Source organism: Alteromonas sp. DYW1 (assembly GCF_059752595.1).
Genome location: NZ_CM186038.1, coordinates 1701544 through 1816886, shown reverse-complemented (window position 1 = coordinate 1816886; position 115343 = coordinate 1701544). Strand labels below are relative to the sequence as shown.

Genomic DNA, 115343 nt, shown 5'->3' with positions numbered 1-115343 from the left:
GACCGGCCGGATTTCCGCAGTGACTTTGGGCAAGATTTAGCCTTTGTTATACCTTGGCGCTATGTGAAAAACCAGGACTACTATCCAGCGGGACGCTACCCTCAAGCACAACGGGCTAACCGCACATTCAGTGACTTGGAGGCATCAATTTCATGGCTTATGTACCATGAGTTAGGTCATGCCAACGATTTTTTCCCGCCTGCACGTTGGGCTAATCTTAGTATGAATGATAATCCGTTAGCGCACTTCAGAAATAATGGCGCTACTTCAGATAACATTCCGGTGTCTTACCCCTTAGGTTCCGCTGAAATGAAATCGCTGGCGCAAGTTCGATTTGCGGGAGACACTGCCACCAACACACAACGCAATTATAACGGCGCTGACATCGAGCAATTTTTTGCCCCCGATGTATCGCCGAGTTTTTATTCCTATTTGAACGAGCGTGAGGACTTTGCCACCTTGTTTGAGCGTTTTATGATGCTGTATCGATTAGGTGCCAGTAATGACGTAGGCATAATCAACACGGTGGATAATGATGATCTGATCGTCTCTTGGGGACAACGTGATCGTATCAGCGATGCCAGTTTGCAATTACGGGTTCGTTTCGCGGTAGAAAATGTTTTACCCGATCTTGACGTTGCCGCAATTCAAGCCCAATTGCCGGCGCCTCAATTGCTCGATCCGGCGAAGAGCTGGTTCGATAACGTTATTTTAGGAGAAGGTCTGCAGTCACTCAGCGAGGCTTCAAGGGTTCGCCTTTATGACCCAAGGATGCACATACGGGAACACGTACACGCCCCTCATCACGGGTTAATTATTCCGGAGAATTAAAGACCCAACTCCCGTTTGATGAGATCGACCGTTAATGCTCGTTGTTCACGCAACGAGCGTTGGTCTAGCCGTTCTATGGTATCCACTAAAATTTGGGTGCTGCGCTCACAATGATTCAATAAGTAAGAGATGGCCTTATCCGAAAACTTCATTCCTTTCAGCGCCGCACGGCGGATCAAGAGCTCGCGTTTGTCCTCATCTGATAAAGCGTGCAGTTGATATACCAGCCCCCATTGTAAGCGTGATACTAAATCGGGCAACAGTTCGCGGTTTTCGTTGCTGTGGAATTGTTGCGGTATATTCGTATTGCTCGCAAATATGAGCAGGCCTTTGTTTATCTCGCGCCGTTGATTAATTAAGTCGAAAATAGCGATTTGCCATTCCGGTACTGAATTAATCCCATCAAGATCATCGATACACAGCAGTGGTATATCCCTAAACCCCTGTAACAACGAAGGCGGATACAGCGTACAATCGCGCAGGGTTAAATAGTAATGATCAATGCCCTGTTCGTTGGCATAGTGACAAAGTGCGTACAATAAGTGACTCTTACCACTCGCCTGGCCGCCGTGCAAAAATAGCTGCTGAAAACCTTCTACATGCTGTGTTAGACCATCAACACATGTACTCGCTTGTTCAATCAATGCACTATTGGGCCCCGCAATAAAATTGCTGAGCTGCTTTTCAACGGGGAGCTGTACCGGTAACGTTAATTGCATGGTTACTTAGGCGCCCATACCAATTCATCGGTATTAATCACATTACCAAACGCATCTAATTGCGGCAGTAAACGACCATCCAATACCAACGCGTCGATCAGTTGTTCGAACTCAGCAAACAGGCGAACATTAAAGTAGGCTTGACTACCTTGTAAACGCTCCAGCTGCACAGACTCAACGACGCTTAATGAACTGAGTAAGCTATAAACCTGTTGATAGTCAGTCAAACGCTGAATATTGTTCACAGCTAAAGAGGCAGAAACCAACTCAGTATCGTCAACGATAGACTCGATGGCATAGCGCTCGGACAGATGATCCACGTATCGCTGGATCAATTCCTCGACCAGCTGTTCAGGGGTCTCCCCCCCCAATGTATTGCTGACCACGCTGTTATCAAACAAAAAGGTGTAATCCAATTGGTATTGTTGGTAATCGGCCAACAGTGCTTCGAACTCGTCAAAACTGAATAAACTCGCTGGCTCAACGGGCGCGTCTGCGGCTAAATCCAGTGGTTCATCGCTAGTTTCAATTGTGCCCTGCACCTCTGAACGATTACCTTGAGCTATTAGGTCTACATCTGAATCCACAGTGACGGTTACTTCATCTGCTGCAGAATCCTCTGCTAACATGGCATCTTCTGCCGTTTGTTCGCGCAGACGATTTAATTCTTCAATGCGCAACTTTAATGCTTCGGGATCGTAATCAGGTGAACGGCGAATCCGGGCCACAATAGAATGCGTTAATCCATAACGGATGTTCGCCTGCTGAATAGGCCCCGTAAACCGCCCCCAAATATCGTACAACGATACTTGCTGCGCATCTTCCAAATCATACAGTGGCAGGACAATATTGACCCCGCGCTGTTGCGCGACAGTCTTAATGATTTGCCCTAGCTCAGTTGGCTGACTTTCAGATAACAACAAACTATTGCGCGCACTTGGTTCGTTCACCGTTAACCAAATTATGCTATCCGGGCGCCGAGACTCCCATAACTTTAGTTGGTTATCGCGCAATAACGCCTGCATTTTCAACTTATCAAACGTGGCGATTAAAGACAGCATACCGTCCTCTATTTCATACTGGTATGCTTTCAACAGTGCACTGGCTTGCTTGTCCAACGCGCGCCAAAGTGTCTGATCAAATTGGGAGCGACTACCTGACATTTTTATTAATGCCCGCCGGAATGCATTGGTTATTGCACGCTGTCGCTCTTGCTGTGATTGATCAGCTACACTTATTTTAACTACGTGTGTCGCAATAACTGTAGACTCACCACCTTGCTGAACCTGGCCCAGCACAGGCAGTGATAATAAACCCAACGCGACGATTATAAGTCGAACCGTTCGATGCATGGCTACTATTAACTGAATATACATGGCTGTATTGTTAACGATTTGTCACTATTTTGCATCCGATAATAATTTTAATTTGCCGCATTGGTAAACCTGGCGGTAGCTGGTAGAATTCGCACAATTTTTGATTCTTGTTTAAAGGAAACGCCGTGAGTAACGATAAACCCACGCTCAGCTATAAAGATGCGGGTGTCGATATAGATGCTGGGAACCAATTAGTTGAACGCATCAAATCTGTCACCAAAAAAACGACTCGGCCTGAAGTGAAAGGCGGCTTAGGTGGCTTTGGTGCGTTGTGCTCACTCCCACAGAAATACAAGAATCCTCTTTTAGTCTCAGGTACCGATGGCGTTGGCACTAAGCTTCGTTTGGCGATGGACCTGGGTAAACATGACAGTATTGGTATTGATTTAGTCGCAATGTGCGTGAATGACCTCATCGTGCAAGGCGCTGAGCCCTTATTTTTTCTTGACTACTATGCCACAGGAAAATTAAACGTAGACACTGCAGCGGATGTCGTAAGTGGTATTGGCGAGGGCTGCGTCCAAGCTGGGTGTGCACTAATAGGTGGTGAAACAGCTGAAATGCCGGGTATGTATCACGGTGATGATTATGATGTCGCGGGCTTTTGTGTGGGTGTAGTTGAAGCCGATGAGGTCATTGATGGTAGCAAGGTTGGTGCAGGCGACGCCCTTATCGCACTAGGCTCAAGTGGCCCTCATTCGAATGGTTATTCATTGATCCGCAAAATAATCGAAGTTGATGGCAGTGACTTGGCTCAATCACTGGAAGGAAAACCCTTATCGGAACATTTATTGGCACCGACGAAAATCTATGTCAAATCAGTATTGAAACTACTCGAAAGTGTTGAAGTCCATGCCATCTCGCATATAACCGGCGGCGGCTTTTGGGAAAATATCCCGCGCGTATTACCGGTTGATTATTGCGCGAAAATTAACGGTAGTAGTTGGCAGTGGCCCCCTATTTTTGCTTGGTTACAAGAAACTGGCAACGTAACGACTAAAGAGATGTATCGTACATTTAACTGTGGCGTTGGTTTAATTATCGCGTTGCCTCAGGCCTCAGCAGAAGAAGCAATTGAAATCTTGCGTGCACAGGGTGAAGACGCCTGGCTCATTGGTGAAGTCGTGACTAAAACAGACGAACAAAGCGTTGTAATTGACTAATGTCTGAGCCGAAAACAGCCCGTATAGTCGTTGTCATTTCCGGCAACGGCTCAAATCTACAAGCGATTATTGACGCTGTTGCGAAGCAGCAGATCAATGCGGTCATTGCTGGGGTCGTGTCGAATAAATCTGACGCATACGGGATAGAACGTGCTAAGCAAGCAGATATCCCGGTTGCAATTGTCACCGCCGTTCCGGAAGAGTCGCGTGATTCCTATGACCATCGACTCGCTGAGGCAATTGCTAATTTTAACCCGACGTGTATTGCCCTCGCCGGCTTTATGCGGATCTTAAGTGAAACATTCATTACTCGCTTTGGTGATATTTTATTGAACGTTCATCCGTCACTATTGCCGAAGTATCGAGGTTTGCACACTCATCAACGCGCGATTGACGCGAATGACGACGAACATGGTTGCAGTATTCACTTTGTTACTGCCGAACTTGACGGTGGTCCGGTAATACTGCAGGCAAAGGTTCCGGTATTCGCAGATGACGATGCTGACTCTTTGGCAGAGCGTGTGCAAACACAAGAACGCCAAATATACCCACTGGTTATCAAGTGGTTTTGTGATGGGCGGCTAAGAAAAATAAATGATAAGGCTGTTTTAGATGAGCAAATTTTACCCGCCAGTGGCTTCGCTGCTGATTAGTTTTTTCGTCGGCATCCTGACCAGCACGAGTCTGTATGCTAATGGAAGCGATCACACCCAGCAACTTGTGCCATTCAAAGCCGATTATGTTGCTTTTCGTTACGGTGATGATGTGGGGAATGCGACGTTAGCACTCGAACATCTTGGCTACGATCAGTATTCGTTAACCTACAGTTCAAAGGTCTCTAAGTTTTTTCTCTCTGACAAGCGTTATGAGCATTCAATTTTCACCTTTAACGACGGTGAAATAACCCCGCAAAGCTATAATTATACACGCACCGGTACTGGCCCAGACAAAGCCTTGTCAGCGAACTTCGACGCAGCATCCAATAGCATCTTAGTAGACGGCAAAAAACTCAAGGACTGGCAAGGTGAGTTTGATAATCAGCTGTTTCGTATCGATATCCCACGCCAGTTGGCTTTGGAAAAAAAAGAAATGCACTATGCGTTTGTCAACTATCGTGGCCAGCCTCGAGAGTACCTCATTAAAGTTGTTGGTAAAGAACAGTTAGATCTGCCTTACGGTATGGTGGACAGTGTTAAACTAAAAATCGACAGAGGCTCAAGTTCGCGCGAAACGTTTGCGTGGTTCTCACCCGCATTAGATTACACATTAGTCCGCTTACAACAGTTTAAAGATGGTGAAGAGCAAGGTGATATTCAGCTAAAAACGCTCACTCAAACACCACAATAAACTCACGTTCAGGGTTTTTCCACTATACTTATAGTCAGCTATCAGTGGAAAAAATACCTGAACAAATCCAATCGGCTTGATCTTTCGTTTAGGTAATTATAGGTTACCGTACTTTCTGGTCTGACCTATGACCACTTTTCGGTGAATGTTCACCCGTTTTCAGGAGGCAACATGTCTGATTTAGTTTGGTTCTTATTGTGCGTGGCGGTAATTGCTGTCGCTGCCTATAAGCAAACTTCGTTACTTAACTGTGTCATCGGCTTAGGTGTTGTGATGATTGTTGGCACACTAAGCGGTGATATCGGCCTATTGGGCTGGATTGTGTTCGCTGCACTTACTATTCCCTTAATTAACCGCGACATTCGGAAACAGCATATCAGCAAGAAGCTACTCGCATTCTATAAAAAAGTAATGCCTGAAATGTCCGATACCGAACAGGAAGCCATCGATGCGGGAACTGTATGGTGGGACGGCGATATTTTCACCGGGAAGCCGGATTGGAATAAACTCCATTCCTATGCACAGCCACGCTTAACACCAGAGGAACAAGCATTCCTGGATGGTCCGTGTGAGGTCGTGTGCAACATGGTCGATGAGTGGCAGATCAACCATAAAGACGCCGATTTATCGCCTGAAATATGGCAGTACCTAAAAGACAATAAATTTTTCGCCATGATCATTAAAAAAGAGTATGGCGGATTAGACTTCTCTGCTTATGCACAATCCCGTGTATTACAAAAACTCGCGGGCGTCAGTGCTGTTTTGTCCAGTACGGTTGGTGTACCCAATTCGTTAGGCCCTGGTGAACTGCTGCAACATTACGGCACCAAAGAACAGCAAGACCATTATTTACCTCGATTAGCTGTGGGTGATGAAATCCCCTGTTTTGCATTAACCAGTCCAGAAGCAGGCTCAGATGCTGGTGCTATTCCTGACTTTGGTGTGGTGTGTAAAGGAGAATGGGAAGGTAAAGAAATTCTCGGCATGCGTTTGAACTTTAATAAGCGTTACATCACTCTAGCGCCAGTCGCGACTGTTATTGGTTTAGCGTTTAAATTAAAAGATCCCGAGGGGCTCTTAGGTGACAAGGAAGATATGGGCATTACTTGTGCTCTCATCCCGCGCGACACGAAAGGGCTCGACGTTGGTCGTCGCCACTTCCCACTTAACGTCCCGTTCCAGAATGGGCCAGTGCGTGGAGAAAACATATTCGTACCATTAGACTACATTATCGGCGGTGAAAAAATGGCCGGTAAAGGCTGGCGCATGTTGATGGAGTGTTTGTCTGTTGGGCGCTGTATCACTCTACCTTCTTCTGCCGCGGGTGGCGCTAAATCAATTGCCGCGTCAACCGGAGCGTACGCGCGTATCCGTCGCCAATTTAGGCTACCTATTGGTCACATGGAAGGCATTGAAGAGATGCTTGGCCGGATCGGTGGTAATGCTTACATGATGGATGCGGTTACCAGCATGACAACGGCAGCTCTAGATATGGGCGAAAAACCGTCGGTCATTTCTGCAATATGTAAATATCACTTAACCGAGCGTATGCGCACGGTTATCAACGATTCAATGGATATTCATGGCGGTAAGGGTATCTGTTTAGGTCCGAACAATTATATTGGTCGAGGATATCAAGGAGCGCCGATTTCAATTACCGTTGAAGGTGCCAATATTCTCACCCGTAATATGATGATCTTTGGTCAAGGTGCGATGCGCTGTCATCCTTATGTGCTCGAAGAAATTAGAGCCTCTCAAGTGGCTGATAAAAAGCAAAGTCTCGACCAATTCGATAAGGCAGTTTTTGGCCATATTGGTTTTGCCATCGGTAATACATTCAGAAGTCTATGGTTTACGTTGACTGGTGGACGCTTAAGCCGCACGCCGTTTAAAGACGATACTGGTCGTTACTACCAGTTGCTGCAGGGATATGCAGCAAACCTAGCCTTATTGACCGATATTTCCATGGGCGTATTGGGTGGCGATCTGAAACGTCGAGAACGATTATCAGCACGTCTAGGTGATATTCTCAGTAATATCTATTTAGGCAGCGCAGTGCTTAAGCGCTTTGATGAGCAAGGCCGCAATCAAGAGGATTTGCCGTTTGTTCATTGGGCGTTGCAAGATCTTGCATACAATACAGAAACAGCGATTGACGAGTTTATTAAGAACTTCCCGGTAGCAGCTGTCGGTGCATTTATGCGCGTATTGGTTATGCCACTAGGTCGCCGCGTCAAACGCCCATCTGATGTGTTGGAGCATAAGATTGCACAAATTCTACAAACCCCCTGCCCAGCGCGTGATCGCATCGCATATGGTCAATATGTTACGCGTGAGGAAGGCAATCTGTTAGGTGATTTAGAGCAAACCCTGGACGATATTCTAGCCACAGAGCCAGTATTTGAGCGTATTTGTAAAGCAATGAAACAGAAATTGCCTATGACAGGGCTCGACACGCTTGCGGATAAAGCGCTAGCAGACGGCATTATTTCGCAAGAAGAAGCGGAGCTAATGAAACGTACCGAGGCCGGTCGATTGCGCACAATCAATGTCGACGACTTTGATCCTGCGGAATTAATTGCCGCAACAAGTGCTAAAAAGCCAGCGCGTAAAACCAGCACGAAAGCTAAATCGGCTAAAGCCGCATAGGTAACTGCGTTTTATGAAGTCACAAGCCGGCGTTTTTCGTCGGCTTTTTTTATCTTATTTTGTATCCTTATTGGTTAATGTTGTTTGCCTCATGCGATAACCAAACTCGGTATTCTTTTTATTATTTTATCGCGTGCGGTTGTGCGCTTATCAATGCATTCTTTAATTCACGTCCTTTTTTTCTAATCACTCGTATCGTACTCAGTTGCAATATGAACCCTAACGTTGGTATTTTTGTATCAAGCAGTGCAATTTATTAAAAATTAAACACTTATGAGAACAATACCGATGCGACTAACAACTCTACTTATGACCTGTACCTTGGCGATAAATGCTTATGCAGATAATCAATTTGCGCAAGGCCGCAAGATCCAAGCATTACCCGATGTACTTTCCTTTGAACAACGTACTCACCCTATAAATGATATTTTAATCGATAGACTGGATAATTTATTACCTGAGTTGATGCAGGCCTCTGGGTTGGATATGTGGTTAGTGATCAATCGTGAATATGGCGAAGACCGTCTCTTTACAACACTTGTGCCCCAACCCACCTTCGCCGCGCGGAGAACCACGTTGCTCGTATTTGCCAAACGAGACGATGGTAGCATTGAGCGCTTCAGTGTTAGTCGGTATCCCATTGGAGAAATCTATCCAACCGTGTGGGAAGGCGGTACGGTTGATGAACAATGGCAAAAATTAGCGAGCATTATTGCCGAACGCGATCCTAAACGCATTGGTATTAATAAGAGCCGTGATTGGGCAGTTGCCGATGGCTTATCATCTGGCCTTTATCATCGTTTGCAATCCGTTCTCGAAGAAAAGTATCTTGCACGGTTAGTGAGTGCTGAAGAATTAGTTGTGCGTTGGTTTGAAACACGTACCACTAAGGAATTAGCGATTTATCCACAGATTGTAACTCTGGCGCGGGGGGTAATCGCCGAAGCATTTTCAAATCATGTGATCACACCAGGCGTGACTACTACCGATGATGTCGCTTGGTACATTCGTCAGCGTTTTGAAGATTTACAATTACGTCCATGGTTCCAACCTTATGTAAATATTCAGCGCCGTGGCGATGAAACCAGCAGAGACGATGTCTTTATGGGTAAAGACAAACGTTTGATTTTACCCGGTGACGTCCTACATACAGATGTAGGTATCTGCTATATCAATCTTTGTACTGATACGCAGGAAATGGGTTACGTTTTACGCTTGGGTGAGGCCGATGTACCTAAAGGTTTAAAAAGTGCATTAGCCAAAGGTAACCAATGGCAAGATATACTCACCGCTGAATTTAAGGTCGGACTATCTGGTAATCAAATTTTAGCTAACACCATAAATAAAAGCGCTGCTGTAGGTCTGATAAGCAGTACCTATACACATCCTATTGGTTTCGTTGGTCACGCACCAGGTCCTACTATCGGTATGTGGGATAATCAAGGACCCACGCCGATCCAAGGCGATTGGCCACTGTACGCGAACACGGCTTATGCGATCGAAGGAAATATTAAAGCTCAAATCCCTGAATGGGATAATCAATGGGTACAAATTAAATTGGAACAAAGTGCAGTATTTGACGGCGAGCAAGTATTTTACTTAGCTGGCCGTCAAACATTGTGGCACGTCATTAACTAGTCAACTAGCGCCCAACAGCAACACCTTCTCTGCGGGGATCTGCACCACCAATTAAGGTCCCCTTTTCCATTTGAATGCCGTGTAAACCGCTATTTAAATCTATTATTTTTACTGAGTGTCCTAGCGCTTCAAGTTTGTCCTGTAAGACTACAATGGGTGTGCCTTTTTCCAGCGCAGTGTAATCATTGCGATTGGTGATTTTAGGTAAATTAATCGCTTCCTGAACATTAAGCCCCCAATCCAACACACCAATAATGGTTTGCGCAACATAGCTAATGATGCGTGAACCGCCAGGTGAACCGATAATTAACTTAATCTCACCGTTTGCGTCAAAAATGATCGTTGGTGACATCGCGCTACGCGGACGCTTATTGGGTTCTACCCGATTCAACACTGGAAACCGATTACGCGTTGGAGTCAGTGAAAAATCGGTTAATTGATTATTCAGCAAAAAACCCTCAACCATTAAACCTGAACCAAACATAAACTCAATACTCGAGGTCATGGAAACCGCATTACCCTGCTTATCGACAATCGCGATATGGCTGGTATTGGGTAGTTCCAGTGAATAATCAGCACTTAACTGTGCTTCTGAATAAGGCTTACCAGCTCTAAAACGTCGCATTTTTTCGTTGGGCTTTATCCCCTCGGCGCGTCGACTTAAGTAAGTGTCGTTGATCAAGGCAGCATATGGCAGATTGGTAAAGTCTGAATCCGCCACATACATGTCTCTATCCGCGTATGCCATAGCTGTTGCCTGAGTAAACACATGCGCAAACTCTAAGGAGTTAGGTGTCATTTTGTTAAGCTCAAAGCCCTCAAGCATCTTTAGAATCTGCACCACATTTATACCGCCTGAACTGGGGGGAGCCATACCACAAACTTGGTTATTGCGATAATTACCACAAACGGGCGCTCGCTTAATGGCTTGATACCCCTCAAAATCACTCACTTCGAGGACGCCCGGATTAATACTGCTATTTTGCACCGCATCAACTATCCGCGCGGGTATATCTCCTTGGTAAAACGCGTCAGCCCCATTTGCAGCAATTTTACGCAGCGTATTTGCCAGTTTTATATTTTTTCGTTTACTCCCTACGGCCAAAGGTTTTCCTGCTGGATAAAAATAACTGTTCGTCGCAGGGAACTGTTTAAGTCCCGGATGGATATCCAGCGTCAATAAACGATGTAAGCGTTCAGATACAGTGAATCCCTGTTGCGCGGTAATAATCGTATCATCAAACAATACTGACCAATCCAATTGACCAAACTCGGCATGCGCAAGTTCCAACGCTCGCAATGCCCCCGGGACGCCAACCGACCGTCCACCAACGACAGCATCACGCCATTTCATCGGCTTCCCTTTCTCGGTAAACAAATAGGCATTGGCCTCTGCCGGGGCGGTCTCGCGCCCATCAAAGGTGTGTAATCGTTTGTTTTGATTATCCCAATAGAGGATAAATGTACCACCACCGATACCAGAAGATTGGGGCTCAACCAAGGTGAGCATGGCCTGAATAGCGACAGCAGCATCAATCGCGCTACCACCACGTTCTAGGACATTACGCCCCGTCCAGCTGGCATAAGGATTAGCAGCCACAACCATGTATTGATTGGCAGTGAAGGCCTTTTTGTCGGCATAACCTGTAGCGGCCTCGGGCTCGCGATCTTCGCGACCTTGAATAGTCGACGATTGCGCAACCGCAGCGCTACTTGAAAACCAAAGTGCGCTAAGCCAACAAATCAGGTGTACTCTTTTTATCATTTACTTAAACTTTTCCGGGTTAATAGGCCTTTTATGCAAAAATGCAGCAAAAGCTTCCTGCGCTGGTTCAGAACGCATAGCTTCAATAAAAAAATCCAGCTCTTCGTTCATATGTTCTTCGACCGCTTTGTGGTCAGTTTTCATCAACCGTTTGGTGGTTGCTAACGCCAGTTTTGGCTTTGCCATTAATGCAGTAATTACATTGTTAACCATTTCATCGAGCGCAGAGGCAGCGAATTGCGCAGTAACAATACCAAATTTTTCAGCCTCTTCGCCATTAAAAGGTTTACCTAACATTAACCATTCGGCAGCCTTACGATGACCGGCTAGACGTGGCAATAAATAACTGGATGCATACTCTGGAACCAAGCCCAGATCAATAAACGGCATGATAAAACGCGCACTGTCATCACAATAAACAAAATCACAATGCAATAGCATGGTCGTGCCGATACCGACAGCAAGCCCCTTTACTTTAGCCACTACTGGCAGTTCACAACGCATTAAGGCATTCATAAAATGTGCGGTTTCATTGACGTGTTCGGCGTCATCGACAGAGGCAAAATCGGCAATATTATTGCCCGCAGTAAAACATTCACCTTCCCCCTGCAGTAAGACCACCTTACAATCCGACTCTGCGGCACTTTCAATCGCATCTCCCATAGCCTGATACATTTCACGGGTCAGTGAGTTCTTTTTGGCAGGACGATTTATAGTGATAGTAAGCAACTGATTTTGCAGTGCCACCTGTATATCTGACATAGTTACGACCTCTTGAGGCTTGTTATTATAAGTCTTTGCTGACTGGGCCCAAGCAAATGACTTTCTTAAATAAAGCGGTATGATACCCAACGATGTTAAATGATCGACTCACGTTTATGAATAGGTTTGTATTTGCTACTGCCCCGCGTTTTTGGATTGTACCGGCTTTTCTCGCCTGCGTGGCAATCTTTGGCTGGTTTTTTGATCCTGCAGCCTCACGCGCGCTGGCACTATCGGCAGAACACGTGAATATTGGAGAATACTACCGTCTGATAACCGCTCACCTGATGCACACCAATGTTTGGCACCTCGTGTTAAATCTTGCCGGTTTGCTACTGTTATGGGCTCTACACGGTGATTATTACACGCCCTTCCGATTCACACTGGCCTGGTTAATGATCTCAATTTGCACGGGTTTAGGCTTGTATTTGATTGAACCTACGTTGATTTATGTGGGTATGTCCGGGGTTCTCCACGGTATATTTGCCTGGGGCGCTTGTACTGACATTCAACGCGGCGACAAAACCGGTTGGCTCCTGTTGTTAGGATTAGCGCTCAAGGTTGGCTTTGAACAATGGGGGGGCGATACTAGTGATATTGCTGCTCTAATTGAAGCCTCAGTTGCAATCAATGCACATGCATTGGGCGCAATTGCCGGTTTATGTTGGGGTGCGTTAAGCGCATTAAAAAAGCCCTCCGAAGAGGGCTGATGCAATTATAGATTTTCTTCAAAGAGCTTAAATATTCGGCGATATTCATCCAGCCATGAACTAGGCTGAACAAAACCGTGCGGTTCGACCGGGTAAATTGCCGTTTCAAAATCTTCTTTTTCCAACTCAATCAAGCGTTGTACCAAGCGCACAACATCAACAAAAAACACATTATCATCAACCATAGGCGCATTGATCAACAATGGCTTCTGTAAACCCTCAGCATAGTAAATCGGTGAGCTGCGACGATACGCTATCGGGTCTACATCCGGTGTATTCAAAATATTCGCTGTATAAGGATGGTTATAATGAGCCCAGTCGCTGACTGGACGCAGTGCAGCTCCGGCTTGAAACAATTCTGGTCGGGTAAATAACGCCATAAACGTCATAAAACCGCCATATGAGCCCCCGTATGTGCCGATCCGCTCACGATCAACATTCGCATTCGCCACTAACCATTCAACACCATCGGCGAGGTCTTCAATCTCTGGGGTACCCATTTGACGGTAAATTGCAGTACGCCAGTCACGTCCATAGCCCTTTGATGCTCGATAGTCCATGTCCATTACTACGTAACCTTGTTGAGCTAGCATGCTATGAAACATGAACTCGCGAAAATAGCCTGACCACCCCATATGCGAATTCTGCAAATAACCAGCCCCGTGATTAAAAATAACCGCTCGGCGTTTTTCAGTAGAATCATCCGTAGGTAAATAAACCCGCGAATAAATGGGATCAGTGGCATGACTTGAATCAACCGGTACAATACTGGGTGCAACCCATGGCAGTGCTAAAAATTCTGCACTTACAGTATTAGTAATGCGTTGCACCACAGGTTCTTCAACATTTACGGTATACAGTTCCGGTGGTAAAGTCAGTTTGCTGTGGGTTAATAGCAATGTGCTTTCATCAGGACTTAACACATAGTCGGTCATACCATTTAAGTCAGTCAGCGCACTTATTTGCGCGGAATTTACCGCGACACGATAAACCTCATAAATGCCTGGATGTTTAATATTGGCCGTAAAGTAAGCATATTGGTCATCACGAGTAAACGCTACATTATCTACCACATACCGCCCTTGAGTAAGCGCTTTAGCTGTTCCCTCTACAGGCTTGATATACAGCTGAGAATAACCACTTTCTTCAGACAAATAATACAGGGTTTCACTTTGATTTAACCAGCCAAATTGGTTAAATGCATAATTAATCCATGCGTCGTCTGAGAGCCTATGTTGAGTGACTAGCTGTTGTTTCTCAAAATCAACCGAAACAATCCAGCGGTCCTTATTGTCCCAGGCCTCCAACATCATCGCGACGTGCTTCCCATTAGCCTGCCATACAATCGCAGGGTGCCCATACCAGCTTTGTAATAAACCGATATCACGCGGTAAACGGTTGACTTGGTAATCCTCTCCCCGTGCCTTGGCATTCTCTCGTTTTACCTCTGCCAAGACGTCATCGTTATAACCAGGTAGCACATGTTTTTCTAACTCAGACACTTGTTGCGTTGCCACATTTACCAGCCATAGGGAATGGCTTTCGGGTGATGCATCAGCGACACGACGTCGTACTCGTTCAGCGGCAATGCGACCATCTTCCTGGATATAATGCGGCATAATATCGGTATCTTGTCGCGAGGGTTTATTTTCCCGACTAGCAATGATGATATGCTGCGCGTCTGGTGATAACGCCACCTGAACGTTGGTATGCCCCTTGGGGAGATAGACGGTAGGTGTCGTTGTCGTTTTATTTTGCTGCAACACCTGTTCAGAATACTCAGCACTGGCTTGACGGTCAGCGCGTTTATTGGCGATGTAATCAATCAATGTAATTTGTTCGCGCGCTATGAAGTCTTCTGCTTCCTGGACCGCTTTAGGTTTATCTGCGTACTGCCAACTAATAATTTCATCACGCATGCCCGTCGTTAGGTCAATGGCAATGTAGCGATTGTCAATGCGAAACGCCAGGCGCCCATCGGTCAAAAACAGTAAGTCACGTGGCGAATCGCTATCGCGGGTTAATTGTATTACTTGGCCAGTATCGTGTTGATAAAGGTAAATATTACTCTCAAAAATCCAGGCTGATTGTTTACCATTCTGAGAATCAACTTGCATCTCACGATCAATAACGTGTAAGTCTTGTAATGCTGCTTTTTCACCGTTGTTTTGTGCGCTTGTGGTCGTAATGAAAAAGTCTTCTAACTTTGACCCTTGGCGTTTGCGTTTATAGGTGATCTGAGTTCCATCAAGACTCCAACCGGGTGATGAGGGTTGGCGGCCCAACCAATCGGGATCTGCCATGATGCGCTCCAGCGTAATAGCGTCAGCAATACCCGTTGCTGAGAAATCAGTAGCAGGCGGCGTGATTATTTGCGTGGCACTGGGGTTGGCATCAGCCAATGTGCGGCTAGTAGTGTCAGGCTGGGTAGCGACACAAGCACTTAAACTAGCGCAAAAAAGTGCGACCACGATCGGTTTTGGTGTTATTAACATAGTCATTGCCCTTATTTTTATCGCTGCAAACTATAGCATCAAAAATGGCTCAGCAGTCAAACACGCTAAACGCGAAATCAGCAGTCACTCGTCGCATATTAGATTTGCAAAAATATACTGAGAATTAACCAGTATTTGCCGATAATTGGAGATTGATGTGATCCAATTTACCCGTTGCGCGTTTTATCTTCATATGCCAATGAATAAGGAAACATAATGAAAAAATGGCTATTGTTAACTTTAATTGTTTTATGCTCAGTTGCATTGCCGAGCCACGCGGTTGATGAATGTCCCGATGTACTTAAGTTCGTCAAACGCAAATTAAACTCACAAGAAACGGTTAACCTATGCAGTGAATACCAAGGGCAGACCTTGTTAATCGTTAACACTGCCAGCTATTGTGGTTTCACGCCACAGTTTGAGGGCCTTGAAAAATTGTACGACACATACAAAGACAAAGGCTTTACTGTACTCGGATTTCCGTCGCACGATTTCAATCAAGAAGACGAAGATGAAGGGAAAACCGCGGAACTGTGTGAGCTAACCTATGGGGTCGAATTTCCAATGTTTGAAGCGGTATCTGTGCGTGGCGACGAAGCAGATCCAATCTATCGGATGCTGACTGAAAAATCAGGCACGGCACCAAAGTGGAACTTTTATAAATATCTGGTTAACAAAAATGGCGATGTGGTAGAGAGCTACTCTTCATTCACTAAACCGGATGATGAAGACCTTATCGCGGCTATTGAATCTGCATTAACCCTCTAATACACAAAAAAAACCCCGCGACTTCGCGGGGTAAACAAGCACACTCAACTTGGAACACACAGTAGGAAATTTAAATCAAATTTGCGCTACATATTGATAGACCGGTGCAAAGCTAAATAAGTTCCAAAATATTTTTTTGTGCGGCTGAAAAACTTTGTGAAGCGACCTCTTCGCCCATCGCTAATCCTTCTGCAAAGACGAAACGAATATCCGTTACGCCAACAAACTGCCAAAAATGTTTTAAATACTCGGTTTGAGTGTCCAATGCGGTGCCTTGGTATTTTCCGCCACGCGCAGCTAAAACTGTTACCTGCTTATTCTCAAGTAGACCGACAGGACCGTTTTCAGTGTACTTAAAGGTAACACCTGCACGGGCCAGCCGATCAATCCACGCTTTTAAACTACTCGGAATGCCAAAGTTATACATCGGTACGGCTAAAACGATTTCATCAGCGTTAGTTACGTCACTCACAATGTCATCGGATAACTGCGCCAATTGCTGTTGCTCAGCCGTGCGCTCAGTTTCTGGTGTCATCCACGCTTGCATTTCCACTTCACTCAAGTGCGGCAGATTTAACTGTGATAAATCACGCACAGTTATCACGGTTTTTGGGTCATTACTTGCTGCTTGGATATACACCTGCGCTAGTTTAGATGAATTGCCTTTTTCAGCATTCAAACTGGACTGGATCACTAAAATTCTTTGCATAACTATTTCTCGTTTAAAAATTAAGTTCACACAATCTTAGAACCAGAAAAGTAGAAAATAAAACGCATTATTTAGTCGTTTATATTCGAATAAATAGAATTTAAAGTGCGATTACAGGTTAAACATTAAACTTTTGTCATCTTTGTGATTGTCATGATCTTACTTCTCCTGCACTAGCGTAAGTAACTCGACATTGAAAACGAAGAGGAAACATTATGCGAAGCTTAGCCAAGATGTTGAGCGCGTTCGCGCTTGTAGGACTAATAGGATGTGGGTCAGACTCTGATGATCTTCCCCCACCCCCAGCACCACCACAACCTGAACCGGCCCCAACCACAATCGTTGACGTGGCTGTTGCCGACGGCAGTTTTACTACCTTAGTAGCAGCATTGGAAGCAACGGGTTTAGACGTAACTTTGTCCGATCCGAGTGCAAGCTTTACTGTTTTTGCACCCACAGATGATGCGTTTGCACTCCTCGGCGAGGATACAATAAACGCTTTGTTAACAGATACCGAGCAACTCACCGATATCTTGACCTATCATGTTCTAAGCGGTGAAATTGATGCTTCAGCAGCAATAAATGCTGTAGGTACCACTGTAGAAACGGTCAATGGTGCGAGTGTTGGGTTGTCCAACCCAACGGGCAACCTTTTCGTTAACCAAGCACAAGTGATTGCCACCGATATCGCCACTGACAATGGCATCATTCACGTTATCGATGCTGTACTATTGCCACCGGTACCGCGCGGCGAACCCACTGCAAATATAGTCGAAACTGCAGTCGCTGCCGGTAGCTTTACCACGTTGGTAGCAGCATTACAGGCCGCTGAGCTAGATGCAGTTCTCGCTGACGAGAGCCAGCAGTTTACTGTTTTCGCTCCCACTGATGAAGCCTTTGCGATGCTAGGCGAAGAGACCATAGCGACGCTCTTAGCTAACCCTGATGTTCTCACTGAAATACTACTGCAGCATGTGGTTGGGGGCGAAGTTAACTCCACCACGGCATACAGCTTAGCTGGCGGCGCGGCTGAGACGTTATCTGGCACAAGTATTGATATCGGCTTAAATCTAGACACGCGAAACCTGACCTTTGGTGGTGCATCAGTTTCTACAACAGATATATACACAACCAACGGTATCATTCACATTATCGATACAGTGGTCGTGGGTGACGTTGAAGTACCAGCGCCGTCACAAAACATCGTGGATATTGCTTCAACTTCCGATAATTTTAGTATTTTAGTTGCTGCGTTACAGGCGACCGGCCTTGACGCTGTGCTGAGTAGTGAAGACTCGGAGTTTACTGTATTTGCACCCACTGATGCAGCATTTGCGCTATTGGGTGAAGACACGATCACAGCGTTGCTGAACGACACTGATGCGCTTAGTAACATCTTGCTCTATCACGTAATTACAGATGCAGCTGTACTAGCGGATGCCGCTGTAGGTATTGCTCAATCAAGCGATAACCTCGTTACCATGGCAAATACGAAGCAAGCCGCTTTATCGTTGTCGGGTTCGACTTTGTACGTTAACCAATCAGCGGTCTCAAGCACCGACATAATGGCCTCTAATGGTGTCATTCATGTCATGGATCAAGTCATCGTTCCACCCAGTGATAAAGACAATCCAACCCAAACAATTGCTGAAGTTGTTGCGGGCAGCCCCGATTTTTCAACCCTGCTGGCTGCCGTACAAGCGGCAGATCTCGCTGATACGTTAAATGATAGTAATGCGACCTTCACCGTTTTCGCCCCAACGGATGCGGCGTTTGACAAACTAGATGACGATACTCTATCGGCACTACTGGCGGATACTAGTGCTTTAACCACAGTGCTACTTCAGCACGTGGTTGGAGGAGCTGAGATCAGTGCAGTACAGGCGTATGCCGCTAACGGTGGCAGTGTTGATACACTCGCTAATGATGATGTAAGTGTAAATATTGTGAACTTTACGCAAGGCGTAAACGACTCTACGACCGAAGTTGCATATGATGCCATTAATCAAAGACTTATCGGCGGCACAGGAAGCGCAGCGCCTGACTTTACAGTATATGTTTTTGACAACGACTTAGGTACCAGTGGCAGCACCTGTAATGACGCCTGTGCTGATAACTGGCCGCCGGTACTTGTCACCGACGACAGTGTCTCTGATTTGCCTGGCTTGAGCGTGATTGAGCGTGGCAATGGTGACTTACAAGCCACCTATCAGGGACGCCCGCTGTATTTCTTTGCCGGTGATGAAGCCGCAGGAGATACCAACGGTAATGGTGTAAATGATGTTTGGTGGGCAGTGTCCCAAGCACCAGTCGCTTTGCAAGTTCAGGGTGCTAATGTAACAACGACCAATGTTTACACGACCAACGGTGTGATCCATGTTATCGATAGCGTTATCACGGAAACGTTGCAGTAACTTTTTTAAGCGTTAGTTAAACGTAAAAGCCCTTCTGATACAGAAGGGCTTTTTTAATTTAATACTGACTGCCGCAGCCTAAAACTGCGCAAATGCCTGTTTGAAATCAATGATAAGGTCGTGAATATCTTCGATGCCAATTGAAAAGCGGATCAAGTTATCACTGATCCCCATTTCCTGTCTTGCGTCCGCCCCGTTTTCAAAGAAAATCGTAGAAGCAACTGGCAGCGCGAGTGTTCGTGTATCGCCTAAATGCGTGGCAGAAAGTACAAGTTTAAGTGCATTGAGAAACTGGACTGGGTCAATATGGGACTGGAGCTCAATACTTAGGATGGCGCCAAAGGTCGTAAAAAGTTCACGCGCCATTCCGTGTTGTGGGTGCTCAGCTAAACCTGGATAATACACTTGCGCAACGGCAGAATGCGAATTCAGCCAAGTCGCAAGTTGCAGCGCATTGTCACACGCTTTATCCATGCGCAGCGCTAAAGTCTCAAGACCAAGCGCTAGACGGCTGGCAGATTCTGGCGCTAAGGTAGCGCCGATATCGCGCAATCCTCGCTTCTTAATCTGTGTCAGACCCCACTGAGTTACATCCGCCCCTCGATAGTTAGGATGAATATTGGCGTAGTTCTGCCAATCGAATTGCCCCATATCAACTACTACACCGCCTAGCACGTTACCATGCCCACCGATATATTTAGTTAAAGAACTGACGACTAAACTCGCTTTAACTGCCTTAGCATCAAATAAATACGCGGGGGTCATGGTATTATCGACCATAAAGATCAGCTGATTTTCACTACAAAACTGACCGATCGCGACACAATCACTGACCTGTGTGACCGGATTCGCGATTGTTTCACAAAATACCATGCGGGTATTGGGTTGATAGGCATCGATCACGTTACGAATGTCAGTCACGTCCACATAGCTGACCGTTACATTGAACGCCTCAAGGGTTTGCATAAAACTGCGCGTATTACCAAATAGGTAGCGACTCACAATAATATGATCACCCGCACGTAACAGAGCCATTAGCGTACTTGCAATTGCAGCCATACCTGTAGCGAAACAAAGTGCCCCCACTCCACCTTCAATATCGTTCAAAATCGCCTGTAAAGCATTGACTGAACCGGATGACGAGCGCGAATAAACATGTCCGGCTTTCTTACCCTGAAACACATCCACAAGCTCTTGCGCATCCGCATATTCAAACAACACTGATTGTGACGTTGAACTATGCACACCACCTGATTCAGGGGCATTTAAAGACCGGTCGGCATGGACTAAGCGAGTGGTAAAACCTGTATTTAACAAAACTTACTGCTCCGGAAATTTAACATTGTGTGGGTATTTAGCGTGCACTGTAGCAAAAAATTCGTAGACCATGTGCATTTTATCCGCAATCACTAGCTCTGGCGACAAGACGGGGCCAAATATGATTTTCTTTAACTTAAAGTCAAAGCCAATCAATACCACAGGTACCTTGGCAGATGCCGCAATTGCTAAAAATCCCGTCTTCCACGGATATATTGGTGAGCGCGTACCCTCGGGCGCGATGGCTAAGATCATTTCATCTTTGCGCGCGAACTCATCAACCACTTGACCAACGACGCCGTGAGGTGAGCGGCGGTCAACAGGGATCCCTCCAATTGATTGCAAAAGTTGTTTAACGACGGGAACAAAAATCGTATGTTTGCCTAAAAACCGGATCCGAATGCGCAACGCGAATAAAACAGCCACGCCTAAAAAAAAATCCCAATTTGACGTATGTGGCGCTACCCCGATGACCATTTTCCGATAGCGTGGAAGTTCGCCCTGGAACGACCAACCGGCTAGCCTCATCAAGAATTGTCCGAGCCAACCAGTAAATCGATTACCACCGCGCGGTGGATCGCCCATCAACTCAGGACAAATACTTGACGTTTGTTTATCTGACATCGCGATTACTGCAGAAAAATGCGTAAAAATATAATAGCATCATCTATTTAAAGGATCAGCTTTCTATTGGTCGCGGAGCTATGTGCATTTTATTCATTGCGGTTAAACAGCATGCTAAATACCCTCTGATCGTTGCAGCGAATCGTGACGAGTTTCACCAGCGCCCGACGCAACAGAGTCAATTTTGGCCTGCTCACCCATATCTCATTGCTGGCATTGATTTACAAGCCGGCGGCACCTGGATGGGGGTTACGCGGCACGGTAAATTTGCCGCATTAACCAATATTCGTGACCCGCAAAGAAACAATCCTGAGGCGCGAACGCGCGGCGAGTTAGTCGCAAATTTTCTGACCCAAGACAGCAGTATTGAGCAGTACATACGTGACTTAAGAAGCACAAATCACGTCTATAATGGTTATAATCTGCTACTTGCTGATTTACCTTCGCTCGACTTGCGCACGTACAACAATTACTTGAGTGAAGAGCATCGACTGGTGACCGGTTATTATGGACTTTCAAACGCCAGTTTGGATGTTCCCTGGCCTAAGATCCAACGCGGTAAACAAGCACTCCAAAACTATTGCGAAACGCACCCTGATATTAATACTGATGCGCTCTTTACCATTCTTGCCGATACTACCCTCGCCGAAGATGCACACTTGCCAAGCACCGGCGTTCCGCACGTTTGGGAAAAACGTTTGTCATCGATATTTATCACTGGCGAGGATTACGGAACGCGTGCTAGTACGTTGCTACTCGTTAGCCATTCTGGCGAAGTGCATTGGTTAGAGCGAAGCTTTTCATCCACAGGCGTGGTTGAAGACCAGCAACGTTTTACGTTTAGTTTAAAGAATTAAGTCCAGTAAATTATTATTGCGCATTACAACTGCTCTGCTCACTAAGAATAATAACAACGCACACTGGTCAGAAGTATAAACACAATGGCATAATGCGCCGGTCGCCAACCTAACCTAATGAGGACTTTCCGTGTTTGAAGTATTACCCCAGTTAGCCGCAGATCCAATTTTGGGATTATCCGCCGCTTATAAACAAGATCCTAACCCGAATAAAATCGATTTGGGCGTTGGTGTGTATAAAGATGAACAAGGGAATACTCCAATCGTCAAAGCGGTGGCCGCCGCTGCTAAACAATTGATTGCATCGGAAACCACTAAAACCTATATCACACCACAAGGCGTGCAAGGGTTTATTGATGGCATGTTAAAACTTATCCTCGCTGATAGTAGCCCTGTATTATTAGCGGATCGTGTCGCTGCTGTACAAGCTCCAGGTGGGTGTGGGGCATTGCGCATTTTAGCGGAGCTGTTAACCCGGGTGAATAAAGATCTAACGGTTTGGGTTAGTGATCCGACCTGGGCCAACCATATTCCATTGATCGGTAATGCCGGTCTCGCAATTAAAACCTATCCCTACTTTGACAAAGCCAATGCTGCGGTCAAGTTTGAGCAAATGCTAGATGCGCTAAAACAAGTTCCCAAAGGTGATGTGGTGCTATTCCACGGTTGCTGCCATAACCCAACCGGCGGTGATTTAACTCCTGCACAATGGCGTGAAGTATTAGCCGTGACCGAGCAACAAGGATTTTTACCCTTCTTTGACATTGCCTACCAAGGTTTCGGTGATGGATTAGAAGAAGATGCTTATGCAATCCGCTTGTTTGCCGAGCGCCTACCGGAAGTGATCATTGCTGCTTCCTGTAGCAAAAACTTTGGCTTATATCGTGAACGTGTCGGCCTTGCGGCGATCATCACGGCAGATAGCAAAACTAAAGCGATCGCACAAAGTCAGATCCAAAGCGTAGCGCGTGGTATTTACTCAATGCCACCCAGTTATGGTGGCGCATTAGTCGATATTATTCTCAGTGATGCCCAACTTAAGCAAAACTGGATAGACGAAGTCAATGCAATGCGCGAACGCATGCAGCAGCTGCGTGCATTGTTAGTTAATGCGTTGACTGATAAGGGCGCTAAGCGAGATTTCTCGTTCATTAACCAGCAAAAAGGTATGTTCTCATACCTGTGCATCTCACCGGAGCAAGTGCAACAGATGCGGGAACAAAATAGCGTATACTTTGTCGATTCTAGTCGCGTTAATATTGCCGGTATCAACCAAAGTAACGTTGAGCGTTTGGCTGATAGCATTATTGCGGTTTTATAACACCAAGTTTCAGGTGGCTTTAGTAAGCCACCTGTCTAACGCATTGGCAAACGCCTGTTTTTCCCGCTGACCGTAGGCTTTTTGCCCGCCGGTTCGTTCGCCACTGGCGCGCATAGTATCCATAAAATCTCGCATCGTTAATTGCGCTCGAATACTACTTCGATCATAACTATCACCACGAGGATTTAACGCGTCCGCACCTTTGGCCAACACTTCAGCGGCGAGAGGAATGTCAGAGGTGATCACCAAATCCCCTGCCACACAATTTGCAGCGATATAATCGTCTGCAATATCAAAGCCCTTCTCTACCACTATACTACTGATGTGTGGTGCTGGCGGTGTTTTGATAAATTGGTTAGCAACTAAGCGCAATGGCATAGGCTTCCGTTGACAGGCTTTAAACAGAATGTCCCGCGCAATTACGGGACATGCATCGGCATCAACCCAAATGGTCATTAAACTAAGTATCCGCCATCAACGACTACTGTAGCGCCCGTTGTATAGCTAGACGCATCAGACACTAAGTAAAGCACTGTTCCTGCCATTTCATCAGGTTGCGCGGTACGACCTAATGGAATTTGCATTAACGCCGTTTTCAGTATCTTTTCATTGGTCGTTAGTGCAGAGGCAAACTTGGTTTCAGTCAAACCCGGTAGCAATGCATTGACACGAATATTAAAACGACCACATTCTTTGGCGAAAGATTTAGTCATGCTGATCACGGCAGCCTTGGTTATTGAGTAGATCCCCTGCATATCTCCTGGGCGGATCCCATTGACAGATGCGGTGTTGAGGATCACACCGCCCCCTTGTTCTCGCATCATCTTGCCAGCCTCTATCGACATAAAGAAGTAGCCACGAATATTAACATCAACCGTCTTATTATAGGCCCCAAGATCGGTATCCAGTATATGTCCAAAATAAGGGTTCGCAGCTGCGTTATTAACTAAAATATCGAGTTTCCCAAAGTCTCGCTTGAGAGTATCGAACAGCTGTTCAATTTGATCCATTTCACCGACATGGCAACCCAATGCTGTCGCTTTCCCTCCATTGGTGACAATACTATCTGCGACTTTTTGGCAGTCCTCTATTTTACGACTAGATACGATCACATGTGCACCATAGTGTGCTAGTAGGCGCGCAATTGATTCACCAATACCTCGACTCGCACCTGTTACAAGCGCGGTTTTACCGCTTAAATCAAACAAATTCTGCATTATTAAATCTCTCTGTTACGCGAGCATTCCACCGTCTAAAACGACATTTTGCCCCGTCATAAAACTGGATTCGTCACTCGCTAGCCATGCTATTGCACTGGCGATTTCCTCGACTTTACCCAGACGTTTCATAGGATTCGCGCCAACAATGGCGCGCTGTGCCCGCTCATCCACTTTCTGCAGTGTATTTTGCACCATCGGTGTATCAATAAAGCTTGGACAAATAGCGTTACAGCGGATGTTCGCGCGCGCGTACTCTACTGCAGCAGCTTTAGTTAACCCTATAACCCCATGCTTAGCCGCACTGTAAGCAGCCAGCATCGGAGAAGAACGTAATCCAGCAACAGAGGCTACATTGATTATTTGGCCGTTGCCCTGCTTTAACATTATCGGCAACGCCGCTCGCATGCAATGCCAAACGCCAGTCAAGTTAACCGCAATATTGCGATCAAACGCCGTTTGGGGGATATCTAAAAAGGGTGCCGGGTCATGATCAATACCAGCATTATTCAATAGTACGTCGATCCCGCCCAGCGTTTCATTTGCGAACGCCATCAAACGCTGGATGGCATCTGGATCGGCCACATCAGTTTGCCAGAAATATGCGACCTTTCCTTGCCCAGACAAAGCGTGCACCAAAGATTCTCCGGCTTTAACGTTAACATCACTGACTACCACACTCGCACCACGCTCAGCTAACAATTGTGCTGCGCCCGCGCCAATCCCCGATGCTCCACCAGTGATGACGACTCTTTTACCGCTTAAGCTTGTCATGCCTAGTCCTCATGGTCGACTTTAAGTACTAATTTACCGAAGTTTTCACCTTTGAATAGCATCATCAATGTCTCCGGGAATTTTTCAAAACCTTCTACCACATGCTCTTTAGCTTTGAGTTTACCTTGCGCAATCCAGCCAGCCATTTCCGCTGCGGCTTTACCGTAGTTTTTCGCATTATCAAAGACTACGATACCTTCCATACGCGCACGATTAACGAGCAAAGATAAGTAGTTAGACGGCCCTTTAACTGGCGTCGTATTATTGTATTGACTGATTGCTCCGCAGATAACGATACGTGCTTTAAAGTTAATGCGAGTTAACACATCATCTAAAATATCACCACCAACATTATCGAAGTAAACATCAACGCCTTTCGGGCATTCACGCTTCAAGCCTTGCTTTACATCTTCGTTTTTATAATCGATTGCGCCATCGAAGCCGAGCTCATTAATTAGGTAATCACACTTATCTTGACCGCCCGCGATACCAATAACACGACAACCCTTGATTTTTGCAATCTGTCCGACAACCGTACCAACAGCTCCAGCAGCTCCTGATACTACTACGGTCTCACCCGCTTGCGGATTACCGGTATCTAAAATACCAAAGTAAGCCGTCATTCCAGGCATGCCTAGAACGCCTAAGTAACGTTCCAGTGGAGCTAAGCTCGGATCGACTTTATGTACGCCTTGAGTATCAACAACAGCGTATTCCTGAACGCCGAAGTGACCATAGACAAAATCACCCACGGCAAAATTTGGATCGGTTGACTCCAAGACTTCGCCCACGGTGCCTGCCCGCATCACCGCGCCAATTTGAACCGGTTCAATATAGCTTTTACCCTCATTCATCCAACCACGCATCGCAGGATCAAGAGAGATAAAATCAATCCGAACCAAAATTTGATTGTCACCCAGTTCCGGAGTCTCTGCGGTAACTAACTTCCAATTATCTTTGGTTGGCTCACCTACAGGGCGAGAAGCGAGTAAAAATTGTCTGTTTTCCATCGTTTTATTCCTATTTAATTCATTGTGTTATTTGAGGTAATTAAAACCAGTCGGCTTGCGTGGTTTCACACAGGTCATCAACGGCCATTAAAAGGCCAAAATCCCGTTCTATCAGTGGTAGCTCCCAACGGAAATAATATTCCGCTGCCCGCAATTTACCCTCCAGGAATTGCTTGCGATGGTTGTTACCCGCTGTATCGTCAGCTAATAGTCGGTCGGCGGTATTGGCCTGTCGCAACCACATCCAACTGACGACCACCGAAGAAAATATATTCATGAAGCATTGCGCGTTCGCTAATAATGCGGCTTGTTTATCACTATGCAGTGTTTCGCCTATATGTTGTATTAAACTGGGTAAGCGCGCCAAATACGGTTGCAACACACTGACCAACGCCGCAGTGCGCGGTGCTTGAGCAGCGGCAATATCAAGGGCTAGACGTTGTTGCAAGGTCCTTAAGCCCAATTGTTGATTTTGCCAAAGTTTGCGGGTCATCAAATCAAGTGCTTGGATCCCATTGGTACCTTCGTGAATCGGATTCAAACGATTATCTCGCCAGCATTGCTCAACGGGATACTCACGGGTATAGCCGGCTCCACCCAAAATCTGGATTGCCAAATCATTTGCTTTTGGACCAAATTCCGATGGCCAAGCTTTACACACCGGGGTTAACAAATCGAGCAGTTCAGCGGTGGCGGTTTTTTCTTCGCCAGCAGGTAAACTAGTCAAATCATCGACTAGCATTGCGCCATAAAAACAAAGTGCCATACCACCTTCTGTGTACGCTTTCTGAGCAAGCAACATACGCTTAACGTCACCGTGTTCAATAATCGCCACAGCGGGATCGTCAGGCTTGGTTCGAGGTGGTTTGCGCCCCTGTACGCGATCTTTGGCATATTCCAATGAATAGCGATAGCCCCGATAACCGATCATTGCTGCACCAAAGCCCACACCGATTCGCGCTTCATTCATCATCATAAACATATAGCGCAGCCCTTGATGCGGCTCTCCAACCAGATAACCGTGGCAATCATCATTTTCACCAAATGTTAAGGCAGTGGACGTGGTACCACGATAACCCATCTTGTGTATCAGCCCCGCGAGAGTCACGTCATTACGTTGCCCTACATGACCGTTTTCATCTAAACGGTATTTCGGCACGACGAATAAAGATATTCCTTTCACACCAGCAGGCCCGCCAGGGATCTTGGCTAATACTAAATGGACAATATTTTGCGCCAGCTCGTGCTCTCCACCGCTGATATAAATTTTGCTACCTTTAAGGCGATACGTGCCATCTTCAGCTGGGGTTGCTGACGTCCGAATGTCAGCCAAAGAGGAACCCGCATGCGGCTCAGTTAATGCCATAGTTCCAGTGAATTCTCCGGTGAGCATACGCGGCATAAATTGCTGTTTTATATTTTCCGCCGCAAAATGACTGATCACATTGGCCGCTGCGGCAGTTAAAAATGGATACGCGGTAGAGGATGGGTTGGCGGCCATAAAATAGCTGGCGCACGCAGTCATAACCGTTTCGGGCAATTGTAAACCACCGTCATCAAAACTATACCGACCAGCAATAAAGCCCGCCTCACGATAGGCATCAAATGCGTCTTTCACAGCATCAAGCATTGCTACTTTTTGCCCATCGAAAGTGGGTTCGTCTTTGTCTGCAATTGTGTTGTGAGGCAAAAATTTTTCTTCGGCAATTTGCTCTGCGGTGTCTAAAATCGCTGCAATTGAAGCCACATCATGATCAGCGAAAACCTCACGTTCAAGTAGCTTATGGACGGCTAGGTTTTCAAATAATTGAAATTGTAATTCCTGACGCGGAACAAGTTGCTCTGCCATGGCTGAACCTCATAGATAAATGATGTATCAGTTTTGCATGAAAACATCTTGATTATAATTGTCTCTAATGACATATTTTTGGTCTATTCAGCCATTCATTCATTGAACTAATAGCATAGGCTCAATTACCATTATGGAACATCACAACCGACCATTAGCAACCCCCTACTCGGTCGTTATCATCGGTTTTGATCAAGCGTTAGCGTCATCGATCAGCGGTGCGATTGATATGTTCTCCTTAGCTGGCGTGGCAATGCAACGCATCAATCAACAACCGGTTAAGAAACTATTTAACGTTAAAATTGCCAGTCTAGATGGCGGTATGGTGCGCTGCATTAACAACAACATACTGATGGCACATGCTGCATTAGAAGATATTGACCGGGCCGATATCGTTATGATCCCAACCATTGGCGGTAATATTGCTCAGGTGCTTGAACAGACAAGAGGGATTCTACCTCATCTTATTCGTCTATATCGTGCAGGGTGTGATATCGCAAGTAACTGTACGGGTGCATTTCTATTAGCCAATAGCGGTCTATTGAATGGCCGTTTGGCGACAACCCATTGGGGGTACTCGGCGCAATTCCAACAGCTTTTTCCCAAAGTCGAATTACGTGAAGAGCTGCTGATCACTGAAGATCCACCCTTTTTCTGCGCTGGCGGCGGCATGGCTTGGTTCGATTTAGTCTTACGCATCATTGAACGCTATACCGATCACGCTACAGCAGCTGACACGGCTAGAGCCCATGTCATCGACTTTGCGCGTGGCCAGCAAGCGGCCTATGCGCCATTGCAACGGAAAAAATTCCATCATGATAATGAGATACTGCGGCTGCAGGATTGGTTAGATGTCCATTATGCGAACAAGCTTGATATTGATGCGATGGCTGCACAGGTATCGCTTTCACCACGTACACTTAATCGTCGATTCAAACGCGCAACCCAACAAACACCGCAACAGTATTTACAAAGTATCCGACTAGAAAACGCCAAGCGACTGCTAGTCAGCACACCAACACCAATTAGCCAAATCGTGCAACAAGTCGGGTATGATGATGTCAGTTCATTTACCCGCCTGTTTAAACGGATCACAGGTTTCTCTCCGGGTTATTATAGGGCCAGCTTTCGGCGCTGATTTACACTGGTCAGAGTTGCTGTCTTCCTGTTAAAATTATGCTGCTGATTGGTCAGTACACTCAAACCTAAAACTCCCATTTTGGTATACACAATGAAACAAATAAACAAAGCTCGACTAACGCTTGCTATATGCTGTGCGCTGGGTACGTCTGCTGTTGTGGCTCAGACTGCTGAAGAAAAAGAGAATGCGGTACTCGAAAAAATCACCGTAACAGCACAAAAGCGTACACAATCAATCCAAGAAGTCCCTATTTCTATTGCAACCCTTAACGGTGAGCGCTTCGAATCTTTGTTTTCTGGCGGTGAAGATATTCTCGCACTGGCAGTAAGAGTCCCAGGCCTATACGCAGAATCGTCAAATGGCCGAGTAGCACCGCGTTTTTATATGCGTGGCCTCGGTAATACAGATTTTGATCTGGCTGCATCGCAACCGGTATCGATCGTAATGGACGACGTGGTTATGGAAAACGTTGTACTAAAAAGTTTTCCATTATTCGATATGCAACAAGTAGAAGTCATTCGTGGTCCACAAGGTACTTTATTTGGGCGCAACACGACGGCCGGTATCGTAAAATTCGATACCGTAAAACCAACCCAAGATTTTGACGGCTATACTAAACTCGGCTTTGGCTCTTACGGCACAATTAATTTTGAAGCGGCTGCTGGTGGTGGATTAACAGACGATCTATCAGGGCGTATTTCTGTGCTTTCACAAGATCGCGATGATTATATCGATAACGCTTACACTAACCAGCAAGATGCATTGGGTGGCTACGATGAGAAAGCCTATCGCGCACAGTTGTTGTATTCTCCAAGCGATGACTTCTCTGCGCTACTGAATGTGCATGGCCGCAACCTTGAAGGTACAGCCTCTATTTTCAGAGCTAACATTTTTACCAAAGGCTCAAATGATCTTAACCAAAATTATGATCGTGATGTGGTTTGGTACAACGGCGATTTGACCGGTGATGGCACGGATAATAATCCACAAGAATACCGTAACTTTAGTACATCACTCAAACTGGATTACGACTTTGGTGATTACACAGTAACTTCAATTACCGCCTTGGAGACTGCTGAGGGCTATAGTTTGGGTGATATCGATGGTGGCGTCGCATTGTTTGCACCTGCTGATATCAATGGCGATGGTAGCGAAGAGTTAAGCTACCCGGGCTTTATCCCATTTGATGCCGTTACACAGGATGACTTAAATGATCTTGAGCAATTCACGCAGGAAATCCGCTTTGCTAGCGATACGTCTGATGCATTGAGTTGGCAAGCGGGTTTATTCTTGTTTGATTCATCATTTAGCGTTACCAGCACTGATGGCTATTTTGGCGCCACAACTGTCACGCATGAAAACACCACTTGGGCGCTATTTGCACAAACGTCTTACCAGGTTAATGAAAAGCTAAACATCACCGGTGGTGTGCGTTACACCCATGACGAGAAGTCACTATTTGTTGGTGCACAAAACGTAAATGGCTTTGCCTTAGTCACTGGCGATGCCACGATTCAAGACTATGAAGATATTAATGTTGACGATGGTCAGGTTAGTTTCGAACTCAGTGCAAACTATAACCTGACTGAGAATACGTCAGTGTTTGCGCGCCTAGCCAATGGTTTCCGAGCGCAGACGATCCAAGGCCGAGACGTTGCTTTTGAGGGTTCACCGAGTGTGGCAGATGCAGAGACCATCAACTCAATTGAGGCAGGCTTTAAATCAGATTTATTGGATAACTCGCTACGCTTAAACGTTGCAACTTTCTATTATGTCATTGATGACATGCAGCTTTCAGCGATTGGGGGTGGTAGTAACTTTACTGCATTGGTCAATGCTGACAAAGGCGTTGGTTATGGTTTTGAAATCGATGCCCAGTGGTTAGCAACTGAAGCGTTAACGCTAACCGCAGGTTACAGTTATAACCACACTGAAATTCAAGATGACACTCTTACAGTAATGCCATGCGGCGCTAACCCAGCGTTTGGCGCTACAGGTAACTGTACGGTATTTGATCCGCGTCCTGACGGTTTCACAGCGTCGATTGATGGTAACCCATTCCCACAAGCGCCAGAAACCATCTTTAACTTCACGGCGCGGTATGCGATCCCATTTGGTGACGACGGCGAATTCTTTGCGTATACCGATTGGGCGTTCCAAGGCGAAACAAGCCTATTCTTGTATGATTCTGTTGAATTTACAACGGATGATAATTTCGAAGGTGGTTTGCGTATTGGTTACGAAAATTATGCTGAAGGTTACCAGGTAGCATTATTTGGTCGCAATATTACTGATGAAGACAATGTTAAAGCTGCGGTAGATTTCAATAACTTGACAGGTATCGTAAACGAACCTCGCGTATGGGGTGTTGAAGTCAAATTTAGTTTTTACTAAACCCTAGATGCACATGCTCAGGGAACTCTTGAGCAATGTTCGTTTTACATGAAGCCCCAGTTAATTATCTGGGGCTTTTTTTTGCAATGTTCCGCACGTAACCTCGACACTCTACTTATTTACGCCAAAGCAAGCCATAATTGTTGCACGCGGTATGTAATGCGTTTACTTGGCGATAGCAGCTGTTGGGTCATCACCTGGCGGCAATGGTTTTTTACGCTTAAGGATACGTTTTAAATCATCCAAGATAAGGTAAAGCGCTGGCACTAACAATAACGTAATGACCGTGGCGAACAAAATACCAAATGCCAATGAGATTGCCATCGGAATAACCACTTGGGCTTGTAAACTGCGCTCAAAGATAATCGGCAATAGCCCCATAAATGTCGTCAATGAAGTTAAGATTATTGCTCTGAAGCGCTGTGCTCCGGCTTCTATCGCGGCATTCACCAAAGAGTGCCCTTCTTTACGTGCGCGATTGACAAAGTCCACCATAATCAAACTATCGTTAACCACCACACCAGATAACGCAATAATCCCGCAAATTGACAATACGCTCACCGCTTGTCCAAGCATTAAATGGCCAACAATCGCACCAACAATCCCAAATGGAATGACCGACATAATAATCAGTGGTTGTGAATAACTGCGCAATGGAATAGCCAGTAACGCATAGATCGCGAACATGGCAAATAACATGCCCTTCAATAATGAAACCGTTGCTTCTTGTTGTTCACGCGAATTACCTTGTAATTTAAAGTCTACGTGCGGATAACGTTGCAATAGATCGGGGATTACGTCACTGGTGATCTCATTCACAACTTCTCCCGGCTCTAATATCGCTTTGTCGACTTTGGCACTGACTGTCACTGAACGGTAGCCATCAACGCGAATAATCGAATCAAAGCCCTGCCCCAACTCGATGTCTGCAACCTGCCGGAAAGGCACTTCTTCACCGGTTGGGGTGCGCACGCGCATATTCTCTAAGTGCCCAACCGAGGTGCGTTCTTCCTTGGGATAACGCACCATCACTCTGACTTCTTCATCATCGCGCTGCACACGTTGTGCTTCAGCGCCATAAAAGCCAAAACGCACCTGTTGTGCCAGTTGTTGCAAGGTGATACCAAGGGCTTGCGCTTCAGAGCGAATATCTAACTTGATTTCATCGGCGCCGCCACTGAACGTATCATTGATATCGGTAACGCCGTTGTAACCTTCTAAATAGGTTTTCAAATCCTGACTGATCGCGCGCAGCTCATCGATATTGGATGAATTAAACTCAAAACTGAGATCAGAGCCACCACCTGGACCTCCCGGAGAACCGACACTAAACGTTTTAACCCCGGCAATTTCTGGGATGTATTTACGCCATAATTCATGGATCTCAAAATCGGTTAGGTCGCGCGTTTCACCTTTAGTCAACTCAACGAAAATCTGTCCCGCAAGAGGTCCGTTATCAAACGCAATCGAGTGCTTGACTACACCCTCACCGTATTCATCCTCTACTTCAGCATCCATCTTGTGCATAGCAACCAGCATCTCGTCTATTGCTGCATCGCGTGAAGCTAGAGAGGAACCAGGCTGAAGCTCAATTGATGCCATCATGAAATCACTGGGAATATTGGGGAAGAATACAAACCTTACGAAACCACCACCAAATAAACCAATGGTTAAAATGAGCATGGCAAAAAAAGTTGCTAAGGTGGTATACCTATTCTTTACGGCTTTTTGTAAAAACGGGGTGTAGGTATTTTTAACAAAATCTTTGATCCCTTCACTAAAGAAATCGCGGAACCGTTGGAAACGATTAGCCTTTCTCGGATCGTAGGGTTTCAACTTCATATGCACCAAATGCGCGGGCAATATCAGCTTTGATTCAATCAATGAAAAAGCCAAACAAATGATTACGACCAAACCTATGGTCTTCCAGATAATCCCAAAGACACCTGTGACCATTAACATTGGAGTAAATGCCGCGATGGTAGTTAACACCCCAAACGTTGCCGGCATGGCTACCTTCTTGACCCCTGCAATCACATTTTCAGCACTGTGGCCTTTCTTGTCTATTTCGCTGTACGCCGATTCCCCCATAATAATGGCATCATCAACCACAATCCCTAACACTAAGATAAACGCGAACAAACTCAACATATTGATGGATACATTAACGGCATCCAACGACATCACTAGTAGCGTACCCAAGAAACAAACCGGTAAACCAACAATAACCCAGAACGCAAGCTTAATTTTCAAAAACAATGACAATACGATAAAGACTAAAATAGCCCCCATGAGCATGTTTTCTAACATCATATTCAAGCGATCAGCGAGGTAAAACGAACTATCGCCCCAAGAATCTGCTTGAATATTCGCCGGAAAACTCGCGCGGTTTTTATCTAAAAAGCGATTTACCTCTTCAGAGATTTGTAATGCATTTTGCTCACCTACAGCGCGCACTCGAATACTAACCGCAGGCTTACCATCAAATAACGCGTACTGGTTATTCTCCACAAAACCATCATCGATAGTCGCAATATCACCGAGTAACAAGCGTGTACCATCGGCCCGCGTGGATAAAACGATTTGGGCAAAATCCCAACCATTGTAGGCTTGGCCGTTCGTCCGTAACAGAATGTCTCCATTCTCTGACTTAATCGCGCCGCCGGGTAAATCAATCGACGATTGGCGTACTGCACTGACAACGTCGCTGAAGGTCAATTGGTATTCTTGTAAGCGTTGCTCTGATAACTCAATCGAGATTTCATAGTCGCGGTCACCCACAACTTGCACATTGGAAATTCCCGGTAGATTCGCAATCTGGTCGCGTAAATCCTTGGCAAATTCCTTCAACTCTCGCTCGTTGGCATCACCATAAACAGATACCCATATAACGTCCTGCTGAGCTTTCAGCCGATAGACAACGGGCTTTTCGGTGTTAGCTGGAAAGCTTGGGATCGCATCAACTTGGGCTTTTACTTCGTCAAGTAGGATTTGGGTGTCGTACTCATCCTCGACTTCGATATTGACGTTAGCCATTCCTTCTGTGGCGGTAGAAGTGATTTTTTTGATGCCATCCAGGTCCTTGATTGCTTCCTCAATTTTGAGGATCACGCCCTCCTCCACTTCTTGCGGTGCGGCCCCGAGATAAGGGACTCGGACTTGTACTATATTGAGCTCAAAATTTGGAAAAACTTGCTTTTGTATAGAATAGGCACCAAAAAAGCCGCCAACAATTAAAATAAACATGAGTAAGTTTGCCGCAACACTATTGCGTGCAAACCAAGCGATAATTCCAGAATGCGTATCTATGCGTGACATTATTCATCACCCCGTTGCGCTATCGCGTCGCTGTCTTCGCTGACATCTTGGTCGGACTTTGACGGTGTTTCTTCATCCCCTGCAAGTCTTACTGGCATGCCATTGTATGGATTAGGGATCGCACTGTATGCAACTCGGTCTGTTGCCAGCAGTCCGCTATTGATGTACACATGATCCTCGTCAGCACGCATAACTTCAACATCACGGATTGCGAGTTCCTTTTCTGGTGTTACCACCACAACCGTTCCATCAAGGCGCAGCGTATGACGCGGCAATACCACAAGATTTTCAGCTGAGTTGCCATAAATAGATGCGTTTACAAACTGCCCAAAGCGAATAGGCAAACCATTGCGTTCACCTTTAACCAAGTATGGGTCATTAATCTCAACGACGGCATAAACGACGCGTGAACGTTGGTCTAAAACGCCTTCACTGCGTACCACTTTACCTTGCCAAGTAGCCATTTTCCCGGCCACAATCGCCGACAGATTTGCTGGTGTCTCAGCTTCACTCAAATCAATGAACGCTAAATCGCTATCGGTTAATGGTAAACGTACTTCAGCTGTATCAGTTGAATAAATCTCGCCTAAATTAGCAGCGGTTGTAATAAATTGACCAAGGTCAACATTGCGCGAGACCACCATCCCCGCATAAGGTGCACGCACCTTAGTTCTAGCAAGATTGCGCTTGGCTCTCTCTAATTGTGCCTCAGCAGCCTTTACGTTTGCCTGTTCACGGGCTAACTGTGGTTTTCTCAAACCCAATTCCGGTGGTGTTGTTTTATTCACAGAACGCCACTCTTGTTCGGCTACACGGCCACGCGCGATTTCCTCTTGCAACGCCGCCTGGCTGCGTGCCAACTCGGCTTCAGCCAACTTAACTTCAGTAATAAAGTCATCAGACTCTAACTCAACTAACACATCCCCTTGCTTGAAGAATCCACCTTCTACAAAATTATCAGCGACCTTTACCACCTTCCCTGAGACCTGTGCAGTTAGCGCGGTTTGATTTTTAGGCACCACATTACCTTGTGTGAGTACTTCAAAAGTCACGTTCTCAAATTGAATGGGTTTAGCATCAACCAGTAATGGCTGCACCTCAACGGGCTTTTTTTCTGGCGGCTTGCGCGACATCACCATACCGCCAGCAATAACAACCGCGATAACAAGAATGATAATCGGGATCCCAGTTTTACGAAGTGAATTGCTCATTTTTGTCCTTATAGGTAGTCACGTATGTAGTTTACCGCAGTTCGCTGTCCTTGGTTCACTTAAGTTTGTTAATAATTATTTCAAATTATTGCAAGCATAATCCTGCGCGAGCTTTGCGAATACACAGCCGCTCAAGCCCTTAGACCTTGTGCATAGTCTCCGGTAGCAGACTTTTATTACAAAAAAGTTAATAACAAAATGCTCTCTCGCACTTTGTGAAATTTTACAACACGCAATTCACAAAGATTTAACTAAAAAAACCTTGTGCTGGTTATTTTTTGCACTTATTTTGTAATTAAATTACATCTTAACCGCTAAGGAATTTACCATGAGTCTTAAGAAGCAATATCTTAAATCCAAACCTGTATGCAAAGTTACGTTCAAAATTGCCAAGGATGAAGCAAAAGCGGCCAACAGTGTTCGCTTAGTTGGCGAGTTTAACGATTGGGATACCACTGTACCCCCAATGAAAAAGCTCAAAGATGGAAGCTTTACACAAACGCTTAATTTAGCAGCTAATAAAGCCCATCAATTTCGCTATCTTTTAGACGATGCGGAATGGGAAAATGATTGGCAAGCTGATGCCTATGTTCCAACCCAGTTCGGATACGATGAAAATTCTGTGGTGGAATTATAAGCCAAAAAAAAGGCGGCCCTTGCGCGCCGCCTTTACTATTAAGTCACGAATAAGCCTTACAGCGCTTGCTCAAGCTCTGGGAGCACTTCAAATAGGTCACCAACCAAACCGTAATCAGCAACTTGGAAAATCGGTGCTTCTTCATCTTTATTGATTGCGACGATGACTTTTGAGTCCTTCATACCGGCAAGATGCTGAATGGCACCAGAAATACCTACAGCAATATACAATTGTGGCGCTACTATTTTACCTGTTTGACCGACCTGCATGTCATTCGGTACAAAGCCAGCGTCAACTGCAGCTCGAGAAGCACCGATCGCGGCACCCAACTTATCGGCAATGCCATTGAGTAACGCAAAATTCTCACCATTTTGCATGCCACGGCCTCCAGATATAACGACCTCAGCTGCAGTTAACTCAGGACGCTCAGATTCAGTCAGTTCAGCCGACACAAATTCAGAGTTTGACAACGCTATAACTTCGTCAACCGCTACAACACTCGCCGTACCATCAATGCCAGCAGCATCAAAGGCTGACGCGCGCACGGTGATCACTTTCACCGTATCGCTGGATTGTACAGTCGCGATAGCATTTCCAGCATAAATCGGTCGAACAAAGGTATCTGCTGATTCAATTTCAATGACATCAGAAATTTGTGCCACGTCCAGAAGTGCCGCAACGCGCGGCATAAAGTTCTTACCAGTAGTGGTCGCTGCAGCGATGATGTGAGTGTATCCTGCAGCCAATTTAACGACCAAATCAGCTACATTTTCTGCCAGTTGATACTCATACGCGGCATTGTCAGCCACATGTACTTTTGCAACCCCAGAGATTTTCGCTGCCTCTTCAGCCACGCCTTGGCAGTTGGCACCAACGACTAAAACTTCGATTGCATCACCAAGTTTACTGGCAGCATGAACAAGTTTATGTGTCTCAGATTTCAAGCTTTGATTGTCGTGCTCTGCATATACAAGAATACTCATGCGATCACCTTCGCTTCATTTTTAAGTTTATCAACAAGTTCTGCTACATCCGCGACTTTGACACCCCCCTCACGCACCGGTGGTGGTGTTACCTTCAAGGTCTTCACATTAGACTGCAGATTAACCCCTAACTCTTCTGCGTTGATAACGTCGAGCGGCTTACGTTTTGCTTTCATAATGTTAGGCAATGATGCATAACGTGGCTCGTTTAAGCGCAAATCAGTGGTTACGACAGCAGGTAAGGCAAGCTTTACCGTTTGTAACCCGCCATCGATTTCGCGTGTCACGTTAACTTTGTCACCATCAATGGCAACTTCTGACGCAAACGTACCCTGTGGCATGCCAGTTAATGCTGCTAGCATTTGGCCCGTTTGGTTATTATCTGAATCGATAGACTGCTTGCCTAAAATAACTAACTGTGGCGTTTCTTGTTCGACGACTTTTTGTAACAGCTTTGCTACTTGTAGTGAATCTAATGCTTCTGACGTCTCTATTTGAATACCTCGATCAGCACCCAGTGCAAGTGCCGTACGGATCTGCTCTTGACACGCTTTATCACCAATAGATACAACCACAATCTCTGATGCGACTCCCTTTTCTTTTAGCCGCACAGCTTCTTCGACTGCGATTTCACAAAATGGATTGATTGACATTTTCGCGTTGGTTAGGTCAACCGCGCTATTGTCGGGCTTTACCCGAACTTTAACGTTGTAATCGATAGCGCGCTTAACCGCTACTAATACTTTCATTTTCACCTCGATAGATGGGCTAACACGTGCCCTGCTTCGCAGTAAACGGATGCAGGAATGAAAATTTGGCGTCAATGTACTTACTGTTGACGTAAACGTCAACCGCATTTACCCTGCAACGCAATGCGTAATTTACCTGTTTTCAACAACGCAAATTATTTGTTTAATCAATAATTCACTATAAAGGCCTTTGAGACTACCATAAACAGGTAGCCAAACAGTGAATATTTAACGCTTAACACTTTAGGAGTACGTCGTGGAAAGAGAATCGATGGAGTTTGACGTAGTAGTCGTTGGCGCTGGTCCCGCAGGCCTGTCTACGGCCATTCGGATCATGCAACTCGCCCAGCAATCAGAACAAGAGCTCATGGTTTGCGTGGTTGAAAAAGGCAGTGAAGTCGGCGCACATATCCTTTCCGGTGCGGTTTTTGAGCCTCGTGCGCTTAATGAACTATTCCCAGATTGGAAGGAACGCGGTGCACCATTGAATACTCCTGTGACTGAAGACCACATCTATTTACTCAAGGGCGAAGAAAAAGCGACTCGTCTACCCAACATGATTACGCCTAAAACCATGCATAACCAAGGTAATTATATTGTTAGCATGGGCAACGTGTGTCGTTGGTTAGCGGAGCAAGCTGAGCAATTAGGCGTTGAAGTATTTCCGGGTTTTGCTGCCGCAGAAGTACTTTATAACGATGATGGAAGCGTAGGTGGTGTACTTACTGGTGATATGGGCGTGGGTGAGAATGGCGAGCCTAAGGACGGCTATATGCCGGGTATGGAGCTGCGCGCTAAATACACTGTATTTGCTGAGGGTTGCCGTGGTCACTTAGGCAAAGAGTTGATTGCCAAATATGAACTCGATAAAGACGCTTCGCCGCAACATTATGCGATTGGGTTCAAGGAAATTTGGGATGTTCCAGCAGAAAATCATCAGGAAGGATTAGTTGTACATACAGCAGGCTGGCCATTGAATGAAGCGACCGGTGGCAGCTATTTATACCATGCTGAAAATAATCAGATTTTAGTCGGTTTGATCGTCGATTTGAATTACAGCAATCCACACTTAAGCCCTTTTGATGAATTCCAACGCCTAAAGCATCACCCGGTGATTGCACAATATTTAAAAGGTGGTAAGCGCGTTTCATACGGAGCCAGGGCGATTGCAAAAGGCGGATATAACAGTTTACCTAAGATGACGTTCCCAGGCGGTTTACTTGTCGGCTGTGAGGCCGGTACGTTAAATTTTGCCAAGATCAAAGGTAATCACACCGCGATGAAATCGGGCATGCTGGCCGCAGAAAGTATCGTTACAGCTCTCAAAGCTGATCAAGCTCACACTGAATTAACTGAATTCACTACCTTATTTGAGCAAAGCTGGTTATACGATGAACTTTATCGCTCGCGTAACTTTGGGCCTGCCATTCACAATTACGGAACGTTTTGGGGGGGTGTTTTCAATACGCTCGATCAAAACATCTTTGGTGGCAAAATTTTTGTAAACTTGACCGATACCAGTCAGGACTATGCGCAAATGAAGTCGTCTGCCGAGGCGAATAAGATAACTTACGCGAAACCTGATGGCATATTAAGTTTTGATAAGCTGTCGTCTGTCTTTTTATCTAACACCAATCATGAAGAAGACCAACCCTGTCATTTGCAGTTAAAAGACCCATCAATTCCAATTCAGGTTAACCTGGCCAAGTATGATGAACCAGCTCAACGCTACTGCCCTGCTGGCGTTTACGAAGTGATCCAAGATGACAATGGCGAAAATAAATTCCAAATCAATGCGCAGAACTGTGTGCACTGTAAAACCTGCGACATTAAGGATCCTTCGCAAAACATTCGTTGGGTTGTTCCAGAAGGTGCTGGTGGGCCGAACTATCCGAACATGTAGCACAATTTGCTCGTTTGTCCACGATAAGCGGTTTTGGCATGCTAAATTATCACGTTAAAAATAGCCTTGATCCCTCCAGTACTACATGGGTAGTGCTGGTGCATGGCCTGTTTGGTAGTTTAGACAACCTCAACAGTGTGGCTAAAAGTCTACAACCCCATGCCCATTGTGTGTTGGTGGATTTACCCAATCATGGCCTATCTGCACAAGTTGATGATCTTGATTACGCCACGTTAAGCGCAGCTTTAGCTGCAATGTTAGATGAACTTGAGCTTGCTGCCGCGCACTTTATTGGTCACTCACTGGGTGGCAAAGCCGTGATGCATTTAGCCCTGCATTACCAAGCTCGGGTTCAATCACTGATTGTCGCCGATATTGCCCCTGTCGCCTATCCGCATCGTCACCAGGCCGTGTTTGAAGGCCTACGAAACGTTGACTTAACGACAATAACTACTCGGCGAGATGCGCTTAAACAATTGAGTGAACACGTGAAAGAGCCTCCGACGCAACAATTTCTATTGAAAAGTCTGTATCAGCATGAAGATGAATGGCGCTGGCGGTTTAATATTGACGAAATTATCGCCAGCTATCCAACACTGATCGATTGGCCGGATGTCAACCACACGTTTTCCAAACCCGTTTTGTTCATCATAGGTGGAAATTCGGATTATGTGACGCCGGATCATCAAACCGTTATACGCAGTTTATTTCCCAACGTAAGTGCAAAGATGATCCAGGGCACTGGGCATTGGTTACATGCTGAAAAACCCACAGCTTTCAACAAAATTGTCAACGACTTCATACAGGTCAATTGTTAAATAACCGGCTTGCGGGATTCATCCAGCCATAACTTTCTGGTATATTCTCGCGCAAATTCACTTAATACGCTTTTGCACTTAATGATTGCAGAGAACTACGAGCTTATAGAAGCCATTGTGTTAAACATATCGCTGTTAGGATTGTTCCTGCTGATGGCTTATGCCGTACATGACGTGTTAACCAAAAATGATGTGCCAAAGGTCGGCCGTTATGTGGTGTATGCGGTTTTATTCTTTGGCGCAGTCGGCTTCATGGCAAAAGGGATAATTCAAATCTTTTTTACGAGTAGCGGCGTATCGGGTTAAGCATTGGTAAAAATCTGAGGTAAAGTAAATGGCAAGCGTTGGCCTATTTTTTGGCAGCGATACCGGCAACACAGAACACGTTGCCAAGATGATCCAGAAAGAACTGGGTAAACAATTGATCGATGTTAAAGACATCGCCAAAAGTACCAAGGAACAGATCGCTGAATATGATCTGCTCATCTTTGGTATTCCTACCTGGTACTATGGTGAGCCCCAATGTGACTGGGACGATTTCTTTCCTGAATTGGAAGAAATCGACTTTGAAGATAAGCTAGTCGCGATCTTCGGTTGTGGCGATCAAGAGGATTACGCAGAGTATTTTCTCGATGCCATGGGCATGATCCGCGATATTGTAGAGCCTAGAGGTGCAATTTTAGTTGGGCAATGGCCAACTGAAGGCTATGACTTTGAGGCGTCTAAGGGCATGGCTGATGACGATCACTTTGTTGGCTTAGGTATTGATGAAGATCGCCAACCCGAACTCACAGAGCAGCGCGTAAAAGCTTGGTGTAAACAGTTGCATGATGAGCTGTGTTTGGCTGAATTAGCTTAAAGAATTGCGGAAAGATGTTGTAACGAAGAAAGCCCACCGATGTGGGCTTTTTTAGACCTTAAACTGCTCCACAGCCTGTTTTAGACTATTCATTTGCGCTTCAATCTCACCGGTCACTTCAGACGATTTCTGCGTACTCGCTGCAGCCTGTTCTGCCAGTTTTACGATTTCCTCGAGACTCATTGCTGCCTGTTCAAGCAGTATGTCTTGCTCTTTGGTATCGGTTACGATTTGATCATTGATTTTTGCCACCTGCATGACCAAGCGCGTTATTTCACTGACCTGCTCGTTAACTAGTTGTGTCACTTGTACACTTTCATTAGCGCGGTTTTTACCTTCACTAATAGCCTTAACTGCTTGATTAGCGTCGTCTTGTAGAGAGCCAATCATTTTCTCAATTTCTTCGGTAGAATCGTGTGTTCGGTTCGCAAGTGTTCTGACTTCATCAGCGACCACTGCGAATCCACGCCCCTGCTCACCCGCTCGGGCAGCTTCGATCGCAGCATTTAGCGCTAATAAATTAGTTTGTTCAGCGATGGTTTTGATAACATCTAAGATACTGCCAATGTTACGACTGTTTTCGTCTAAGCGCGCAATGATGCTTTCAGAATGTTCCGCTTGTTGTGCTTGCGAGGTTACCTGTTGCCGACTCTCATCTAACAGTTTAACGACTCTATCGCTCTGCTCACTGGCCAGTTTAAGTTGTTTCAGCGAATCCTCTACCTGCAACAGATTACTCTGGCTTTTATGTCTAACTTCAGCCGTATTATGACTCGTTACTTGAATTTTGCCGCGCTGCAAATCTACCTGTTTAAGGCTTTGCCGCGACATTTCACTGCTTCGACGAGTAACATCATCCAACGCAACTTCCTGCTCTAATATGTTCCCCACCAAAGTGCGTAAACTCCCGGAGAGTTCATTCACCTTACTGGCCAGTTTATCAAACTCGCTGTGGCCCGAATCGTCCAGTTTAGTGGTTAGATCACCTTCAATAAGTTTGTTTAAGCCGATATTTATGTTTTTTAGGTGAACTGAAATACTGCGAGTAGCCAACACCGCCAAGACAATCACTGCGCCGAGTCCAACCAGGCTAATGACGACACTTTTAGTCACATTAAATGCCACATTATCTAGAATATCGTTCTGACCTTGCAGGGTATCAGAGCTGATGTCAGCAAATAGCGCTTCTATGCTCAACAATCCTTTGTCCAATGAGCTGCGTGCGTCATCGAAGGCCTGTTGAGCCTCGGCTATAGCGGCTAGTTTGCGGCGCTGCATCGCGAACAGGCCATTCTCCCCCTCTAAGGCTGGCTTAAGGCTTTCAAACTGTTCATTAAACAACTCTACTAGCCCTTCATCATCAATGGTTTCAGCAAGACGATTAATGTAATCTTTGTCGACTTGGATATTGCTGATGGAATATTCAAGGTCACCAATGATCCTTTCACTGACTTCCGGGTCATTCGAATTCACCAGTTCTCTGATTGCTCCAAGCATAGTTGCAAGTTTATTGTCGATGCCTGTTCCCGCACCAATTAACGTGGGTAATCCGGGGTCATTACCACTTAGATATGACAAGTCCAGCATCAACGCACTCGCTTCATCTGCATAGGCCAATACCTCATCACCGAGGGCGATAATATCGTTACGGAGTCGCAAGTGTCGGCCGCGAGCATCGTACATGTGTTCACTATGTTCCAGGAAGGACGAGTTTGATGCCAATGACTGTGCCTCGCTGTCAGAGAGTAACGCGGCGAGTTCAGTAAACACCGCGTCAAACTGAGACTTGCTTTGCACAAATGTATTATTATTTTGCGCTAATGCTGCGAGAGAACGCTCATGGAAAGCGTTAGTCGTAATATTGGCTAACTTAAGCGTGCTTGCTTGTATTTCAATCACTTTAGCTTGCACGGGCATTTTTTCTTTAACCACAGACTCAGCCGAACGGCTGATATCCAACAGTCCTAAGTAGCTCAAAAAACTCGTGAGCAGTAACAAGATCCCCAAGGCTAGGAAACCCAGTACAATTTTACGAATAACCGTTAACTTCATTGTGCAATATTCTATTTATTATTCAGGCAACTTACTGCGCCAAGCGTTACATAATTGACCTTGCTATGCAATTGTCATCGTACCAGTCGGAGCAACTAATATTAGTGTAGTCCATACATTTTTAGGCGCATAAAAAAATGCACTCCTATCAATTTATCGTTAAAACCTTTTAAAACTTGATAACTCCCCTATAATGACGCACATTCCAAAGCGCAGATAAAGACCGATGGATCAAAATAAAGAACTCAAAAAAGCTGGATTAAAAGTCACCTTACCGCGCTTAAAGATCTTAGAAATTCTGCAAGAGCCGGATAATCAACACATTAGCGCTGAAGATGTCTACAAGATCCTTATTGAGCAAGGTGAAGAAATTGGGCTCGCAACTGTTTACCGCGTGCTTAACCAATTTGATGATGCTGGAATTTTAAATCGCCATCACTTTGAAGGTGGCAAATCGGTATTTGAGATTAGTCACAAAAAACACCACGACCATCTTGTATGCTTGCGCTGTGGTAAGGTTGTTGAATTCGAAGATGACATCATTGAAAAACGCCAAGAAGAAGTGGCGAAACAAAACAACATGTCTCTCACCCACCACAGTTTGTACCTTTATGGTGAGTGCAATGATCCAAATTGCGACACGAGTAGCGACTGAGCTATAAATTAAATTTGTGGGCGTGATAACAAGCTAATGCGCGCTCCCACAGCTTTCCAACGCTTCCATCACCAACCGGTTTACCTTCGATTTCTATCACCGGGGCTATTTCTTTGCTCGAACTGGTCAGCCAAACTTCACTAGCCCTGAATAATTCATCGCGATGAATGTCGCGCTCATGCACCTGAATTCCCTCAGCTTGCAAACTGGTGATGACTAAATGACGTGTGATCCCAGGTAATAGTTGATTATCCAATGGCGGTGTTACAACTTCGCCACCGATGACTGCAAATACATTGCATACACTTGCTTCAGTAATATTTCCTTGTTCATTAAACAATATCGTTTCATTAACTCCGCCTTCCTGACTTTGCTGAAAGTGCATCACATTACCGAGTAGTGAGGTTGATTTAATATGACAGCGACGCCAGCGTAAGTCTTCTTGCAGCATGACTTTGAGCCCCAAAGCCTGCTCTCGGTCTGCAGGTCTTGACGGCGGGATCTCAAAGGCAAAGGCAAAAATGGTCGGAGTAATGTCCGCAGGATAGGCATGAAAACGCTTTGTATCTGCACCTCGGCTAACATGCAGATAAACGCCGATATTACCGCTTGCAAACTCAGTCTGATTCTTGTCTACCAACGATTTCACAACCCCTAACCAATCATTTTGTGGGGCGGAAACAGATATTCCAATGGCTCTTAGTCCATTTTCTAACCGTTCAGCGTGCAAGCGTCCACCAACAATCTGCCCTGCATAACTGGGAATGACTTCATAGATCCCATCACCAAACAAAAAACCACGATCCAACGGTGAAATTCTGGCTTGGTCTAGAGGTAAATAAGTTCCATTCAAGTAGGCAATCGTCATGTAGGCTCTCGAGTTAAGTTAGGATTGTGGTTAGTTAGGCGCGGTAATGTGCGCTAGCCGACCCAATATACGATGATATTTAAAAGATGCAATTGCTGGATCAACCTCGGTAAAAGAAACTGACCCATTGGTCGCCAACTGCGCAAAATAGGGCAAATCACAACGCACAATCTGCGCTATTTTGGGATAGCCACCGAGTGTTTGATGATCAGCCATCATAGCGATGGGTTGACCATCAGCAGGCATTTGGATCGTGCCCATGAGTAGCGGCTCAGAGCGCATTTTGTAATCTCTGGCTTGAATTGAGGCCCCACACAGGCGATACCCCATGCGGTTACGTTGACCACTCACTACGTACTCATTAGTCATAAAACGTATCCATTCACAGCGTGAAAATCGCTGTCTTTGCGGGCCGGTAATAATACCAACGGCTCGCTGAGTATAGACTTGTTTAGATAACCGCAGTAAAGCCTCTATCTGCGGTTGAGTGAGTGGGCGTGGCGTTTTGCCCAGCGATTGCCAACGGATCTTATCATCCTCAGCCAATGCACTCCCCTGACCATCGATGCCACCGACATGCTCTCTAACCACGCATGACTGACTGCCATATGCCGATGCACATTGAATCACACCGGCAAGCGCAAAGTAAGCGATACGAGAAGGATTTTCGACGCTAATCACATCTCCCGCTCTGACCTTGTGCACTTGTGCGCAGGCCCGAGGCTGCTGATTTATCGTTAGCATAGTATCTCTACCTGCTGCGCTAACTAGCGTATCTGTCTCAATTAAGGCACTGAATCGCCCCTGATGTAACTCTATTTGGGCTGCATCATGGGGTAAACCTAGTATGTACCGATTGAGCTCAAAGGCAAACCAATCCATAGGGCCACTGACGGTTACCCCAAAATGCTGATGGCGCCGGCGTCCTCTATCAATTAATAATGCTAGCAGCGGCACCTGAGTAATTTGCAGAGCCATAGTCCGGTTAACTCTCTATGCTGTGCGGATAGAATAATATACTATCCCCTACGCGAAGCTCTAATTGATGAAATGCGGCCAAATCAGCCACCCGCCCTAGTAGGTTCCACCCCCCTGGCGATAACTCTGGATACACAGCAGAATAACTATCCGCGATGGCAACAGCGCCCGCTGGAACATGTGTACGGGGAGAACTACGGCGGCTAACCCGAATACTACTGGGAAGCTCACCTAGGTACGCAAATCCAGGCGCAAAACCAATCGCATAAACTCGCAGAGGCTGTGCGCAATGTTGTTCGATAATGTGTTGGGGCGGCACCTCGAGAGCCTGTGCTAATTCAGCCAGATCGAACTCAGGTGCTAGAGAATAGGTCACCGCCACCTGATATTCGTGAGTCACGTTGTCAGTAGTACCGGGCTTGTAGGGGTCATTGAAAAGTTGCAACGCAGCATAGTGATCCGCATATGCCGTATCAAAAACCACCATTAAACTATCGAAACTTGGCACCAGATCCGTTACCCAATGCGGCATTCTCTCATATAAGTAAGAGAAGCATTGTGTCACATAGGTATTTTGCTCGGCTAAACTAGCACCAGCAAAATAGAGCAACAAACTCTGTTCACCACAGATTTGATAATCACGAATATTCCAACTGGAATGTATGCTGACCACGTTTGTGTCTCCAAGGCTTACAACATATTACGCACCGCACTTGCTAGCGCGATACTTTCAGGATTGTCTCCATGGATGCATAGACTACTCACGGCCAACTCAATGGATTGCGAATTGCTCGCTACAACCCGCTGTTGTTGGATTAATAACTTGGCCTGTTCCAGTGCTTCATCAAAAGTTAAAAGCGCGCCTGACTGAGAGCGTGGTGTCAACGTTCCATCGGCTTGATAACGACGATCAATGAAACCTTCAAAAATAAGTGATAAACCAAACTCGTTACTTTCCCGCGTAAAAGTTTGTTGCCTCTCGTCCCCGGTTCCTTGCACCATTAAGCACAACGACTCAAATGCGCTTACGGCTTCCATCGTTGCCCTGCGTACATTAGCATCGAGCGTAAAATCATTGTACAACGCTCCATGTGGCTTAACATAAGTGAGTTCAGCCCCCGCTAAACGACACATTGATTGCAATGCAGCGACTTGATATTGGATGAGGGCTACCAAATCAACATGAGCCACCTTCATGCTTCTGCGCCCAAAACCAAGGCGATCAGGATAGGACGGATGTGCGCCAATTGAGACTTTGTGCGTTACAGCTTGCTGAATAGTTCGCTTAATTGCGGTCGGATCGCCAGCATGGAAACCGCAGGCAATATTGGCTTGATCGATGTATTGCATGATCTGCTCATCAACGGGCATTTTCCATGCACCATAATCTTCTCCAAGGTCACAATTTAAGTGCATATTGATGAATATCCTCTAAATCCGGTTCTGCTTTGTTACGACTATGCGTACAATACTATGATGACACAATCAGAACAGTTAAAGAATGATCCAGATCGGTAAACCTAATCGCTTGAATGTCACTGACGTAACGCCATTTGCATACGTATTAACGCATCCAGAAGATGAGCGCGAGGTAATGCTTCCCACCGTGTGTACGCCACAAAAACTAAACCTAGGTGAAGAGGTAACCGTGTTTGTTGCGCCAGATGAAAACGGCCAGTTATCCGCAAATACCCAGATACCAACCGTCTGTGAAGGCGAAATTGCGCTGTTAACTGCACAAGGGGTAACTGATTTTGGGGCTTTCTTTGATTGGGGCCTTGAACGCGATCTATTGGTATTAAAAAAGGATCAAGAACGCCCTATTGCAGAGGGAATGCAATATTTAGTTCATGTCTATTATGATGAGAAGAGTCAGCGTTTACTCGGTAGTACTCGCTTACACTACTTTTATCCCGAAAAACTGGGTGAACAGGACAAGTTTGAACCCCATCAGGCGGTTTCAGCAACCGTGTATGCGAAAACTGACCTCGGCTATAAGGTGCTAATCAATAACACCTTTCTCGGTTTATTGTTTCATTCTGATGCGGTAAAAAAACTGCATAATGGCGATACCATTAACGCATTTATTAAACAGATTCGTAATGATGGAAAAGTTGATATCACTATGCTCAGTGATAGTAAACAAGGGCGTAAAACCCTTGAACAACAGATCTTGGATGAATTGAAAAATTACGGCGGCATATTGACAGTTACTGATAAAAGTAGCCCGGACGAAATTTACGCCCTGTTTGGCGTGAGTAAGGGTGCTTACAAAAAAGTTATTGGTAAGTTGTATAAAGAAAAACGCATTTTGCTCAGTAAAGACAGTATTAAATTAGTGGAGTAGTAAGATGAAAGCAACGGTAACCTGGCAAGGGGGACTCTCGTTTAAAGGCAAAACCGATACTGGCTATGAGGTGGTAATGGATGGCGATAAGCAGGCTATCTCCCCCATGGAATCAGTGCTTGTGGCAGCTGGTGCTTGTTCATCGGTTGATGTGGTTGAGATATTACGCAAAGCTCGACAAGATATTGTCGAGTGCTATTGCGAACTCTCTGCGCAACGGGCTGAGAATGCTCCTCGAGTATTTGAAACTATCCATGCACACTACGTCGTCAGCGGTAATGATGTGAAGGAAAAACATTTGGCACGTGCAGTTCAATTATCCGCAGAGAAGTATTGTAGCGTTATGCTTATGCTCGATGGAGCCGTTAACATTACGACCAGTTATGAAATTAAGCCAGTAAACGGATAGTTTCGTTATTTGAACTAAATAGTAGTGGCGATTTTCATCATTTAGTGAAAATCGCCAAAACAACATGTTCAGTTATTATTCAACCCACCAAAAACAAATCTATCTAGTTGTTTTTATTGATATTTATTTTCATATGCAAATCTGGCACAACTGATGCTCTACAGTGAGTAAAACCTAATGGACACTCACTTATGAACGCTAAGACATTCTCAACTCCGCTGAAAACCACTGCTCTATTCTGTGCCATCGCCTTATCAATAGCTCCACTGACAGGTTGTGGTGATGCCGGTGCAAGTGCGCCAACCGAGGTTGCTGCTGAAGAAACGGTAATTGCGATCCCAGTTGAAGCCGCACATGCAGGAGCCGGTGATATTAGCTCACAATATGCGACAACTGCCGTGCTAGAAGCCAAAGAAGAAGCATTCGTAGTTGCCCGCGCCTCAGGGATCATCGACGCGATCTACGTTGAAGAGGGTGATTATGTGGAAAAGGGCCAAGTACTAGCGCGCTTAGATGCCCAGCGTTACCAATTAAACTTGCAAAAAGCGCAAGCTGAATTGCAAGGCATTGAAAAAGAGTTGGCAAAAATCAATAAAGTGTATTCACAAAAGCTGGTAAGTGATGATGTTTACGATAAGTTAACGGCGCAACATGCGTCGGCAAAGGCATCCTTGGCTATTGCCGAACTTGACCTGAAAGAAGCAACTATTGTCGCTCCAATCAGCGGTTATATCGCGGAAAGAAATGCCAAAGTGGGTAACCTAACAGAAAGTTTCCAGCGTGAGCGTATGTTCCATATCGTGCAACAACGCGAACTGCAAGGAGTTGTCCATCTACCAGAAAAAGAGCTTGCAAATATTAAGGTCAATCAACCAGCAGCGTTAACTATTGCTGCCATTGGTAATAGCTCAGTCGATGCATTTGTCGAGCGTGTCAGCCCGGTTATCGATGCAAAAACCGGTACTTTTAAAGTGACTCTGCGAGTTCCGAACCCTGACAATGTGTTACTCGCAGGAATGTTTGCAGAAGTTGAACTCGAATACGCAACTCACAGCGATACTACACTGATCCCTAGACGGGCATTATTGTCGATTGATAATAAAGACAGTGTATTTGTCATCGCTGACGGAATTGCAAAGAAAGTTGCCGTCACTACAGGTTTCCAAAACGCTGATTATGTTGAAATTTTGGATGGGCTTGACGGCGATGAACAGGTCGTTACTGCAGGCCACCATAACCTCAAAGATCAATCTCCCGTTGAAGTTATAGCTGACAACTTGGGTTAATTTTCAGCCTCAAAGGAACGATTATGAAAATTGTAGATTTAGCGGTTAAACGCCCAGTTGCTATTAGCATGTTCACTTTTGCCATTTTACTTTTCGGCATGGTGTCGTTATCTCGATTGTCAGTCAGTTTGTTACCTGAGCTGTCCTACCCCACGCTGACAGTAAGAACTGACTATGATGGCGCTGCACCTGTAGAAGTTGAGCAGCTGGTTACCAAACCCATTGAAGAAAGTATCGGAGTGGTAAAAGGGATCCGGAAAATAACTAGCACTTCAAGACCCGAACAGTCAGACGTCGTGATTGAGTTTAATTGGGGCACTGATATGGACTTTGCAAGCCTTGAAGTGCGAGAAAAACTGGATGTTTTGTTATTACCGTTAGATGTAGATAAACCGCGTTTATTGAGGTTTAACCCTACCCTGGATCCGATCGTAAAACTTGGACTTGGATTTCAACAAGCGGGTCAACAAACGACAACGGATCAACTCAAGCAACTTAGGATTTATGCAGAAGAACAAATTAAACGTCGTTTGGAGTCCATTGAGGGCGTAGCCAGTGTGCGCATTGGTGGAGGTCTGGAAGATGAAATTCATATTCAAGTTGACCAATCGCGTGCCAGCCAGTTAGATATTCCCTTAAGTACTGTTGTTGATCGCTTAAAACGGGAAAACGTTAACACTGCGGGTGGACGTATTAACGACGGAGCACAAGCGTTCTTAGTGCGTACGGTCAATCAATTTGAATCGATTGACGACATTGCCGAACTCTTTATTGCGACCCGCAATGGCAGAAATATTCGCCTTAGTGACATCGCAACAGTGCGTCAGGCTTATAAAGAGCAGGATTCAGCAACCCGCTTCAAAGGTTTGCAAGGCAGTGAAATAGCCATTTACAAAGAGGGGGATGCGAACAGTGTTGCCGTCGCTGAGCGCATCCAACAGGCACTGGGTAATATCCAACAACAGTTACCCGCGAGCTATTCGCTGAACAAGATCTATGACCAGAGTGAATTTATTTCCCAAGCCATTAACGATGTAAAATCGGCAGGTTTGGTTGGCGGTTTGTTAGCCATGGTGATTATCTATTTGTTCTTACGTTCATTTTGGCCAACGCTAATCATCTCAGTCTCAATTCCAGTATCGATCATCGCAACCTTCAATCTTATGTATGGCAATGATATATCGCTGAATATCATGAGCCTTGGTGGCATCGCACTGGCGATTGGTTTGCTCGTTGATAATAGTATTGTGGTTCTGGAAAACATTGACCGTGAGAAACAACAAGGGGCAACTAACCAAGATGCAGCAAAACATGGCACTAAGCAGGTCGCGAGTGCCATTACGGCCTCAACGCTAACCACGATGGCAGTATTCTTTCCATTGGTCTTTGTGGAAGGTATCGCCGGTCAATTGTTTCGTGATCAAGCATTAACGGTAACCTTTGCGCTACTGGCTTCGCTGATTGTCGCACTTACCTTGATCCCAATGCTTGCCAGCCGTTCCAGCGCTAAATCTCTTGCATTTGAAGAGAACTTTTCGGAACCCAAACAAGCGCATGCTGCACCGCATGGATGGCGCAAAGTTGTTGGCTATTTGGGGCTTCCTTTCAAGCTAGTTGGGAAGTTATGTTTTGTGGTTATTCCCGGCGCCTTTATGGTGGCATTGGTGTTTATTTGGCGTTTGCTAAGTAAAGGCCTGTATTGGTGCTTCAAACCCTTCGTGATGCTGTTTAATGTGTTCTTTGCGGGATTACAATCCATGTATACGCATGTCCTCGCTTTGGCCTTACAAGCGCGTTTGGCAACGTTTGCAATAATTGTCAGCGCAGCTCTGGCTGCCACATTATTAATCCCTCGCCTCGGCATGGAACTGATCCCACGCATGGCACAAAACGAATTTTTTGTTGAAATCAATCTCCCTGCCGGAACTCAACTGGCGAAAACTGATGCAACCTTAACGAATATTGCCGCCTTTGCGCAAACACTTGAATCGGTGGAACGCACCTATTCTCTCGCTGGAACAGGTAGCTTAGTGTCAGCCGCTCCGTCCCAAGGCGGTGACCATTGGGGTAAAGTGAACGTTGTAATGGCTGCTGGCAGTGAACAAAGTGATGTGGATGCCGCGATGGAAGCCATCCGAGCGCATGCGAGCAAGCTACCCGGAGTAACCACGAATTTTGCTTTCCCAGAATTGTTTAGCTTTGCTGCGCCAATACAAGTTGAGTTAAATGGCTATGACTTGGCAACTTTACAGCGACATGCGCAGGCATTGATTGAACAATTTAATGCAGAGTCTCGCTTTACTGATATTAATACGTCGTTACGGCCGGGCAACCCAGAATTGGCGATTAATTTTAACCATTCTCAACTGAATCAATTGGGCTTAGATGCAGCCTCGGTATCTCAATTGATCGCAGCAAAAGTCGGGGGCGATATTGCCACACAGTTTTCAATTGATGATCGCAAAGTTGATGTTTTAGTCCGTACCGCTGAGCAACAGCGTGATAATTTGACCGATATTGGCAACATTATTGTAAATCCCAACGCAGCCCAGCCTTTACCATTAAGTGCACTGGCTAACTTAACCATGGAAACCGGCCCCAGTGAAATTACGCGGATTGGCCAACAACGAGTTGCTGTGATTAGCGCGAACCTGGCATTTGGCGACATCAAGCAAGGTGTCGCTGCTGCTCAGGCTATTCTCGATCAATATCAACTGCCAGTAGGTATTACTGCTCGAATCGCTGGGCAAAATGAAGATATGCAAGCCAGTTTTACCAGTTTACAACTCGCATTGGCTTTAGCTGTATTCTTGGTATATCTGGTTATGGCCTGTCAATTTGAATCTTTGTTCCAACCGCTCTTGATCCTAATGGCTGTGCCACTAGCTGGCGCTGGTTCTATCTATGGCTTATGGATGACCGGAACGACCGTTAGCGTTGTGGTGTTTATCGGCTTGATCATGCTCGCCGGGATCGTCGTAAATAACGCGATTGTTTTGATTGATCGAATCAATCAACTCCGTACTGAAGGGCAAGATAAAACCGCCGCTATCAAGCAGGCTGCGCTGCAGCGCTTGCGTCCAATCGTCATGACAACATTGACCACTATCTTAGGTTTATTACCCATGGCTTTAGGTATGGGTGAAGGTGCTGAAGTCCGCACGCCAATGGCAATTACGGTGATTTTTGGTCTGTTGTTCTCGTCGGTCCTGACATTAGTTCTCCTGCCAGTGATGTATAGTTTGTTTGAACGTAAGCAGTTTACACCAAAGCCTGCGCAAGCAATGACAAGCCCGAGTCAGTCTGAGGAGCCCGTATATGGATAAGTTTGAAATTGCAGGCGCTGCGCTGGCTCGTTTTGCCATGCGCCGCCCTGTTACCGTATGCATGGTGTTTGTTACCTTGCTAATTTTTGGTGCAATTGCTGGTCGCTTGCTGCCGCTGGAGAAGTTCCCTGGCATTGATATCCCGCAAATGGTTATCCAAATCCCTTATCGTGATTCAACGCCAGCAGAGACGGAGCGAATGATCACTCGTCCTGTTGAGGAAGCGGTAGCAACCATGTCGGGAATAAAACGGATGTTTGCGAATAGTTTTGAAGACCGCGCTGAGATTTTCATGGAATTTGCTTGGGACGAAAACATCAAAGCTAAAAGTATCGAAGCACGCGAAAAAATCGATGCTATCCGCCATTTATTGCCTGATGATGTCGATCGGATCTTAGTGTTTAAGTTTAACACTAACGATATGCCAATCTTTCAATTACGGGTATCCAGTGAGCGCGACTTATCGAATGCCTACGATCTTCTTGACCGTAACTTAAAACGTCCTATCGAACGGGTTCCTGGCGTGTCTAAAGTTGAGCTTTACGGCGTGCTTAAGAAGCACATTGTTGTGCGCATTGATCCGGAACGCGTAGCGGCTCTAAATGTCGATGCCAACCAATTGTCTGACGCTTTGCGCAATGCCAATTTTTCTATCAATGCTGGTTACTTTTACGATCAGGGGCAAAAAATCACGTTAATGCCACAGGGCGATTTTAGAAGCCTTGATGATATCCGTGACTTAATGGTGCAAAGCGGGATCCGTTTAAGTGATATAGCCACCGTAGGCTATGAAACCCCTGAACGTAATGAAGGTCGACATTTAGACCGGACCTATGCCGTTGGCTTTAATATTTATCGTGAATCAGGCAGCAATCTTGTAGAAGTGTCCGAACGCGTTATGCAGGTTATTGACCGGGCCAAAACTGATCCGGCATTTAATGGCATTAGTCTTTTTGTTATGGATGATATTGCCGCCAGCGTAACCGAATCACTCAGTGATTTAATTGCCGCAGGACTCCTAGGTGCGGCCCTTTCCATTGCCATACTATTTGTATTTCTGCGCCAAATCACCACCACATTAGTAGTCGTTTTGTCGGTCCCTTTTTCGATTTGTATTACGCTTGGAATGATGTATTTGTTTGGTTATTCACTGAACATTCTATCGCTAATGGGCCTAATGTTAGCGGTAGGCATGTTAGTCGACAATGCGGTAGTAGTGACCGAAAGTATCTTCCAAGAAAAAGAAACCGAAAACGATAACCAAAAGGCCACAGAAAAAGGTGTAGGTAAAGTTAGTTTAGCAGTGATTGCTGGAACAACGACCACTGCGATAGTCTTTTTACCGAATATTGTCGGCGTTAAAATTGACGTAACCGTGTTCTTGGAGCACGTCGCGATCGCAATTTGTATATCGCTATTTGCATCACTCTTGATTGCACAAACCCTGATCCCATTGTTGGCCAGTAAAATTAAGCAGCCCCCCAAAAAACAGGTGCAACAGGGCCCAGGCAAAGCACTCGCATTTTATCGTAAGAGCCTGCAATGGACGTTAGGTAATCCCGGGAAAGCGTCATTAATTGCAGTATTGATTTTGGTCAGTACAGCTATCCCGATGCAATTTGTTACTCAAGACGGAGACGGCAACAACAATCAAGAGCGGATTTGGCTGAATTATCATATGCAAACTAATTATCGCCTTGAAGAAGTTGAAAAAACCGTCAATAAAATGGAGGAGTACTTATATGCGAATCAGGAACGCTTCCATATTAAACAAGTCTATACCTACTATAACCCAGGTCATGCGGTATCAGGTATCACCCTCAATGATGACTTGCCGATTGCGGTGGCCGATTTGAAGAAAATGATCCGCGATGAAATGCCTTCATTTGTGCGAGCGCGCCCCTCATTTCAATGGGATACCGACAATGGCGGTGGAGTAAGACTCACTTTATTGGGTGAATCATCCGAACGCTTGCTCGACCTTTCTGAACAGGTGGTGCCTGTACTGGCATCCATTGAAGGACTCTCTGACGTGCGTGCAGATACCGGTTCAATGCGCGAAGAACTGCAAGTCAGAGTGGATCGTGACCAAGCCTTTAAGGCCGGGTTAAGTACCGCAGATATCGCCGACATTGTAGGTACCGCACTGCGTGGTTCACCACTGCGCACCTTCCGTCATGATCCCTCTGGTGAAATTGATATTCGCATGATGTATGGCGAAGACTTGCAAAGTTCGTTGGCTAAACTTAAAGGCTTAGTGATCCGCAGAAATGGAACGCAGCAGATCACCTTGGATCAGGTAGCAGATATCACAGTGCAACAGCAACAATCACAAATAAGCCGAAGCTACCGCCAGACCGCCATTACGATTGGCGCAAATCTTGATGAAGGCTTGACGCTCGAACAAGCGCGCGAGCGGATCACTAATGTGATGTCTCATTTGGAGTTTCCTACCGGTTATCAATGGACGTTCGATGGTAGCTTTAATCGCCAAGATGAAGCCGCAGCCGTGATGCAGATGAATATGCTATTAGCTGTCTGTATGATTTATGTGGTTATGGCCGCGTTGTTTGAGTCATTATTGTTGCCAACCGCGGTAATAACGTCATTACTATTCTCATTCACCGGTGTCTTTTGGGCATTTTTCTTTACCGGTACACCCATGTCGGTCATGGGCATGATTGGCATGCTGATCTTAATGGGGATTGTAGTTAACAACGGTATTGTACTGGTGGATAGGATCAACCAACTGATCAATCAGGGCGCAAGCTTAATTGATGCCGTCGTTGACGGTTGTAGTTCACGTGTTAGACCGATCCTTATGACGGTAGCTACTACCGTACTTGGTTTAGTCCCGTTGGCGATGGGAACAACACGGATTGGAGGGGATGGCCCACCCTATTCCCCTATGGCTATAGCGATCATCGGTGGCCTAATTTTCTCAACCCTAACCAGTTTGGTATTAGTACCACTCGCTTATGTACTGCTGCTGAAAATGCGTCACCACTACGCTAAGTTGTGGCGCCAATGTCGCAACTGGGTAGGCCGTTGGGTCACAGCCTAGAACTAAAAAGCCTGAATTCGAGCGACACTCGAATTCAGGCTCAGTTTGACGGTTAAACATACACTCTACTTGATGTGGACAATGCTAAAGAGTTTATTACAGCGTGGTAATTATTCGTACTTCCGCTCAACTTTAGTTTCAATCGCATCAATGTATGCATGCCAACTGGCATAGCCAATCAAAGGCATAAGGAAGATAAAACCTACAAACCCCGTTACAAAGCCCAAAGCAACTGCAGAGAAGATAATTCCGCCCCAAATAAACATAGGTACTTTGTTAACCCAAACTGCGTTCATGCTAGTTAGCACAGCAGTTGCAATATCAACTTTGCGCTCCATTAAAATCGGCTGGGTAAATGCACTGATGAAAAATACCAGCATGGTAAATCCAGCTCCCACCACAGTTCCAAGCGCCAGGAACGGCAGTAAGTTCTCTAATGTTGGATCCAGGTAGGATGGATACAGCGCATGGATCAATGCAGCAACGCGGAGCCAGAAAATCATCAACACCATCAATAAGATACCAAAGCCCCACTCGTTTACCGCATTGCGAGTAATCGCACGTAATGAATGCCGGAGTGAGGGTTTATGCCCTTTTTCTAACTCCCAACTAACGTCATAGAGACCAGCGGCGAGGAAAGGACCAATCAACATAAAACAAACAATGGCTGGTAAAATAACCAAGTGCCAACCCGTTAATTGCACTAAATACGCAATAAACCAGGGAATAATCGCAAATAGCACGCCATAAAACACGCTAAGCCCAGGGGTTCTGAAGAAATCTCTTAACCCTAATGACAACCACTTAATCGGGTCACCAACATCAAGTTCCTTGCACGGAATAACCCGAGCTATCTTGCTCTCAGTGATGGCGTTCTGCGGTGTTTCTTTGAAGTGTTGCGACATAGTAGATTCCTTATGAATGCTATCTAACAGTGTAAGCAGGATCACTGTTGATCACTGGTACTAATAAAAGATACGCACTAAAACATGCGTTTAGTTCACATCTTATTTACAAAGTATAGATAGCAATCAGTGATTTGCCATGTGCTGAAGAAATTTCTGCGCTTTAAAGCGATGCATGCAATTGCTATTGGGTCTGCTATTTTATTTGTAGTACCGGAGTGCCGCCCTGCCGATATAGCAATTGCACATCAATAGGTTGCAGGTTGCCAAAACAACGCTGAACCGTATTGCTTACTCAATCTGCGGTTAAGGTCGGCAAAACGGGTAACCGGATGGTCGTACCCAACAACACAAGCACAGGTAAACCGGTGACAGTTGTTGTCCAAGAGATCATATTCAGAATAATCGAAGACGCGAGCCAGCGCACGCGCTGCAACGTCATCACCGGCATACGGCTGACGAGATTGGTCGCAGGCGACATATATACGATTACCACTGCGCTCATGTAAAAACCGTTCAGGCGAGATCGCGCGGATCAACCCATTGCCGCGTAGTTCGACAATTTGTCCATCCACCCAAATTCCAGTGTGTTGAAAGAGTTCATAAATGCCACAACACACCACCGAGCCATTAGCTGGAGCGACTGGAACGGCGCACTCACCAGGAAAATGATTTATGTGTCCTTGGGACTTTTGCATTTCCCGACTGATCTTTGAACCCGCCAACAATGCAGCGGCGCCAGCGCCAAGCCAAACTAATGGTAATGGCATACACTAACCTCAATAAACTGTGCCTAAAGTATAGTGTAGTGCTGTGCAAAAACTATACAAGGCAGAAAATGTAACGTTTTTTTACTGTCTATTCTGAATAATCACTTAACAGCAACTACCCGCCTGTATTACCCTAGCTACCTAGATTTAAGGTGGCATTTTAATGAATAAAGTTGGTAAATCGCGAAAGTTAGATAATGTCTGTTACGACATTCGTGGCCCGATAGCCGAGCGAGCGCGTAAATTAGAAGACGAAGGACACCGGATATTAAAGTTGAATATCGGCAACCCTGCTCCATTTGGGTTTGAGGCGCCTGACGATATTCTTAAAGACGTCATTCGTAATTTGCCTAATGCACAAGGTTATTCTGACTCTACAGGCATCTATGCTGCCCGCGTTGCAGTTATGCAGTATTACCAATCTAAAGGTGTGAAGAATACTGCGATTGAGGATGTTTTCATCGGCAACGGCGTCAGTGAAATGATCATGATGTCCATGCAAGCACTTCTCAATACCGGTGACGAGGTCCTTTTGCCTGCACCTGACTATCCACTATGGACTGCTGCTGTTAGCCTATCATCAGGTACTCCGGTACATTACCGCTGCGATGAAGCACAGCATTGGTTCCCTGACCTCGCTGATATCGAAAGTAAAATCACGGATCGCACCAAGGCAATCGTACTGATCAACCCAAATAATCCAACCGGTGCGGTGTACACCCAAGCGCTCCTCAATGAGGTAATTGCTCTCGCACGAAAATATAATTTGGTTATTTTCAGCGACGAGATTTATGACAAAATTTTATATGACGAAGCACAGCATCATTGCATTGCTTCTATGGCTGATGATCTGGTTATTTGTACCTTTAGTGGACTTTCTAAAAATTATCGCGTTGCAGGATTTCGAGCCGGATGGCTGATTGTCAGTGGCAACAAACTGGCTGCACGAGAATATATTGAGGGTTTAACCATCCTATCGTCCATGCGAATGTGCGCTAATGTGCCATGCCAACATGCAATCCAAACGGCTTTAGGTGGCTATCAAAGCATCAATGAATTAATCCATGACACCGGGCGATTGAAATTACAGCGCGATCTCGCTGCACATAAATTGAATGCCATTGATGGCATTAGCTGCGTCGTACCTAAAGGTGCGATGTATTGCTTTGCAAAGGTCGATGCCAAGAAATTTAATATTACCAACGATGAACAAATGATCATGGATCTACTGGATAATGAAAAGATCCTGTTAGTCCATGGCCGCGCATTTAATCTTAAGGATGGAATTTACTTTCGATTGGTGTTTTTGCCGCATCTCGACGAACTCAATACTGCTCTGGATCGACTAGCGCATTTCTTTAGTTACTACAAACAGGGTTAACCCAACGTGAAACAAAGTACTTTTCTCGCGTGGATCTTGCGCATGCCGCTCATCAAACGCTGGGCATTGATGCACTCGGTTAAGAATGAAAATGTCGCAGAGCACTCCCATCAAGTGGCAGTGATCACCCATTTACTTGCAGTGATCAAAAATCATTATTTTGCTGGGCAAATCAGTGCTGAAAAGGCTGTAACTGTAGCGCTTTATCACGAGATTTCAGAAACCAAACTACAAGATATTAACCATGTCACCAAGTATCACAATCCTGAATTAACTAAAGAATTCAAAAAATTAGAAGAGATTGCCGAACTGGAGTGCTTAGAAACTTTACCTGAAGCTTTACAAGCGCAGTTTAAGCCGCTGATCGTACAATCTGCCGTTGATCCCGAGTATAAACGTATCGTTAAAGCCGCTGATTTAATAGCGGCCTACCTCAAAGCTTGTGATGAAATTGCGTTCGGCAATCGCGAGTTTCATCATGTTAAACAACGCCTTGAGTCTATGCTGGCTGACTATGTAGAAAATATGCCTGAAGTAGAATTTTTCCTGTCTACATTTAAAGATAAATGCCTCGTAAGTGTAGATGAGTTATCTGAGTAATCCCCAACAGCCGTGTCCTTGTGGTTCTGACAACAGGTTAAACGCTTGCTGTTTGCCACTGATTGAAGGAAATAATGCAGCCTCGTCGCCAGAGGCCCTGATGCGCTCGCGCTACACCGCGTATGCAATTAAAGCCTTTGACTATGTACTAAATACTTATGCGGCCAGTTCCCGACCAAACATTACCGCCAAGGATCTGGCTAATGACAACCAAAATACCCAGTGGTTAAGGTTAGTTGTGAGTGAACATGAGCAAGGATTAAGTGGCGGTAAAGTTAAATTCCATGCATTTTACAAAGACAAAAACAGTGTGTATTGCCTCGCTGAAGAATCACGGTTTGTGCTTGAAAACGCGCAGTGGCGTTACCTTGACGGGGAAATATTGCCAGCAACAGGTAAATTAAGAATTGGGCGTAATGACCCCTGTCCATGTGGAAGTTCGCGCAAGGCCAAAAAATGTTGTTTGCGCTGATAACAGCAATTAATCATTGCTGCACATTATTCACTCGATTATTCTTGGTCTGTCTGGTACTGCGAAAACCAAGGAATTCCTGTGACACATAGTTGTATTGCTGACAGTTCGCACTGGCATGAACGCCGACTACCACGCGTTGAAAATCGTGATGGCGATCATCGTAGTCCCTATCAACGCGATAAAGCACGAATTTTACACTCAGCCGCATTTCGGCGCTTACAAGCTAAAACTCAGGTCTTAGGTGTGGGTATTAGTGACTTTTATCGCACCCGCCTGACCCACTCATTGGAAGCCGCACAAATTGGCGTCGGTATTTGCGCTCAATTACAGGTTAAATACCCTAAAGAGTCAACGCAGCTGGGACTGGATAGTCATTTAATAGAAGCCTTGTGCTTAGCGCATGACATTGGCCATCCGCCGTTTGGCCACGGTGGTGAAATTGCCCTCAATTTTATGATGAATGCGCATGGCGGTTTTGAAGGCAACGGTCAAACCTTTCGAATTGTCACCCAATTAGAGCCTTATACCGAATGCCACGGCATGAACCTGTCACGTCGCACCATTCTTGGGTTAGTGAAGTATCCACACTTCATTTCACAGTTACGCGTAACTAAAAATTCAACCCCAATGGATAACGTTGACCTTAGAACCGTTAAGGCACGAGATTGGCATCCGCCTAAGGGCTTATTTGATTGCGATACCGCTATTTTTGACTGGTTATTAGAGCCACTTTCAAGCGCTGACAAAACTCAATTTATGCAGGTAACAAAAAAACCAGGTCAGCATGCGAAAACTATCCATAAATCACTCGATTGCTCGATCATGGAATTAGCTGATGATATTGCTTACGGCGTGCATGATCTAGAAGATGCGATTGTTATGGGAATGGTTAACCAACTTGATTTCTCCAGTTTTATGCGTGATCGAATAATGGCGTTAAACATACCCAGTCTGTCTGTCGGCTTCGATGAGTTAACCCTAAAATTATTCAGCCGCCAACATTATGAGCGCAAAAATGCCATCGGTGCATTAGTTAACCTTTTCATTACCGCAATATCACTCACCCGCCAGCATTGTTTTAGCGCTGAGCTACTCGACTACAACGCCGTTATGCCGAACCAGTATGCCGAAGCATTAGGTTTATTTAAGCAGTTTGTTTACTTAAAAGTTATTCAGAAGCCTGAAGTACAACTCTTGGAATACAAAGGGCAACAAACGGTCATGGAGCTATTTCAAGCGTTTGCCTCTGATCCTGAACGGCTATTACCCGATAATACTCGCCAGCGCTGGCGTGAAGCTGAGGAAAATGCGCTTGGTCACCGCGTATTGGCCGATTACATCAGTGGTATGACCGATGAATTTGCATCACGCTTGTATTCGAATATGTTTGTGCCGAAACGAGGGGGCACGCATGATACACTGTCCTTGTGATAGTTTGATTGCCAATTATTGAAAGATTAACAATCGAAATTGGGTCATATAGCGTATCTATAGTTTTGATCAGTACCTATCGCTATGCTTATTAATAAACCGAAGCAGTACGCACTCAGTGAGAATGCTGTCACAGATGAAACTGTCTATAAGTCTCGCAGAACCTTGCTAAAGCAAATGGGCTTCGTTGGCGCAGGCGCACTGTTAACTCAGTCAGCACATGCAATCAACTGGTTTTCAGATGATGACGAAAGTACATTTAAGCAACGCGACCTTCCGTTTACCGCCAATGAGCGATATCGCACTGCAGAGGCGCTTACCCCTGAAACCAAGGCGATCAGCTACAATAATTTTTATGAATTTGGCACTGGTAAAGCGGACCCCGTAGAGAATGCACAGAACTTCAAGGTGGATCCATGGTCGTTGACCATTGATGGGCTGGTGGAGAATCCGATTACTTTGAGTTACGACGACTTGTTTAAACGCTTTGCGTTGGAAGAGAGGATTTATCGCCTGCGCTGCGTCGAAGCATGGTCAATGGTGATCCCATGGATCGGTTTTGAATTAGGCAAGATTATCAAACAGGCGCGACCACTGAGTGCTGCTAAATTTGTCGCTTTTCAGACCTTGCATGATCCCGAGCAAATGCCGGGACAACGCAATCGATTTATGGGTGGTGGTATTGATTACCCGTATATCGAAGGACTGCGTTTAGATGAAGCACTTCATCCATTAAGCCTGTTGTCGGTTGGCGTTTATGGCAAAACCCTGCCACCACAAAATGGCGCCCCCATTCGATTAGTTGTACCTTGGAAGTACGGCTTTAAAAGTATAAAGTCAATTGTGCGCATTCAATTGACTGACTATATGCCGCCCACCACGTGGAATCGTCTCGCCCCACAGGAATACGGTTTTTACGCCAATGTAAATCCCAACGTCGATCATCCACGATGGAGTCAAGCGCGCGAGCGTCGTATTACGCGAGGCGGTCTTTTCGCGCAAACTCGCATTGACACTGAGCTTTTCAATGGGTACACCGAGGTCGCTGATTTGTATGCTGGCATGGATCTTAGTAAGTTCTATTGATGGATAGAGTGAACAACAAGCGTGCCAAGCGACCACCCGTTCGTTTGAGTGCAAGACAGATATTGGCCCTTAAAACTCTCATTCACGCGGCATGTTTGGGCCTACTAAGTAATATTTTATATCTAACGATCTACGATAAGATCGCCGGTGATCCAGTCGATACCCTCCTGCACTTCACTGGTATCGCTGCAGTAAATATGTTGTTGTTTAGCCTCCTTTTATCGCCCATGGCGAAATGGCTGCAAGCTGGCGTGTTAATCAAGCTACGCCGCTTAACCGGCTTATATTCATTTTTCTTTGCTACCTTGCATATCGTTACTTTTGTAGCTTTTGAACTGCAATTTGAATGGCTATTAATCGGTAAGGAAATTATCGAGCGGCCCTTTATCACCGTCGGTATGCTGGCATGGATCCTGTTAAGCTTATTAGCAATAACGTCTATCGTTGCTATAAAGCGCAGAATGGGCAACAGATGGCAACGCTTACATAACTGGGTCTATCTTGCTGCTCTTTTGGCAGTGATACACTATTATTGGTCGGTAAAATCAGGCTTTATAGAGCCAATATTATATATTGGAGCTTTGCTCATTCTCCTGTATATGCGTAAAGAAAAACTTCTTACATATATACGAAATTAACACCTCCTTTTAATGCCTTATTCGCATATCACGATTAAAAAGTGCTCTATTTCATTAGCACAAACACCCACGAAGCCCTTAAATAAAATATTTAGTAATCAATAACCTAGTACTATTTCTTTAACATTAAAACAGGTCATGCCGCACCCATGGTGAGTAAAAAACATGCAATAAACTAAATTATTACTTGCATGTTTTTTTATACAGTACTACTGTATACCTATACACTGTATAAATATCAGGTGAAACATGAACACAGCAACTCCTATTCAAAGCAGTAATATCGTTCCATTAAACCAACCGCGTACGCAGCGTGGGTGGCATTATTTAATTGCAAACAATGTGGTATTTGAAAAGGCGTTTTACCAGCAACACGGTCATGGTATTCGGATCCAAAAGCCGCACGAATCTCAAGTGCCAACATGGATAAAACGATTAATCACGTCGGGTAAATGTGAAGCCATCTACGTGGAAGATTTAAGCCTTGCAGATGAAGAGAAACTGATGATCCAAGCTTTGTGCTCGCAATACTCAGTGTCGCTGGTCGGATTATCCGTCAATGACGCTCACAACAACAATGTTGTTCAAGGGCCTTGGTAAGAGTATCCATACCATTAAGGAATAACCGGCGTTGCCCGCCAGCGGGTCCTTGTCTTCTGGTATATAACTCGGTCTTGAGGGCTACCCTTAAGATTGAGGTAATCTACACTTTTAACAGAGACGAGTAAAAGGCCGAAATGGATGGGGACAGGATCAAGTTTAGATTTATCTGCCACTAAACTCTCTTTGCCATGACGTTCGGTTTTGGGTATTCCCCATAAGAATTGTTTTTTCGCAGCGGTCGACAGTTGATCCCAATGATGCTCACGTAAATTTAATTGATCGTGTTCGGGGTCCCGCAATAACTCACTATGCCCATTCAGTCGGTATTGCTCCCGCGTCGCGCTAAAATACCAACACAAGGCAACGCGTTTGCAGTGCTGTAGCTCGTGCCATTTGTCGGACCGTGTATCAGTAATAATTAGGAGTCTATGTTGCTCGTCAAATCCACGAAAAACCACGGTTCGATTTTGTGGATACCCTTCACGATCAATAGATGCTAATTGTAAATACCGGCACTCAGGAACGTTTTTGGTTTTGTACAGGCTTCGTGCGAGAGGTTGACGCCATAAGGGAAGCTCGGATCCCACATTCGGCTCATTCATGTTTAGCGCCTCAATAGTTATCTATGGTTGCATACGCTGGGCGCGATCAAAAAGTTGATAAAAATTTTCAGTCGTAGCAGCAGCAATCGTCTCAACGGAAACCCCACGTAATTTGGCGATACACTCAGCGACTTCAACCACATAACCTGGCTGATTTTGCTTACCTCGGTGTGGTACCGGCGCTAACCAGGGAGAGTCTGTTTCAATTAACATGCGATCAAGAGGAATTTGCGTGGCGACTTCACGTAGCTCTTTTGCACTATTAAACGTAACAATGCCAGAAAAGGAAATATAAAACCCTAACTCTATCGCCGCTAAAGCCATGTCGAGAGATTCAGTAAAACAGTGCAACACGCCCTTGGTACCCACAGCCAAATGCTGTCGCAATAAGTCTAACGTATCTTCCCGTGCATCACGGGTATGGATGATAAGCGGCTTGCCGACTTCATTGGCAACCTTGATATGATCAATAAAGGATTGTTTCTGCACATCACGTGTGTCTTCACTGTAATAGTAATCCAGACCGGTTTCCCCCACCGCGATTACTCTAGGAGAAGCACAGACCGCAAGTAACTCAGCGTAACTGCATCTGTCTTCTTGGTGTAATGGGTGAACACCACAAGATACTGATACATCAGCATAGTTTTTCACGACTTCAAGCATTGGTGTATAGTCTTTTACTGATACAGACACACACAAGAAATGTTGAACGCCGCGTTGACGCGCAAAGTTGAGCGTTTCTTCTAGCTCTTTCGGCTCCATATTTAAACGGTCGAGATGACAATGCGAATCAATAAACATAACGGCCTAAAAATCCTCCAAAAGTTTGAACGTTTCAACCAGTAACAACACTTTATTAACCCCAGGGTGACGAGCAGTTACGGCTAATTGTTGCAGCTTGTTAACAACATCCCAATTCGGCTGCTCCATCACTTGTCCCTCAGCTTTGACCAAACTGAAGACCCAGCGCTGCGACCAATTAATCACTTCAGCGCATTTCTCTTGCCACTTTTCGGCTGCCGACAATACATTTCCTTGCCTAGCACGCAATGTTTCAGCGAGCGCTAGAAAATCGTCATATGCTAAGCTGTCGTTTTCTTTAAGGCTCCGCAGAACCGCAAGCGGTGCATTACCATAACCTTTGAGCACCTCTGCTGTAATTGCATGCTCTGTTCCAGCCTCAAACTGGATCTTGAGCCAATCGATACTGTCATTTACCTGTGGCGTTGGTAATACACATTTTTCACAGCGTGACATTATCGTTGGTAATAATCGATGGGGTTGATCAGTGACCAACAGTAAATAGGTTGATAATGTTGGCTCTTCCAGCGTTTTTAATAACGCATTGGCGGCAGATTCACTCATCAAATGCGCATCTTCGATAACCAGTACTTTATTGTGACTAAGCTGTGCTGTTTTACTCAACGACTGAATAGCAGAACGGATGAGATCAACACCAATCTGAGACTTTTCGGTGGCTAACCAATAATAATCCGGATGACTCTTAGCTTTAAATAACTGACAAGACTGACACTGATCACAACTTTCGCTATTAATTAACGCTTTACACAATAAACCTTTGGCTAAATTTTCTGCGTACTGATGCTTACCGATATCTTTAGCACCACACAATAGCAAAGCGTGATGCAAACGTTTTTGCTCAGCCCGATGTAAATGCTGCTGCAGAGTTTGGTTAAACCAAGGAATATTCATGCTTACAATAAATTCTTAAGTTGCGTGACAACATTATCATGCACCGCAGGCATAGACTGCATAGCATCAATCACAATAATCGACTCATCCGCTTGCGCTTCATCTAGATAAGCACGACGCACACGATGAAAAAATGCGATGTCCTCCTGCTCAATGCGATCCAACTCGCCACGTCCACGCGCGCGCGCTAGACCCACTTCAGGTTCAACATCAAGGTACAAGGTTAAATCAGGTTTAAAACCGCGTAAGGTTACACCACGGATCACGTCCAATAATTCTCGTGCAACGCCTCTTCCGCCGCCCTGATAAGCCAGTGAAGAGAGATCATGACGATCGCCCACTACCCAATGACCATTCTTTAACGCGGGAGCAATAACATTCGCTATCAACTGAGATCGAGCAGCATACATCAGCATCAATTCTGTTTCAGTTGTTACCGTCTCTTGCCACGCTTGCTTGACGCAATCGCGTAATGCCTCAGCTAATGGTGTACCACCTGGCTCACGTGTTTGCTCAACGTCATGCCCTAGTTTCCGAATATGCGCAACGATAGTCGCTATTACTGAGCTTTTACCGGCGCCCTCAAGGCCTTCAACAACGATAAATTTTCCTGAATTCAACTGCACCTAATCCTACCGACCGAATTGCGATTATTTTTTCAGTTGGTATTGTCGCACAGCTTGATTGTGTTGTTCGAGTGTTGCAGAGAAAAAATGCGTACCGTCACCTTTTGATACGAAATATAAATCTTCCGTTTCCAGAGGATTAAAGGCTGCTTCTAATGCTGCAGCACTCGGCATAGCAATCGGCGTGGGAGGTAAGCCTTTAATTACATAAGTGTTGTAGGGTGTAGGGGTGCGTAAATGTTGGCGCGTAATATTACCGTCAAAACTCTCACCGATACCATAAATTACTGTCGGATCCGTCTGTAATCGCATATTTAAGTTCAGCCGGTTCACGAAAACGCCGGCAATATGCTCGCGTTCGTGCGCTACCCCCGTTTCTTTTTCAATGATTGAGGCGAGGATCAGCGCATCATAAGCAGACTCGTAAGGTAATCCTGGAAACCTGGTATCCCACAATGCATTTAGCTTTGTCTGCATTGCGACATGTGCCCGTTGGATTATGTCAAATACTGCAGTGCCTGCGGTAAATGCGTATGTGTCAGGCAATAACCAACCTTCAACCGAAGCACCTGGTAAGCTATTTGCCCATGCACTAATCTCAAGCGGCGTTTTGTTAACCTCGAGCCACGCATGGCTACTTAATTGTTGATACCATTGCTTAAACGTTAACCCTTCTACTAATGTAATCGAAAACTGCTTTTCTTCACCACGATAAATTTGCTGTAATACATCTGGGAGGGGGGCTTTAACTCCAATTTCATAAGTACCCGCCTTAATCGTTGCGACATTCGCTTGCAATTTAAGTGCGAGCTTAAGCCAATCACTTTGTTGAAAGACACCTTGTTGATCAAATTGTGCTAACAATTGATACAGGCTGGTACCAGGCTTCAACGTGAAAAGTACAGGCTCACTATTACGCGATTGCTGATTAAGTGCCGAGTTTGCTTGGTGAAGCACCCATAGCCCAGTAACTATAGAAAATGCAAAGGCAACGGCGAGGAGCGGTATTAGTCGTTTCATGCTAATGCAGCCCTGTGGCGACTAGTTCAGCGTTAATAGCGACTACAGGTTGAATATTATATTGCACCTTGGCACCTTGATTGGTATGAATTGTGTGCACGGCAACAATCCCCATAACAGCATTACATACCAGTACAGCATCGGCTTTCAAAATATCGGTAAGAAAGAACTCTCTCTCATCCAGTGCTAGATTATTAACGTGTAAATAATTTAAAAATCGCTGGCGCATCACGCCTTTGACTCCACAGTGACTCAATATCGGTGTACACCACTCCCCTGCTTGATTGCGCCAAAACAAGTTGCCTGCTGAGGCTTCAATCACGTAGCCTTGCTCATCCAGGACGACCACATCATCAATGCCCTCAAGGAGTGCCAGCTGTTGTTTGATTAAAACCTGTTCCAAACGATTGAGATGCTTGATCCCAGCCAATAGTGGTTGACGCCCTAGACGGACGGTTGAAACGCCCAACGATAGGCCCCTTTGGTGCCAATCATCATAACGATTTGGAAAACCATGTTCAGTGACAACAAATACAGGAGAGGTACAGTTTTCAGGCGCATAACCACGCCCCCCATGGCCTCGACTTAAAAGAACTTTGATAATACCGCGAGATTGCGATGACGCATCAATGAGAGCTTGGATAGCATTCTGCAAAGGCGTTTGCCAATCTTCATCTGGAATATTAATTTGCTCTTGAGCCAACTGCGGAACAAATATCGAAACAGTTTCTAACGCGATACCTAACGCGGCTGCATCATGGGCTAGACGCGTAACATGTAAAAGCAATAATTGCGGTGCTCCAGCACTAAACGCGATGGTTGAAAAGCAACCATCGCCATAATTTAGTGCACGATCATCGTGCCGATAGAGCAAATTAGGTTCACGCAAAACTGTCAGTCAGGTTAGTCAATATAACTGCAGTTTAATCAGCTAACCGTCTAAACACCAGTGAACCGTTAGTCCCACCAAACCCAAATGAGTTACATAAAGCATAATCCTGAGGAAACGGCTTTGCCTGATTCGGGACTAAATCCAGATCACACTCGTCATCAGGGTCTTGCAGATTAATGGTTGGTGGTGCAATTTTGTCGCGCAATGCCAACAAAGTAAAAATAGCTTCAACCGACCCAGCGGCACCCAATAAATGACCAATCATTGATTTGGTTGAGCTTACCATCACTTTACTGTCTGAACCAAAGACGCTTTTAACTGCACGCAACTCAGCGATATCACCCGCTGGCGTTGAAGTACCATGAGCATTAACGTAGCCGATTACGTCGGCATTGATACCAGCGTCATTGATCGCGTTTTGCATCGACATTGCTGCACCTTCGCCATTCTCGGGTGGTGAGGTCATATGGTATGCATCGCCGCTCATTCCAAAGCCCACTAACTCGCCATAGATATGTGCACCTCGGGCTTGTGCATGCTCTAATGATTCGAGCACAACAACCCCAGCGCCCTCGCCCATGACAAAACCATCGCGCCCTTTATCCCAAGGTCTACTGGCTTGTTGTGGCTCATCATTGCGCGAGCTCAACGCTCGCGCCGCAGCAAAGCCAGCCATTCCCAACGGCGTAATCGAAGCTTCAGCACCGCCGGCGATCATAACATCCGCGTCATGGTACGCAATCGTGCGCGCTGCGATACCAATATTATGCACCCCCGTAGTACAGGCGGTGACAACATTTAAATTAGGACCTTTTAAGCCTTCCATGATCGAGAGAAAACCCGAGATCATGTTGGTAATAGTCGATGGTACAAAAAACGGCGAAACCCGCTTAGGACCGCTTTTTTGCATCTTAATGTGGTTTTCTTCAATCATCTTTAAACCACCGATCCCTGACCCTATCGCAACGCCAATACGATGCGCATTAGAATCATCGACCGTTAGCTTTGAATCAACGAGAGCTTGTTTTGCCGCAGCAATGCCCAACTGAATAAAGCGATCCATCTTTTTCACATCTTTCGCTGGGATATACTGCGCTGGGTCGAAGTCTTTTACTTCGCCAGCGAAGCGTGTGGATAGTTCTTCAGGATTGAAGTGCGTAATGGGACCAATCCCACTTTTGCCTGCAAGCAATGCACTCCAGGTTTCATCTACGGTATTGCCAAGCGGTGAAAGCATGCCCATACCGGTTACAACAACGCGCCGTTTGGTCACTTTGCCCCCGATATAAAAGATATGAATAGGTTTAAACAAAAAACGGCTCTGAGCAGAGCCGTTTTAGAAGATAATGACTTAAGCGTCTTTGTTCGCGTTGATATAGTCAATCGCTGATTGAACAGTTGTAATTTTCTCAGCTTCTTCATCTGGAATTTCAGTGTCGAATTCTTCTTCCAACGCCATAACCAGTTCAACAGTGTCAAGCGAGTCAGCACCAAGGTCGTCAACAAAAGAGGCTTCAGATTTTACTTCTTCTTCTTTTACGCCAAGTTGTTCAACGATGATTTTCTTAACGCGTTCTTCAATGTTACTCATAATTCTAGATTTCCCTTAACGTCACTAGATAAAAATTGCGGCTAGTTTATTCAGCCTCAAGACACCTTGCAAGCTTGAATCGCTTAAATCGGTGAGGTCGAACCAGCTAACCCAGAAAGTGTATCAACAAAATATTAACAATCAAGTCGGTGATCATAGAAATCATCGACTATTGCATAAACATTCCACCATTTACGTGCAAAGTTTCGCCAGTTATGTAAGCAGCAGCATCACTGGCTAAAAATGCAACAGCTGCTGCGACTTCGGCCGGTTGACCTAAGCGACTGGCCGGGATATCAGCAAATATTGCGGCTTTTTGCTCATCTGTTAGCGCTTGCGTCATATCGGTATCAATAAAACCAGGGGCTACAACGTTTACTGTTATCCCACGACTTGCGACTTCTCGCGCCATTGATTTTGAAAAACCAATAACCCCGGCTTTCGCCGCCGCATAATTGGCTTGACCAGCATTACCAGCACTGCCAACGACTGATCCGATCGAGATGATACGGCCTTGGCGCTTTTTCATCATGCCACGCATTACGGCTTTAGAAAGCGTGAATATTGACTTCAGATTGGTATTGATGATGTCATCCCATTCACTGTCTTTCATGCGCATTAATAAATTGTCACGCGTAATCCCAGCATTGTTGACTAAAACATCAACCGCGCCATATTGTTCAGTGATCGCTGCAATAACGGCACTGACAGAATCAGCGTCAGTCACATTCAAGCACATACCAACGCCCTTATCGCCTAGGTAGGCTGTTATCGCGTCAGCACCAGCTTCACTGGTTGCAGTGCCTATAACAAAGTGATCATTGACTAGCGCTTCGGCAATGGCTTTACCGATCCCTCGACTGGCACCGGTAACTAACGCTACTTTTTTATTTTCCATAGTCTAACCTTTACTTAATTAAAGTGTGCGGGCTCATTCATTGGAGCCGCTGCAACTGATTTATCAATCCGTTTGATCAATCCAGTGAGCACCTTGCCAGGGCCTACTTCGAATATATTAGTTACCCCTTGTTGTGCAAGGAATTCAATCGATTCAGTCCAGCGAACGGGACAGTACAATTGACGAACAAGTGCATCTTTGATGCTTGCTGGATCGTCATTAATAGCGACATCAACATTGTTCACTACAGGTAGTGCGGGGCGATTTATTGTTATGCTTTCCAATAATGCAGCAAGCTGTTCAGCCGCAGGCTGCATGAGTGCGCAATGCGACGGTACACTTACAGCGAGAGGCAATGCACGCTTTGCTCCGGCCGCCTTACATGCCTCAGCTGCAGCTTCGGCCGCAGCGCTTGTGCCGGCTATAACCACCTGGCCTGGCGAATTATAATTAACCGGCGCAACCACTTGACCAAGATTGTTTGCCGCTTGCTCACAGCAAGAGACGATAGTTGCGTCATCGAGACCGATAATCGCATACATGGCGCCCTCACCTGCAGGCACTGCCTGCTGCATAAAGCGTCCACGTGCTTCAACCAAGGCAACGGCGTCGCTTAGCGATAATGCATCAGCGCAGACCAAGGCAGAATATTCTCCCAAGCTATGCCCAGCAAGATAGTCAATCTTTGCCAGCTTATCTTTAGCCACATGCCACAAAGCAACACTCGCCGTAAGTAATGCAGGTTGGGTAACATCGGTTTGGTTTAAGCGATTATCAGGGTCGGATTGAACTAAGCGCCATAGGTCATAACCCAGTCGCTCAGATGCAATCGAAAAGGTTTGTTGGATTTGTGGATAAGCCTCGGCCATAGCCGCAAGCATTCCAACGCTTTGTGATCCCTGCCCCGGGAACACGCAAGCAATTGCTGACATAGTAATTCCTACTCTAGACTAATATTTGACGAGTGCAGAAGCCCAGGCAAAACCGCCACCGAAAGCCTCTAACAATAAATTTTGACCACGTTGAATACGTCCATCACGAATTGCCGTATCCAAAGCCGTCGGCACAGTTGCAGCAGACGTATTGCCATATTTTTCAAGAGTTAATACCACTTGATCAAGGCTCATATCCAATTTTTTTGCTGTGGCTTTGATAATTCTAAAATTGGCTTGATGTGGAACCAACCAATCAAGATCAGATTTCTGCATGTTATTTGCGGCGAGGGTTTGTTCAACTACCTCACTAAGCTTAGTTACCGCTACCTTAAATACTTCATTACCTTTCATTACCCCCCAATTGTCATGCACTGATTGTTCATCACCACGTGTGGGGTTACCAACGTACAGTAAGTCACCATAGCTGCCCGCGGCGTTGATATGGGTCGATAGAATTCCGGGCTCCTCACTGGCTTCAATAAGCGTCGCACCAGCGGCATCTCCAAACAGGATAACCATGCTGCGATCCGCCGGGTCAACTAGTCGACTTAAGCAATCAGTGCCAATGACTAATATACGCTTGGCCATACCTGACTTAATATACTGATCAGCAACACTGAGCGCGTAACAATAACCTGCACATGCAGCAGCCACATCAAATGCGGGAATGCCATCTAAATCCAACATACGTTGGATCTCACATGCGGTTGAAGGCAATGCATACCGACCGCTCGTAGTCGCACACACGATCATATCGATGCTCTTGGGATCAATATCTGCAGCTTCAATGGCTTTAAGGCTAGCTTCGTAGCCCATAGTGGCGGCGGTTTCATTAGCCCCAATAATACGGCGTTCTTTGATACCAGTGCGGTCAGTGATCCAATCATCTGAGGTATCAACCATCAGTTCAAGATCGGCGTTGCTACGGACTTCCTGCGGATAATAGCTGCCCGTTCCAATAAATCGTGAATACATGCTTAATGATGCTCCAACAATACCTGTTCTATTCTGTTTTTTATTCTTTCAGGAACTTGCATCTTCGCTTCATTAATGGCCTGTACAATGGCGTAGTAAAAGGCATCTGCGGAGGCGTTCCCGTGGCTCTTAACCACAATGCCGCGCAATCCTAACAGACTAGCGCCATTATACTGGTCGGGGTTCACTCGATTATAAATAGTTTTTAATAATGGCAAAGCAAGTTTAGCAACTAGACGGGTATACCAGCTTTGCGTAGATAAACGTTTGACTTCATGTACAATTAGCTTAGCCAACCCTTCACTGCTTTTGAGCGCGACATTACCGGTAAAGCCATCGGTAACAACTACATCAGCGACATCGGTAAATATATCGTCGCCCTCAACATAACCAATGTAATTAATACTTGCTGCATTGCGAAACAATTCGTCAGCATATTTAATCTGAGCATTTCCCTTTATATCTTCCTCACCAACGTTTAGCAGAGCAACACGCGGCGACGCAATGCCGGCACATTGTTGCGCCAAAACCGTACCCATGACGCCATATTGAAATAAGGTTTCCGAATTACAATTGACGTTAGCCCCCAAATCGAGCAAAAACACACGGTGATGACTCGCGGTTGGCATGGCCGTGACTAATGCGGGTCGATCAATCCCAGGGAGCGTTTTGAGCACGTAGAACGCCATCGCCATTAACGCCCCAGTATTGCCTGCACTGACACAGGCATGCGCTTGCCCAGTTTCAACACATTCTAAAATGCGTCGCATGGACGACTGTTTTTTTGCCCGCAACGCCTGCGTTGGCTTTTCATCCATGGCGACGACTTGCGTGCAATGTTCGATAGTTAGCCGGGCTAATTCATCGGTAGTTAAATCAGATAAGGCGGCTTTGATGATAGACTCATCACCACACAAAATGAATTGACATTGAGGATGCTGCTTAATTGCTCGAATGGCAGCAGCAAGAATAACTGGGGGGCCATGATCGCCCCCCATAATATCTAACGCAATGGTTAGCTGTGCCAAGATAATTGACCTGCGTTACGCAGTAATCTTATGCACCAACAACTTTTTTACCACGGTAGTAACCGTCAGCGGTTACGTGGTGGCGGCGGTGAGTTTCACCAGATGTTGAATCGACAGACAAAGTCGCGCCTGTCAATGCATCGTGTGAACGACGCATACCACGCTTAGAACGTGTCTTACGATTTTGTTGTACTGCCATAAATTACTCCTGATCTCGCTTAAGTTCTTTCAAAACCGCAAATGGGTTTTCGCGCGTAGGTTCCTCTGCTATCTGACCAAATGTCATATCTTCAGGCTTGACTGAGCACTGCTCCTCTGCATGAAGCGGCACCAATGGTAGACTCAAGATCAACTCGTCTTCTAGCAACTGAAATAAATCGATTTCTCCATATTCGTTTACTTCAATTGGCTCATACGCTTCGGGTATCTCGTCTGCCTGTTCTATCCCCTGCACTGGGCTATAACAAAACGACAAATCAAGAGAGTGAGCAAGCTCACCGTTACACCGTTGACAGATAAGTGACACATCGATACTGACGCTTCCGTGGAAGAAGACAAGACCCTGCGCGTCTTTATCAAACTTCACTTTAACGTTGGCGTACTCATCGCATCGACTGACTGCGTCCAAAAGGCGATCCATATCCTTAGTGGCGATTACACCAACATAGTCGGAGCGTTTTATCGCACTTTTAATAGGATCAATGTTCTGGGGCAGTTTCACTTTCTGCATAGCGCGCGCATAATATAGAGAATACGCTCTTGAGTCAAAGGTTTAATTGGTAAAGCATGCATACTTCAACGCCTAGCACCGAGGAATCGCGACTAATCCTCGCATCTACTTCACCCTACCGAGCAGCATTACTCAAACGTCTTGGGGTAGACTTTGACTGTATTGCTCCAAATACCGATGAAACTCCGCGCGTGAATGAGGCGCCAGACGCACTAGCAAAACGCTTAGCAATAGCCAAAGCGATGGCAGTTGCTAAGCAGTGCGATGGCTTGGTGATTGGTTCTGACCAAGTTGCTGCAGTTGAGCTGGAGAACCAACCCCCTCTGATTCTGGGGAAACCCGGTACCCGTGACAATGCTATTGAACAACTAACGCTATGTAGTGGTCGCCTAGTTACCTTTTATACGGCTGTTGCACTTGTTGACAGTCAACAACTACAAGTATCTAGCCACGTCGAAATTGTAACCGTTGAATTTAGGACCCTAAGCCCTGAACAAATAAGCGTTTATACTGACCGCGAGCAACCTTTTGACTGCGCGGGAAGTTTTAAATCAGAGGGGCTCGGAATTCGCTTGTTCAAAACCATACAAAATAATGACCCTAACTGTATTGTCGGCTTACCAATAATAGGGCTAATAAATCTATTGCTAGCGCGCGGTATCGATCCACTCGATAATGCCGGTTAGCCCGTTGAGCGTTGTGACTGCCGAACGATTGTTATCTGGTGCTTTAAAAGCGCGCTGCGAATAACAATTCAGGGTTTTGACACTGGCACAGCGTTGATTTTATACATCAACGGTAACCGTCTATTTATTCTGCAATAGAAATTGATGCAGCTCAGCGACACTCTCTGCGATAAAAACGGGGTTGTGTACCTGCAATTTGTGGCGTTCATGCACTCCGTAGTCAACGGCAATTCGATCCATACCGATGACTTCTGCCATTTGCATATCATAGGTGGTATCACCAATCATGACTGCATCCTTTACGCCCAAACCACTTGCCGCCAAAATTTGCTTGAGCATGTCCGGTGACGGTTTTGACTCTGCCTCATCAGCACAACGCGAGTAACGAAAAAACTCACCGGTATTGGTTTGTGTCCAAGCTCTGTTCAGCCCACGCCGCGCTTTACCCGTAGCCACGGCAAGGATACAACCCGCTGTATCAAGTGCCGAAAATAGCGGCAGTATGCCCGGAAACAAAGGGCAAGGTGTTGTATCCTCGTGCAAATAATGCTGCTTATATCGTTCAACTAACTGCTGCGTTAACAGGTGATCATCAATGGCAAATAGCTTTTGAATTGCAGGTGCTAAAGTTATCCCAATGATATCTTCAATCGCAGCCTTTGATGGGACCTCTAAACCACAATCAATAGCAGCAAGTTGCATGCACTTAACAATCTTCCCGGCAGAGTCCATCACAGTGCCATCCCAATCAAATATCACTATTCGATATTTCATTGTTGCCCTTCTAGCGTTTTTAGCAAGTGTGCTAATGAGTGATCGAGTTGCGCTTCAAAGCGCACCGTCTTTTCAGTATGAGGATCGTGGAAAGCGATTGAGCGCGCATGTAAAAACAGTCGATTGAGACCCGCAGGTTTTAGTTGTTCATCGAATTCTGTATGACCGTATTTGGGATCGCCAGCGATAACGTGGCCTGCATGTTGGCAATGAACTCTGATCTGGTGAGTACGGCCGGTAATTGGGCTTGCCTCAACTAATGTGCAATTAGAGAATTGTTGCAAAACACGAAAACGTGTTTCAGAAGGCTTCCCTTGCGGGTTTACAAACACCATGCGCTCGCCCGACTGCATCACATTCTTGTGCAAAGGTGCTTTAACCTTAAAGCGGTTTTCAGGCCAATGTCCTTCGACCAGTGCCCAGTAGCGTTTATCCACCCGTTTCTCGCGTAATTGTTCATGCAGATGTTTTAACGCAGAGCGCTTTTTCGCAATCAGAATACAACCTGATGTTTCACGATCCAAACGGTGGACTAACTCCATGAATTTAGCTTCTGGACGCAGTGCACGAAGCCCTTCGATAAGGCCAAAACTAAGTCCACTGCCCCCATGTACTGCAATACCACTGGGTTTATTGATCACCATTAGTCGATCATCTTCGAACAAAATAAAGCTTTCTAGATTAGCGACTTTATCCAGCTTAACAGACGGCAGTGCATTAGGCTCTGCCTGGCGAACCGGTGGGATTCGTAAAGTATCACCTGCTTGTAACTTATACTCTGGCTTTACCCGTTTCTTATTAACCCGCACTTCGCCCTTGCGTAAAATACGGTACACCAGGCTCTTGGGAACGCCTTTGAGTTGCGCATGTAAATAGTTATCCACGCGTTGACCTTGATGCTCTGCATCAATTTCGTGGAACTGCACCTTCGATTGAGTTTGGGATGTTTGCATGGCGCGCAGTGTAACCCATTTCGTATACATTCCGAATAGTATTTTGTTTACTTGCTAGTTTACTGAAAAAAAGTGATAATACCGCGTCCGAAGAGAGCGTTATGAACTTCGCTAACACTTCAACCGGATCGAGTATCGCCGCGCCAATGAACGCGCAACTGAGATACATTTTTAGCAAGTGATGAAATTATTCCCCTCGCCTACAATTTGGAGCTGGGATCATTTGCAAAGCGATAAACATAAAAATCGCCGATAAATACAAATACAGAATTGGATAATATTAAGCGGTAAAACAGCGCTTAATAGTAGAAAAAGTAAATGTTAGGGTTTTGCCTCCCCGACACTCATTAAACAATAGTTAACTCTGCGAAAACAAAGAGTTAATCAGAAAGAGTTAATTGGCTTCTCTCGCGCTAGCGCTCGTCGTGATGACGTTCCGTACAGACGTGCGGTCCTGCTGTGTGTCTTTATCGGTGTAAAACTGAGAAAGATAAAATGAAAAGAATGCTGATCAATGCGACTCAACAAGAAGAGTTGCGGGTCGCCCTCGTAGATGGGCAAAAACTCTACGACTTAGATATTGAAAGTCCAGGGCACGAACAAAAGAAGGCGAATATTTACAAGGGTACAATTACTCGCGTAGAACCTAGTCTGGAAGCTGCTTTTGTCGACTACGGCGCTGAACGCCACGGTTTCCTTCCCCTCAAAGAAATTGCCAAAACATACTTCCCTGACGGATATAAATTTGAAGGACGTCCTAGCATTAAGGATGTGATCAAAGAAGGTCAAGAAGTTATCGTGCAAATCGATAAGGAAGAGCGTGGACAAAAAGGCGCAGCCTTAACTACCTTCATCTCACTTGCCGGTAGCTATTTGGTTTTAATGCCGAATAATCCACGCGCAGGTGGGATCTCGCGACGCATTGAAGGCGATGAGCGGACTGAACTTAAACAGGCCCTAAATCAGCTCGACCTTCCTAGCGGTATGGGGTTAATCGTGCGCACTGCCGGTGTAGGAAAATCCTACGAAGAATTAGCTTGGGATTTAAGTGTCCTGATCACTCATTGGGATGCCATCAGTAAAGTTGCTGAAGAGCGCTCTGCACCCTTTCTTATTCACCAAGAAAGTAATGTCATTGTGCGCGCGATCCGCGATTACCTTAGACGTGACATTGGTGAGATCCTCATCGACAAGCAATCAGTATATGAACAGGCATTGCAGCACATTCAATTAGTACGCCCGGATTTTGTTAATCGGGTAAAGCTGTATAAAGGTGAAGTACCGTTATTCAGTCACTATCAAATAGAAAGCCAAATTGAATCTGCCTTTCAGCGTGAAGTTCGATTACCTTCAGGTGGCTCAATTGTCATTGACCCGACCGAAGCACTAACGTCAATCGATATTAATTCAGCCCGCGCTACCAAAGGCGGAGATATTGAAGAAACGGCACTAAACACTAACCTGGAAGCAGCGGACGAAATTGCACGTCAATTACGCTTGCGTGATCTGGGTGGGCTAGTGGTTATCGACTTTATCGATATGACGCCGGTACGTAACCAGCGGGAAGTCGAAAATCGCATGCAAAATGCAGTTGGACCAGACCGCGCACGCGTGCAGATTGGTCGCATTTCGCGTTTTGGCTTACTTGAAATGTCTCGTCAGCGCCTACGCCCTTCTCTTGGAGACTCTGCGTATAACGTTTGTCCGCGCTGTAGTGGTCATGGCACTGTGCGTGGTACAGAATCACTTGCTCTATCTATCTTGCGGATCTTAGAAGAAGAAAGTATCAAAGAAAACACGCATCAATTAGAAGCCCAATTACCGGTTAGTGTTGCTACGTACCTATTAAATGAAAAGCGTAAAGCGGTACAATCCATCGAAAAGCGGCATAATGTTCAATTGATCTTGTTACCAAACCCTAATCTAGATACTCCGCACTACAAGATTGAACGCCGTCGAGTAGATGAACAAATCACCGATGCCAGTTATACCGTTGAACTTGTTGATGTCGGCAACGAAGTCGATGATAAGCATGCAGCGCCTACAGTGAAACGAGAAGAACCTGCATTGCAAGGACTTGTCGCACCACCACAACCCGCGCCTGCGCCAGCTCCACAGGTGCCAAAAGAGCCTAGCGTTGTCGGCAAACTTGTCAGTTGGATCAAAGCACTATTTGCTGAAGAAGAGCAGCCACAAAAGAAAACTCAACGTAAGGGTGGCCGACAGCAGCAAAAGCGCAATAATCGCTCACGGAATGCGAAACCAAGTCAACGTCGTAATAATGACAATCGCAAAGGCAACAAACGCAACAATGAAGAGTCGAGTGACTCTGCAACTCAAGCACAAGGCAATGAAAGTCAGCGCCGCAATCAAAACGACAAGCGCACGCGTGGACGTAACCGTCGCAATTCTGCGAGCGATGACAGTGTAGAGGCAAAGAAAGATTCGGATACCGCGACGGAGCAAGTAAAAGAACGCCGCAGTCGCCGCAACAATCGTAAAAGTGTACGCGCCAAAAACGCAACAGATGGTGCCGTTGCTGAACAGCCGCAAAACGCCGTTGAACAGGACGTATCCACTGGAAAAAGTGCAGAGGCGAGTAATACTGAACCGGCACCAGCCAAAGCATCTAAACCTAAGCGTCAGGCGCCGAAGGCTGAGAATCCAGTGTCCGCGGACGCTCAGTCAGACGAAGCCATCGTCAAAGATAGTGACACAGCTGACGGAAATAATGAAGCCAGCGATAGCGAAGAGAAAACACGCAGCAACAGTCGTAATCGCCGCTCGCCTAGACATACCAGAGCGGCAGGACAAAAACGCAAGAAGCAAGCGAGTGAAACCGAAGTTACTCAGGATGAATTAAACTTTGACGCTCCAGTCGCGGTTGAAAGCGCTACAGACGATGCAGCCGCTGCAAGCCAAGATAAACCGCAACAAGAGACTTTGACTGAAGTTACCAGTACTGACGCTACGATCACAGAAGCAGTCGATACGGATAAGGTCGTTGCTGAACCCTCAGAGGCTCAACCAACAACAGATACGACTCCAGTAGAAGCATCACCCGTTGTCGAAGACTTGTTCGCGCATGAGCCTAGCGCGAATAAAACGGTCACTATTAAGATCATGCGAGCCAGTCATCCGATGGCGAAACCAGAGCCGGTAGACTATGAATTTGGCGAGTTAACCATCAATGAGCTTGCTCAGGATCAACGCCCAGAGTTAGTCACATCTGGAAAATTTGCGGCAATGGCGTCAGTGAAGTCTTCAGCCAAAGCACCGATGGCTTCTCCCGCATCGGTAGATTAAAATATTCACTCAAAATATGCATAGAAAAGCCCGGTAGTACCGGGCTTTTTTTTACTTTACACAAACTTTTTCAATACACTAGCCGACAATACACATAAAAAAAACTACCCAGTGATTGTTAATTAAAGCACTTGTGTTTAGTTTAATTACCCTGTTCACATTGGCTTACGCAAATGAATACCGCACCCCACTCTATTCCGACTTAGTACTCAATCCTTTCAAAAAGGGTGCCACGCTTTGGGTTTAGGCAACCCGATTTACAGCGCTGGATATCAACATTCACTCCGGCACGCAATCAATATTGCTCATTAAACTCGCCAGCAATACCTGCAGTAACAAATTTAGCCAAACGTTGGGTTAGAGGATGAAAGTTAGCTGAAGCATTAAAATCTGCTTCAGCTATTTCCATTAATGCTTGGCTAGAGGACATAGAAAAGACAAAGCTGCCGAGAGCAAAGTGCAACCGCCAAAAAAGTTCTTCACTGCTGACCGTGGGTAAACTACGCCGAAATTGCTCCATCAATGCTGACAGAGTTTCGCCATAAGTGCCCAAGATAAAACTACGTAAATGCCCCTGGGTTTCGCTATACCCACGCCCCAACAACTGCACAAAAGTTGCCGTTCCGCGAGGCCGAAAGTTTTCAATATTCTCAAGCGGCTCGACAATGCAATGTATAACATCTTCGACACGCGCAGTTTCTGCACTAGATAGCTGTTTCAAGCGTGTATCCATTTGCGGGATCACCAAGTCGAAATAAAACTTGAAGACCGCCTGAATAAGGTTTTTCTTGCTGCCGAAATGGTAATTTACCGCAGCCAAATTGACTCCAGCGTGCTCTGTGATCTTGCGCAAAGACGTATGGGTAAAACCATACTGCGCAAACAACTGTTCAGCGGTCGCTATTATTTTCCCCTTAGTATCTTGACTCATTTAAATAACGACTGTGAGCGCTCCCACATTTTCATAAACAATTGTTCCGCACCATTGGCCACACTAAGTCCAAGCTTCTCTGCCATGGATTTCTTACTTGTATAGGCCACTTTAAATACGTTCTTTTCCATATTGGCAGCGAGAATAAAGTCATCAGAGGTTTGGATTTCATCAACCAAACCCAATGCTTGCGCGCGTTCTCCATACCAGTATTCACCAGTTGCAACAGTATCAATGTCTAATTCTGGCCGATTGTTTTTAACGAACCCTTTGAACATACCATGGACTTCTTCAAGCTCATCGCGAAATTTCTGTCGACCAGCTTCATTGTTTTCGCCAAACATGGTCAATGTGCGCTTATACTCGCCAGCAGTATGTTGCTCAAATTCAATATCATTCTTCTTCAAAATTTTATTAAAGTTCGGCAATTGGGCAATTACACCAATTGAGCCTATTATTGCAAACCGAGATGCGATGATACGGTTGGCAACACAGGCCATCATGTAACCACCACTGGCAGCGACCTTATCAACCGCGACCGTAAGGTCCAATCCGTGATCGCGTAATCGTTGTAGTTGTGATGCAGCTAACCCATAGCCATGCACAACGCCACCACCACTCTCTACGTTGACTAAAACTTGGTCATTTTCTTTGGCGATACTGATAATTGCAGTCACTTCTTTACGCAAATTATCGACTTCGTGCGCGTCCATTGAGCCTTTAAAGTCAATGACAAACAAATGCGCTTTTTCAGCGTCATCCTTACCTGACTTCTTATCTTTCTTCTGTGCCTTTTTTAATGCTTTTAATTGGTCTTTGGATAATAGTTTGTGTTGCGCATGCTCAATCAAAGCGTCCAGCTTTTCCGACAACGACTCAATCAACAACTCCCCTTGTTCCTTAGTTTGTTTACTGGCCTGAGCGGCAATACTGGCAATGATAATTACAATAGCAATGACGATAGTGACTGCTTTGGCGAGAAAAACGCCATACTCGTATAGAAATTCCAATGTAACCTCGATAATAAAAGCGAATGTTAATAAACTGAAAGTCGTACTTATTTAGACTTAATACTTAAGACCATATGGTACTTTGAAGAGCACGCTAACTCCATGACTTTATGACTGCACTGCTCTAAGAATCAACACCCGCATTTTGCGCAACTATTGTTTCGATAACTGGCTAATCAGCTACAGTAAATAGTAATGCGGTGAATGACTTAGTGAAAAATAAACCCAATTGGTAATACATAAAAAAAGCCGGCAAATGCCGGCTTTTTTAACTCGACTATAAGTCTAGTTAGCAATAACTGACTCATTAGTAATGGGTAGCAAGCGTGCCTTACTCGCTATGAAACCCGCTACTTGACGTTGCATTTCTGTAGTAACTGCGGGACTTGATGCAGGATTCAAACTTGATGCGTGTGCACCCTCATTAAACCATACGTGGCCACTTAATGGGTCAGTGCTCGTGATGGTTGAGACCACTTGCTCAAGACCAATTTGACGAGCCAACGGAATTTGACCTGCCAAAGGTAATGCAGTTGAAATCGGGATCACTTGGTCAGGCAGGTTATCTCCACCATCGCCAACAACCGTCATCATATGAACCGGTGTATTCGAGCCCAGGCGCGCACCGTAAGTGATTGGATCAGCTGCATCTAAAACTGTTTGCGCAGCGAACGCAAACTGCGCAAATACAGCATTAACACTGGCTGCTTGCTCTGGCGTCAACGCGCCTTCGAATGCACTTACAGCAGCTGTTAACTGAGCTTCAGTAACGTCTGTTGTGCCATAGAGCTGCATCAATAGGCCCTGGAACTCAGGTGATGACTGACTCAACAATAGTCCTCTGATAAGCCCGCCAAACGCACCGCTCTCTAATAAGAAGCCCGCTAAGCCACCACCAGGAGATTCTAGTGATGCCGCCTGAATAGCAAAGAAATTATCAATCAGTGGATTACCTAAGGAAGTATTTGCGATAGCCGCAAAGTTACCGCCAGTAATCGCACCTAACGAAACCCCCATAACCGAAACATCAAATGGGTTGATATCACCCAGTTGACTCGCTGATGTATCCACAAATGCATTCAGACCAAGGCGCAAACCAAGCAAATCAGATACCGACTGGCGTAAATTATCACGTGCAGTAGGTAAGCTTGCTAGGTTCATATAAACCGTCGCTGAATTACCTGGATAAGCTTCGTCATCATTAGTGGTATTAAGCAATGCAGGTATACCAAACTCACTCAGATCGAAACCGCGGCTACCATGCAAAGGTTGATCAATCGCAACTGTTGCATAGCCGGCTAAAGAGAGTGTGCCAGTAATGGCTAACATATCTTCTTTTTTCGAGGTAATACCGTGTGCCAAAATCACTACTGGCCATCCTGCCTCAGGCTTCTGGATTGGGAAACCCAATGCTGTAGCCAGTGCTGGATTAGGAATAGTGATTTGTACGTCTAATGTCTCATCGCCCATATCCCGGCCTTTAGGCTGTGGTACAGGGTTAAACTTAGTGATGTTACGAGCAGAATCTAACTTTTGGCCATTGACGCGTAAATCAGCTAAACCCACTTGCTGACAAAACGCTGCGTTTGGACCAGGTGTCGCTGCGGCAAGCACTTCTTGCGGTGCACCAGCAAGCACAATTCCGCTATCACATGCGGCTTCCCAGAATCCGTTAATCGGAGCAAATGGGTTCTCTGCAGTCGGAACAGCCGAGTAATAAGGCAACGAAATCGAGCCTTCCATGCGCGTTGCGGCACAGAACGGACCTACCTGTTGAAGAATACCCGTTGATACCGCAACCGCAAAATCATTCACTGCACCCCATACCGGCGCAAGCTGACCACCCACAGTACCAAACAAGCCATTACAGGTTTGTAAGGCTGAGAAATCTGTCGCTTCAATTAATGGGATGAGAGGCGCTGCCGCAGGTGGCAATTGGCTGATCCCTAGCTGCACTGCTCCGGCCACAGCTTCTGCTGATACTAAGCCCAAGGTTTCCATTACATTTTGCGGGCCTGTGGCATCAGTAACCACAATTGCTGGCAATGCTTCGCCTGCCGCTGGATCGCCCGCCTGTGCTCGCGCTGCAAACTCGGCAATCATCACCTGCTTCAATGTTTCCATTGTTGAAAGTGTAGATTGAGTCGTGAATGCAGATATATAGGTAATTTCGTCACGTGAAAAACCCACATTCGATAACGCAAGGATGTGCGAATTAATGAGATTCTGCAGAGATAGTTGCGATGGGCTTGCAAGCGGTAAAACGTTAGGATCTTGTGCTACTAATTCCCACGTTGTTGAACCTGCAACTGATTTACCCGTGGTATCTTTTAGGGCATTGGTCATTACCAATACATGCCCAGACCCAGCTTTCAATGGGTTTAACGGAACTACGTTTATCGTGTTTGGGCCACTCAAGCTCATGACAAAATCTTGGCCGTAAACCAGTTCATCGCCAACTTTACAACCAGCGCTCGGCACTCGAATAGCAGCACAATCAGGATCTGATTGGTCTAAACCGAGTGTAGCTTCGAAGATGTGCACGCCAGCGGCCAAGGTTGATTCGTCAAGCGCAACGCCTTCAGGCGTTTCCACGTTGATGACAAATGGGTGACTGGTTGCCCAACCATCCAGCACGTTTAATGCGTTCTGCGGATCACCAAAGTTGGTCGGATCGGCAACAGGTATGTTGAGTGTGTAATCGAAGAACCCATCGTCGCCAGGCAACATGAGTAAGTCGTTAGGGATGTTCAACTCACCCGCACCTGGATCAAAAACGATCCTAGATTGCGGCTGTTCTACCGGCACTTCAGCTTCGATGTCAGCGATTGTCTCGCCACCACCACAACCCGCCAAGCCTAGCGCCATGGCGATGCTGCTGCTGATTAATAGTTTTCTCATTTCGACTCCCTACAATTCTATTGTTATTCTTGTTCATGAATAGAGACTGTGCGTACTTGACGTGCACTGTTCACATGAATGAACAAATATTAAACAAGTAAGACCAGTTAACTTTAGCGTAATATTATGGGCTTTGTAGCAACATTGCAAAGGTTTGTTAACACTTTGTAATTATGTTGCATAAATTGGACTATTGCGCGCCGATCAGAAATTATTTTTGTGCTAATGCATGGGTATTTCGTTTATCATCTTCTATCTGCTTCCCAGAGCCGTGCGGCTCGATTAAAACTGTGCAACTAAGGCTGCATTACAACATGATGAATTCTCAGACTTTTGAACGCAAAATAGCAATTGCCAATAACTATTCGGCGCAACCCGATGAACTGAACGGTAAAATTATTTTGATTACAGGTGCCGGTGATGGAATTGGCAAAGCCCTGGCCATTACTTATGCGGCGCTTGGCGCAACCTGTATTCTATTAGGCAAAACTGTCAGTAAACTCGAAGCAGTTTATGATGAGATTGTGACTAACGGTGGTGCGGAGCCCGCGATAGTTCCGCTCGACTTAAAAGGTGCAACTCCTCAACACTATAGCCAAATGGGAAATACCATCATCGACCAATTTGGCCACCTCGACGGTGTGGTGCTTAATGCGAGTATTTTGGGCGCACTGTGTCCGTTTACAGAAATTACAACCGAAGAATATAACGATGTAATGCAGGTCAATGTTAACGCTTCCTTTGCACTGATGCAGGGGGTATTGCCGGCATTGAAGCTAAGTTCCTCGGCCGCTTCAGTTATTTTTACAACCTCTTCTGTGGGCCGCCAAGGCCGCAAATTTTGGGGTACCTACAGTATTTCTAAATTTGCGACAGAGGGCATGATGGAAGTGTTAGCGAATGAATATTCCCCTACTCGCATTCGCTTTAACTGTGTCAACCCAGGTGGCACCCGCACCGCGATGCGTGCGAAAGCATTTCCTGCTGAAGATGCTTCTTTGCTTAAAACCCCTAAAGATATTATGCCGACCTATTGCTATTTAATGAGCAATGCCAGTGCTGGAGTTAGCGGCTTGATATTTGATTGCCAACCCAAGTGACCGTTTCAGCCAACGCTTTAATGAGTAAAAGGCTGTTGCAATAAAAAAGCCAGCGAGTCGCTGGCTTTTTTATTATGTAAAAGAAATGTTGCTAGTTGCTGCCCTCAGAATGACTCCAAGTATCGCGTAACCCAACGGTACGATTAAACACTAGACGTTCAGACGTCGAATCATTATCGACACAAAAGTACCCAGTACGTTCAAACTGAAAAGCTTGCAGTACTGTAGCTGTTCCTAAGGATTGCTCTGCAAAGCCTTGCACTATTGTTAGCGAATCTGGATTAATCGTATCAACAAAGTTCTCCGCACTGGCAGGATTGGCTTGATTAAATAAACGATCGTATAAGTTAAATGTCGCTGGTACGCCAGTTTTAGCATCGACCCAGTGGATAACCCCTTTAACCTTGCGCCCATCCGCTGGATCCTTACCCAACGTTTCTTTGTCATAAGTACAGTAAACGGTAGTTACGTTACCATCAGCATCAGTATCAAACCGCTCTGCTTTGACGACATAAGCGTTGCGCAAGCGCACTTCTTTGCCTAATACCAAACGCTTGAACTTTTTATTGGCTGACTCACGAAAATCTTCAGCTTCAATCCAAATTTCTTTGCTAAAAGGTACAGATCGAGTTCCCATTGATTCATCGGTTGGATGATTGGGAGAAGTAAGTATTTCACCGTCATCGACATAATTTTCAATGACTAATTTTATCGGATCTAACACTGCCATCGCGCGCGGCGCATTAACATTCAGATCATCACGAATACAGGCTTCTAACATACCCATTTCGACCAAGTTATCCATCTTGGTAACGCCGATGCGTAAGCAAAATTCTCGAATTGATGCTGGGGTATATCCGCGGCGTCGCAATCCTGCAATGGTTGGCATGCGCGGATCATCCCAGCCATTAACGTGCTGCTCATCGACCAATTGGATCAATTTGCGCTTACTTAGCACCGTATATTCTAAGTTTAAACGTGAAAACTCATACTGCCGCGGAACGGCAGGTGCACTGATGTTTTCAATGACCCAATCGTATAAACGGCGATTATCCTGGAACTCCAGAGTACACAGTGAGTGAGTGATCTGCTCAATTGCATCAGAGATACAATGGGTGAAGTCGTACATTGGATAAATGCACCATGCATCACCGGTTTGGTGATGATGGGCGAATTTGATCCGATATAGCACGGGATCGCGCATACACATGAATGGCGATGTCATATCTATCTTGGCGCGTAGACAACATTCACCCTCCTTGTACTTACCAGCGCGCATAGCCTCGAAATGCGCCACATTCTCTTCTACTGCAGTATCGCGATAGGGGCTGTTAGTACCGGGCGCGGTGAGTGTTCCGCGCATCTCGCGGATAACTTCCTGCGAAGAAAAGTCAACATAAGCCAATCCTTTCTGAATTAACTCAAGCGCAAAACCGTACAACGCGTCAAAGTAGTCAGATGAATAACGGTCTTTACCATCCCACTCAAAACCTAGCCAATGCACATCATTTTTAATCGCATTCACATAATCGATATTTTCTTTTTCTGGATTCGTGTCATCAAAACGCAAATTACAAGTGCCTTGATAATCTTGTGCTAAGCCAAAATTCAGACAAATCGATTTAGCATGGCCAATATGCAAAAAACCATTCGGCTCAGGCGGAAAACGCGTTTTAATTGATTGATGTATACCTGCTTGCAGGTCCTTATCAATAATTTGACGTACAAAATTGGTCGGACGATGCTCAGTCTCGGCCATTTAGGCAATCCTCAATGTGAAATGATTAGTTCTCGACCGCGCAGTATACCATCGCTCAGCGTTTACGATAGCGATTTATAACATTTCTCGCAAAGTCGTTGCGCTAATGAATTGTGCTGTTGTATAAAAAAGGAATCGCGGGTTAGTACAGGCAGTAATTTTGGCAGCTAAAGACAAAGCCACTTCTTTTGATATCGCTCACAAGGCTGGGGTTTCTCAGTCCACGGTTTCTCGCGCGCTGAGCAATAGCCCTTTGGTTAATAAAGAAACTCGCGAGCGGGTGCAACGGATTGCCCGCGAAATGAATTATAAAGTCGACAAAAACGCCAGTAATTTGCGGAAACAGCGTAGCTCGACTATCGCCTTGTTGTTGTTTGAAGATCCCTCACCTGACGATTCATTAATCAACCCATTTTTCATGTCTATGCTAGCGAGCATTACTCGCGCCTGCGCAGCGATCAATTATGATTTGTTGGTTTCATTTCAAAATATGAACAGTGACTGGCACGCCGAATATGAAGATACCAATAAAGCTGATGGTTTGATTTTATTGGGCTACGGAGACTATTTAGATTATCGCGATCGCTTAAACCAACTCCAGGAGCAAGGCACCCACTTTGTGCGTTGGGGTGCGCATGATAGTGAATATCCAGGTATTTCAGTTGGCTGTGATAATTATCAAGGCGGAGCGCTGGTTACTCAACATTTGATCGATCAAGGCGCTCAGACATTTGCATTTATTGGCACAGCAGGCCAACGTGCGCCCGAATTTATGGCGCGTTTCCAAGGGCATATCGATACGCTTGCAAACGCTAATTTACTCGCCGCAGAAGCCGTTCAGTATAATGCAGTTTCGACCGAAGAAGCCGGCTATTCTGCCACTGAAAAAATGCTCCAAGCAGGGATCAAGCCAGATGCGTTGGTCTGTGCCAGTGATTTGATTGCCGTGGGTGCAATCAAATGCCTCAAGCAGCATGGCATTCACGTACCGCAAGATATGCGGGTGAGTGGATATGATAATATTCCTATTTCAGCTTTTACCACGCCGACCCTCACAACCGTGCAGCAAAATACTAAGCGCGCCGGCGAACTATTGGTTAGTCATTTGGTAGAACTCATTAATAATCGTGAAGTTGCCGATTATTTAATGCCTGCAGAGCTTATCGTGCGCCAATCCAGCATTCGTGAGTAGCGGCCGATTATTCAGCCGCTTACGAGTTTCACAACGCCTCTGAAGATTCTTGCCCCTCGCGCACCAAGAATACTGATGCTGCCGCCAATAGCATGGCTACACCCGCTAAGATAATGATGTATTTTGCCTCATTCTCAAACACTGAACTTAAGATCCATCCGGACAGTAACCCTGATACGATTTGCGGTGCAGCAATGGTGAAGTTAAAGATCCCCATATATACACCGGTCTTATTCGCCGGTAAAGAGCCAGCCAAGATAGCGTAAGGCATCGCCAAAATTGCCGCCCACGCAATACCGACGCCAATCATTGGCAATAACAAATTAACCGCCCCTTGTGGAACCTCAACCTGCGTGATCAATAGATTGACCTGTACCGGCGTCAGGTCCTGGAAGAACATAAAGCTGATATAACTAATGCCACCCAATGCAAGTGAACCAGCGTATACCGTCTTGCGCCCAATTTTATCTGCTAATTTTGCGAGGAATACAGAAAAAACTGCCGCAAACAAGGAATATGCGGCAAACATGATCCCTACCCAATCACCTGCCGCGCCTTTAGCCACTACAACATAATCAGGTACCACTGAGACAGATTTTAGATAGGCTGGGTCAAACCATTGAGTTTCTACGCCCCAAATGTGCTGGGTTATCGCAGGCATGGTGTAGACCCACATAATAAATAGCGCGAACCATGAGAAAAACTGAACCACGGCAAGTTGCTTCATGGTGGTCGGCATAGTCAACATGAGTTGCCAAAAATTGGCCAGTTTTTGTCCGATTGAAGTTTTAACTGCTAGCTCTTTTTCAATCTCGGCATGATCCATGCCTTTATACCGGTAATAGTCTTCCGGGGCATATTCCTTGGTCCGGATAACGGTCCAAATCACCGAACCTAACAATACTGTTGCACCAATATAGAATGCCCATACCACCGACGGTGCCACTTCCCCAGCCTGTGCGGTGTTTTCTAAGCCCACCACATTAGTCAAAACAAACGGTAAAATAGAGCCAACAACCGCTCCAATGTTGATCAACAAAGACTGCACCGAATAACCAATATTGCGCTGTTTAGCTGGCACCATATCGGAAACCAGAGCACGAAACGGCTGGAAGCAAACATTAAACGACGCATCCATTAATGCCAGCATAAGGGCACCAAATATCATCGGCGCCATAAAGGCAACAAATAATGGTGCATTTGGCATCAAGAACATACCGATAGCAGCCGCAATAGCTCCTGCTAAGATGAACGGCCGACGGCGGCCAAGGCGATTCCAAGTCCGATCAGATGCCGCACCAACGATAGGTTGCACGATCAAGCCCATAATGGGAGCGACTAACCAAAACAAACTGAGTGAATGAAGGTCAGCGCCTAAATCAGACAAGATTCGACTGACATTGGCGTTTTGCAAAGCAAAACCAAACTGCACGCCAAGAAAGCCGAAACTGACATTCCATACCTGCCAGAAGGAAAGTTGTGGCTGGTTCGATTGATTCATGTTGTATACCTATTATATTTTCGCTGCATCTGGTTGCGAATTGTGTCCCGTGGAATGTGTCGAAATCTTTAACAACACATTAACAACGCAGTCTAACCATGTAGCCGTTAAAATACTATTCAGCTGCATACGTATTCAATTACATGGCGCATTCGCTTTTTGACTTGTGCAGGGGTACATTAATCCTGCATGCAGTTAGATACAGGGTGTAAGGTGAACGAACATAAACCGTCATTATTAGTTGTTGGAGGGGGCACAGCGGGTTGGATGACTGCAGCCCTGCTCCAGCATCACCTAGCGCCCAAAGGCTTTACTGTAACCCTAATAGAATCACCGGATGTTGGCATTATTGGTGTTGGCGAAGGCTCTACGCCGCAATTGAGAAACTTTTTCAACTTACTCGGGATTGCAGAAGATACTTGGATGCCAGCCTGCGACGCGACATTTAAAAATGGCATACGCTTTAATCACTGGACAGCGAAACCACAGAGTTCGTATTTTCATCCTTTCCCGTCATTAACCGACCGCTTGACCGCTGGCGCTTTTTTGCTCAACTGCCATCAGCGCCAAAATGGTAAAGAAAGCTACACGCAACCCGACGATTTCTTTTTAGCTGCTTACCTATCAGCAAATGGATTAAGCCCGAAAGCAACGGATCACAAAAATGCGCCAGCGATCAATTACGCCTATCATTTTGACGCGATTAAAGTCGGGCAATTTATTCGCCAACACTGCACAAACGCAGGGGTTAAGCATATTATTGGTCATGTTGATAGTTGTCGTCAGTTTTCAGATGGTTCTATTCAAAGCGTTGTTTTAAGCAATGGCAAAGAATTGACTGCAGATTGGTTTTTCGACTGTACAGGTTTTCGCAGTCTGTTGATCCAAGAGACGTTAAAAACCCCGTTTATTAGCTTTAAAGAAAACCTATTTAACGATCGAGCTGTCGCCATTGGTACTGATACCTGTACGAAATTTTTGCCACAAACCACTGCGACAGCATTAACCCACGGATGGGCATGGCGGATCCCTCTCACACAACGCACCGGTAATGGCTATGTTTATAGCAGCGCCTATTGTGATCCCGACGAGGCAGAAACCGAATTGCGCCAGCATCTTGGACTTATGGATAGCGATATTGATGCACGCCATCTCACAATGCAGGTCGGTCGTTGTACTGAGACCTGGGTAAAGAATTGTATTGCCGTAGGTTTAGCACAGGGGTTTATTGAGCCATTAGAAGCAACAGCATTGCATATCGTGCAGGAAACCATCGACAATTTTGTCAGTGCATTCAGTGCCGGCGGTTATGGTGTGCAACATCGAACACAATATAATCAAGTGATCAATGCCCGTATTGACGGAATAAGGGATTATATTGTCTGCCATTATCACGCCAGTGACCGAGAGGACAGTGAATATTGGCGCGCCAATACGCATAACTCTCATCGCTCCGACTCTCTCAACGCTATTTTTGATGTTTGGTATCAAGGCGGCGATCTCACTGCCGAAATCAACCGACAACAGATTGCCCACTATTACCCTGCTATATCTTGGCATTGCTTACTGGCTGGATATGACTGCTTTAAAGCCGCGGAAAGCATAAAACCGAGTCCGAGAGACACCGCCATATTTCAGCGTATTACCGAATTGGCGCAACCTTTTATGCCGCATCACTCCAGTGTGATTGTAACTTGATCATGCAAGGACACTTGCACATGCAGTTCGGCCGATCCACTGTGCCATTGCACCTGTGCTGATTGATTTACCAAGTACAGCGTGTCGTTTACTCTCAGGCGCTGAGGCGGTTGGCTTAGTCCATGCACAATCAAATTGACATTGCGCTGCTCAGGTTGGCCGGCGAACTCACCAGACACATTTAGAGCGATACTCAGTTGTGGTACGTACTTCGCGTGCATCTGAATCGCTTGGTAATTTTGGCGGGCAAGGTTTTCAGGATGAATACCGTCATCATCATACAAAGTATATTGCGACGACTGCCCTTCTGGATCGACGTAAAAGTGTAAATTCATCGATTCAGTTGAATACTTGTCCAATGATTTAACTGCCTCAACCATTGGAATGAAAGAACCCGCTTTAACAAACACCGGAATTTGAGTCATCGGCGTTGCAACGTTATGTGACTGCCCACCCGCAAAGATGTCACCGGTCCAAAGGTGATACCAGTGCCCCTTTGGCAGCGCAACATCCACCGCTTTAATCCCAGCGCGGGTAATGGGTTGTACCAGCATCGCCTCGCCAAACAAATATTGTCGCGTGTTATCCAACGCGGCATCAGCATGATGCAGCATTACAGGACGCATAAAAGGCAAGCCCGTCAGGCTATTTTCGTAAGCGAGAGAATAGATGTAAGGCATTAGTCGATAGCGTAGCTTAATAAACTCGCGTACATAACTTTTTACCGGCTCGGGATGAAAAACCGGTTCTGGTGCAATGTGATCTTGTGCATGCGGTCGATACACTGGGGTAAATACGCCAAATTGCATCCAACGGGTGTAAAGTTCAGCGTCGAAGACTTCCCCGCCAGCAAAGCCTCCCAAGTCTGAATGAGTGTAAGCCAAACCAAACAAGCCCATCTGTAGTGCTAGCTCGACTTGCGATTGCAACCCGCCCCATTCACGACTGACATCACCGGTCCAAGGGATCATGCCATAGCGTTGTGACCCTACAAACCCTGAACGCATCATTACAAAGGGCCTTTTTGTTGGCTCAAGTGCTAATTGACGTTCATAGACCATCTGGGCCCATTGGTGACCATAAGCATTGTGGAGTTCATCTCCGGTAGCTTGTTCACCGTTGATCGTATGGATGCTGTCAGCTGGATGTACTTCTGGCTCACCCAAATCACCCCACCAACCAGCCACCCCTTGTTGTGCTAGACGCTCATAGTAGGTCCAAAACCAATCTTGAGCGACTGGGTCAAAAACATCAACCAAGCCAGTATTGCCGAAGTAAAAATCAAATCGCCGCGGCGTGCCCGCCAGATTTTTTGCCAGAGCGCCATGCGCTACCGCACTATCCCACTGACTTGAAGAACGCAGAATAAAGGGTTCGGTAATAACAACCGTTTTGACGCCCTGCTCTCGCAAGGTTGCAATCATGCTCTCCGGCTCTGGCCAAGCGTTACGATCCCAATTTAAGTTACCCATATGCCCTTTGATGTCTGGGCCAAACCAATAGAGATCCAGTACTACAGCATCAACCGGAATATCCTGTGCACGAAACAAACCAATAGTGTCGAGGGTTTCCTGCGCACTGCGGTATCCAAACCGTGAAGCAAAATTCCCTAACGCCCAGCGTGGCGGTAACGGTTGTCGACCGGTCACCAAAGTGACTTCTGATATTAAATCTGCATAATCCTCAGCGGCAGCCACAATATATGCCGTGCGACCGGCCACAGCTTCAAACTGTAATACGTCTTTCTCGGTAAGCCCTATGTCTACAAACCCATTCGCCGAGTTATCAAAAATTAAGGCATACTTTTTTGATGACATAACCGCAGACAGACTGTAGTACATTTGCGATGACTCAGTGGTATAGCCATAGTGAGCGCGATTGTACAAAGGCAAGCGGTGACCACGACGATCCATACCGAGTACGCGTTGCCCAGCGCCCATAATTTGCTCTTCGTCACTCAGCGCAAAGCGGAACCCTTTTATGGTTGCCTGGTTTATCAGGCCCGCTTCTTCGGCAAGCAGCAGTTCGTCGTTGTGCCAATAACTCAGTTTAAAGGGCTGGCGTTGAATGTGAACGGCCATGTCCGGCAATTGCCAAACCCAACCGTTGGATGACTCCACCAGCGTATTTTTCACACTAACATTGAGTGATGGATCTAAGGCGAATGACGGCAACTGACGTACATTTTTAGGTTGATACCACACCGCAACCGCACGCCCAGTTAATGCCTGCAATTCGACCTTCCCATCCGTTAATTGAATAGACAGGGTTTGTGCTGATTGCTTTACCGAATTGGCGACACCGGCGTAAGCATAGACTCCGTAACCAAGATAAAACGTTAAGATCAATCCGCCAGTGCGGAACCATTGCCAAAATGATGAGGCTCGCATGCTTGTTACTCGTAGTTAAATAGGTAATTCAAGGCTGTTTCAAACTGCCCTGACCAAAGTGCTTCATTGTGCTCACCCTGTGGCACCAGAACCGCTCTTAATTGTTGTTCAGTGATATCCTGCTGGCGGTAAATCACCTGCATCCGTTGCCAGCCTGATACCATGGTATCCCCTTCCTGAGCGCCCATACTTGTATAAACACGTTGATGCGGGGCTAGTGTGCGCTGCTGAGCCAGACTAAATGCTGATTCGGCATACCAAAACGAGGGGGAAAATACCCCAGCTTTAGAGAACACCTCAGGGTATTGATGAATAGCATAATGGGATATCAAGCCGCCCATTGAACTCCCCATAATGGCAGTATGCTCAGCGCCGGTTAATACTGGATAGTGAGCCTCTATGTACGGTTTGACGACCGTTAGGATAAAGCTTAGATATTCTGTCCCTAAGGCACTGCCGTATTGCGTGTTGTCCCAAGGACTTAATTCGCGTAAGCGAACCTCTCCCCCATGGTCAATTGCAACCACTATGGGCACTGGCAGATCCTGTTGCACGCGTCTGTCCAGAATTTCATCCACCTGCCATTCATCCACATACGCAGTGCGCTTGTCGAATACATTTTGGCCATCATGCATGTATAACACCGGCACAGGATTAGCAGCGTTTGCGGTTTGCGGAAGGTATACTCGTACAGTGCGGATCTCGTTGGTGTAAGGCATGCGTAAAGTGTTAATGACTGTCACCTGCGCTGTCGCGGTTGAATGCGTTTGCGCCTGTACAGCAGAAAACCTAAACCCTGAGTGGATTACGCAGTAAGCAAGAACAGTAAGAGTTAAAAATTTACTCATCAGGTTAGCGCTATCAAAATTCTAAAACACGGGAACCCAGTGCGTTCAGTGTTATCTGAACCTGCGCAGCCCCTTCGGGGGTCACGATTAAAGTAGCGTCCTCACTGGATAGGTGATCCTGCATCTGATACTGACCGGCCGTTAATCCCCACGCCGTGACTAAATCATCTGGAATATGCAGAGAAAATGTCTTCGATTGCTCGGTAAATTGACTAACCACCAGTAAACGCTGCTTCTTTGTCCAGCGCGCAAAAGCTAACGTTTTATCGTCATAGGCATCGGTTAGATTGATATTTTCGGCATGCAAACTCCGGTATTCACCCAACATTGCTGGATGCTCGGCAGAGAGGCGCATCACTTTGATATAAAACTCACGCAGTTCACGCTCTGTTGTGGAGAGCGCCCCACCATCAAAGCGGCCACCGTTCATCCAACGTTGATGCGCAGGAACCCCCGCATAATCAAAGATGGTTGTGCGTGTCGGATCCCCGAATCCGGTTTCCTCGCTCCCATCCTCACCCACATCTTGACCAAAATACAACATGGTTGGCGAACGACTAATCAACGCCGAAACAACGAGTGCTGGTTTGCCTTTTTCAGCATCCCCGGCGAATTCAGGACTAGCAATACGTTGTTCATCATGATTTTCTAGAAAGTGCAGCATATGCGATTCAATATCAGCTAAGCGCTCTTGCGTCGCCACCAATGTTTGCGTATCACCATGCCCCTGCATGACAGCCTTTAGGCTGTCGTAAAACTCCACTTTGTCATAGAGATAGTCCATTTTACCCAAGTGTAAATAATCACGATACAAATGGGGTTGATAAACCTCGGCAAGTAAAAACGCATTGGGATTCTTCATTTTGATAGAAGCGTTTAAAAAAGACCAAAACTCCACCGGCACCATTTCTGCCATATCATAACGAAACCCGTCGACGCCTTTGTCTAACCAATAATGCACGATGTCATGAAACTTATACCAGCTATCCGGCAACGCTTTGTCTTGCCAAAATGCATAATGGGCCGTGTAGTCTAATTCTCTATATTCGTTCGGTAGGCGTGGGAAGTCATAGGTGCCATCTGGCCGCACACCATAATTGACTTTGACAGTCTCATACCAGTCATTAGCGTCAGGTTGTGCCGCACGGGCCCCATTACCTGTCCATTTTGCCGGCGATTCAGCAAATAAACCGTCGGCCAACGGGTGCGCCTCGCCGCCAAGCGGCTGATAATCCTCAGCAGCGGGTACTTGAAAATCTTCGCCAACCACGTAATAAAAATTGTTATCACGCGCATATTCCACTGTGGTGTCATCATTGGCACCAAAATCTGCAACCCCTTCTGGTGCAGACAGAGACTCATAAGCTCTTGCCACATGATTTGGCACAATATCAATGATTACCCGCATGTCATTTGCATGGGTACGCGCGATCAGGGCTTCAAATTCAGCCAGGCGGTTAGCCGGATCATCAGCTAAATCAGGATTGACGTTGTAATAGTCTTTCACTGCATACGGAGAGCCCGCACGCCCTTTGACTACATCCGGGTCGTCTAAGGAAATTCCATAAGCGGTGTAGTCATTGATCACCGCATGGTGAGGAACTCCCGTATACCATAAGTGAGTGGTGCCAAGTGCCTTAATGCCCTGCAATGCCTCATCAGTAAAATCACTGAATTTTCCGACACCGTTGGTTTCAATAGTGCCCCAAGGTTGATTAGTCGTGTTGGTATTACCGAATAATCGGGTAAAGACCTGATACACGACAGGCTTACCCTGCGCGGATTGCGACTCTATCACCTTAGGCTCCTCTTCAACTGAGTTTGACTGCAGCTGCTGGTGCGACGGTGTACAGCCAAACATAATTGAGGCTCCCACTATAGCAGTACCGAAAACAATACATAGACGTTGTTTACTAAATCTAATACCAATGCCACGTGGAACTTTTACTATCGTCATCGATTGCTCACAAAGTACTCGTCAAACAGATAGCAGCTAGCATACCCGTTAATGAATTGTTAACTCAATCTGCATACGTATGTAGTCGTTAATTAATCCTAATTGGCTAAGTGAGTGAGGGTGCAGATTCAAATCTGAAGGGATAGAACCTAGCTAAATGGCTAATAGACGAAGCGGCTCAGATGATACCAAGCCGCGATAAAGGTGGGCTGCGTTCGAGTCTTAAAACAACGTATAAATAAACGCTGCCAGTGATGATTGTTGAGTCGCAATAACCACAGCTCCTAATAGCGCCATGATGACAACAATGGGCAATAACCACATTTTTTTTCGTACCCGCAAAAAGGCCCATAGATCTTGAAAAAACTCCAACATTGCTTAAAACGGCTCCTTTAAGTTAGCGGCTGTGGGTGGCTTGTCGCGTTTGATCCAATAACTACTTGCTTGTTCAGCTGGTTTGCTTTGATAGGTTAACTTGCCGAACAATCGCAACACCAACCCTAATGGCATAATAAGCACAAAAAAGATGAGCGCAAGGATCAATTGCGTATTCATCCAACCAAGAATACTGGCCACAACTATCCATACGACATAACAGGGATATAACAATACCGGTAGCAGCAACGCAGATACCAGCAAAACACCACTGACGATTAATGGCCAAAAGGGTATGGGATCATGCAGCAACCAAGGAATAAGCAAGCAAAAGAACAGTGGAAATGCAATTGCCATTTGCCACGCAAACTGACGCAATGCTTTGTGATCATCTGCCGCAGCCATAGGTAAACGGATCGACAAAAACCAATTTTTCATGTTTCAGTCCTTTTCAAATGTCACGGCTTTTGCCTTTTCTATCTCAGATTGAGGTTGAGCCGATTTCTCTAACACCCAATTACCCATGACCAAATAATCCATATCTGTGGCCAGAAAACACCGAATGGCATCTGCTGGCGAACACACCGGTGGTTCGCCGCGCACATTAAATGATGTATTAATCAGTACAGCTGTTCCCGTCGCCTGCTCGAAGTCCTGCAGTAGTCTATGCAAGCGCGCATTTTGCGTCGCTTCAACGGTTTGCAAGCGCGCTGAGTAATCGATATGGGTAATCGCAGGCAGTGTCGAGCGCACTTCGTTTACCTTATCGAGACCCGTTTTGACCGAGGTAGCTTCCTGTTTACAGTGCAGAGTTTCTCTTACCTGCGCAGTAAGCAACATGTACGGGCTAGTGCCCGCAAATTCAAAGTATTCGTGCACTTTCTCAGCCAGCACAATTGGCGCAAACGGACGAAATGATTCACGCTGTTTGATCTTGACGTTCATCTGTCGCTGCATCGAAGTACTGCGCGCATCCCCTAGGATAGAACGATTACCTAATGCTCTTGGGCCAAACTCCATGCGTCCTTGAAACCACCCTACTACCTTATCAGCACATAACCACTCTACCGCGCGCGCGAACAATTCATCATCAGCATATCGCTCTGCGGGCAGGGATAATTGATTGATTGCTGCAGCGATATCCTCATCGTTGTAGTCCGGACCTAGGTAAGCGCCCTGCATAGTATCCTGTGCGACTGTTTGAACTGGTTCACGTGGGCCTGAAAAATGCGCATGCCAAACTTCTAACGCAGCACCTAAAGCTCCCCCAGCATCACCTGCGGCGGGTTGGATCCAAATATCATCATAGCCTGCTTGAGCAAGGATCTGTGCGTTTGCGACACAGTTCAAAGCTACGCCGCCGGCCATACAGAGTTGGCTAGCACCGGTTAACTGTTTGGCGTGTTGGGCAATTTTGATTACGACGTCCTCAGTAACCACTTGAATAGATCGCGCCAGATCACAATGCTTTTGGGTTGGTGTAGCATCAGGCGGTAATGGATCATCACCGAAGAGTTGATGAAAATGACGATTGGTCATCACCTTGCCTACGGCATAATCAAAAAACCGCATATTGAGGCGAAAACTGCCATCGGATTTTACCTCAATCAAATTCGCGTATATTTGATCAACATAGTTTGGCTCACCATACGGCGCAAGCCCCATGAGCTTGTATTCGCCAGCGTTAACCCTAAATCCGCAATAATAGGTAAAAGCAGAATACAGTAACCCCAATGAATGGGGAAAATGGATCTCTTCTAACAGCGTTAACGTGGCGTCCTTTCCGTGCCACACTGACGTAGTAGCCCACTCGCCGACGCCATCTAAACAAATTACCGCGGCGTCTTGAAATGGACTGGGATAATACGCTGACGCCGCATGACTTTGGTGATGCTCGGTAAACAGCAGTTCTGGTAATGCTTGCGTGCTACCGGAGCCAATCGAGCGTAATTCTCTGCGCAGTAAACTCTTTAAATACAACTTTTCCTTTAACCAAATAGGCATTGCTTTAGTAAAACTCACAAAGCCCTTGGGCGCGTGCGCCAGATACGTCTCGAGTAAGCGCTCGAATTTGAGCAGTGGTTTATCGTAGAACACCACAGCATCGAGTTGTTGAATATCCGTCGCCGCAGCGTCTAGACAATATTCAATAGCATGACGAGGAAAGCGAGGGTCATGTTTTTTCCGCGAAAACCGTTCTTCCTGCGCTGCTGCAATAATTTTCCCATCAACCACAATACATGCTGCGCTGTCATGATAATACGCTGAAATACCGAGAATTTTCGCCATCTACATTCATTTTAAAACACAAATATTGCGTCGCATAATGACCGATAAGATATTGTTATTCAATCCTATCCCGACTAACCTCGGTGTTTTTAATTGTTGATAAGTAATTTGACTGTGCCAAATAACCACCGCACAACCCGTCCTGTGTTTTATCTGATCATGCTTGCGCTACCCGCGCTGTTCCTGCTGGGTTTGGAAGGTACTTTGCGCTTAATGGGTTTTGGCCAGCACTACCCATTATTTGTGCCTACTTCACATTCAGTAGAGCTGTTGCAACCCAACCCAAACATTATCCAGCGTTACTTTCATCATCCAGCAGCAGCACCAAGGGTTGCACCCGATACTTTTATTTTTGCTGCACAGAAACCGCACGATTCCCTGCGACTTGTGGTTATGGGGGGATCGACCGCCGCGGGCTTTCCTTATGGTAGGTTTGGCTCACCTTCAGGTATGCTGAACCATCAACTTAAACAGCTTTACCCGGAACGGGATATCGAAGTCATTTCGGTTGCAATGGCCAGTATCAATAGTTACGCGTTACGCGACTTTAGTTCTGAAGTTGCGGCGCTCAAGCCTGATGCTGTGCTCATTTATGCAGGTCATAATGAATATTTAGGTGTAATGGGTGTCGGCTCGGTTTACGCTGGGACCGGTGGTCACTTAAGCAACCTGTTATTGCTCAAATTGAAATCTTCGCGGGTATTTCAATTACTACAAAAATTGCTGCAACCAGCACCCAATAACACGTCGCAACAACTGGGCAGAACCGTTATGGCAACGGTCGCCAAAGACAAACATATTCCAATTCACTCAGACTTGTATTATGCAGGTATTGCCCAATTTCGCAGTAATCTCCAGGCGGTTATAGAAACCTTTCAACAGCACAACATTCCAGTGTTGTTGAGCAACCTAGTGTCTAATGAACAGCACCAGCCGCCATTCGAAAGTTTGCCTGACAGTGCTGGCTTAGACGCTTCAGCCACCTTGAATTTTAGGCGCGCCAATGAACACTTTAGCGCAGGCGCAATAAACCAAGCGCGCGAGCATTTTCAAATTGCTCGTGATCTCGACTTATTGCGCTTTCGCGCGCCAAGCCAAATCAATCAGGAAATTACCCAACTAGCGAGAGCTACGGGCGTGTACTTGGTCGACAGTGATAAAATTGTCCGCAACGACACGGCACACGGAATTATTGGCAATGGGCATATGCTAGAGCATTTACATCCGACAGCTAGGGGTTATTTTAAACTGGCGCAAGCGTTTCTTTTAAGTCTGCAACAGCATGAGCTATTACCAAAGGTAGCGGCAGTTTCGCCGACTGCGCTATGGCAAACGATTCCACTAACCGATGTGGATCATCAATTTGCAGCGTTTAAAGTACAGCAACTGGTTTCTGACTATCCATTTCAGTCAACCCCTATACCCTTTAGATTGCCGCAGCCCAACGATCCGCTTGCACGTTTTGCAGTCGCGCGTTTTGAAGGTCAGCCCTGGTTAGAGCAACAGAGTGCTTTGTTAACTTATTTCCAGCAACAACAAGAACCACTGCAGGCAGCCACTGTAGCGAGTGTCATGTCTGATGCTTTGTATGCAAACCATGAAGCTGAAAATGCAGCGAGTCAGTTATACCGCCAGGCCAATCAACTGGCATTGAGTCAATATCACGCGCGCCGCGCAGTTAAGTTACGTCCCTCATCTTTCGCCTATCGTATGCACTATGCACAGGTGCTTTATTTACAAGAAAAGTTTAATCCCGCGCATGAGCAGTTGCTTGCAGCGCTAAACATCGAGCCTACGAACCCGCAGGCACAATATTATTTACAGCAAGTTACACAAAAAATGGTAGGACAATAATGCACTTAAATTCCAAAGTATGGTTGTTTAGAGCAATTATGCTGTGCCTACCGGTATTGATTCTGGGGCTTTTAGAACTCAGCTTGCGTTGGCTGTCGATCACTCCACCTACCCCATTATTTATCGACAATCCAGTGCACGAAGACTATCAACTGCCACGAGCAGATGTTCTGTCTCGCTATTTTCCAGCGCAAGCAGAGGCGCCCAATGTGACGTTAGAAGCCAACTTTTTGCTCAAGCAAAAACCTCACAATGGGTTTCGCGTGTTTGTACAAGGAGGTTCAACCGCAGCTGGCTATCCTTATGGGTTAGGCGCATCTCTCGCAGGTATGCTTGATCACCGTCTGAAAGCCAGCCTGCCGGGCCGCTATGTCGAAGTCATTAATACCGCACTTTCGGCAGTAAACTCGCATACGCTGCTGGATTTGGCGGATGAAATTATTGCTCAACAACCCGATGCGATTGTGATCTATGCTGGGCATAATGAATATTTAGGCGTACTTGGGGTGGGTTCTAATTTCACCTTAGGAGAGCAGTATTGGTTAACACGAACCATGCTATGGTTAAAAGACTTTCATATCTATCAATTGTTGCAACGTACTATTTACGCATTGACCGCTACACAGGCAAAACCTACTGATTTGCCTGCACGCAGAACCGTTATGTCGCAAGTGGCAAAACACCAAAGCATCGAAAAAAATTCCGCGCTGTATACAGCGGGCATTGCGCAATTCTCACGCAATATAAAGCACCTGGTAGCACGCTACCAAGCGGCTGGGATCCCTGTTTTTATTAGCACTATTGCAAGCAATCTGCGCGATCAGGCGCCTTTTGCGAGTCAGCCGATCCCTGCCGCTTTTCATCAAGCCAAAGCGCAAGTTAATACATCACAAGCCTTAGTTGAACTCGCCGCCAAATGGCAAGCGTCGACTTCAGCCGATCTGCATTATGAGCTCGCTAGTGCGTTCGAGTCTTATGCTCAAATGCCCTACGCGAAACGCCACTACCTTTTAGCCAAAGAGCATGACCTATTGCGATTTAGAGCACCAGAAGCCATCAATGAAGTTATCAAGTCCCTCACGCAAGCTTCTGGCGTTTATCTAGTTGATGCTCTGCAAGCTTTGGAAGCTCGTAGCAAAGATCAAATCATCGGACGCAGTCTAATGCTAGAACACTTGCATCCCAACGTACCAGGATACTTTGTCATCGCCGACACCGTTTATCAATCGATGTCACAGTCAGGATTATTCCGACCTTGGCAAACCGTTGATACCGCAACGGCTTGGCAACGTCGTCCACTGTTGCCAGCAGAAGAATACTTCGGTTTCGCTAGTATTCTCACCTTAATGGCTGATTACCCATTCACAGATTCGCCCAAGCCAGTAGTATTGCCGCCTCCCAATGATTGGCAACAGACCTTAGGACTGCAACAGTTTCGTAAACAAATTAATTGGCTAAACATGGCGCAGCAGTCAGCACAGCGCTATCAGGATGAGGGAAATCGCAATATGTACGTGAAAACTACGCAAATAATTGCTGACGCATTACCGCACGACCCTATCGCCAATACCAAAGCAGCTGAACTTCTGATGCAAGACCAACGCGATACAGAAGCACTGTTTTATGCATTACGCGCTGAACGTGCGGGGGATGTTACACCGTCAACCCTAAAGCTAATCGAGAATCTAAAGCGTAATTAAACTGTCACGTTCGGGAACGCTCAAGCTCTACTGGCTTGTCCGCACTTGCCTCTACTTGCAAGAGTTCAAGTAGTTGTAAAACCTTGCATTTATCATTACTCGAAAAGATAACAGTAGTCTTAGCGTTTGCTACACTGATACACTTGGCAAAAGCAATTTGGAAATTGATTATGCGTATAGCTGTTCTTTCACGGAACCCAAAACTTTATTCAACACGGCGCCTAGTTGAAGCCGGTCAGGCTCGAGGCCATCAGGTGGATGTTGTTGACACCATGCACTGTTACATGGACATAACCAGTAATCGGCCATCCGTGCGGTATAAGGGTAAACCTCTGCCAAAGTACGATGCAATTATTCCGCGCATCGGTGCCTCAGTGACTTTCTATGGCACATCCGTTGTGCGCCAGTTCGAAATGATGGGGACTTTTTCCATAAACGAGTCAGTTGCCATCAGTCGTTCACGTGATAAGTTACGCTCCTTACAATTGCTCTCGCGCAAAGGCATCGGAATGCCACGCACAGGCTTTGCTAACCATCCTGATCGCATTGATGATTTGATCAAAAATGTTGGTGGTGCACCTGTCGTAATTAAACTGTTGGAAGGTACCCAAGGGATTGGTGTGGTGCTAGCGGATACCGCGAAAGCAGCTGAAGCAATAATCGAAGCTTTTATGGGAATTGGTGCCAACATTTTGGTGCAAGAGTACATCAAAGAAGCCGGTGGTGCGGACATTCGCTGTTTGGTCGTGGGCGGCAAAGTCATTGCTGCAATGAAGCGTCAGGCCGCGCCCGGCGAGTTTCGCTCTAACTTACATAGAGGTGGATCAGCTAGCATTGTTCGCTTGTCTCCGGCTGAGCGTAAAACCGCTGTCGATGCCGCAAAAACCATGGGCTTAAACATGGCTGGTGTCGATATTTTACGCTCTAAACATGGTCCAGTAGTCATGGAAGTTAACTCGTCCCCCGGTTTAGAAGGTATTGAAACCGCCACCGGTAAAGACGTTGCAGGTATGCTGATTGCTCATATAGAAAGTAAAATCAATACTAAAACGAGTACTAAAACCCGCGGTAAAGGTTAGTCAATGAGTACGTTAGTCATCAATGGCCAATCCATAAAGCCAGGCGAAACCAAACGCTTGGAACTTCCTTTACCGCCCTTATACACCGATACGCACATGTCAATTCCTGTGCATGTGCAACGCGGTAAACGCCCTGGGCCAACGCTGTTTGTTAGTTCTGCGATCCACGGTGATGAGCTAAATGGCATTGAAATAGTGGGTCGTTTGTTAAAATCTCGCAGCATCAAAAACTTGCGGGGTACATTAATCGCGGTGCCAATGGTTAATGTGTATGGCGTACTTAATCAAAGTCGCTACTTACCTGACAGACGAGATTTAAATAGGAGCTTTCCCGGCAGTAAAAAAGGCTCGCTTGCTGGACGCATTGCTAACTTATTTCTAAAAGAGATTATTAAGCAATCAGATTACGGGATTGATTTGCACACCGGCGCAATTCATCGCAGCAACTTGCCGCAGATCCGTGCTGATTTGGATGATGAGGAAACCTTTGCCATCGCCAGCGCGTTTGGTGTGCCAGTAATGTTAAACGCCGATATCCGCGACGGGTCTTTGCGCCAAGCCGCGGGTGACGTGGGTGTGAAAGTGATCCTGTATGAAGCTGGCCAAGCATTGCGCTACGACGAATTTTCCATTCGCGCAGGAGTAAAAGGCATCGTTAACGTGATGCGTGAGATCGGTATGCTAAATAAGCGTAAAGCGAAAGGTCGCGATATCAAGCGTTTTATTGCACGAGAGAGTGGCTGGGTAAGAGCCACAGAAAGCGGCTTTGTGCATCATATCGCGCAATTAGGCGATCATGTAGCAAAGGGCGATACACTTGCACGTATTTCTGATCCATACGGCACGGACCTGGATTTAGTGACTAGCCCTGCAGAAGGCATCGTAATCGGCAAACAAAATATTCCATTAACGCAAGAAGGTGAAGCAATGTACCACATTGCCTACTTCTCTAAACCTGACAGTGTGGCTGAGCATGTTGAATTACTCCAAGGTAATTTAAGTGACGAAGCACCAACACTTGTATTTTAGTTGAGATAAATGCATGAGAATGGTTAATAACAAACATATCGTTGGTTCATTAGAGCTTTGCAACCTGCCGGAGCTAACCATCGAAAACCTTAATGTTCGCGTAGATACTGGGGCTGCGACCTCTTCATTGCATGTTGATAATCTGGAAGAGTTCCAACGCGATGGTGAGGACTGGGTAAGTTTTGATATCCACCCCAATATCCACAATGTAGATGAAATCGTGCGTCGTGAAGCCAAGGTTAGCGCGGTTAAAAACATTAAAAGTTCAACTGCTACACGTGAACGACGTTATGTCATTGAGACTGACATTGTGATGGCGGGTATGCGCTGGCAAATTCAATTGACCTTAACCGACCGTTCGGAGATGACCTATTTGATGTTACTCGGCCGTGAAGCCATGAGCGGGCGTATAGTGGTTGATCCAGAACACGAATACCTGCTGACTCAACCTGAGTAGGTATTGAGCGTTAGTTTGCTAAGCCAATTGCGTTGCTACTATCAACATAATAACCCATTGAATAGCCGCTTGGCGATGCTAGTAATGTTCTGATTTACAGGCACCTCGCCTACATCGTAGACATAGCAAAAAAGGAGAGAAATTCAGTCAACAGAGCTGCTATTTAAGCGAACTTCGTTAAGCAAGAGGACTAAAAGATTTTCATCCCTTAACTGCCGTGATCAAGGCTTGAATATGAGTCAACTGCACTTGTTTTAAGTAGCAGGCGTAAACTTTTAAGGTCTTTGATGCTGCTTTACCCTGCTCAGCGCCCCACCCCCATTGCGCTAAGTTAGCGGTTGTTGGGAGCACCACCGAACAGTTTTGGCTATGTGCTAAGCTAGCTGCTAGTCGGAGTGAATTGGTTTTAAACAGAGTCCGCTGGCAGTGCGGAAACTCAATTTGCAAGGCATCTAACAATTTGGCCGGGTAATTAACCTGCACACAACATTGCTGCTCGGCCGCAGCGGCCTCATTATTGAACAACGCTAGCGGCGCTTCTAAAACGCACACCGACTCAATGTCGTCTGATTTTAATGGTTCAGTTACTAAGCCAACATTTAATACGCGCTCATGTAATTGACGTGAAATCACATCGGCAGTTTCTGTGTTTATACTGATAACTTGCTCAGGGATGCGTTGTTGCGCATAAGCACCTAATTTTTCGGATAACAGCTCTGCAGCTATCTCATTCACACCAATAGCGAACACATCGGGCGCGATTTCTGCAACAGAGCCCCGGCTTTGCGCAAGTAAATCAACCACATGCTTCGCATACGGCAATAGCCGCTCTCCGGCTAACGTGGGCTTAATATGGTTACGGGTACGCTCAACCAGCTCTACCTTGTAGTACTCCTCTAATGAGCGAATACGTGCACTAACGGCGGCTTGGGTAATAAAGAGGTTCTCAGCTGCTCGACCAAAGTGCCGAGTGTTGCAGACTTCAATAAAAGTAGATAGAAAACGTGTATCCAAAACAATACAAAATAATCCGGTTTGTATTGCCAGTATCTACGTTCAAAGGCATTCTAGCAAGGGCATCTCAGTAAAAAGACACCCTATTTCTAACGACATCTAACTATTGCGCGTATTCAGGGTAATCGCCACCGTGTCGCTTCTGCTCCCGATGGAAGCGCCCGCGTTTCGATTCTTTCTTCTTGCCTTTACCCAAATCTTCGTAATCGTCTTCGTACTCGTCGTCGAATCGCTTATGTTTCTTGTTCATCTCTTTACGTAATAGGTTTATCCACATTGGATGCGAACAAGATAGCGCTTTGCAAAGCAAATTAAAGCAAATTGTTTTGTTCGTCATGATAAATTTTTTTTATCGAAATATTCGGTGATAACAGGCTCATAAACCGCGGTATTTTACTTCAACCTAATAAATCTTTACTTAATCACTCGTGAATAATAAATGCTTTAACAGCTAAATTATTCATCAGATTCAAATTGACAATCTGAGGCCAACAGACGCCCTTTGGTAGGTTTAACCCTGATCGACTACGCAATAAAAAAGGCTGCATAGGCAGCCTTTTTTCAATACAAGCGTGACATTACTGCTGCCATGTAACCTTTAGGTCTGGCGTTTCAGCATTTGGACCAATAAGTTCAAACTTGTAAATACCTGCTCTAGGAATTTCAAGCGATAGGTCACCACCACTGTTAGTGGCTAACGGCAAACGATCGCCAAGCGAAACTGCAGCCCCCTCGCTTCCTGCCCCCTTATTAACTGTTGACCAGTCAGCATCAGCAACTTTGAAGTTCATCGTTCCTGCCTCAAGAGTAATTTCAGCAGAATAGGTATACTCATTATCAAAGCTCATGGCCGCTCCGCTTCCCCATCCGTCGAATGAGCCACGAACGAATATTTGCGTGTCACCATACATTCCAACTGGACTTATGCTCATTTCTGGAGCCTCCGTATTTCCAGCATCAACAGTGAAATAATATTCACCCAAGTCGTCTTCATTTAACGTCAGTGGTATGTCGCTTCCTGGAGATTCAAGTGCAAAGGGTGCATTCAGACTTACAGCGCTACCATCGTTACCAAAGTTGACCGTACTCCAATCAGCACTTGCAAACTTGAAGCGTTGCTCTGTAGCGGTCAGATCAATTTTAACCGTATAGATATCATCTTCAGTGTATACAGTGGGGTTGGTTTCTCCCCAATCACCGTTAACACCTCGAATGAATGCAACAGTATCACCATAAGGTGCACTGTCAGATACCGTTTTGACAGTCAACGTTGGTGCTTCAACATCAAATGCATTAAGGGTAAACAAATACGCTGTTGATTCTGCCGCCGTGAACAACAAGTTGTTGTTCGATGTAACTAATGGTTTTTCTTCGCCTTCAATGACTTCTCGACCAACATCGTCACCCGATTCTGCACCGAGATTAACTGTTGCCCAGTCTTGGCTGGCAACTTTGAAGTTGTATGATTGACCTGCGTTCAAATCAACACTGATTTCATACAGTCCTTCTCCTTGATAAATAAAGGGCTGGACTGCTGGATCAGCCCAGCCATTCATTTCACCACGCAGATAAACTACCGTATCGCCATAAGGAAGTACTTCAGGCGCTCCAGCAGTAGCAGTCGCAGCTAATCCGTATCCTTGCTCACCCATCTGAGGTTTAACAAACACTGCCATCGTCTGTGCTGGTACCGTAAATGTGCCATTACCCTGCGATTCATCAACACCTTCGACAAAGTTAGCATTTCGAACAGTTGGATCAATCGAGTTCGCTTGAACCATATGCAATTCAAAACCTGTTGCAGTATTCACAGTAATCGATTTTTCTTCATAACCACTGTTAACTACAACGACAATTGCATCATAGTTAGGATCTAGGTCAGGTAGCACGTTATCACTATCTGGAGTCACACCATCATCGATACTCATAACAATAAGATTTGCTTGTTGGCGTGATCCTAGGTTATGGAATCCAACTCGATCAATAATCTCTTGAGATGAGGTCAACCGGAACAACGAACTTTCAGTACGAATTTGCAAAAACTCTTTGAATACTTCAGAAGCAAATTCAATTTCATTCATACTTGCTGCTCGCTCTGGCTCATAGATGAAGGTAGACATTTCTGTCCAACGATTTTCATTATCTTGAGCTAGCGGAAAACCAACATTCCAATTGTTACTCTGTTGCGTGAAATCTACATAGTTAAACCAATCACCGGAATCGTAAGTGTTACGATCCATCGACTTCGAACGCAACATGTCACCACCCATCTGCAGGAATGGAATGCCCTGCGATAAAATTGGAATACCAATACCAATATTCTGAGCGCGTACACGTTCTGCTAACGTTAAACTGTCTGGTAATACATAGTTGAACTGATCCCATAGGGTCTCATTATCATGTTTTGACACATAATTGATGATGTCAGCAGGGTCTTTCGCGTATCCGCCAACTGCGCTGCCAGGAGAAGCACCGCCACTTGCAACTGGGAGAATATAGTCAGCTAATGTGCCAGCCATGCCGAGTTTAACCCGATCTTGCGCATTAAAATCATATTCAGCTGGATTACTACCAAATATTCCGCCCTGACGAATCGCTTCACGAATACGATCGTTAAAGGTACCGATCTCAGTACCAGCCATATTCAACTGATTGGCTTGCTCGTAGCCACGATCGATCTTCGTCCAACCTTCACCATAGAAATAGTTGTCGGGGTCAATCGCTTGAACCGCGTCGCGTAAACGCACCATGGTATCTTTGGTGGCTTGGCTCATAATGTCAAAACGGAAGGAGTCGAACTTATATTGCTCAGTCCAAAGCACAAGTGAATCGTGCATCAGTTTTTCCATCATCACATTACGTGGCTCGGTATCATCACAGCAAGTTTCGCGAACGATTGCCCCAGAGTCCACCTCATAGCGGTGATAATAGCCCGGCACGACTTTATCTAAGACTGATTTAGGGAAAACGCCAGACGCATTGGTATGGTTATACACTACGTCCAATGCAACACGCAGACCTAAGCCATGCAATGCTTGGTTCATTGCACGCATTTCGATGATCCGCTCTACCCCTTCTGGATTTGACGCATAGCTACCTTCTGGCGCATTAAAGTGATGCGGATCATAACCCCAGTTGAACTGGTCATAATTACGCATGTCATTGGCCAGCGCCTGTGCTTTAGTGGGTTCTTGCACCGCGTCATAGCTTGCGAACAAATCGCCTAGCGTCATCGCAGGGTCAGCTTCGTCACAAACAGAAGCATTGCGATTCAACAAGCATAACTGTGCAACAGTACTATTAAAGTCGACCGTTTTAGTCACATCTTCTTCAATCGTTGCAATGTCATTTGCAGGCAACATGTGGAAGTGAGTCACACCTGCTTCAGCCATACTACGCAGGTACTCAACCGGCACACTGCCTTCTTCAGTAAAGGCCAGATACTTACCACGATTTTCAGCAGATACACTTTCATCAAGCACACTGAAATCGCGAATGTGACCTTCATAAATCACAATATCTTCTGGGTTAGCGACAACGGGGATGTTATGAGTATCCCAACCTTCCGGCTTAAGATCGTCATCGTTTAGATTAACAAATCGTGAGAAGCGGCCATTAGTTGACAACGACACAGAATACGGGTCAGTCACCTCCAAAGTTTCAACCTTACCGGTAACTGGATGATAAACCGTGACTTCGTAACGGTATAACGTGCGATCCAATGACATATCACCCGCGTAGCTCCAAACACCACTGGCAGGATCTTCAGTCATACTAATAGCACTCGCCAATGTCTTATTGTCGTTGTATGACAAGAGACGAACATTTCTTGCGGTAGGCGCCCAAAGCGCAGCAGTAATGCCGTTGTCAGTATAAACTGGGCCCAGAGCAGCCTCATCAGCATCCGCTTCACCCGTTGTGTACAACTGGTCGAGGGCGTTGGCGATCTGGATCCCGGTTGCCGCAACAAGCGTTCCTTCACCATCGTATCCGGCTAGCACCGCTTGAGTTTTTAATACCGCTTTAGCATCCTCAGCAGACCAGGCTCCTTGGAAAGCTGGCAAATCGGCCAAATGCGGTGCAATAGCTGCCTGCTCTTCAGTTAATGTCACAGGCTCTAAATCAATCGCAGTGCCGTTGAGGCCGTTCTCCAATGTTGCTTCAAGATCCGCTGCAGCAGAGTAATGCAGTTTCATTGATTCAATGCCTTCCATATCCAATGCGGAAACCAAGGTATTTGCATCTAACCAATGCGCAGCCATGCCGTCAATTTCAACAGGTTGAGGGCCTAACGAAATAATTGGGAATTCGAATACAGTCGTTTCGCCAGAGAGCACAAAGTTCATCCGTGCGAAACGCGCATCATCTTGATCCAAAGGCCCTTTTTGATCAGGGCCCGGATCTTTACCAGCATCATCAGTACCGATGTGTACGATAAAGTTATGACAAGAACCAGCAGTACCTGCGTAGCCGGGTTTTAAATTTAAGATCCAATATGCACCGTAGTTGGGATCAACCCCATCGTGCTCGCGCCCCGCGGCCCAGTCTGTATCGGGGTCAGCATAGGCATCACAGGCGTCATTACTCCATGTATGTAGCTTATACCCCGTATAGGCCGGATCATTCGGTGAATTATCTGCATCTACCGCAGCGCGGTTGTAATACAACACCGCTTGGTCGTCAGCAGGAAAGAAAACCGGATCCGGTAGGGTTGGATCTGCGCCAACTACACACGCATCATTGGTCTCATTAGGCACCGTTGGTGGGGTGCACTGGATAGGTGGAGGTGGCACACAGGTAGTGCCAGTCTCGTCAGGTACATTTGGGGCGTCACAGGTCAGAAGATTGTTGGTTCCACTTTCAGTACCGGAACCGCCACAGCCTGACAAGATCAGCGCGGACAGCATTAGCAGCATAGCTCCTAATGCGCGTGAACGATTAAACATAGGTAATTGCTCCAATGTTACGCTTAAATTTTTGGTGACAGATTCACTGTTATTTTTTAGTCGATTTATCATAGTGAATACGTCAACCCTAAGAAGTACTGCGTTCCAAAGAACTGGATCGTGCCGGTCTGCTCTGGCGAGCTGAAGTAACTCTTGGTTGGCTCGTCAGTCAGGTTATTGATTTGAAACAGCACGCTCATGTTGTCATTGATTTCATAAGAGGCTTGATAATCAACAACCATTTCAGAGTCGAAGTTAACGGTTTGATCATTAACGGCGACCTGCTCCGATACAAACTGATCCCGATAGCGACCGCTGATGCGCGTTTCAAACCCTTCGTATTCCCAGAACAAAGTAACCTGGGCCACGTTTTCTGAAAGACCAGGCAAACTGCTAGCGAACACACCATTACCGGTAGTCAATGAAATCTCACTTTCGGTAAAGGAATAGCTGGCATTCATACCTAGCCCAGACCATAGACCCGGTAACATGCTGTAGATTTGCGTGTACGCAAATTCAAGGCCACGAATATAACCACCTTCAGCGTTGTTTACCGCCGTTTCATAACGACCATTTTCAGTTGGGACTGTGACAAATACAGGATCACCGTTTGCATCTAATGCAAGTTCGGGTTCTTGGCCATCAAATTCTGGCTCTAAGAAAACCGGAACTTGGATTGAATCTGGAACGATAAAACCGTTACCTTCAAAGTCATACGGTTCAGTAGCAATATTTTCTATAAATGACTCTATATCCTTGTAGAACGCCGCCGCGATAAAGGCGCCATCAGTGTCTTGGAAATAGTACTCATAAGAAATGTCATATTGAGTCGCATAAAAGGGCTCAAGATACGGGCTATTTCGCGCCGAACCATTAATACGTGCTGTTGGTGTTGAAATCGTCACTTCACCACTATCACGATCTTGCACTGCGGTTACCGTTTCTACCGAAGTCGATGCATTCGCAGCAAACCGGTTGATCGGTGCCCTGCCCATCACTTTGGCGGCCGCTACACGTAATTGCGACGAATCCGTTATGGCAAAATTTAGGTTAATACTGGGGAGTAGATCTGAGTACTCGTGCGAAATTACCGCTGGCCGATAGAAGTTATTAATCAAACCCGCTTCATCAGTAATGTTTTGCGCACCTTGCGTTGGATCACTAACTTCCACAGACGTTCCTGATACGGGATCTTCGATAAACCGCGTCGCGCGTTGCAAGGTTGTTGATGCTTGTTTTGAACGAACATAACGCACACCAACGTTACCAGTAACCGGTATATCGCCAATTTCAGTATCAATATTGGCCATCAGGTAAGCTGCATTTACCGTTTCAAAAACGTCACCGCTCTCTTGCACAGACCAAGCGGTTGATGGGCCTGT

General features: G+C 45.9%; 96 protein-coding genes (2 of these 96 only partly in view). 41 read left to right on the top strand and 55 right to left on the bottom strand.

The genetic code is table 11. The annotated features are described in order from the left end of the window. Positions 1–831 carry the end of a PKD domain-containing protein gene (locus tag AC121Z_RS08020; protein ID WP_498127952.1) on the top strand. The gene continues 1134 nt to the left of window position 1, outside the view, so the window shows 831 of its 1965 coding nt (coding positions 1135–1965); its start codon lies off the left edge, out of view; its stop codon occupies positions 829–831. On the opposite strand, the gene hda is transcribed toward AC121Z_RS08020, so the two are convergent. Continuing rightward, complete coding sequence (gene hda, locus AC121Z_RS08015) at positions 828–1550, bottom strand: DnaA regulatory inactivator Hda (RefSeq protein ID WP_498127951.1); 723 nt, start codon at positions 1548–1550, stop codon at positions 828–830. The two genes, AC121Z_RS08020 and hda, sit on opposite strands and share 4 nt — an antisense overlap. A gap of 2 nt (positions 1551–1552) precedes the next feature. Beyond that, positions 1553–2926 (bottom strand): DUF8605 domain-containing protein, encoded by a 1374-nt coding sequence (locus AC121Z_RS08010; protein ID WP_498127949.1) that lies wholly within the window; start codon positions 2924–2926, stop codon positions 1553–1555. Between the two features lie 125 nt (positions 2927–3051). Between AC121Z_RS08010 and purM the strand changes: the two genes are divergently transcribed. The 5 genes from purM (at position 3052) to AC121Z_RS07985 (ending at position 9723) form a co-directional block, all read left to right on the top strand. Then, complete coding sequence (gene purM, locus AC121Z_RS08005) at positions 3052–4089, top strand: phosphoribosylformylglycinamidine cyclo-ligase (RefSeq protein WP_498127947.1); 1038 nt, start codon at positions 3052–3054, stop codon at positions 4087–4089. Continuing rightward, on the top strand, positions 4089–4742 hold the full coding sequence (gene purN / locus AC121Z_RS08000; RefSeq protein ID WP_498127946.1) for a phosphoribosylglycinamide formyltransferase: 654 nt from the start codon (positions 4089–4091) through the stop codon (positions 4740–4742). The genes purM and purN overlap by 1 nt, the downstream gene beginning before the upstream one ends. Continuing rightward, a complete protein-coding gene (locus AC121Z_RS07995) occupies positions 4702–5436 on the top strand; it encodes a DUF3108 domain-containing protein (RefSeq protein ID WP_498127945.1) in 735 nt (244 codons plus the stop codon). The genes purN and AC121Z_RS07995 overlap by 41 nt, the downstream gene beginning before the upstream one ends. Before the next feature lie 171 nt (positions 5437–5607). Next, positions 5608–8085, top strand: coding sequence for an acyl-CoA dehydrogenase FadE (gene fadE / locus AC121Z_RS07990; RefSeq protein ID WP_498127944.1), 2478 nt, complete (start codon positions 5608–5610; stop codon positions 8083–8085). A 288-nt stretch (positions 8086–8373) separates the two neighbouring features. Next, on the top strand, positions 8374–9723 hold the full coding sequence (locus AC121Z_RS07985) for a M24 family metallopeptidase (protein ID WP_498127942.1): 1350 nt from the start codon (positions 8374–8376) through the stop codon (positions 9721–9723). A gap of 4 nt (positions 9724–9727) precedes the next feature. Here AC121Z_RS07985 and ggt read toward each other — a convergent pair whose 3' ends face one another. Then, positions 9728–11488 (bottom strand): gamma-glutamyltransferase, encoded by a 1761-nt coding sequence (gene ggt / locus AC121Z_RS07980; protein WP_498127940.1) that lies wholly within the window; start codon positions 11486–11488, stop codon positions 9728–9730. After that, positions 11489–12250, bottom strand: a complete 762-nt coding sequence (locus AC121Z_RS07975; RefSeq protein ID WP_498127938.1) for an enoyl-CoA hydratase — start codon at positions 12248–12250, stop codon at positions 11489–11491. A 116-nt stretch (positions 12251–12366) separates the two neighbouring features. On the opposite strand from AC121Z_RS07975, the gene rrtA reads away from it, so the two are divergent. Then, entirely contained in the window at positions 12367–12960 is a 594-nt protein-coding gene (gene rrtA, locus AC121Z_RS07970; RefSeq protein ID WP_498127937.1) for a rhombosortase, read from the top strand. Positions 12961–12965: 5 nt separating this feature from the next. Here the strand turns inward: rrtA and AC121Z_RS07965 are convergent, their stop codons facing one another. Then, positions 12966–15455: a S9 family peptidase gene (locus AC121Z_RS07965; protein WP_498127936.1), complete on the bottom strand. Its 2490-nt coding sequence runs from the start codon at positions 15453–15455 to the stop codon at positions 12966–12968. A gap of 216 nt (positions 15456–15671) precedes the next feature. Between AC121Z_RS07965 and AC121Z_RS07960 the strand changes: the two genes are divergently transcribed. Next, positions 15672–16223, top strand: coding sequence for a glutathione peroxidase (locus AC121Z_RS07960; RefSeq protein ID WP_498127934.1), 552 nt, complete (start codon positions 15672–15674; stop codon positions 16221–16223). A 112-nt stretch (positions 16224–16335) separates the two neighbouring features. Here the strand turns inward: AC121Z_RS07960 and AC121Z_RS07955 are convergent, their stop codons facing one another. Further along, complete coding sequence (locus AC121Z_RS07955) at positions 16336–16932, bottom strand: FMN-dependent NADH-azoreductase (protein WP_498127933.1); 597 nt, start codon at positions 16930–16932, stop codon at positions 16336–16338. 215 nt (positions 16933–17147) lie between these two features. Here AC121Z_RS07955 and AC121Z_RS07950 point away from each other — a divergent pair, with 215 nt between their 5' ends. Then, entirely contained in the window at positions 17148–19346 is a 2199-nt protein-coding gene (locus AC121Z_RS07950; RefSeq protein WP_498127932.1) for a fasciclin domain-containing protein, read from the top strand. Between the two features lie 78 nt (positions 19347–19424). Here AC121Z_RS07950 and AC121Z_RS07945 read toward each other — a convergent pair whose 3' ends face one another. Further along, on the bottom strand, positions 19425–20663 hold the full coding sequence (locus tag AC121Z_RS07945; protein WP_498127931.1) for a cystathionine gamma-synthase family protein: 1239 nt from the start codon (positions 20661–20663) through the stop codon (positions 19425–19427). 3 nt (positions 20664–20666) lie between these two features. After that, complete coding sequence (locus tag AC121Z_RS07940) at positions 20667–21287, bottom strand: 1-acyl-sn-glycerol-3-phosphate acyltransferase (RefSeq protein WP_498127929.1); 621 nt, start codon at positions 21285–21287, stop codon at positions 20667–20669. Between the two features lie 80 nt (positions 21288–21367). Between AC121Z_RS07940 and AC121Z_RS07935 the strand changes: the two genes are divergently transcribed. Together AC121Z_RS07935 and AC121Z_RS07930 are read left to right on the top strand one after the other, a co-directional pair. Beyond that, entirely contained in the window at positions 21368–22144 is a 777-nt protein-coding gene (locus AC121Z_RS07935) for an NRDE family protein (RefSeq protein WP_498127928.1), read from the top strand. A 130-nt stretch (positions 22145–22274) separates the two neighbouring features. Further along, entirely contained in the window at positions 22275–23465 is a 1191-nt protein-coding gene (locus AC121Z_RS07930; RefSeq protein WP_498127926.1) for an amino acid aminotransferase, read from the top strand. 9 nt (positions 23466–23474) lie between these two features. Here the strand turns inward: AC121Z_RS07930 and AC121Z_RS07925 are convergent, their stop codons facing one another. Genes AC121Z_RS07925 through AC121Z_RS07905 form a run of 5 tightly spaced genes read right to left on the bottom strand, consistent with a single transcriptional unit; the run spans position 23475 to position 28315 of the window. After that, positions 23475–23921: a YaiI/YqxD family protein gene (locus tag AC121Z_RS07925; protein ID WP_498127925.1), complete on the bottom strand. Its 447-nt coding sequence runs from the start codon at positions 23919–23921 to the stop codon at positions 23475–23477. Next, complete coding sequence (locus tag AC121Z_RS07920; RefSeq protein WP_498127923.1) at positions 23921–24682, bottom strand: SDR family oxidoreductase; 762 nt, start codon at positions 24680–24682, stop codon at positions 23921–23923. The genes AC121Z_RS07925 and AC121Z_RS07920 overlap by 1 nt, the downstream gene beginning before the upstream one ends. A gap of 15 nt (positions 24683–24697) precedes the next feature. Further along, positions 24698–25456: an SDR family NAD(P)-dependent oxidoreductase gene (locus AC121Z_RS07915; RefSeq protein WP_498127922.1), complete on the bottom strand. Its 759-nt coding sequence runs from the start codon at positions 25454–25456 to the stop codon at positions 24698–24700. A 2-nt stretch (positions 25457–25458) separates the two neighbouring features. Next, positions 25459–26466, bottom strand: coding sequence for an NADP-dependent oxidoreductase (locus AC121Z_RS07910; RefSeq protein WP_498127920.1), 1008 nt, complete (start codon positions 26464–26466; stop codon positions 25459–25461). 40 nt (positions 26467–26506) lie between these two features. After that, entirely contained in the window at positions 26507–28315 is a 1809-nt protein-coding gene (locus AC121Z_RS07905; protein WP_498127918.1) for an acyl-CoA dehydrogenase family protein, read from the bottom strand. A 133-nt stretch (positions 28316–28448) separates the two neighbouring features. Here AC121Z_RS07905 and AC121Z_RS07900 point away from each other — a divergent pair, with 133 nt between their 5' ends. Next, positions 28449–29453, top strand: a complete 1005-nt coding sequence (locus AC121Z_RS07900; protein ID WP_498127916.1) for a GlxA family transcriptional regulator — start codon at positions 28449–28451, stop codon at positions 29451–29453. Positions 29454–29546: 93 nt separating this feature from the next. Further along, positions 29547–31850 carry a TonB-dependent receptor gene (locus tag AC121Z_RS07895; RefSeq protein ID WP_498127914.1) on the top strand — a complete coding sequence of 768 codons (2304 nt, stop codon included), beginning with the start codon at positions 29547–29549 and terminating at the stop codon, positions 31848–31850. Between the two features lie 165 nt (positions 31851–32015). Here AC121Z_RS07895 and AC121Z_RS07890 read toward each other — a convergent pair whose 3' ends face one another. Further along, positions 32016–35168, bottom strand: coding sequence for an efflux RND transporter permease subunit (locus AC121Z_RS07890; protein WP_498127912.1), 3153 nt, complete (start codon positions 35166–35168; stop codon positions 32016–32018). Then, positions 35168–36379 (bottom strand): efflux RND transporter periplasmic adaptor subunit, encoded by a 1212-nt coding sequence (locus AC121Z_RS07885; RefSeq protein WP_498127910.1) that lies wholly within the window; start codon positions 36377–36379, stop codon positions 35168–35170. Before AC121Z_RS07885 ends, AC121Z_RS07890 begins: the two co-directional genes overlap by 1 nt. Positions 36380–36707: 328 nt before the next feature. Between AC121Z_RS07885 and AC121Z_RS07880 the strand changes: the two genes are divergently transcribed. Next, on the top strand, positions 36708–37016 hold the full coding sequence (locus AC121Z_RS07880) for an isoamylase early set domain-containing protein (RefSeq protein ID WP_498127908.1): 309 nt from the start codon (positions 36708–36710) through the stop codon (positions 37014–37016). A 56-nt stretch (positions 37017–37072) separates the two neighbouring features. Here the strand turns inward: AC121Z_RS07880 and AC121Z_RS07875 are convergent, their stop codons facing one another. Together AC121Z_RS07875 and AC121Z_RS07870 are read right to left on the bottom strand one after the other, a co-directional pair. Beyond that, on the bottom strand, positions 37073–37999 hold the full coding sequence (locus AC121Z_RS07875; protein WP_498127906.1) for an electron transfer flavoprotein subunit alpha/FixB family protein: 927 nt from the start codon (positions 37997–37999) through the stop codon (positions 37073–37075). Then, positions 37996–38748 (bottom strand): electron transfer flavoprotein subunit beta/FixA family protein, encoded by a 753-nt coding sequence (locus tag AC121Z_RS07870; protein ID WP_498127904.1) that lies wholly within the window; start codon positions 38746–38748, stop codon positions 37996–37998. Before AC121Z_RS07870 ends, AC121Z_RS07875 begins: the two co-directional genes overlap by 4 nt. A gap of 256 nt (positions 38749–39004) precedes the next feature. Here AC121Z_RS07870 and AC121Z_RS07865 point away from each other — a divergent pair, with 256 nt between their 5' ends. The 4 genes from AC121Z_RS07865 to fldA all read left to right on the top strand — a co-directional run bounded on the left by AC121Z_RS07865 (position 39005) and on the right by fldA (position 42328). Continuing rightward, on the top strand, positions 39005–40651 hold the full coding sequence (locus AC121Z_RS07865) for an electron transfer flavoprotein-ubiquinone oxidoreductase (protein ID WP_498127903.1): 1647 nt from the start codon (positions 39005–39007) through the stop codon (positions 40649–40651). 38 nt (positions 40652–40689) lie between these two features. Next, complete coding sequence (locus tag AC121Z_RS07860; RefSeq protein WP_498127902.1) at positions 40690–41469, top strand: alpha/beta fold hydrolase; 780 nt, start codon at positions 40690–40692, stop codon at positions 41467–41469. Positions 41470–41550: 81 nt separating this feature from the next. Further along, positions 41551–41775, top strand: a complete 225-nt coding sequence (locus AC121Z_RS07855; RefSeq protein ID WP_498127901.1) for a DUF2788 domain-containing protein — start codon at positions 41551–41553, stop codon at positions 41773–41775. Between the two features lie 28 nt (positions 41776–41803). After that, positions 41804–42328: a flavodoxin FldA gene (fldA, locus tag AC121Z_RS07850; RefSeq protein WP_498127899.1), complete on the top strand. Its 525-nt coding sequence runs from the start codon at positions 41804–41806 to the stop codon at positions 42326–42328. Between the two features lie 51 nt (positions 42329–42379). On the opposite strand, the gene AC121Z_RS07845 is transcribed toward fldA, so the two are convergent. Then, a complete protein-coding gene (locus AC121Z_RS07845; RefSeq protein ID WP_498127897.1) occupies positions 42380–44380 on the bottom strand; it encodes a methyl-accepting chemotaxis protein in 2001 nt (666 codons plus the stop codon). Between the two features lie 226 nt (positions 44381–44606). Here AC121Z_RS07845 and fur point away from each other — a divergent pair, with 226 nt between their 5' ends. Beyond that, complete coding sequence (gene fur / locus AC121Z_RS07840; RefSeq protein WP_498127895.1) at positions 44607–45035, top strand: ferric iron uptake transcriptional regulator; 429 nt, start codon at positions 44607–44609, stop codon at positions 45033–45035. 1 nt (position 45036) lies between these two features. Here fur and AC121Z_RS07835 read toward each other — a convergent pair whose 3' ends face one another. The 4 genes from AC121Z_RS07835 to AC121Z_RS07820 are packed head-to-tail and all read right to left on the bottom strand — an operon-like array spanning position 45037 to position 48297. Then, on the bottom strand, positions 45037–45903 hold the full coding sequence (locus AC121Z_RS07835; RefSeq protein WP_498127893.1) for an aminotransferase class IV: 867 nt from the start codon (positions 45901–45903) through the stop codon (positions 45037–45039). A 30-nt stretch (positions 45904–45933) separates the two neighbouring features. Then, the gene (locus AC121Z_RS07830; RefSeq protein ID WP_498127891.1) at positions 45934–46881 is read right to left on the bottom strand and encodes a 5-oxoprolinase subunit C family protein; all 948 of its coding nucleotides are present in this window, start codon (positions 46879–46881) and stop codon (positions 45934–45936) included. A 7-nt stretch (positions 46882–46888) separates the two neighbouring features. Next, entirely contained in the window at positions 46889–47554 is a 666-nt protein-coding gene (locus AC121Z_RS07825; RefSeq protein WP_498127889.1) for a carboxyltransferase domain-containing protein, read from the bottom strand. A gap of 17 nt (positions 47555–47571) precedes the next feature. Beyond that, the gene (locus AC121Z_RS07820) at positions 47572–48297 is read right to left on the bottom strand and encodes a 5-oxoprolinase subunit PxpA (protein WP_498127887.1); all 726 of its coding nucleotides are present in this window, start codon (positions 48295–48297) and stop codon (positions 47572–47574) included. 85 nt (positions 48298–48382) lie between these two features. On the opposite strand from AC121Z_RS07820, the gene AC121Z_RS07815 reads away from it, so the two are divergent. The 5 genes from AC121Z_RS07815 (at position 48383) to AC121Z_RS07795 (ending at position 57313) form a co-directional block, all read left to right on the top strand. Continuing rightward, positions 48383–49228, top strand: a complete 846-nt coding sequence (locus AC121Z_RS07815) for a CvfB family protein (protein WP_498127886.1) — start codon at positions 48383–48385, stop codon at positions 49226–49228. A 4-nt stretch (positions 49229–49232) separates the two neighbouring features. Next, complete coding sequence (locus tag AC121Z_RS07810; RefSeq protein ID WP_498127885.1) at positions 49233–49637, top strand: OsmC family protein; 405 nt, start codon at positions 49233–49235, stop codon at positions 49635–49637. Between the two features lie 191 nt (positions 49638–49828). Further along, a complete protein-coding gene (locus AC121Z_RS07805; protein WP_498127884.1) occupies positions 49829–50923 on the top strand; it encodes an efflux RND transporter periplasmic adaptor subunit in 1095 nt (364 codons plus the stop codon). A gap of 23 nt (positions 50924–50946) precedes the next feature. Further along, a complete protein-coding gene (locus tag AC121Z_RS07800; RefSeq protein ID WP_498127882.1) occupies positions 50947–54249 on the top strand; it encodes an efflux RND transporter permease subunit in 3303 nt (1100 codons plus the stop codon). Beyond that, entirely contained in the window at positions 54242–57313 is a 3072-nt protein-coding gene (locus tag AC121Z_RS07795) for an efflux RND transporter permease subunit (protein WP_498127881.1), read from the top strand. The genes AC121Z_RS07800 and AC121Z_RS07795 overlap by 8 nt, the downstream gene beginning before the upstream one ends. Positions 57314–57423: 110 nt before the next feature. Here AC121Z_RS07795 and AC121Z_RS07790 read toward each other — a convergent pair whose 3' ends face one another. Further along, positions 57424–58218: a DUF2189 domain-containing protein gene (locus tag AC121Z_RS07790; RefSeq protein ID WP_498127879.1), complete on the bottom strand. Its 795-nt coding sequence runs from the start codon at positions 58216–58218 to the stop codon at positions 57424–57426. 248 nt (positions 58219–58466) lie between these two features. After that, positions 58467–58988 (bottom strand): C40 family peptidase, encoded by a 522-nt coding sequence (locus tag AC121Z_RS07785; RefSeq protein ID WP_498127878.1) that lies wholly within the window; start codon positions 58986–58988, stop codon positions 58467–58469. Between the two features lie 163 nt (positions 58989–59151). Here AC121Z_RS07785 and AC121Z_RS07780 point away from each other — a divergent pair, with 163 nt between their 5' ends. The 7 genes from AC121Z_RS07780 (at position 59152) to AC121Z_RS07750 (ending at position 65199) form a co-directional block, all read left to right on the top strand. Then, complete coding sequence (locus AC121Z_RS07780) at positions 59152–60369, top strand: pyridoxal phosphate-dependent aminotransferase (protein ID WP_498127876.1); 1218 nt, start codon at positions 59152–59154, stop codon at positions 60367–60369. A gap of 6 nt (positions 60370–60375) precedes the next feature. Next, the gene (gene yfbR, locus AC121Z_RS07775; RefSeq protein WP_498127874.1) at positions 60376–60969 is read left to right on the top strand and encodes a 5'-deoxynucleotidase; all 594 of its coding nucleotides are present in this window, start codon (positions 60376–60378) and stop codon (positions 60967–60969) included. Continuing rightward, the gene (locus AC121Z_RS07770) at positions 60953–61441 is read left to right on the top strand and encodes a YchJ family protein (protein WP_498127873.1); all 489 of its coding nucleotides are present in this window, start codon (positions 60953–60955) and stop codon (positions 61439–61441) included. Before yfbR ends, AC121Z_RS07770 begins: the two co-directional genes overlap by 17 nt. Positions 61442–61537: 96 nt before the next feature. After that, positions 61538–62875, top strand: a complete 1338-nt coding sequence (locus tag AC121Z_RS07765) for an anti-phage deoxyguanosine triphosphatase (RefSeq protein WP_498128187.1) — start codon at positions 61538–61540, stop codon at positions 62873–62875. Between the two features lie 84 nt (positions 62876–62959). Beyond that, complete coding sequence (msrP, locus tag AC121Z_RS07760; protein WP_498127871.1) at positions 62960–63961, top strand: protein-methionine-sulfoxide reductase catalytic subunit MsrP; 1002 nt, start codon at positions 62960–62962, stop codon at positions 63959–63961. Next, the gene (msrQ, locus tag AC121Z_RS07755) at positions 63961–64599 is read left to right on the top strand and encodes a protein-methionine-sulfoxide reductase heme-binding subunit MsrQ (RefSeq protein ID WP_498127870.1); all 639 of its coding nucleotides are present in this window, start codon (positions 63961–63963) and stop codon (positions 64597–64599) included. Before msrP ends, msrQ begins: the two co-directional genes overlap by 1 nt. A gap of 249 nt (positions 64600–64848) precedes the next feature. After that, positions 64849–65199, top strand: a complete 351-nt coding sequence (locus AC121Z_RS07750; protein WP_498127868.1) for a hypothetical protein — start codon at positions 64849–64851, stop codon at positions 65197–65199. Between the two features lie 14 nt (positions 65200–65213). On the opposite strand, the gene AC121Z_RS07745 is transcribed toward AC121Z_RS07750, so the two are convergent. From AC121Z_RS07745 to yceD, 14 genes are all read right to left on the bottom strand, one after another. Then, on the bottom strand, positions 65214–65804 hold the full coding sequence (locus AC121Z_RS07745; RefSeq protein WP_498127866.1) for a pyridoxamine 5'-phosphate oxidase family protein: 591 nt from the start codon (positions 65802–65804) through the stop codon (positions 65214–65216). A 21-nt stretch (positions 65805–65825) separates the two neighbouring features. Continuing rightward, on the bottom strand, positions 65826–66605 hold the full coding sequence (locus AC121Z_RS07740; protein ID WP_498127864.1) for a TatD family hydrolase: 780 nt from the start codon (positions 66603–66605) through the stop codon (positions 65826–65828). Positions 66606–66611: 6 nt separating this feature from the next. Continuing rightward, complete coding sequence (gene holB, locus AC121Z_RS07735) at positions 66612–67517, bottom strand: DNA polymerase III subunit delta' (protein WP_498127862.1); 906 nt, start codon at positions 67515–67517, stop codon at positions 66612–66614. Positions 67518–67519: 2 nt separating this feature from the next. After that, positions 67520–68137 carry a dTMP kinase gene (tmk, locus tag AC121Z_RS07730; protein WP_498128185.1) on the bottom strand — a complete coding sequence of 206 codons (618 nt, stop codon included), beginning with the start codon at positions 68135–68137 and terminating at the stop codon, positions 67520–67522. A 30-nt stretch (positions 68138–68167) separates the two neighbouring features. Further along, a complete protein-coding gene (gene mltG / locus AC121Z_RS07725; RefSeq protein WP_498127860.1) occupies positions 68168–69163 on the bottom strand; it encodes an endolytic transglycosylase MltG in 996 nt (331 codons plus the stop codon). 1 nt (position 69164) lies between these two features. After that, on the bottom strand, positions 69165–70052 hold the full coding sequence (gene pabC / locus AC121Z_RS07720; protein WP_498127859.1) for an aminodeoxychorismate lyase: 888 nt from the start codon (positions 70050–70052) through the stop codon (positions 69165–69167). Between the two features lie 34 nt (positions 70053–70086). After that, on the bottom strand, positions 70087–71328 hold the full coding sequence (gene fabF / locus AC121Z_RS07715; protein ID WP_498128184.1) for a beta-ketoacyl-ACP synthase II: 1242 nt from the start codon (positions 71326–71328) through the stop codon (positions 70087–70089). A 78-nt stretch (positions 71329–71406) separates the two neighbouring features. Further along, complete coding sequence (gene acpP, locus AC121Z_RS07710) at positions 71407–71646, bottom strand: acyl carrier protein (RefSeq protein ID WP_018981476.1); 240 nt, start codon at positions 71644–71646, stop codon at positions 71407–71409. A gap of 169 nt (positions 71647–71815) precedes the next feature. Then, entirely contained in the window at positions 71816–72544 is a 729-nt protein-coding gene (fabG, locus tag AC121Z_RS07705; RefSeq protein WP_498127857.1) for a 3-oxoacyl-ACP reductase FabG, read from the bottom strand. Positions 72545–72558: 14 nt separating this feature from the next. Continuing rightward, entirely contained in the window at positions 72559–73476 is a 918-nt protein-coding gene (fabD, locus tag AC121Z_RS07700; protein ID WP_498127855.1) for an ACP S-malonyltransferase, read from the bottom strand. Between the two features lie 18 nt (positions 73477–73494). Further along, positions 73495–74454 carry a beta-ketoacyl-ACP synthase III gene (locus AC121Z_RS07695; protein WP_498127853.1) on the bottom strand — a complete coding sequence of 320 codons (960 nt, stop codon included), beginning with the start codon at positions 74452–74454 and terminating at the stop codon, positions 73495–73497. Positions 74455–74456: 2 nt separating this feature from the next. Further along, positions 74457–75482: a phosphate acyltransferase PlsX gene (plsX, locus tag AC121Z_RS07690; protein ID WP_498127852.1), complete on the bottom strand. Its 1026-nt coding sequence runs from the start codon at positions 75480–75482 to the stop codon at positions 74457–74459. Positions 75483–75510: 28 nt separating this feature from the next. Further along, positions 75511–75681 carry a 50S ribosomal protein L32 gene (rpmF, locus tag AC121Z_RS07685; protein WP_100641102.1) on the bottom strand — a complete coding sequence of 57 codons (171 nt, stop codon included), beginning with the start codon at positions 75679–75681 and terminating at the stop codon, positions 75511–75513. A 3-nt stretch (positions 75682–75684) separates the two neighbouring features. After that, positions 75685–76212, bottom strand: coding sequence for a 23S rRNA accumulation protein YceD (gene yceD, locus AC121Z_RS07680; protein ID WP_498127850.1), 528 nt, complete (start codon positions 76210–76212; stop codon positions 75685–75687). Between the two features lie 56 nt (positions 76213–76268). Here yceD and AC121Z_RS07675 point away from each other — a divergent pair, with 56 nt between their 5' ends. Continuing rightward, a complete protein-coding gene (locus tag AC121Z_RS07675) occupies positions 76269–76898 on the top strand; it encodes a Maf family protein (protein ID WP_498127848.1) in 630 nt (209 codons plus the stop codon). Between the two features lie 120 nt (positions 76899–77018). On the opposite strand, the gene AC121Z_RS07670 is transcribed toward AC121Z_RS07675, so the two are convergent. Beyond that, positions 77019–77672, bottom strand: a complete 654-nt coding sequence (locus tag AC121Z_RS07670; RefSeq protein WP_498127846.1) for an HAD-IA family hydrolase — start codon at positions 77670–77672, stop codon at positions 77019–77021. Beyond that, entirely contained in the window at positions 77669–78625 is a 957-nt protein-coding gene (rluC, locus tag AC121Z_RS07665) for a 23S rRNA pseudouridine(955/2504/2580) synthase RluC (RefSeq protein WP_498127844.1), read from the bottom strand. Before rluC ends, AC121Z_RS07670 begins: the two co-directional genes overlap by 4 nt. A gap of 495 nt (positions 78626–79120) precedes the next feature. Here rluC and rne point away from each other — a divergent pair, with 495 nt between their 5' ends. Next, positions 79121–81931, top strand: coding sequence for a ribonuclease E (gene rne, locus AC121Z_RS07660; protein WP_498127843.1), 2811 nt, complete (start codon positions 79121–79123; stop codon positions 81929–81931). Positions 81932–82226: 295 nt separating this feature from the next. Here rne and AC121Z_RS07655 read toward each other — a convergent pair whose 3' ends face one another. From AC121Z_RS07655 to AC121Z_RS07645, 3 genes are all read right to left on the bottom strand, one after another. Then, positions 82227–82862 carry a TetR/AcrR family transcriptional regulator gene (locus AC121Z_RS07655; RefSeq protein WP_498127841.1) on the bottom strand — a complete coding sequence of 212 codons (636 nt, stop codon included), beginning with the start codon at positions 82860–82862 and terminating at the stop codon, positions 82227–82229. Beyond that, positions 82859–83872, bottom strand: a complete 1014-nt coding sequence (sohB, locus tag AC121Z_RS07650; protein WP_498127839.1) for a protease SohB — start codon at positions 83870–83872, stop codon at positions 82859–82861. The genes AC121Z_RS07655 and sohB overlap by 4 nt, the downstream gene beginning before the upstream one ends. Positions 83873–84157: 285 nt before the next feature. Next, on the bottom strand, positions 84158–86773 hold the full coding sequence (locus AC121Z_RS07645) for a VolA/Pla-1 family phospholipase (RefSeq protein WP_498127837.1): 2616 nt from the start codon (positions 86771–86773) through the stop codon (positions 84158–84160). 314 nt (positions 86774–87087) lie between these two features. On the opposite strand from AC121Z_RS07645, the gene AC121Z_RS07640 reads away from it, so the two are divergent. Then, entirely contained in the window at positions 87088–87873 is a 786-nt protein-coding gene (locus tag AC121Z_RS07640; protein WP_498127836.1) for a YciK family oxidoreductase, read from the top strand. 91 nt (positions 87874–87964) lie between these two features. Here the strand turns inward: AC121Z_RS07640 and glnS are convergent, their stop codons facing one another. Continuing rightward, the gene (glnS, locus tag AC121Z_RS07635) at positions 87965–89632 is read right to left on the bottom strand and encodes a glutamine--tRNA ligase (RefSeq protein WP_498127834.1); all 1668 of its coding nucleotides are present in this window, start codon (positions 89630–89632) and stop codon (positions 87965–87967) included. A 157-nt stretch (positions 89633–89789) separates the two neighbouring features. Between glnS and AC121Z_RS07630 the strand changes: the two genes are divergently transcribed. Then, positions 89790–90824 carry a LacI family DNA-binding transcriptional regulator gene (locus AC121Z_RS07630; RefSeq protein WP_498128182.1) on the top strand — a complete coding sequence of 345 codons (1035 nt, stop codon included), beginning with the start codon at positions 89790–89792 and terminating at the stop codon, positions 90822–90824. 28 nt (positions 90825–90852) lie between these two features. Here the strand turns inward: AC121Z_RS07630 and AC121Z_RS07625 are convergent, their stop codons facing one another. After that, positions 90853–92325 (bottom strand): MFS transporter, encoded by a 1473-nt coding sequence (locus AC121Z_RS07625; RefSeq protein ID WP_498127833.1) that lies wholly within the window; start codon positions 92323–92325, stop codon positions 90853–90855. 189 nt (positions 92326–92514) lie between these two features. Here AC121Z_RS07625 and AC121Z_RS07620 point away from each other — a divergent pair, with 189 nt between their 5' ends. Then, positions 92515–94023, top strand: coding sequence for a tryptophan halogenase family protein (locus tag AC121Z_RS07620; RefSeq protein WP_498127832.1), 1509 nt, complete (start codon positions 92515–92517; stop codon positions 94021–94023). Here the strand turns inward: AC121Z_RS07620 and AC121Z_RS07615 are convergent. From AC121Z_RS07615 to AC121Z_RS07590, 6 genes are all read right to left on the bottom strand, one after another. Further along, the gene (locus tag AC121Z_RS07615; protein WP_498127831.1) at positions 93999–96413 is read right to left on the bottom strand and encodes a glycoside hydrolase family 31 protein; all 2415 of its coding nucleotides are present in this window, start codon (positions 96411–96413) and stop codon (positions 93999–94001) included. The two genes, AC121Z_RS07620 and AC121Z_RS07615, sit on opposite strands and share 25 nt — an antisense overlap. Before the next feature lie 5 nt (positions 96414–96418). Beyond that, complete coding sequence (locus AC121Z_RS07610; protein WP_498127830.1) at positions 96419–97261, bottom strand: alpha/beta hydrolase; 843 nt, start codon at positions 97259–97261, stop codon at positions 96419–96421. A gap of 13 nt (positions 97262–97274) precedes the next feature. Then, positions 97275–99122, bottom strand: a complete 1848-nt coding sequence (locus tag AC121Z_RS07605; protein ID WP_498127828.1) for an alpha-amylase family glycosyl hydrolase — start codon at positions 99120–99122, stop codon at positions 97275–97277. A 318-nt stretch (positions 99123–99440) separates the two neighbouring features. After that, positions 99441–99593, bottom strand: coding sequence for a DUF5989 family protein (locus AC121Z_RS07600; RefSeq protein WP_164084696.1), 153 nt, complete (start codon positions 99591–99593; stop codon positions 99441–99443). A 3-nt stretch (positions 99594–99596) separates the two neighbouring features. Then, positions 99597–100031, bottom strand: a complete 435-nt coding sequence (locus AC121Z_RS07595; protein WP_498127826.1) for an SxtJ family membrane protein — start codon at positions 100029–100031, stop codon at positions 99597–99599. Between the two features lie 3 nt (positions 100032–100034). Continuing rightward, the gene (locus tag AC121Z_RS07590; RefSeq protein WP_498127824.1) at positions 100035–101882 is read right to left on the bottom strand and encodes a carbamoyltransferase family protein; all 1848 of its coding nucleotides are present in this window, start codon (positions 101880–101882) and stop codon (positions 100035–100037) included. A gap of 114 nt (positions 101883–101996) precedes the next feature. Between AC121Z_RS07590 and AC121Z_RS07585 the strand changes: the two genes are divergently transcribed. The 5 genes from AC121Z_RS07585 (at position 101997) to AC121Z_RS07565 (ending at position 108001) form a co-directional block, all read left to right on the top strand. After that, complete coding sequence (locus tag AC121Z_RS07585; RefSeq protein ID WP_498127822.1) at positions 101997–103736, top strand: SGNH/GDSL hydrolase family protein; 1740 nt, start codon at positions 101997–101999, stop codon at positions 103734–103736. Beyond that, a complete protein-coding gene (locus AC121Z_RS07580; RefSeq protein WP_498127820.1) occupies positions 103736–105436 on the top strand; it encodes an SGNH/GDSL hydrolase family protein in 1701 nt (566 codons plus the stop codon). The genes AC121Z_RS07585 and AC121Z_RS07580 overlap by 1 nt, the downstream gene beginning before the upstream one ends. A 170-nt stretch (positions 105437–105606) precedes the next feature. After that, positions 105607–106515 (top strand): 30S ribosomal protein S6--L-glutamate ligase, encoded by a 909-nt coding sequence (rimK, locus tag AC121Z_RS07575; RefSeq protein WP_498127818.1) that lies wholly within the window; start codon positions 105607–105609, stop codon positions 106513–106515. 3 nt (positions 106516–106518) lie between these two features. After that, positions 106519–107544, top strand: coding sequence for a succinylglutamate desuccinylase/aspartoacylase family protein (locus AC121Z_RS07570; protein WP_498127816.1), 1026 nt, complete (start codon positions 106519–106521; stop codon positions 107542–107544). 19 nt (positions 107545–107563) lie between these two features. Further along, on the top strand, positions 107564–108001 hold the full coding sequence (locus AC121Z_RS07565; RefSeq protein WP_498127815.1) for an ATP-dependent zinc protease family protein: 438 nt from the start codon (positions 107564–107566) through the stop codon (positions 107999–108001). A 201-nt stretch (positions 108002–108202) separates the two neighbouring features. Here the strand turns inward: AC121Z_RS07565 and AC121Z_RS07560 are convergent, their stop codons facing one another. From AC121Z_RS07560 to AC121Z_RS07545, 4 genes are all read right to left on the bottom strand, one after another. After that, on the bottom strand, positions 108203–109015 hold the full coding sequence (locus AC121Z_RS07560) for a LysR family transcriptional regulator (RefSeq protein WP_498127814.1): 813 nt from the start codon (positions 109013–109015) through the stop codon (positions 108203–108205). Positions 109016–109118: 103 nt separating this feature from the next. Further along, positions 109119–109265, bottom strand: a complete 147-nt coding sequence (locus AC121Z_RS07555) for a hypothetical protein (RefSeq protein ID WP_164084694.1) — start codon at positions 109263–109265, stop codon at positions 109119–109121. A 328-nt stretch (positions 109266–109593) separates the two neighbouring features. Then, positions 109594–113961: an alpha-1,6-glucosidase domain-containing protein gene (locus tag AC121Z_RS07550; RefSeq protein ID WP_498127812.1), complete on the bottom strand. Its 4368-nt coding sequence runs from the start codon at positions 113959–113961 to the stop codon at positions 109594–109596. A gap of 68 nt (positions 113962–114029) precedes the next feature. Then, positions 114030–115343, bottom strand: the final stretch of a protein-coding gene (locus AC121Z_RS07545; RefSeq protein WP_498127811.1) for a TonB-dependent receptor. Its footprint extends 1728 nt past the window's final position; 1314 of the gene's 3042 nt are visible here — the last part of the coding sequence; the start codon falls outside the window, past its right edge; its stop codon occupies positions 114030–114032.

Excerpts from the sequence above, each read along its gene's own strand:
- hda (WP_498127951.1), bottom strand. The coding sequence starts at position 1,550 with ATGCAATTAACGTTACCGGTACAGCTCCCCGTTGAAAAGCAGCTCAGC.
- AC121Z_RS08010 (WP_498127949.1), bottom strand. The coding sequence starts at position 2,926 with ATGTATATTCAGTTAATAGTAGCCATGCATCGAACGGTTCGACTTATA.
- purN (WP_498127946.1), top strand. The coding sequence starts at position 4,089 with ATGTCTGAGCCGAAAACAGCCCGTATAGTCGTTGTCATTTCCGGCAAC.
- AC121Z_RS07995 (WP_498127945.1), top strand. The coding sequence starts at position 4,702 with ATGAGCAAATTTTACCCGCCAGTGGCTTCGCTGCTGATTAGTTTTTTC.
- fadE (WP_498127944.1), top strand. The coding sequence starts at position 5,608 with ATGTCTGATTTAGTTTGGTTCTTATTGTGCGTGGCGGTAATTGCTGTC.
- AC121Z_RS07985 (WP_498127942.1), top strand. The coding sequence starts at position 8,374 with ATGCGACTAACAACTCTACTTATGACCTGTACCTTGGCGATAAATGCT.
- ggt (WP_498127940.1), bottom strand. The coding sequence starts at position 11,488 with ATGATAAAAAGAGTACACCTGATTTGTTGGCTTAGCGCACTTTGGTTT.
- AC121Z_RS07975 (WP_498127938.1), bottom strand. The coding sequence starts at position 12,250 with ATGTCAGATATACAGGTGGCACTGCAAAATCAGTTGCTTACTATCACT.
- rrtA (WP_498127937.1), top strand. The coding sequence starts at position 12,367 with ATGAATAGGTTTGTATTTGCTACTGCCCCGCGTTTTTGGATTGTACCG.
- AC121Z_RS07965 (WP_498127936.1), bottom strand. The coding sequence starts at position 15,455 with ATGTTAATAACACCAAAACCGATCGTGGTCGCACTTTTTTGCGCTAGT.
- AC121Z_RS07960 (WP_498127934.1), top strand. The coding sequence starts at position 15,672 with ATGAAAAAATGGCTATTGTTAACTTTAATTGTTTTATGCTCAGTTGCA.
- AC121Z_RS07955 (WP_498127933.1), bottom strand. The coding sequence starts at position 16,932 with ATGCAAAGAATTTTAGTGATCCAGTCCAGTTTGAATGCTGAAAAAGGC.
- AC121Z_RS07950 (WP_498127932.1), top strand. The coding sequence starts at position 17,148 with ATGCGAAGCTTAGCCAAGATGTTGAGCGCGTTCGCGCTTGTAGGACTA.
- AC121Z_RS07940 (WP_498127929.1), bottom strand. The coding sequence starts at position 21,287 with ATGTCAGATAAACAAACGTCAAGTATTTGTCCTGAGTTGATGGGCGAT.
- AC121Z_RS07935 (WP_498127928.1), top strand. The coding sequence starts at position 21,368 with ATGTGCATTTTATTCATTGCGGTTAAACAGCATGCTAAATACCCTCTG.
- AC121Z_RS07925 (WP_498127925.1), bottom strand. The coding sequence starts at position 23,921 with ATGACCATTTGGGTTGATGCCGATGCATGTCCCGTAATTGCGCGGGAC.
- AC121Z_RS07920 (WP_498127923.1), bottom strand. The coding sequence starts at position 24,682 with ATGCAGAATTTGTTTGATTTAAGCGGTAAAACCGCGCTTGTAACAGGT.
- AC121Z_RS07915 (WP_498127922.1), bottom strand. The coding sequence starts at position 25,456 with ATGACAAGCTTAAGCGGTAAAAGAGTCGTCATCACTGGTGGAGCATCG.
- AC121Z_RS07910 (WP_498127920.1), bottom strand. The coding sequence starts at position 26,466 with ATGGAAAACAGACAATTTTTACTCGCTTCTCGCCCTGTAGGTGAGCCA.
- AC121Z_RS07905 (WP_498127918.1), bottom strand. The coding sequence starts at position 28,315 with ATGGCAGAGCAACTTGTTCCGCGTCAGGAATTACAATTTCAATTATTT.
- AC121Z_RS07900 (WP_498127916.1), top strand. The coding sequence starts at position 28,449 with ATGGAACATCACAACCGACCATTAGCAACCCCCTACTCGGTCGTTATC.
- AC121Z_RS07895 (WP_498127914.1), top strand. The coding sequence starts at position 29,547 with ATGAAACAAATAAACAAAGCTCGACTAACGCTTGCTATATGCTGTGCG.
- AC121Z_RS07890 (WP_498127912.1), bottom strand. The coding sequence starts at position 35,168 with ATGTCACGCATAGATACGCATTCTGGAATTATCGCTTGGTTTGCACGC.
- AC121Z_RS07885 (WP_498127910.1), bottom strand. The coding sequence starts at position 36,379 with ATGAGCAATTCACTTCGTAAAACTGGGATCCCGATTATCATTCTTGTT.
- AC121Z_RS07880 (WP_498127908.1), top strand. The coding sequence starts at position 36,708 with ATGAGTCTTAAGAAGCAATATCTTAAATCCAAACCTGTATGCAAAGTT.
- AC121Z_RS07875 (WP_498127906.1), bottom strand. The coding sequence starts at position 37,999 with ATGAGTATTCTTGTATATGCAGAGCACGACAATCAAAGCTTGAAATCT.
- AC121Z_RS07870 (WP_498127904.1), bottom strand. The coding sequence starts at position 38,748 with ATGAAAGTATTAGTAGCGGTTAAGCGCGCTATCGATTACAACGTTAAA.
- AC121Z_RS07860 (WP_498127902.1), top strand. The coding sequence starts at position 40,690 with ATGCTAAATTATCACGTTAAAAATAGCCTTGATCCCTCCAGTACTACA.
- AC121Z_RS07855 (WP_498127901.1), top strand. The coding sequence starts at position 41,551 with ATGATTGCAGAGAACTACGAGCTTATAGAAGCCATTGTGTTAAACATA.
- fldA (WP_498127899.1), top strand. The coding sequence starts at position 41,804 with ATGGCAAGCGTTGGCCTATTTTTTGGCAGCGATACCGGCAACACAGAA.
- AC121Z_RS07845 (WP_498127897.1), bottom strand. The coding sequence starts at position 44,380 with ATGAAGTTAACGGTTATTCGTAAAATTGTACTGGGTTTCCTAGCCTTG.
- fur (WP_498127895.1), top strand. The coding sequence starts at position 44,607 with ATGGATCAAAATAAAGAACTCAAAAAAGCTGGATTAAAAGTCACCTTA.
- AC121Z_RS07835 (WP_498127893.1), bottom strand. The coding sequence starts at position 45,903 with ATGACGATTGCCTACTTGAATGGAACTTATTTACCTCTAGACCAAGCC.
- AC121Z_RS07830 (WP_498127891.1), bottom strand. The coding sequence starts at position 46,881 with ATGGCTCTGCAAATTACTCAGGTGCCGCTGCTAGCATTATTAATTGAT.
- AC121Z_RS07820 (WP_498127887.1), bottom strand. The coding sequence starts at position 48,297 with ATGCACTTAAATTGTGACCTTGGAGAAGATTATGGTGCATGGAAAATG.
- AC121Z_RS07815 (WP_498127886.1), top strand. The coding sequence starts at position 48,383 with ATGATCCAGATCGGTAAACCTAATCGCTTGAATGTCACTGACGTAACG.
- AC121Z_RS07810 (WP_498127885.1), top strand. The coding sequence starts at position 49,233 with ATGAAAGCAACGGTAACCTGGCAAGGGGGACTCTCGTTTAAAGGCAAA.
- AC121Z_RS07805 (WP_498127884.1), top strand. The coding sequence starts at position 49,829 with ATGAACGCTAAGACATTCTCAACTCCGCTGAAAACCACTGCTCTATTC.
- AC121Z_RS07800 (WP_498127882.1), top strand. The coding sequence starts at position 50,947 with ATGAAAATTGTAGATTTAGCGGTTAAACGCCCAGTTGCTATTAGCATG.
- AC121Z_RS07795 (WP_498127881.1), top strand. The coding sequence starts at position 54,242 with ATGGATAAGTTTGAAATTGCAGGCGCTGCGCTGGCTCGTTTTGCCATG.
- AC121Z_RS07790 (WP_498127879.1), bottom strand. The coding sequence starts at position 58,218 with ATGTCGCAACACTTCAAAGAAACACCGCAGAACGCCATCACTGAGAGC.
- AC121Z_RS07785 (WP_498127878.1), bottom strand. The coding sequence starts at position 58,988 with ATGCCATTACCATTAGTTTGGCTTGGCGCTGGCGCCGCTGCATTGTTG.
- AC121Z_RS07780 (WP_498127876.1), top strand. The coding sequence starts at position 59,152 with ATGAATAAAGTTGGTAAATCGCGAAAGTTAGATAATGTCTGTTACGAC.
- AC121Z_RS07770 (WP_498127873.1), top strand. The coding sequence starts at position 60,953 with ATGAGTTATCTGAGTAATCCCCAACAGCCGTGTCCTTGTGGTTCTGAC.
- msrP (WP_498127871.1), top strand. The coding sequence starts at position 62,960 with ATGCTTATTAATAAACCGAAGCAGTACGCACTCAGTGAGAATGCTGTC.
- msrQ (WP_498127870.1), top strand. The coding sequence starts at position 63,961 with ATGGATAGAGTGAACAACAAGCGTGCCAAGCGACCACCCGTTCGTTTG.
- AC121Z_RS07750 (WP_498127868.1), top strand. The coding sequence starts at position 64,849 with ATGAACACAGCAACTCCTATTCAAAGCAGTAATATCGTTCCATTAAAC.
- AC121Z_RS07745 (WP_498127866.1), bottom strand. The coding sequence starts at position 65,804 with ATGAATGAGCCGAATGTGGGATCCGAGCTTCCCTTATGGCGTCAACCT.
- AC121Z_RS07740 (WP_498127864.1), bottom strand. The coding sequence starts at position 66,605 with ATGTTTATTGATTCGCATTGTCATCTCGACCGTTTAAATATGGAGCCG.
- holB (WP_498127862.1), bottom strand. The coding sequence starts at position 67,517 with ATGAATATTCCTTGGTTTAACCAAACTCTGCAGCAGCATTTACATCGG.
- mltG (WP_498127860.1), bottom strand. The coding sequence starts at position 69,163 with ATGAAACGACTAATACCGCTCCTCGCCGTTGCCTTTGCATTTTCTATA.
- acpP (WP_018981476.1), bottom strand. The coding sequence starts at position 71,646 with ATGAGTAACATTGAAGAACGCGTTAAGAAAATCATCGTTGAACAACTT.
- fabG (WP_498127857.1), bottom strand. The coding sequence starts at position 72,544 with ATGGAAAATAAAAAAGTAGCGTTAGTTACCGGTGCCAGTCGAGGGATC.
- fabD (WP_498127855.1), bottom strand. The coding sequence starts at position 73,476 with ATGTCAGCAATTGCTTGCGTGTTCCCGGGGCAGGGATCACAAAGCGTT.
- AC121Z_RS07695 (WP_498127853.1), bottom strand. The coding sequence starts at position 74,454 with ATGTATTCACGATTTATTGGAACGGGCAGCTATTATCCGCAGGAAGTC.
- rpmF (WP_100641102.1), bottom strand. The coding sequence starts at position 75,681 with ATGGCAGTACAACAAAATCGTAAGACACGTTCTAAGCGTGGTATGCGT.
- yceD (WP_498127850.1), bottom strand. The coding sequence starts at position 76,212 with ATGCAGAAAGTGAAACTGCCCCAGAACATTGATCCTATTAAAAGTGCG.
- AC121Z_RS07675 (WP_498127848.1), top strand. The coding sequence starts at position 76,269 with ATGCATACTTCAACGCCTAGCACCGAGGAATCGCGACTAATCCTCGCA.
- AC121Z_RS07670 (WP_498127846.1), bottom strand. The coding sequence starts at position 77,672 with ATGAAATATCGAATAGTGATATTTGATTGGGATGGCACTGTGATGGAC.
- rluC (WP_498127844.1), bottom strand. The coding sequence starts at position 78,625 with ATGCAAACATCCCAAACTCAATCGAAGGTGCAGTTCCACGAAATTGAT.
- rne (WP_498127843.1), top strand. The coding sequence starts at position 79,121 with ATGAAAAGAATGCTGATCAATGCGACTCAACAAGAAGAGTTGCGGGTC.
- AC121Z_RS07655 (WP_498127841.1), bottom strand. The coding sequence starts at position 82,862 with ATGAGTCAAGATACTAAGGGGAAAATAATAGCGACCGCTGAACAGTTG.
- AC121Z_RS07645 (WP_498127837.1), bottom strand. The coding sequence starts at position 86,773 with ATGAGAAAACTATTAATCAGCAGCAGCATCGCCATGGCGCTAGGCTTG.
- AC121Z_RS07640 (WP_498127836.1), top strand. The coding sequence starts at position 87,088 with ATGATGAATTCTCAGACTTTTGAACGCAAAATAGCAATTGCCAATAAC.
- glnS (WP_498127834.1), bottom strand. The coding sequence starts at position 89,632 with ATGGCCGAGACTGAGCATCGTCCGACCAATTTTGTACGTCAAATTATT.
- AC121Z_RS07625 (WP_498127833.1), bottom strand. The coding sequence starts at position 92,325 with ATGAATCAATCGAACCAGCCACAACTTTCCTTCTGGCAGGTATGGAAT.
- AC121Z_RS07620 (WP_498127832.1), top strand. The coding sequence starts at position 92,515 with ATGCAGTTAGATACAGGGTGTAAGGTGAACGAACATAAACCGTCATTA.
- AC121Z_RS07615 (WP_498127831.1), bottom strand. The coding sequence starts at position 96,413 with ATGCGAGCCTCATCATTTTGGCAATGGTTCCGCACTGGCGGATTGATC.
- AC121Z_RS07610 (WP_498127830.1), bottom strand. The coding sequence starts at position 97,261 with ATGAGTAAATTTTTAACTCTTACTGTTCTTGCTTACTGCGTAATCCAC.
- AC121Z_RS07605 (WP_498127828.1), bottom strand. The coding sequence starts at position 99,122 with ATGTTTGGCTGTACACCGTCGCACCAGCAGCTGCAGTCAAACTCAGTT.
- AC121Z_RS07600 (WP_164084696.1), bottom strand. The coding sequence starts at position 99,593 with ATGTTGGAGTTTTTTCAAGATCTATGGGCCTTTTTGCGGGTACGAAAA.
- AC121Z_RS07595 (WP_498127826.1), bottom strand. The coding sequence starts at position 100,031 with ATGAAAAATTGGTTTTTGTCGATCCGTTTACCTATGGCTGCGGCAGAT.
- AC121Z_RS07590 (WP_498127824.1), bottom strand. The coding sequence starts at position 101,882 with ATGGCGAAAATTCTCGGTATTTCAGCGTATTATCATGACAGCGCAGCA.
- AC121Z_RS07580 (WP_498127820.1), top strand. The coding sequence starts at position 103,736 with ATGCACTTAAATTCCAAAGTATGGTTGTTTAGAGCAATTATGCTGTGC.
- rimK (WP_498127818.1), top strand. The coding sequence starts at position 105,607 with ATGCGTATAGCTGTTCTTTCACGGAACCCAAAACTTTATTCAACACGG.
- AC121Z_RS07570 (WP_498127816.1), top strand. The coding sequence starts at position 106,519 with ATGAGTACGTTAGTCATCAATGGCCAATCCATAAAGCCAGGCGAAACC.
- AC121Z_RS07565 (WP_498127815.1), top strand. The coding sequence starts at position 107,564 with ATGGTTAATAACAAACATATCGTTGGTTCATTAGAGCTTTGCAACCTG.
- AC121Z_RS07555 (WP_164084694.1), bottom strand. The coding sequence starts at position 109,265 with ATGAACAAGAAACATAAGCGATTCGACGACGAGTACGAAGACGATTAC.
- AC121Z_RS07550 (WP_498127812.1), bottom strand. The coding sequence starts at position 113,961 with ATGTTTAATCGTTCACGCGCATTAGGAGCTATGCTGCTAATGCTGTCC.